Source organism: uncultured Marivirga sp. (assembly GCF_963974845.1).
Classification (GTDB): domain Bacteria; phylum Bacteroidota; class Bacteroidia; order Cytophagales; family Cyclobacteriaceae; genus Marivirga; species Marivirga harenae.
Genome location: NZ_CAXBEQ010000002.1, coordinates 1 through 115343, shown reverse-complemented (window position 1 = coordinate 115343; position 115343 = coordinate 1). Strand labels below are relative to the sequence as shown.

Sequence of the window (115343 nt, the reverse complement as noted above, 5' to 3'; positions counted from 1 at the left end):
CCATGACCGCCATGCTCTTCCGTATGCATCATAGGACGTGTGATGCCTCTTGAGCCCATACCTTCCATTTTGTGGCCTGACATTTCGGTTTTTGCTTCGTCCTTTTTCACTAAGGTCATTCCGCATTTCGGGCACTTGCCTGGTTGATCAGTAACGACCTCAGGGTGCATAGAACAAGTGTATTGTATCTTTTTAGAAGATTTATCCCCATCATCCTGATGGGACATTGAGGAGTGGTCGTGGCTTTTCATACTATGACATAATTAAGTGTTTGGGAATCTATTTATAGCTACTTTTTCAGGTTATTCTCTTGATAAAATTTCTTGGGATTAGCCTTTAAGTTTTCAATCATCTTGGGCAATGTCTCTCGTAAACCGTGTTTAGGCTTCCAACCCAGAATCATTTTAGCTCTGGAACTGTCCATTTCAAAATGATCATTAGCAAGATCGATCATCCAAGGTTTAATAAAAGCTTTGCCAAATAAGTTCTGCATAAATGCCCCCATTTTGGCAAACCACTTTGGAATAGCGATGATGGGCATTTTTTCACCATGGATTTCTGTACTGATGATGTCTTGCAACTCCTTGTACGATAAAGTTTCTTCATCTCCAATATTGATAATTGTTTCTGACGGGAGTTCTTTCCTTTGGTCTACGGCCAAAGCTATTGCATCGATGACATCATCTCTGTGTACATAGGTGCTGCCATGGGCTGTATTGGCCGGATAGAGTCGTGCTGCAATTTGTTTTTCGTAAATACGCTGAACTTGATTGGTGATAGGTATTGAACTACCATCTTCGCTGTATACGCCTGCTATGCGCATCATCACTACAGGAATTTCGCCTCGTTTTTCATGCATTACTTTTTCGGTCGTTACTTTCGATTTTGGATAATCCCATTTAGGTTCCAATGGTGAATCTTCTGTAATGAGCACCCCCGGAGACGAAGGTTTGTAAACCAGCATGCTACTTGAGAAAATGAATTGCTCCACTTCAAAATCCTGTAGGAATTTTAACAGTCGTTCTGTGCCTTTGACGGTCACTTTATCGTACAGATCGGAGGGTTCCCCTAAAAAATCATAATAGGCGGCAAGGTGCACTACCGCAGCTATTTTGTTGCCATAGGCATAGCGAACTCTTTTGAAAGCAAAATCCATTCGATCATCGCTCGTAAGATCCACACATACACATTCAGCTTCTATAGGCGGAAAAGGATAGCCATCTTGGTCAAATCCAACTACGTGGTATTTTTCAGCCAGCTTATGAATCAAGGTCGACCCTATCATTCCACTGCTTCCTGTCACAATTACTACTTCGGTTTTGTTTTTCATTTTGCTTGATTTTTTTATTTTCTCATTTCCAGATATTCAACTGTTTCTTTTACTGTAAGGGGGCATGTAGCATTTCCGTTACGGGTAAAAAACACCGTGTTTTCTCCTTTCGACAAATAAGCTGGTTCAGGAGAGTTTTCTATATCTACAACACATACTTTCTCTCCTTGTATTTGATGAAAAGACACATGGTTTTTAAATGAATATTGCTGACCAATATTATTGGCTATGATCTCAAAAATCTTTCTCTCATAGCCATCTGTATTTTTATGTCGCAAGGTTTTAAAATCACTTTCTAACCCTAATATTTCACCTGTGTCATCCACACCTATGATAAGCTTTCCTCCCCTTGAATTCATGAAGCCTACTATAGTTTTTGCAATGACAAGCTCCAAGTCGCGGCTGGGTGTTTTCTTATTATAATCATAGCGAATGGAAGACTTAAATTCCACCCGCTCGTTTTCTCCCATTTCTATGATTTTATTGATGTCGCGCTGAAGAAGTCGCTCCTGCTTATCAATCAAAAGCCTCTTTTCTCTAATTTTTCGCCAGAGCATACCATATCCTCCACCGAGTATTGTTCCGAAAACAGTAAGGGTCGTATTCATACCCATCATGCGAAATGAAAATGATTGCCAGAGTTGATCTTTTAGTACATCTCCAATTAAAGAAAATGAGAAGGGTTGATGACTAAATTCGAATCCATAAAGTACCATCGTAAGTGGGTGAACCAGAAAATAGAACAAAGCTGCTCCTATGAGCGCATGAATTAAAATTATACTGAAGTCATTCCTCACATTTTTAATTTCCACCTCTATCTATCACTTTTATATTTATTTATTTCGATAACCTTTATTGAAGGAAGCGTTGTAAACAGAAGCTATCAAAGCCCCAAACAGCCACCCGAGTATAAACATTTCCACCAGTCCGATCAATGCTTCTGTCCAAGGGACGTCCATTCTGATCAGCGAAGTTGTGTCTAGCCCGTGTAGCAAACTGTTAAAAAACAGAATGGTGCCTTCACGGCCTACGGTGGACATGAGTATAATGCAGCCCAAGTAGAATACCACACCTGCTACTCCCCATGATAATGCGAATTTCTTAATGTTGATGTGTTGCATGATCCTTTTCGTTTTTTGATTGTTTTTCTTCTCTATTGTTGTGCCCAGTATGTCCTCCATGTCCTCCATGCCTACCCATCATAAAGAGGTGAGCTACGAAAAATATGATGATGAATATAAAAAGTGAATTGGATCCGTTGAACCCAAAAACGGGTAGCAGGAATAGTAAAAGGAATATCCCCAGACATCCTATTAACATCCATAGCATGTGATTTTTCATAGTTTTGGTGTTTTAGTGATGGCCAGTGTGTTTTTCTGCCCCAATCTTTTCTTTGTTCTTCATCATTGTTTCTTTATCCATCATGCCTTCTTTATGCATCATTTCCATCATCTGTCCCATCATGTTGGGTTTATCTTTCATCATGGTCATCATGTGGGTGCACATGGACGAATCCGCCTCAGCGATGTTCATCATTTTGTTCATCATATCAGGCTTATCTTTCATCAAAGCCATCATTTGGTCATTGTCTGACATCATCATACCCATCATCTGCTCATTGCCTTTCATCATCATTTGGGTATGATCATCTTCCATCATTTTGGTCATCAATTGTTCAGCTAATTCATGATCTGAAATGATGGTATTAAATATCTCATTTCGGGTATCGTCATTTTCTAACATTGTGCTTACATCCTTCTGTTGCTGGCAGGCAGATAATGCTGCAATCAATAAAGTGAGTGTTACCACTGTTTTCAAAGTATTTTTCATATCGTTATCTTTTAAGGTTAATACTTAGTATAGGTATATCGGCATGGTTTGCCAGGTTTTCGGTAATGCTCTTTCCTATCAGGTTAAAGAAGCCGGATCTCCCATGTGTAGTTAATCCAATAAGGTCAGCATTTACAGATTCGGAAAACTTCAGAATGCCGCGTTCTTCATTTAGCGAATTGTAGATGTTGGTGGTGCAGGTTCCTCCTCGAGGACAGGTTTCGTGAAAAGCATGCATTTTCTCAAGGCTCCTGTCCGTCTCCTCAAATGAAAATGGGACATTGACATAAAGAAGATGCATATTGGATTCGTTGAGATCAGCGAACTTCACCACCGTTTTGAAGGGTTCTTTGACATCTTCTTCAAAATTGGATGCAAAAACCACATTTTTAACGGGCCACTTAGACTTTTCTTTGATGATCAACACGGGTACAGTAGCATCTCTGAGGACCTTTTGCGCATTGGATCCGATAAACATTTCTTTTGCACCCGATGCACCATGTGAACCCATTACTACAAAATCATGGTTATGATGGGGAATATGCTTCAGTATTTCTTCTCTTCCAACATCAAATACCAGAAACTGTTGTGCCTTCAGGCCCTTTGTTTCTGCTTTTTTTACTAATTTATTAAGCTCGTTTTTGGCATGCCCTATCTCTTTTAGGGTTTCGGGAAAACGTACTTCCTTCTCTTTATCTAGTTTGACCCAAGGCACGGGCGTTATCTTTAAATGCAAAAAATGAATTTCCGCACCTGATTTTTCTGCTATAGCTATGGCTATATCAGCCGCCCGGTTAGCAGTTGAGGAAAAGTCGGTAGGTACTAAAATATTTTTCATAGATATATTCAAATTTTATCGACTACTTTGCTTAAGGTGATCCCTTAAAAGAAACCCAAAAAATTTCTTTAAATATCACTGTAGGATCAATCCTTGTTATGTAAGTCGGGTTTTAAAGTTTTTACTTTGACCATATCACTAACCTCTGTGATATAAATAATGCCGTCCCCTGAGTGGGCTGTTTTTCCATTTTGATGTATAATCTGTAGTGCTGTCTTCACTTCCTTATCAGGTAAAACAACTTCCAGTTTTGCTATTTTAGCATGTGAAAATGGGTGCCGCAAAGACGGAAAATCCTTCCGTTCATCCGTGTAGTGCCCAGTTCCCTCTCCTTCAAAGACGGTTAGGCAACAAATTCCTTCTTCACGCAAATGATTTACAATATCAGGTAATCGATTCGGCCTGACGAAAGCTTTAATTTCCTTCATTTTAACAAGGTCTTTTTTATATCTTCATATTCTTCTTTGCTGATCTCTCCTTTAGCGTATCTCTTTTTCAAAAGATCCAATGGAGTTTCCTTTTTCGTTCTTTGTCCGGGTATATCCCATGGTGTGGCGAAAATCCAGATTATAAATATCACCCAGATCACCCACCAGATGATGTGCATACCCCAATAGTGTCCTTCAAACCAATGCATGATTTCTTATTTTATGATTTCAAATAATTTATCAACCTTTGATTGTCGGTTGTTATTCAAAATTACGAGAAAGTACCGCTCTCTATTTTTGATATCTTGTCTTTGATGTATGATATTTTGCAAACATCAGTCGATTTATTTTTATTCAGCTTCTATTTTACGCTGATGCGTTTGAAATATCTTCTTTAATGGTGTAATGTCCTGCTTTTTTTAGCTCGGCTTGTAATTCCTCAAGAGTAATGGGTTTGTTGAGGGTAATAACTGCACCCGGTGGACGCAATTGTATTTCCACATTTGAAACATCGGGGACTTGAAGCAATGCCTTCTTTACACTGTTCACGCAACCGCCACAACTCATTCCTTGTAATTCATATCTCTTTTTCATGCTATTTGATTTTAGATTTTACTGTTTTTATTATTGCCTTTTTTGCCTTTACTACTGAATCTCTTTTCTGCGTGTTTTTCTGATTTTCTAGCGCTACTTTATGCAAATACCCCTCCATCTAATCCCAATTGAGTGCCGTTGCAATACCTCGAATCGGCAGATGCTAGATAGATGAAAGCTTTCGCCACTTCTTCTGGAGTGCACAGGCGTTTCATAGGTGTAGCGTCTACCCATTGTTTGCGTATTTTCTCAGGGGCTGCACTGAGCAAGGGTGTTTCAACATAATAGGATCACAGCGCATTTGCGCGAATATTCTGAGTCGCATATTGAATGGCTATATTTTTTGTAGTGCCAAGCACACCATGTTTTGCAGCAGTATAGGGTACCAATCCAGGTTCTGCTTTTAGGCCACCTAAAGAAGACATATTGACAATTACTCCTCCTCCTTGTTTAAGGAATTGCTGCAGTTCATATTTTAGACAGTAGAATTGCCCTGTGAGGTTCACACTGATTATTTTATCCCAAACATCTTCTGGCATATCATGAATGCCGGAATAAGGGCTTCCAATACCTGCGTTATTAAAAGCTATATCAAGCCTTTCACATTTTTCAACCGTTAAATTAATAGCCTTCTTTACACTATTAACATCTGATACATCAATGGGTACGAAAAAGCATTTAGCACCCAATGCCCTAATTTCATTTAAGGTTTGTTCATGATCATTTCCAGGAAGATCTGCCACAACTACTGTGGCGCCTTCCCTTGCGGCTTCTAGTCCGGTGGCTTTTCCAATTCCAGAATTGGCTTCATTAAATAAACTTTCTGCTAATATTTTTAGGTCATACAATTTTATGTCTAAAGAAAAGAAAGCCTTTTCAATCGGAATTTTACAAGCAAAAATTTTAAAGTCTGATTTTGATTTGTTCTTCCAGTGGTTTAATTATTCTTATTAGTTGGCTGATTTTAAAAATTCCAAAACTTTTTCTGCTTCCACTTTGGTTAGCTGTGCCCTTATCTCCATATGTTTGATTGCTACATCCCATTCTGTATCACTAAAAGTTGCTGGAGATGCCGTATTATGACATCTGATACAGGACTCTGCCCAGAGCTGGGCGCCACTTTTTTGCAAGACATATTCTGGTACTCCTTTGGCAAAACTCGTACTTTCAGTGCTTGTGGCATTTTGCTGCGTGGCGCATTGCGTAAAAATTATTGTCACAAAAACAACAACAGTAACTAATAATATTATTTTATTGATTTTTTTCATGATTTTAAGTTTTAAAAGCCTAAGGTCCATTGAATATAAAAGGTATTTATATCCAGCGCTACGGATGTCTCAGCGTCTTCAACATGCCCCCCGATTACGTTGTCTATCTGGTAAGCAAACTTGATAGCCGTTCTCCAATCAATCCAATAGTTGAGCCCTATTGCCAATTGCGTACTTTCAGATTCCCAGGGGGCTTCTTCTGGTGTATTTAAAGTGGAATAGCGTCCTACAAGCTCCAAATTTTTGACAAATTGGCTTGACCCAAAAGTGGGACGATAACCAAGCTGGAAGAAAGTTGAGTTGGACTGGTTGTCGAAAGTGTAGGATTCCATCACGCTATCTTCTTCAACTTCATAAGTTTGGTCATCGATATTAATGAAGTTGAGCTGGCCTTTAAGGTCAATCACCCCGCCCAGAATGGATACTTTTCTTACGTAAGTCCAGTCAAAAGCATACAACAAGGCGCCAATATCTTCCAAATCAGAGTCGCGGTCACCGAGCTTGGCTGATTGAGCAGAAAAACCGATTTCCAACGACTGATCTCTGAAAGGGAACAGGCCTAATCGGCCACCTAATGCCTTGTTATTGTTGTTGTCCTCTTGACCTTCGTGCACGATCATTCCTACTTCGTCCGCTTCTTCTTCTCCATCCTCTATGCGAGGGCCGTTCATTACGTAAACTGAATAATTGAACTTCATCCCTGCCAGGTAAGATGCGCCCCTTAATTCCACCCCTAAATCTGAGGTTGGGAGAATTCCATCATGACCATAGCCAAGTGGCACCGTAGGTAAGCGATTAATCCAGGATGGATGCAACCTATCGAAAAATATCCCAAACGGGATAAGAATTTTACCGGCTCTTAGGTTTAGGTTGGGGGCGAGGCTATAATTGAAATTGGCATACTCTAGTGCTACTTCTAGTTCACCATCCTCTACGGCAAATTCCAATTCACCTTCGAAGAACAGTTTATCCGATTGCTTGTAAAGAAATAAGGGTACAAATCGTGCATTACCAAAGGTAGTTTCTTCGTCATTAGACATGAAGGTTGCATCTGAATAGCCACGCATCAAAAATCGACTGTTACCTGGTTTGGGATCGAATAATTTCTGTTGATTTTGTGCCTTTGATTCAAATAACACAATTATAATCAACATGGAACTTAAAAACCATCTATACTTCATAAGTCAAACGTTTTATTTTTTCAGTGTTCTTAAATAGTTAACCAATTGCCACCTATTCTCTTCAGAAAGTGTGGCTTTGTAGGATGCCATCGGTGCTCGGCCTTCTGTAATTTTCCAAAAAATGGCTCCGTCACTTTGGTCGTTGAAGGTCTTTGTGGTCAAGTTGGTTGGTTTTGGATTGAGCGCTGCACCAGCTACACCATCTCCTCTACCTTTATCACCATGACAAATGGTGCACATATTGGCAAAAATCTTTTTGCCAGCTTTGATGTCCTCAGAGCCTCCTTTATAAGGGTTTTTTAATGCATCAGCCTCTTTTGGAGCCTTCCATTCTACTGTTTGCTGAATAGGTATAAATCCTACTATTAAAACAGTGGCTACGGTCAAAATTGGAACTTTCAAAAACTTAAACTCAAAATTGGTATGATTCATAGTATTGCTTTTTATATTAATGAATGTAAGTGAAAAAAAGGAGGTTCCTTTTTCGAAATCTTGTCTTTATTGTACGAGATTTAGATCATTTCTTTCAATCCCTTTTTTCATTAGGCTCATCTTTTAACTTATCAGAAAGCCTCCTTAAAAACTCCCTGTTTTGAAGATTGCTATTGTCAATAAGTAGTCCTTTCAAGCCATCTTTTGTTTCTATACCATAAATGACAGACTTACCTGCTGCATCTTCATTTTCATCAAACCGGTAGAACTCTGAAATATTCAATTCCTCAATCTGAAAACTGGCGCACAAATCCTTGCATTCCACACAATCATCCTTTCTGTTGAAGTTATAGGTATAGCCCTTTTCTCTTAATTTGCCTAGGGCATCAGATAAGTTCTTGTAGTATCGGTTCTCGCTTCTCATTACTTCTTTATAATCAGTTACAGAAAAACCAGCAACGCGCTTAAATTGGCTGGATAGGTAATGAACAGAACTGTATCCGAGCTTAAAAGCAATCTCACTTAAGTTAAGTTCATCATACTTTATAAGCTCTTTTACCCTATCCACTCTTTTGTTTATGTAGTAGGCCTCTATTGTAAGTCCTTCAATCTTTGAAAAGAGCTTGCTTAGAAAATTGTAGTTTTTACCTATTTCGTGTGCCAGAAAATCAGACAACATGATCTCTTTGGTAGATTTTTCCAGCATTTCTATATAATGTTGAATTCCAAGCTTAATCTGTTCCATCAGGATTTCTTCTTTGTCTTCAAGAAGTTCAAAGCCATAAGTATCTAATCTGGACGCAATTTTATCTTTGGTCAGGGTCTCAGGCACTTGTATTGTAGCATGGCCAAGCTGAATTGTTGAAATAAATGCTCCGAGTTCCTCTAATTCATTTTTTACAACCAGAATGCATCTCGGACATACCATATTTTTAATGTTCAGATTTAATGTTTTCATCTGTTATAGGGGTTAAACTTCTTCTGATCCTGGATTAAATCCAGTGAAGGAGTATGGGCCGGTTAAAATCTTTGCTTATTGCGAAATGAATTACTTCAACAATAATTTTTGGCCGGCAATAGATTGCTCTGCGCAGAAAAAGTGATTAAGAATTTTTGAAAAGAATAGAATAAGGCTGAAAAAGCATGGAAGCTAGAAAATGGCAAACTTCATGATTAGCCTAACAGATGAATGCTAATTGAGGAAGGATTGAATAAAAATACGAATATGGTTACCACTAACGGGTGGTGGCAAATTGGTATATAAAAACGGGAGTAATTGTTTATTAAAGATCTCTGCTTCAACATCTAAATTATAAATACGATAAAGCATTTGAAAGGCTGGAGCCTCAACTGGTGTTTGCTTCAACTCATATTTGATTAATGAGGCATACAGGTTATTCACTACTTCGTCACAGCACTCCTCCTCGTCAGCATCATGGCTATGCTTATCATCGTGATGATGATCTTTAGGGGCATTGTGATGATCATCAAGGTCATATACTTTTATTGAATGATGAACCATCTCATTAGTACTAGTTGGGTAATTGCCCCAAGAAATCACTCCAAAATTACAAAAAGCATCACAAACAAATACACTAATAAAACCTGTGAGGAGCAAGGTTACTATGTATTGTTTTATGTTGTGCAATTTTATCATCATACCAATAGAAGTGATAACTACTGCATAAATGTCGGTAAAAATCAGGTATAAATCAAATGATAAATGTTAAGTAAAAACATGATATAAGTCACTATATTGACAAAAAATTTCAATGAGCATGTCCTTCTGTAGATTCAAGGAATTTGCCTTGCGGTCCTACCGCTTCTATATGTACCAGTTGTGCCCCGTAATGACCGGTGCGCGACACCGCATAGCCGGAAGCAATAAGTAACAAGGCAACCACTGCTACAGCCCAACGTTTCTGTCTAAAAATAAATTGACTGACCGCCTGAGCCACAAAGCCGGCAATGCTCAAGTATATAGTCCAGTCGGCCCATAGATCATGCTGCGCAAGCACCTGTTTCGCATGCTCCGTTAAATCATGTGTGTGTGGGTGGAACGTTCTCCCTGAAAGATAAGCACCCAACGCACCTACTAAAACCATTCCCGTGATGACCCAATCTACTTCTTTTTTTAGGAGAATCACGTTAACAATAGCTAAGACAGCTCCAATCAATAACAATACGATTGGGAAGTGAACCATAAGCGGATGCAGATTAGGGAAATCGTCCAGGTCTGCTGTGACTTTCTTAGTCTCATGCTCATCGTGTTCATGCTCCTGTTGTGCTTGTATATGAGAATAATCCACTTGGGGCTGCTCCAAATGTGTGGAATCTTCTTTTGTGCTTTTTTCATGTTTCTCCCCTTCATGAGCAGAGAGCACAATGCATGACAACATGAAGTATAATAGTAGTCCTAATTTTTTCATAGCCCTTCAATAATTAAGAAAATTTAAAGCTATGCCCTTTGCCTGGAAACTTCAGTACAAAATCTCAACTTAGATGTATAATATTCTTCAGCCGACTAGCGATTAACAACCAATTTATTGATCATTGCTTCACTCAACGCTTCGGAATAAACACCATAGGCATCTACTAATACGCCTTTAAGTCCATCGGTAGATTTAATGGCGTAAAGAATGGAGTTATCATCCGGGTTGCTCATGCCTTCAAACCGATATACTTCTTTTACTTCAAACTGCTCAGGATGTAGCTCGAGCTTATCGGCCGGGCATTCAATACAATGCGGTTTGAGATTAAAATCGTTGGAATATCCTCTTTCTTTCAGGTCTTTTAATGCTTCAGATAGTGTTTCGTAGGTTTTCATTTTTTTCTTTTTGAAATTCATCCCAGTTACCATGCCATTCAACGGATTATAAAAGGAATATTACCAAGCCAATGCCCACAATCAGTACGAAAGTATATACAACGACTCTTTTGAAAGAAATACCGCCACCTCCGTGTTCATGATCATGGCCTCCATCGGTTTCCATCTTTTTTGTCCTGAAATTGAAGTATAGCATGAGTGCAGTAAATGCAGCAAACACGATGTTAAAATAGAAAGTGTAATCAATCTTGAATTGTGTCACTTCTTTTACTTTCCGGCTGCCTTCGGGTAATACGCCTAATAGATCAAAGCTATAATTGAGGATCAATGCCGTAATGACGATGCTGACGTACATCACCCCTGCAATGTAAAGGGCTATGCGGGTACCATAATATTTTCTATTCATATTGACCAGCGGTGGCACCATTAAGTCAGAGTAAATAAAGCCCATCAATCCGGCAAACAGAATGCCGTTCTCGTTGAGCACAGTCGCCAGCGGTATGTTTCCCATGGATCCAATGAATGTAGCTGCCGCTACAAATGGGGCTACCAGCGCGTTTTCCAGCCGGATCACAAAATCAGGTAATTCCCCCTGCATACCATTTAAAAAAATTGCTTCCCAAAAAGACTGAGGGACTAATACAGAAACGAACCCCGCGATGGTAAAGCCAATAAGAATATCCTCCCAGGCCATTTTCCATTCCATCACAAATTTCTTTCCCACTAAAAACCAGCCCTCTTTCGACTTAATCCTTTCCTTCCAATCAAAATCCTCCTCTTCGGCAGATTCATCCTCAACTTTCTCTCTGGCAGCTTTAATCCATTTTTTAGGGGACGTAAGCTTGATGATAAGTCCACTAATAGTTATCAAAATTAGTCCTCCTATTACTTCAGCTACTATAAACTGCCACCCTAAGAAAATGAATATAAGGATACCAAGCTCAATGACTAGATTGGTGGAAGCAAACATAAATGCGACCGTACTTATGAAATGTGCTCCTTTTTGAAAAAGAGACCTCGCTGCTGCTAAGGCAGCAAATGAGCAGGAAGAAGAAATGGAACCAAACAAAGTAGAGAGTGAAATACTTTTAACATTTCCTTTACCCATTTGCTGAGTCAATTTCTTCTTTGGAACAAAGGCCTGAATCATTGAGCTTATTATATATCCTAACACAAAAGCCCAGCCTGATTTCCAGAAAAACCCAATTGCAGTTTTTGAGGATTCTCCCTACAGATCTAATATATCATTCATAATTCCCATGATTTGATTGTCTTTATTGAAATTTTATAAAATAGCTTTAGGCCACAATAATTTCATTATTCAGGTAAACTTTTTGAATCAAACGAAGCACTTCAATCCCTTCCTTTTGGCCTTTTTTTCGAGCTATGATCTCGTATTTTTCATAACATTAAATGGTTAAACGGATGATTATTCGAAATTAGCTTACAGGTAAAAATTTTCTTATTTACCTTCATTTTTGTAATGCTTATAATTCTCAAATCCTTTGAAAACTTTAAAACACCCGACAGCAGATAGAGCTAAAGCAACGATATGGTAGATAAACATTTCAATTTTACCTAAATACATAAGTGTTTCAATTAATCCAGCTAAAAAAAACCACATCATGGCATAGCCAATTTGTCCTTTTACTTTATTTAATTTTGCTTGTTTTTCGTGCTTCATAATTAAAAGTCTAAAATAGTAGTATACTACCCCATTCATATTTTTCTTCTGCTTATGAGAAATATGATCAACGGTAAAATAGAAAATTGTAGGACTGGTGAAAGGCCAACTTCTATGAGAGGAAGCATTGGCATCGTATCAGCATATGACCAATCTCCTCGCCATGTATGCCAAAACTCACCTAAAATAGCCCCTAGAAACCCTACAAGTACTAATAGTAAAGTTCTGGTAAATTTTAAACGTCTGATCCAATAAACGTTGTTGTATATAAGTCCGAATAAGAAGAGTAAAACCAGAACCATGAGCACATCCGCTATTGAGGCCAATGCACAAAAAGAAACGTGTTCAAGATCGTATTGAAAATTTTCATACAAAAATCCGTGAGCTACCTCCCAGCCAAAATTTAGCACAAAAGCTACAACAGATGTTCTAGCTACGAAATACTGATAATTACGCTTATCTGCTGCCTTCCTGAAAAAATGGATATATAACATTATAATCAACGTTAACGTAATAATCGGCACAACAAAAATACCAAAGCTTAGATTATCCATTACTTACACTATTTTAAAATTTCGCATCATTCCCATGTCCTCATGCTCCAGATTGTGGCAGTGGTATACAAACAAGCCTTTAAAATCTTTGAACTGCATGATAACTTTGGCACTCATCCCCGGCATCAACAAAACGGTATCGTGCCAGCCTTCATCAACAAAACCATCTTTTACGGCATCCCATAATTGGGGATCTACATCAGTGACATTTCTTTCTAAAATATTGAACTGCACCTGGTGAATATGGATCGGGTGGGGCATCTGCATCATATTGCCCATCATTCCTCCCCCGCTCATCATACCATCGTCACCTCTCATCATGCCCCCATTATCCATCGTGCCGTGACCATCCATCATGCCGCCACCATCGTCATCATTGTCCATCATACCTCCGCCATTGATCAGTTCCCAAACTTCAATGCTTCCAAGCTTGACGATTTCTTCATCAGCTACTTCAGTCGTTTCCCAGGTACGTCCGTTAATCGTCCATTCCATGTGGCCCATCGCGAAGGTAAATTGCCGCGGGGCGTTTAGATTTCCAGCAGTTGAGGGGTCAATGTAATCCGGCTGAGCTAATTGCCGCGGTAAGGTATAATCATTACTCCCCGAAGCATTGGCAAGCACGGTAAACACAGGATATTCGCTACCTTGTGGCAGGACACTTTTAGCACCTTCCATCATTCCTCCATTGCCCATCATTCCACCAGACATTAACTCAAGAGGGAAAGATGTGTTTTTCATGGTCAATTCAGTGCCTTCGGGTTTGTTGGTCAAGTCCAGCCAAACGTCCGCCCTTTTTGCCGGGCCGAGCATGAGATAGGATAATTCTTTGGGTGCATTTAACAAGCTTCCGTCCATGCCAAAAACAGTCACTGGACTTCCATCTTCCCAGGCCAGTTTGTAGATCCTTGAGTTTGACCCGTTCAGTAACCTCAACCTGTATTTGCAACCTGCTTTCAGGTTTAACCTTTGTTCAGGTCTGCCATTAATCAGTATCCGGTTTCCTAAAAACCCAGTCATGCGGCCCATCTGGCCATTTTCAAGATAGACCAGTTGATTATTATCATCAAAAGTTCGGTCTTGGATCACGACCGGAAGATCAAACTCCCCTTGCGGTAAGTTGAGTTGCTGTTCTTCCTCATCGGTGACCAGTAGAAGGCCTGCCAGACCATTATACACCTGTGGACCGGTGCGTCCATGTGGATGGGGATGAAACCAATAGGTGCCTGCCCGGTTCATTACTTCATATTCGTAGATGTATGTTTCTCCACTATCAATTACATCTTGCGGGTGGCCATCGTACCGTTCCGGCACATGCATGCCATGCCAGTGGACAATACTCTCTTCCGGCAAGTCATTTTGAAAGCGAATACGGACTTTCTGCCCTTTACGTACTTTGATAATCGGTCCCAGATAGCTCCCTTGCAAGGGTAGGAGTGCCTCTTTGTTGCCCTTAATTAATTTTCCTTCATACACCCACACCTTTGTTTTTGAGCCTGGTAAAATAGATAAGTCGCGCTGAACCGCTTTCAGTTCCAAATCTATATCAGGCTGAAAATCCTTGCTGAGTTTAGGCTTTGCTGTAGTAGAAGATTGACTGTCACAGGAAGAAAAGAAAGGCCATATCATGGTTACCGCAGCCCCTGCTCCAGCCTTTGCCAAGAATTTTCTTCTGTTTATTCTGAAAGGTTCTTTCATATCTCTTTAGGTTTAAATTATTTGCGTATCTGCTTTACCAACCAGACAATCAAAAGCACCAGCACTACCAGCAACAGCCCCCAAAAGAGCCACATCCAGCCTCCACCGTGCATACCAAAATTTGTTCCCTGATCCATCATGATTTTCTGTTTTAGTTATTACTTGATTCCACCTTAAATTTCCTCATTTTCAAAAACCACTTTTCACCTGCGATAATCAGGGTTAGCAAAACTGCCGATACTATAATCAGTAGCATGTCACTCTGTGCTTTCATCCAAATGAAGGCTGCCAAAACAACTACGTCAAGCACAATAGTAGCTAAAAGTATGGCTCCATTAGCCTTTATTTCTTTCCGTAAATGTTTAAAGACACCCCATTGTATAATAATATCCATAATAAGGTAAAAAATTGCTCCTAAAGATGCAATCCTGCTGAGATCAAAAAATATGGTTAGTGCAATGGCGATGACTATGGTATAAGTCAACATATGCTGTTGCAGGTTACCCGGCATACCAAAATGCTTATGAGGTATCAGCTTCATTTCGGTAAGCATCGTAGTCATTCTGGAAATAGCGAACACGTTGGCCAAAACACTGGATACGGTAGCAATGATGGCGATTCCAACAGTGAACCATAGGCCATATTTTCCGAAAGCCGGCCTGGCCGCTTCAGCCAGGGAGTAGTCTTTTGCCTCTATAATCTTGGGAACGGAAAGATTGACTGATACCGCAAATGCGACCAGCAAATAGACAATGGTACAGATAATCAGTGATATCCATATCGCCCTTCCTACATTCTTGTGAGGCTCAACAATTTCTTCACCGCTATTGGTGATGGTGGTAAATCCTGCGTAAGCCAGGATAGCAAGCGCGAGGGCACCTAAGTAACTCCCTACGGAATAGTCACCTGAGATTTCTGAAGGAATAGCTTCTCCAAATGAAAAACCAGCCGCCCAAAGTCCACCAATCGCAAAAATGGCTATACCGCCAACCTTGATGATTGCCATGAAGAAGGAAACTCTGTCGATGACCTTATTGCCAGCAAGATTGATCAAAAAAGTGATGACCAATAAAATCACACCCAGCAAGGGTATCCAAAAATCGTTCTGATTCCCATCAAATAACTGCATGGTATAAGACCCGAATGTACGTGCTACCAAGCTCTGGTTAATGACCATGGCGAAAGCCATCAATAGCGCAGCTACAGCCGTGGTAATACCTTTACCATAAGCCTTCTTTAAGTACATGGCTATACCCCCGGCTGAAGGATAAGCATTTGACATCTTTATATAGGCATATGCACTAAACCCTGCTATGATTGCTCCGACCAGAAAAGCTATCGGAAACAATGAACCGGATAATTCAGCCACTTGTCCCAGCAAGGCAAAAATAGCTGCTCCAATCATCACCCCGGTACCTAAAGAGATAGCTCCTGTGAGTGATAGGCTGTTCTTCTTATATTTTCCCACTTTCTATTTGGTCTTTTTCAGTTCTGCTTTTTTTTCTTCAAACTCCGCTTTGTCAATTTCTCCTCTGGCATAGCGGTTTTTGAGTGTCTCCATTGCTGAATCATCATGGTGACTGTCAGCAGTTTCTCCGCTGTTCTTTTGGAAGATACCGCCCCTGCCCAACGCCACAATTAAAACTACAATGAGTATTACCCCAATAATCCATCCGTACATCATAACCTTATATATTTATTTAGTGTAACAATTACAAATATTTTACATGCTCTATAGGTTCACTTGATAAAATAGATTGTACAAGCCTGTCAATGTTGAGCCTGAGCCTTACTTCTTTTTCGCTCATCATTTTTATACAGAGATTTCCTCTACTGGTAAACCTAATGTAATCCAGTCATGCATCCCTCCTCTATAATATAAAATTTTATCAGCTGGATAGCCTGCCTTCAAAAGGTTCTTTATAGCTGTTGAAGATTGAGGGCATTGCGGGCCATTACAAAAAAATATACTGGGATGATTTTTATCTATTTCATCTATTCTTTTTACCACTTCATCGAAAGGAATATTCTTTGAACCAGCAATGCTTATTGCGTCATTTGTATCTGGTTTTCGCGCATCAATAATAGGCAGATTCATTTTTTGGTGATAATGTACTTTCAATTCTTCAACTGTAAGGACACCATGTGCAACCTGCATTGGCTGGATACTTCCCCACGTAGTATCAACCTCTACTAAACCCGGCTCAGCTTTTACACGGTTGGGGATCATGTGGTTATTATCCCTTTTAGGGATTCTTATTTGCGATAGGTCCACATTTCTTGTTTTTAACTCTTCTATTTTTTCCATTCCTGGCATGCCTATAGATTCTACTTGCTCATCTACTATCAACAATGGGGAATGTTTTAATTGATATTTTTCAAGCAGTTCTGGATGCTCATCAAAGTAAATTACTTTGAATGGCAGCCGTGCATGCTTAAGCTCATTTTCAAGAATTGGCCGGTGTGGACACGTCTTGGTTGCAGCTATTGAAATTTCCATAAAAATCTTCTTAAATTAAAAAATCTATTTCTCTCTAGTATTACCTCCTCGCTACGGCAATTTATCTTCATTAACAAATTCGATAACACTAATTGTTTCTTTTTTTTGACCACTCTTAATACTCTAATACAATGTCACACTATACCGGAAATGAGGATTGTCGGGAAAAACACTTGACTTGTATATTTTTGAGTTCAGTATCATTTCTCCAGTTAAGTCGTTATTTCCTAAATCTCAACCATGTTGATTTCGTTCTCAGCATAGCTATCTTTCGATGTTGTCCAGTGCCACTCTTTATTACCTGCCTTACCAAGTATATCGGAATTCCCAAGACTAATAAGCCAGATGAGCAATACAGTCCATCCAAACATCGTAGTATTTCATGTTTGTTTTAATGATTTAATCCAAGAATCATAGCCAGAGTCATCCCAACCACCATTATACCCCCTGTCGCAGGAAGCCACCAACCCATATGTGAAGCATTTACATTCCAGTTTCCACGTGAATCCTTGATAAAATTATTTGGATTTTTCTTAAACACCGAAAGACACTCTTCTGTATCAAAATAGTAGATAGTCCCTTGGTAAGAATAAGAAATAGCCGTATGCTCGTTAACAACTATTCCGCACGTTGGGTCCATGTGTTGACCTGCTGCAAGAGCTATATGTTGACTGCTGCTACAAGAGACCTGAGTAAGCAATAATGACATCAAAGCCAAATATACTGCCATCCTATTGGATTGTTTGAAGTATTTCATAGTGTTACTTTTTAATAATGAATACAAAGATTGTTATACTGTGTACTATTGTATTTTTAATGATGATCTTGAGCACTATCTTTCATTTTATCCATCATTTCATTCCCCTTCATCATTGAACTTTTGTCCATCATGCCTTTGTCATGCATTTTTTGCATCATCTTCTTCATCATTTCGGGATTATCCATCATTTTCTCCATCATTTGGTCGTGGTGTTTTTCCATCAACTGTTGCATCATCATGTCTTTCATGGATTTATCTCCCATCATTTTCTCCATCATTTGTTTTCTACCCTCTTTGTCACCCATCATGTTTTCCATCATCATCTGCTTTTTTTCTTTATTGGCCATCATCTGTTGCATCATCATCTGGCCTTCCTCCCTATTTCCCATCATATCTTTCATCATCATCTTTCTGTGCTCCTGGTTTTGCATCATTTGCTGATGCATGGCCTTCATCGCTTCAGGGTTACTGGAGAGTTGTTGCATGAATTTGTTCATCATCTCACTATCATTCATAATAGTAGTGAATACCTCTTGCTGCTTATTCTCTTTTTTCATCATTTTTTCCACGTTTTGCGCATGCATAATGGTACTTAGTGAAAAGAAGAATAGAGTAGTAGCAGTTGTTAAGATTTTAGTATACATGATTTTATTGTTTAGTTAAAAAATAGATTTATTTTCAATTTGGAATATGTTGTACCATACAGGGTACTATCATCGTTCCATTTCATCGTTCATGTCCATCGAAGTGGTATCGCTCATTATGTGTTCGTCAGACTGCCCATCCTCATGCATGTGATCATTATCACCTTCCATCATTTCGGTCTGGTTATCCTCCATAACATCGCCATGATCCTGGTTTCCATTTCCCCCGGGATTATTGCACGCAGTGGCAAAAACACCAACCAGCATGACCATTAGGACATTTAAAATTTGATCTTTTGTCTTTTTCATAATTTATTGTTTTGATGTTCAACTTCATTTAATGCTTTTTGCAATTGGTCCTTAGCCCTCTTTCCGAGTGATTTTAGTTTTCCATTATCAGCTATCTCCAATGCGGCCAACGGGTCGGTTACAGCTACTTCCAGCACGCCCTCTTCTCCGGTTTCCTGAATGATGATATTGCAGGGAAGCATGATACCCACTTTGTTTTCTACGGACAGTGCATCTATTGCTAATGCAGCATTGCACATGCCCAAGAGTGTATATCGCCTGATGTCTTCATCTAGTTTTTTTTTAATATGATTCTGTAAGTCAAAGTGCATGACTACTTCAAAACCATTATTTTCAAAAGCCTTTTTGGAATAATCGATAGCTTCCTGGAAGGTCATGGAACCGAACCTCTTGCTGATGCAATAGCTGGTCTCCATGCTTTCCTTATAATTTTCCTTAGCTATTTTATTTTTATCGCTCATGACAGGAAGTTATAGACCTTCAATAACTGATTCCAATTTGGATTGAATTTCTTCGGCTATTACGGCTAGGTCTTTGTTATCTACTGCCTGCATGGAGGCCAGCGGATCTACTGCCGCAACCTCAACGCCATCATCAACTTGCTGTACAATTACATTGCAGGGCAGCATCGCGCCAATCTTATCTTCGGCTAATAATGCTTTATGAGCAAAAGGCGGATTGCAGGCACCCAGAATCTTGTAAGGCCGAAAATCTTCATCCAGCTTTTTCTTCAGGGTTTCTTTTACATCGATCTCGGTAAGGATACCGAACCCTTCTTCCTTCAGAGCATCCGTTACTTTTTGAATCGCTTCTTCAAAGCTTACGCCTTTTAATGTTTTTTCGTGATAGTATTTCATCTTTCAATTTTTTAATTTTCTGTCCAATGGAATTGTAGTGATTTAAATCGTAAAACGATGTAACAATTGTTACATAATTGTTTAGCTACTCCCTTAAAACGTTATCTATCGCTTTGAGACGATCAATTGCTACCTTCCAACCTTTAGATCAGCAAGCTAGTCATTCATGTTTCGTGTTTCTTCATCTAACTTACCTTCAAACTCAGGTAAGGGTCTGTTTTTCTTTTCCTCTTCTGTCTCCACCACACCATTTTCTCTGATGTCGTTGATCAACCATTGCATTTCCATAATTTCCCTGCGTTGGGCTTTAATAATTTCGTCAGCGAGTTTCCTTACCCGTACATCCTTTATTTGAGCACGCTCACTTGTCAAAATAGCAATTGAATGATGTGGAATCATTCCTTCCATGTAGTCAACACCCGTGACGGTTACCTGACTTCTCACCAATCCTATACCACCGGCAATCAATACGATACCCAAGCCGATGATTGCTATGTTTGCCCCTCGCTTTTTATACATATTCAGCATATACAGAAGCATTATGATGATCATGGAACCGGCCATGATCAGTGTCATAAAAAACCTGGTTTCGCTAAACCAGAAATGATCAATGATTTGATAAGAATGGGTGTACATTAGAAAGAACATGGCCACCATTGATGTGGCTATCATTGCGAAAAATTTAAGGTAATTGCTATCGTTTTTTTGTTTGTTTTCCATCTTTTTGGTTTTATAGTTTAATTGTTATAACCTTAATTTTTTAATCAAAATCTTATCGAGAGTCCTCCACCAGCACCGAAGCGATTGTCAAAACTACCCATTAGAGAAAAGTTTTTAGATAGGAGAAACTCCGCACCTGCGTTCCACACAATTTCCTGAGTATAGCCCACATTGCTCTCAAGATCATTTACCCAACCGGCATCTAGCTGATATTCATAATAGCCAAAAACAATAAATCTTGGGAAAAGCATTACAGATCGACCTATACCTACTCTTGGTCTCAATTCGTTATCAATTCGCAAGTCCACATTAAACATATAAGGGGTGAACAATCGAATACCGGCCACTGCCGTGGTTTTTATATCATTCAGACTATTTCGTGTGGTATTTTCAACATTTACACCCCCAAAGACACGCACATAATCGTAAAGATAATATTCATAAGAAAATTCAGTTTCTACATTTTCATTCCAGCCATATTCCAGCGAAAAATTGAACTGGTTTCGGATGTTGGATGAAACCACATTTAGTGCGCCAGTGTGGGAGGCAATATCAGCCATTCCCCAGGTATAAAACTGATTGGTTTCATGCACAAGTTTGGACACGGGATATGGCTCCATTCGTGGATCTCTTGGCGTATCATAGCTTACTACACGTGCCATACCACCCATCATATGATAAAGGATATGACAGTGGAAGAACCAGTCACCGTATTCATTTCCATAAAACTCAATCGTTACCTTTTGCATCGGTGGCACATTCACGGTATGCTTTAATGGTGAATAATCTCCATTCTCATTGATTACCCTGAAAAAATGACCATGTAAGTGCATTGGGTGGTGCATCATGGTAAGGTTATTGAAAGTAATCCTTGTTACTTCTCCTTCATTGATCTTAATCTTATCGGTTTCAGAAAGTGGTATGCCATTCATACTCCAGATATAGCGGCTCATATTACCTGTCAGATTTAAGAGAATTTCTTTTACGGGAACATCCTCCGAGTAGGTTGTATTTTCTGTAGACTTGAGGTAATCATAGTTATATTCAGAAAACATATTCATTCCGCCCATTTCTGCAGATTCCATATTGGTTGATGGTGGTGAGGTTTGCATCATTTTATCATCACCCATTCCGCTCATTTTAGTTTCTTCAGGATCGTCCTTTTTCATATCCATCCCCTGATGCATTGATATGTCACTTTTCGTGTTGTCCATGTTCATGCCGCTCATTCCATCCTTCATCTGCATTCCCCAGTTTCGCATCATTTTTTCAGGGTCAACTTTTTTTGGACGGAATTTCAGGGCTGGGGCTCCCATACGCATATCCATTTTGGACATTTGCTTCATCATTGCAATTTTATCTGGCCGGGGCACCGCAGGTGCTGGTAGCATTTCACCTTGCCCCAGAAATGCGGATGCGGTACCGGATCCATCTTGCGCAGTGATTTTAAATTCCATTTTGCCTTCTTCTGGAATAGTCACAATGAAATCATACGTTTCGGCTATGGCGATGAAGGTCTTGTTGTGGGCAACAGGCTCCACATTAAGACCATCGGCAGAAACAATAGTGGGATTTCCACCACCAAAGGTCATCCAAAACTGCGTTGAAGCTGCGCCATTGATAATCCGTAACCTTACTTTTTCACCTGGTTTGAAGTCAGGGTATTCTTGCTTTTGCTCGCCATTCACCAAAAAAGCCGGGTAATAAATATCTGCTATGTCGGCACTTTCCATTCTCTGCCTCCAAAAATTAAGCTGTGCACCCAGTGCTCCACGAGCGATTACCTGGTTCAGTGGCGTGGCCGTTCCTTTTCGCCAGTTATACCACTCCGTTCCTCTTTTTAGAAAACGAAGAACGCTCATTGGATTTTCATTTGTCCAGTCTGAAAGCACCATCACCAACTCTTTATCATATTCAAGGGGCTCTTCCTTTGGTTGAATGACAATAGAGCCGTAAACCCCACTTTGTTCCTGAAGCATGGTATGCGAATGGTACCAGTATGTACCGGATTGCTTTAAAGGGAATTCATATTTTTGGGTATGGCCCGGCTCGATGGGTGGAGTGGTCAAGTAGGGTACCCCATCATAAAAATTAGGTAAAAGCAGTCCATGCCAATGAACTGAGGTTTCCACGTCCATTTCGTTTTTTACGTAGATCACGGCATACTCTCCTTCAGTGAACCGGAGGGTAGGCCCGGGAATGCTGCCATTAACAGTCATTCCTTTAACATCTTTGCCGGCTTTGTTGACCATTTCCTGTTTAAGCGTGATCGTGTATTCCCTAACCGGAAGGTTATCCACATTTCCTTCACCTGACTTTTCTGTAAGGTTTTGAGCCTGTACTGAAAACACACTTGTCAACAGGATGCATATTAGAAGTGAAATTTTTGAATTTTTCATAATATTTGATTTTATTGTTAATTATTTCACTGCTCTTGATGAGCTATGGGTTTTGATAATTTTCCATTCATCATCCATTTTTTTCAAAATTGATGTGGCCGTTGCTTTACGCTCGACCTTGCGGCCATCTTCCGTCAAAACAATGTTATAGATATAGGACTCAGTCGTGAATGCATAGGGCATATCCAACACTACCGATATTTCATATTCACTAAAAGTGAATGATTCAAAATGACCAAGTTCGGGCCCAATGTGATTGGCGATATAGTCTCGGTAGGTTCCTTCTATTTTTCCTTGTTCCAGTACCTCCGAATCCTCGGTGAACAATGCGTAGGAATCTGTCACATCCAAACTTTCCAGGGTTTCTTTGTAAGTCTTCATTACTTTTTTAACTGCCTGCACTTCTGTGGCTAAATCAATTACTTCTTCCTGTTTCATCTCAGTTTTCTGATTTTCATCCGAGGTGGGCGAATTACAAGAGGAAGCCAGTATTAAGGCTGTGAGTAGATATAAAAAATTCTTCATGGTGTTGCTTCTTTTAGTTATTAGGGATTTAGTTTTTCCAAATATTTAATTAATTGTTCCTTTTCATCATTGGTCAGTTCTGCCTCCGGATGCATCCAGAGGTATTCTTTCAGGGGCATCTTACCATCACTGATTTGTGAAATCATGGAGCGAATTTTTTCACGTTGCATTCGCCCGGAATATTCCTGAAAGGTGGAGAAGTTAAGTTCGTCCTTGCCCTCATCAATGTGCTGCTGCAGCAACCAGGCAAATGGCCGAACCCTGCCGTACCAGGGATAGTTTGTATTGTTGCTATGGCAGTCATAGCAAGAGGCTTTTATCATCTGCTGAATGTTAACAGGTGCCTCAATCGTTTGTAAAAAGTCCGTTTTTGGTACTTCATTGCTCTGATTTTTGGGCATAGGAATAAATTGTATCCCTATGCTCAAAATCAAAATAATTATAGCTGCCTTTTTCATGACCGCTCTTACAAGCTGATGACTTCCTGTACTTTGCCACACTTCATCATCTTAGCACCAAATAGTGGATTTTTAATTTCCTCACTGGCACTTAACCACATACCACCTTTGTTATCGTTGTACATAGGGCAATACTGGTAGTATAGGGTTCTGTCTGTACCGACAATAGCAGTCAGGTCTTTTATATCCTGGCTCAAGGCCTCAAAATGCTCTCTTTGATGTCCAATTTCGCTCTCCGAGATATGCTCACCATGGTTTTTAGCTACTTCCACAATCTCCTGCAGCTCAGTTTGCTTATCAGCATCAAATTGAGATATATCAAGACCTTCCAAAGCAGTAGCCAGTGTACCTCCCGCTTTGGCAGCTTCCTCTTGATTGTCATTCACAAGGGCATTCTTCACTGCCAGATAAGCATCAAGGACAGGTGTTATAGCTTTTCCACCTTCTTGATCATTGGTAGCTGTATTCTCTGCTTTTGCAGCCGTTTCCGCTGTGTTGTCAGCTGCTTTTTGTTCTGTTTTTGAGTTGTTGCATGAGATAATTGTCAATGCTAATCCGATTGTTAATAGAGTCGTTTTCATTTTTCTGATTGTTTAGTGTCCAAGGACAAAACACAAACTTTTATTTTTTTCAAAAATTTGCGTGACGCCTTAAACTATTTATTAAATTGTTTTATTTACTTGATTGTTTCTTTTACACTTCCGCACTTCAGCATTTTTTCACCGAAATATGGGTTTTTGATTTCCTTTTGATTGGATAGCCAATAGGCCCCTGCATTGTTATTTGCCATTGGGCAATACTCCAGGTACACTTCACCCATAGAAAGTTCACCACTTTTTACTAAAGAAGCCATTTCATTACTCAACGAAGCGAAAGCTTTACGCTGGCCATCCAAAGTAGTAGCCGAAACCACCTTTGCCGCCTCTGCCTTAGCTTTCTGGTTTTTGTCTACTTCTCCTAAAGATGCTTCCAGTTTGGTTGCAGCTTTTGTTGCCTCATTCATCTGTGAAGCAACGAGGGTTTCTTTCAGGTGGATATAATGGTCGTAAGCCACACCCAAATCTTTGTCTTTGAACATAGGCTCCATTTTTTGGTCCATTTCCTTTTTGTCATCATGATTACCATGATCGTGTTGCGCAAATGCTCCAAAGCTTACTAAAGCCAGAGTCATTATTAAAACTGTTTTTTTTCTCATTACATTTCTCATTTTATTGTTATTTAATTTAAACCTTTGCATAAGGGCTATCCCAGTCACAAGGAGAATTACTGCACCCCAGATGATACGTCCAGCCCATTTTTTTAATTTTGAAGGGGCTTTTTCATCCCCTGTTTTGCAACATTCTTTCATACGATAATACCTATCAAGCCTTTTTCTTAATTCTCTTTTTATTGGTCACAAAGAATAGAGTAAAGCCCGATAGTACGGTTAGCAAACCAAAAACAGAAAATATTCTCAACAGCCAGTTATTAAAATCATCCCGGCTCTCGTAATCCATGGTGTGCGTCATCCATAAAAAATCAAACCAACGCCAATCTCTATGTCGCACACGTTGAAAGCTGCCGTCTTTCGCAGATACGTAAGCGGTCAATTTTTGCGAGCCTTCATATCCAATGGCCCAGGCAGGCAGTGGCCTTCCTCTGTATTCATGATGATCGTCCACTTCTGTAATATATTGTATGTCCCTGACCTTGTATGGATCAGCAACATGATCATCCGCGATGGCTATGGCTTCTTCTTTTGATATTTTATGTTTGACACTTCCTGTTTTAGCCTCAATGAGCGTACTATCGTTAACCCAAAAATAAGGATCATCATTGATGAATTTCAACACCAACGTACTAACATTTAAGGTCGAGTCAATTTGATCCATCCCTGCTAAGCCCAATGTAGTCTGATGGGGATTTTCTTCTAAAAAATGATCACCATGGATCTCGTCAATGTCAGTCCAGCTAAAGTATAATCCGCTAATTGTCCAGAATAAAAACTGAATACCAATAATTATCCCCAGATAACGGTGTGTTTTACGTATATAATAATTCCTGTTTTTTCGCATTAACCAATAGATTAAAGGCTTATATGCTACCGTATGCCAATCACATACTGGTGCACAATACCACTTGATTTAAAATCACAAATGAAGAAATTGAGATAAGGGTGCACCCTACCTCAAACAATGTAGAAGTGTGAAATGAAGGCTAATTGAGAAAAGACTGAATAAAGATTCTGATGTCAATATTTTTTAGAGGAGGAGACTTAAATCGTGCCCATTTTATCCAGCTATTGGTGTTTACTAAGTAGGTCGCATAGGAGATGATTGACTCATTCCTTACAAATAATTTTACCTCGCTTTGACCAACATCGGATGCGCTAATTTTAACAGCTTTTTTATTCAGGTAAATTTGAGATATTGTATCGCAACATTTTTGGGATGGACAACAGCCATTATCCTCTGAATCATTTTTGTTGGTCTTGTGATGACCCTCGTGTTCGTTGGTATGCTGTTCGGCTGAATGCGATTCACCGTGATGTTCATTCTCTTGAGCATCGGCTTTCGGAGGGCAACTTACTTCCTTAATACAGAAACAACTCCCCATACCGCAGGCGATATGCACGACACCAATACTTGCGAAAAGTACCAATACCGCGATAACGAAGCTTTTATTTCTTACAAAATGAAGCATATAGCTGAAATCTGTATATAAATATAACAATAATGCCGATATGTGGAAAGCATAATTATTGCTTATCCAAATAGGCGTTATAGTTTCCCTCGGAAGCAAAATAGAATACCGCTGCCTTCTGACCGGGTTTGAAAACTATAAATGCATCCGCTTTGTTTACTTTCTCTCCTGAGTAAGGGTCTGTAGCGTACCGCACATTGTCAGTATTCTCTTTTATTTTGCTTACGCACATCTGGCAGCATCCATAGTAAGTTTTGCCATCCGCTTCAACTGGAATTTGCTCTATCCCCATGAATGCGTCATTGACCATACATACCAGTTCATTAGGGATTTGTTCCTCTTCGCTAATATCGACCGGTATTTGACTAAAGTTAAATGAAAACGACCGAAAGAGGGCAGCAATAATTATCGCACCAAATATTGACAGGATTAATATCGATTGCCTATCCATTTTGGTTTTTATCCTGTTCGATTCTCTTTTCTTATTCATGCCTCAACATTTCAGTTCTGTGATAAGGGTACCAGCCAGATTTCACCACCAACCTCTAACTGGTACCACTTGGTCAGGAACTATTACTTCCTAATGTGTGCTAGTTTCATGATCATCCATTAGATCATCCATTGATTGGTGATCGTCATCATGGTGCCCATCTCCCTGATCGTGGCCATTCATCGCATTGGAGCCCATGTGCATGCCGTCTGCATCATGATGATGGTCGTCATGGTCGTTGGAGTGAGAATAATCCTCATGATGTTCTTCAAACAACCCCTCATAATGGTGAAAAACTGAATCATGGAAGTGAATTCCATCAAAATCACCTTGTTGAATAGATCCTTTTAATTCCAAATTTGCATCACTTGCCCTTGTATAAGCTTCTCTGAAACCTTCGAGTGCCACGATGTCATCTTCGGACAGCTTGTTTTGCATGTCATCATCATTGCAGGAATAAAGGCTAATCGATAGTCCCATTACTGCTGTTAATATGATCTTAGTAGTTTTCATAATATTGTATTTTAATTGATTGTTTCTTTTACACTTCCGCACTTCAGCATTTTGTCACCGAAGTAGGGGTTTTTGATTTCCTTTTGATTGGATAGCCAATAGGCACCGGCATTGTTATTTGCCATTGGGCAATACTCCAGGTACACTTCACCCATAGAAAGTTCACCACTTTTTACTAAAGAGGCCATTTCATTACTCAACGAAGCGAAAGCTTTGCGCTGGCCATCCAAAGTAGTAGCTGAAACCACCTTTGCCGCCTCCGCCTTAGCTTCCTGCCCGGAATCTACCGAGACTAAAGACGCTTCCAGTTTGGTTGCAGCCTTTTTGGCCTCATTCATCTGTGAAGCGACCAGGGCTTCTTTCAGGTGGATATAATGGCCGTAAGCCACGCCCAAATCTTTGTTTTTGAACATAGGATCCATTTTTTGGCCCATTTCCTTTTTGTCATCATGATTCCCATGATCGTGTTGCGCAAATGCTCCAAAGCTTACTAAAGCCAGAGCCATTATTAAAACTGTTTTTTTTCTCATTACACTTTTCATTTTATTGATTTTTTAAAGGTTTAACATTTAAACAGGGGCTATCCCAGTCATCAGAAGGACTACTGTACCCCAGACGATTCGTCCAGCCCATATTCTTAATTTTGAAGGGGCTTTTTCATTCCCTCTTTTACAGCATTCTTTCATTTTATTTGATATTTTCCTGTACCTCTCCGCAAGTGAGCATAGATTCTCCGAAGTAGGGATTGCGGATTTCCTCTTCGGTACTCAACCAATTTGCTCCCTTATTATCATCTGCCATAGGGCAAAACTGAACGTACAGTGTCTGATCCATGGGTTTAAAGGCTTTGGTCATGGCAATCATTCCTTCAGATACCTGCTGAAATGTAGTGCGTAGTTCGGCTATCGTTTTAAGGTGCTGAACATGTTGCAGTGCATTTTTCAGGTCGCTGCTATGACTCATCCAAGCATTGTGTGACTCACCGGTAAAAGCAGCCATATTCACCTTATCCAGTGTTGTTTTGAGATCAGAAGCGGCTTTTTGAGCCTGATCAAATTCATCAGCCGTTAAGGCATCCTTAAATTTGAGGTATTCAGTATAAAGGGGCCGCAATGCTTCTTTCGCCTTCTGACTAATTGACACTGGCTTAGTCTCTTTTTTCTTGACCTGGCCTGACGAAGCTGGCGTATCCATACCCCCGTGGTTATGCCCTGTCATTGCCGGGCCTCCTTCCGGATTCATCATGCTTGGCTTACCAGCCAACTGTGCTGCCGCATCAATGCTGAAGGTGCCATTGACTGCTATCTCTTCACCTTCTTCAAGGCCACTCTCCACAATAAAGCTGTCACCTAAACCCGGCCCAAGCGTCACATCACGCATCATGAAACTTACTCCACTACTAGTGGTATTTTTTACATAAACTACCGAACGCTTGCCTGTCCACATAACAGCAGTTTTGGGAACCACTATGTTATTTGACTTTTTCGGCAATGTAGCTTCTACCGTACCGGATGCAAACATTTCAGGTTTTAGCTGATTGTCTTTGTTGGGCACTTCTACCCTTGCTTTTGCTACTCTTGTCTTAGGATCAATAACAGGATCCAGGAAGGTTATCTTACCTTCAAATGTCTCTCCCGGTAGAGAGGCCACTGTAAAGTTTACCTTATCACCTTTTTTGATCCAGGGCATATCCGATTCATAAACATCAAACAATACCCATACCTTTGAAAGGTCTGCAATCTCATAAATAGCCTCTCCCTTTCGGATGTAATCACCCAGATTTACCATTTTCTCAGTTACATAGCCCGAAACATCAGCTTGAACAGCAAATTCCTCTTTCGGTGTCCCCACTTTGAGAATTTGCTCTACCTGACTGTCGGAAAGTTTCCAATTTTTGAGCTTTTCTTTGGCGGAATTAAACAATTGCGGCTGTGTATCTTTAATTTTTTGTGCTTCAAATAATTCCTCCTGTGCAGTAACCAAATCTGGAGAGTATATATAAGCAATGGCCTGCCCTTTCCTTACGAACTCACCTGTGAAATTGACCATCAGCTTTTCTATCCTGCCCGGTATATGGGAAGACTGAGAAAAAACCAGTCGCTCATCTTCCTGTACCTTTCCGTTCAGCCTAACCGACTTAACCGGATCCATGGTTCCTACAGCAGCCGTTCTGATATCAGCCAGTTGCATGGCGGTAGGCGACATACTTACTGCCATAGGGTCAAGTACTTCATTCTGATCATCCTCCAAAGGAATAAGGTCCATACCACAAATAGGGCAGTCTCCGGGTTCACTCTGACGGATCTGAGGATGCATGGAGCAAGTCCACACGGTCTCGCCAGCTATTTCTGTAGTGTGCTGGTGCTCATCATCCATTTTACTTTCGGATGATGAACCACCAAAAATCAACCAACCCAGCAATAAACCTATTGCCAGTGTTGACAGTGCTACGATTATTATTTTTTTATTCGCGTTCATCTTAATATGTTTTTGCAGTTAAGTAATTGAGTTTAGCAAGGGCAATTTGATATTGTGTTTCGGCCGTTGCCTTCATCTTTTCATATTTTAAAAGCTGTTGTTGCATACGCAGTACCTCTTCAAATTCATTTCCTGAATTACTGTAAGCCGTAAATAATAGATTTAAAGCCTGATTGGATTCCTGAATTTGTTGATCGTATAGCTCAATCAATTCTTGCTGTTGTTGAATTTCAAACCAGGCCATTTCGTAGTTTGACGTTAGGGTATTGGCAAAGTCCTTTTTTTGGAGTGAATAGCTTTCCTGCATGAGCTGTGCTTCTTTAACAGCGGCTTTATATTTACTCCTGAAAATGGGAATGCTGACAGAAACCATAGGCATTAGAATGTCCTGACCATTGTCGGGAAGTTCCACTTCAGGTCTGTTTCCCACAATAGCATAATCCAATCCTACACCAAATTTTGGAAGCCCTTGTTTGTAAGCGACCTCCTCACTTGCCTCACTGGAGGCTATTTTTAAGTCCAGTTCTTCCAATACCGGGTTGTTCGTAAGCAAAGAGTCCTTTCTGAAATTATCAGGCAAGGCTTGAGCAACGAGTGAATCCTCTACGGTTACCAATGCGTCCTCCTCTCTGTTGAGTAGTTTATTAAACCGGGTCAGCAGAGGAGCTTCCTTATCGTTCAGAATGGAAAGGTTTGTAGTGGCGTCTTTCAACATAATATCCACACGCAAGAAGTCAACCATCGTACCCACTCCATTTTCAAACTTTTTGTTGGTAATGGTTTTATAAGACTCCAGTATTTCAATATTCTCCCGCTCAATCTCTTTCCATTGATTAAGTTCATAAAGCGGATAATAGGCCGCTGCCACTTGGTAATACAACCTATTCCGAGCGTCTAAGAAGGCTTGATATTTTGCTTCCGCCATTAAAGCTGCGGCATTTCCCTGTGCCCGTAGCGTCCCAAACCAGGGGAACATCTGCGTTAGGGAAAACCTTGCCTTTTGTGGTCCTACCCTCGTTTCCACCGGTGAAATGAAATAACCAAAAGAGAAATTAGGGTCCGGTAAAGTATTTACCTGCTCCACCTTCTGTATGGCCGCTTCAAATTCCCGATATTTCGCCTGTAATCCCGGATTGTTTTCCGCTGCTATTTTAAAATAGTCATCCAGGACCTGCGCCTGACTTACGCTGGTTCCGAGAAAAACAAGTATTACAATATTTACAATAATCTTCATGGTTGTGTCTTTTTAAATTTTCTTTCTTCCCTCATAGCGTATAAAACCGGCACGATGAAGAAGGTGACGGCTGCGAAGAACATACCTCCGAATGCTGGAATAGCCATTGGGATCATGATGTCTGCTCCGCGACCCGTTGAGGTAAGTATAGGCAGCAAGGCAATGATGGTGGTGGCGGAGGTCATCACGGCAGGTTTTATTCTTCGTTGACCAGCTTCCACTGTTGCCGCTCTTATTCCTTTCAGACTGTCTGTTTTATTACGATTAAAACTTTGATCTAAATAAGTAGCCATTAATACCCCATCATCAGTGGCTATACCAAACAAGGCAATAAACCCGACCCAAACAGCCACGCTCAAATTGATAGTATGTATTTGGAACAAGTCTCGGAAATTCGTACCGAAAAGGGAGAAGTCCGCAAACCAGGTCTGGCCATACAACCATAGCATGATAAAGCCTCCACTAAATGCCATGGCAATACCAGTAAACACCATTAATGAAGTCGCTACAGACTTGAATTGGAAGTAAAGGATGAGGAAGACGATACCCAATACCAACGGAACAATGATTGAAAGCCTCTTTTCAGCCCTTACCTGATTTTCATAGCTTCCTGAGAACTTGTAGCTGACCCCGGCAGGAACGACTAAATCACCTGTATCTATTCTTTCCTGAATAGCTGCCTGGGCATCATTCACCACTCCAACTTCCGAGTATCCGTCCCTTTTGTCAAATAGTACATAACCCACCAAAAAGGTTTCCTCACTTTTGATCGCCTGTGGTCCCCTCACATACTCAAAGTCCACCACCTGGCTGATCGGTATTTGTGCTCCTGTAGGTGTAGGCAAAAGGATCTTACCCAATGCTTCAGGATCGTCCCTGAGTTCGCGTGGATAACGTACCCTCACTGGAAAACGCTCCCTTCCTTCCACAGTTGAAGTAATTTTCATTCCTCCAATGGCTGTTTCAATGGTCTGCTGTACATCTTCCACATTAAGCCCATAGCGTGAAATCTCATCCCTGTTGATGTTAAGATGAAGATAGGGCTTACCTACAATTCTGTCGGCAAACACGGCTTCCGCTTTTACCGAAGGAACATTTTTAAGCACTTCCTCCAGTTGCAGCCCAAAGTCTTCTATCGTTTTCAGATCCGGACCATATACTTTGATACCCATGGGGGCTCGCATACCTGTTTGTAGCATCACCAAGCGGGTTTCAATAGGCTGCAGCTTAGGTGCTGAAGTTACTCCCGGTATTTTGGTGACCTTAACAATTTCATTCCAGATATCATCTGGAGATTCAATTTGCGGCCGCCAGTTACGGAAATAATTCCCGTTATCATCAGGGATGAGTTCCTCCAAAACAACACCTCGGTTAATGGCTTCTTCATTAGAAAGGCTATCACCGCTATTGAGTATGAAGCGATCTTTCTTATCAACTTTGAACCTTATTCGGTGCCCTTTTTCACTGAGCATGTACTCCGGTTTATAGTTGATGACATTTTCGTACATGGAAATAGGTGCCGGATCAAGGGCAGATTCTACCCGTCCTAATTTGCCTACCGTTAATTCTACTTCCGGGATGTTGGTCAGGAGCATATCCAATTGACCAACTACTTTACGGTTGAACTCAATACCGGAATGTGGCATGGAGGTAGGCATGAGCAAGAAACTTCCTTCGTCCAGAGAAGGCATAAATTCTTTTCCTACACCCGGGAAAGTATGGGTCAAGCCTGACCAAACTGTAGTTGTCCGGACATCCCAGCCGAGATTGTCCAATGCTTTAGGAATAAACCCGAAAATGGTATTAAAACCCAACCAAACATTAGCGCCAAGCAAAATCAAGAAAGTAGGTATCAATAAAAAAGTTATTTTATTATCCAGGCACCATTTTAATATAGATTTGTAGTAATATTCTAAAAGCGTGAACGACCCCAGGATAAATCCTACCAATAAGGTCACAAAAATAAAGTTGAGTAACAGAGACTTTGAGGCTCCTAGCGGTAGCCAGTATTTAGCTAAAAGCCAGGTTACGCCAATTAGTACAATGATCAGCTCGGCATAATTGAAGAGAAATAATACAGGCCTGGAAAAGCGTTCCTTTTTAGCGTCAAAGATATTCTTTACAATTGCGATTGCACCAAACAGTACCAGCAGTACACCACCCCATATCTGAGCGGTAAAGAGCCCTATAATTCCAAATAGTACTAATGCATAGCCACCATATTTCTTAAGAAATTTATTATTAATTTTGAACCCAAAGAACCAATGTGCCAAGGTAGGCATGATCAATAGACTCACCAACAGCGCAGCTACCAAAGCGAAGGTCTTTGTGAATGCCAAAGGCCCAAATAACTTTCCTTCGGCAGCTTGCATGGTAAAGACCGGAATGAAGCTGACAATTGTGGTAGAAACAGCGGTGAGAATAGCGGTACCCACTTCTGAAGCTCCATTATAAATGGTATCTATCAGTTTTTGACCGGGAGGAGCTTCATCTATATGTTTAATAATGTTTTCAGAAAGTATAACTCCCAAATCCACCATCGTACCAATGGCAATGGCAATACCTGAAAGTGCAACTATGTTGGCATCAACACCAAAATAGCGCATGGCTATAAATACCATCAATACCGCAATCGGCAGGATACTTGAAATGAGAAATGAAGCCCTGAGATTATACACCATCACGATCACTACCAAAATGGTAATGAGCACTTGAAGCGAAATGGCTTCTTCCAGGGTTCCCAATGTTTCATAAATAAGCTCGGAGCGGTCATAAAACGGAACGATAGTCAACTGGCTTTCCCTTCCATCTGCCAACGTTTTTTTAGGCAGTCCCGGGGCTATTTCTTTGATCTTATCCTTGACGTTGTTAATGACCTGCAAGGGATTGGCACCATAGCGGGCCACCACTACGCCACCTACCACTTCAGCACCATCTTTATCCAGCAGGCCTCTACGGGTGGATGGCCCCAGGGTAACTACACCTATGTCTTTAATACGGATGGGAACATTTTCCTGAACGGCAACTACGGCCTTTTCAATGTCTTCTACTTTTTTGATGTAACCCAAACCACGCACCAGGTATTCTGCCTTGTTTATTTCAATGGTTTTAGCCCCCACGTCTTTGTTTGATTTCTGTACCGCCTGCATTACTCTATGCAATGGGATATCATAGGCTTTTAGAGCATCAGGGTTAACATCAATCTGATATTCCTGTACAAAGCCACCAATAGAAGCCACTTCCGAAACGCCTTCTGTTGCGTTTAATCCATATTTGACGTAGAAGTCTTGTACGGTACGGATTTCGTGGAGATCCCATCCTCCGGTAGGGTTTCCATCCTTATCTCTGCCCTCAATGGTATACCAATACACCTGGCCCAGCGCAGTGGCATCAGGCCCGAGTGCAGGCTGGACCCCTTCCGGTAATAAGCCGGAAGGCAAGGAACTTAGTTTCTCAAGGATACGGGAACGTGACCAGTAAAACTCTACATCTTCACTGAAAATAATGAAGATACTGGAAAAGCCAAATATAGAAGAACTCCGTATAGATTTTACGCCCGGAATACCTAATAAATAGGTAGTCAGCGGATAGGAAATTTGGTCTTCTATGTCTTGTGGTGATCGGCCCTGCCACTGGGTAAAGACAATCTGTTGGTTTTCTCCAATATCCGGTATGGCATCTACCGGAACGGGATCAGAAGGTAATGCGCCTATCTGCCAGCCGAAAGGGGCGGTCACAATACCCCAGGCAATGAAGCCAATTAAGATGAGAACGGTAACTAATTTATTCTCAAGAAAGTATTTAATAATTTTATTTAGCATATTCTTAATATTCAAATTTGAACGGATTTACAAGGCATATTAATCAGGCATATCAATAATGCCTAAGGGCTTAACGAACTAAGCCTTGACTGCAATCAAGTGAATGGAATGCTTAAATAAGGAACGACTGAACGAGCACAGGTATATCACGTTCAATCAGCGGGGGAGCATAATTTGTAAACTCTGCTTTATGCTTCGTAGAAAGAAATGACCTGCCTGTAAAAGTAACGACAAAAGTAGAGATGAATTCTAAGTTCAAAGAACTACCAAATACTTGATGCTGAAATTCATCTGCCATCTCAAGAGATTGATACTCATTTTCACAGCAAGGTTTTTTCTTGATTTGCTTTTCTTCGGAAGAACCGTTTTCACAAATCTTATCCATATCGGACATTCCACAATTTAATTCGGCATGACCGAGAACAAATTGCGATTCCACGGCCGATCCTCCACAATAGTGAGTAGCTACTGCCAGACCGGAATTACCGATAAGCAAGATAAATAGTAGCGTTATGGAGATTGTTTTTTTCAAAAAGTTGATTTTCGTCCTGTTAATAGTTTCTGAAACGTAAAATTAAGAATAAATGATTCCAGATTCTGTTTAATATCATGTTTTAAATGTATGAAATTTCGCTCCGACATACCTTCCTCTCAAAGGTAATACCGTTATTTAAGCAATTCATTCAACTGACACTTTTACTATAATTTTTGCAATTAACCACCTTTAATCGGTCTTTCCGTTACCTGATGACTTGCGTGAATTATTCTCAAACCTTTCATTATACCATTGATCTAGTAGATCGGCTTTCTCATCAGAAAGAGATTTCAAGGCTTTTTCATACTCCTTCGTTAAAAGCGTTTTATCAAAACTCACTTTTTTAAGAATATCTTTACAGTATTCAAGCTTGTCCATTTTGTAAATCAGTATTCAGAAAAGTGCCGGAAATAGTATCCGGCACATCTTCCCCTGTTTAAAAGCTAATTACTGCCTCAATGTTGATACCATCAAATTCGCCCCCATTATATTTGGTGCCTGTCCAGCCTTCACCTTCATACTTTTGATTTACATATTCCAGTTTGGCCATTACGTTTTTGGTCATATACCAGCCACCTCCTATATTCAGCCGATTTATTTCTTGCGTTAAAGCACTTTCTACCATTTCTCCGGAAACAGTGTTGTATCGTCCTCCCAGATAAAACTGTTCCGTACTTCCAAAACGATAAAGAAGTTCTCCTGCTAACTGTGTAAAAGCTCCTCCGCCTTGATCGTCACTGTTTGAGGCTACCTCGTATATGCCAAAAAATTCCAAACCTTTATATTTGATAAACGGGTTGATCTGAATAGCAGTTAATTCTCTGAATCTTGGGTTAAATCGTCCTTCAAAAGGCCCTCCATCACCATCTAAGGTCTCCATTACGTTATAATATCTGCTCCCTGCACGGTCTCCACCATAGATCCAGGTTCCTGTAGTGGTTCCTTTGTTAATATACCAGGAGCTTGTCAAACGCAATCTGAAATCATCACTCAACTTGTTATCATAACCCAATTTTCCGAAAAAGGAAGCTTTGTTGTCAGAGTTGTCATTGACTACTACATTTTGATTCAATTTACCATTTGTTATTCCAATGACTCCCAAAAAACCATTTTTCATAATAGTAAGCTCACCGAAAGCCTCGGTAGAAAAAGCATCCATGATATAATTGCCTACAAATGGGTTAAAAATGGCCCGTGCATTATCACTTCTTCTGAAGTGGGCATCTCCATAATTGAACTCGTCCAAGCCAATGGTTATACGGGCTACATCCATAAAACCTTGTAGAAAACCCGGTTTTATAAAGTCTAATTTGTCAATTTGAAGATAACCTCCTTTTACCCATGCCTCCTGGTGATTTTTGGATGATAAATAAGTTCTCAAATGCATTCTCAATCCATCATATAGCTGGACATCAATGTTAAGATTGGCTGTAGGGAGGTTGAAATTTGTACCCAAATCCACCAGACTATCCAATGAGTTGGTTTGGTTTATACTTTGGAACTGCATGGCAAAATCACCTCCGATTCGTACTCTCACTCTATCAAACTCCACGGTGTCTTGCTTGGAAGGTTCAAATACATTAAGCCCGGCTTTATTATTAGGCCGGAAATGCTGTAGGGCAGGCTGCTGCGCATATGCTACACCTGTTGTAAGAAGCACCATTGAAAGTATGGTGGTTCTATACCAATTGTTGCTCGTTTTCATCATTATCTGAATTTTAATTTATTAACTTAAATGTTATTTTAAAGGAAATTTCTAGTTCATCATCGGCTTTGATTGTTCCAAATACAGCTTTTGGAGAATCAATTTTATATTGCGTGAAAGTAATGGGAAATCCCTTACTAACGGAATCGCCCATTCCGAAACCTTGTACTTAATTTGAAGTGGTATCATGCAGGTGCTGGTTACTGCAAGAGTGATTTCACCTTCTCCCTTAAATCCCTGATTTGGGGCAAGTACAAGGGTTTGTTGTGCTATTGACTGCCTGCCCGACATCAACCAAACAACCAGCACAAGAATCCAAATGTATTTTCTAGTGCGTCTCATTAGTTATTTTAGTTTCGTAATCATATCCTATAGGTATATATGAGAAAAAATGCATGATTATTATCTTTTTAGAAATCCCCTTCAAATGTATTTAGATATGCTTGAGTAAGCTGTATAGTATTGTGTCTATTATGTATGAATTCTTGTTTTGACAGGGCTGAATGAAAAATATTGATTTGCCCTGCCTGCTAAGGTGACTCCGGACGAATGCCAATATCAGGAATGGAAGGTGTGAAAGAAGAAGGGCAGGTACAATGGTATAAATTGTATTTGCGGAATTACTGATTAGTATTTAATCTCAGAAGCTAAAAAGGAAATTGCAATTAAGAACATATAGTTGATTTCAGATTTTACGTTTTGATTTCAACACCTTTTTTAAACCATAGATCCGATATCAGATGCCATAGACGGATAGGAATAGACCATGTCCCTGATGTCCGAGACCTTAAGCTTTGCCTTAATTGTCATAGCAAAAAGGTTGATCATTTCTTCAGCATGAGGGCCAATGATGTGGGCTCCTAAAATGTACCCTTCTTTATCGGAAATGATTTTATAAGCATAAGTTGATTCATTGATCCGTTTGGCATTGTACCAACTTGATGCTGAGCTGGCTTTTACCTGATATTCTAAACCTGCCTTCTTTGCCTGTGCTTCCGTCATGCCAACCGCGGCAAGTGTGGGCAAGGTAAAGACTGAACTGGGCATTTCCGTGTAGTCAGGCTTTTTGGAGTTACCCCGTATAATATTGGTTGCCACTGCATGGCCTTCCATAACTGCAACAGGTGTGAGATTGAGACCTTTGCTATCAGCCGCATCACCTGCTGCATATACCCGTTCATTGGTTAAACTTTGTAGGTATTCATTTACGTCAATCCCTTTCTTGCCGTAGGAAATGTTTGCCTTTTCCAGGTTCATGCCATCCAACTCCGGTACTCTACCTGCTGCATTCACCACCAAATTCGTTTGAATAGTTTTTTCACCCCCTTTTGATTCTGCCTTTACGGTATAGCCACTATCCTTTTTTTCAACTGCAACCACATCCCACTCAAGGTGAAGTTCAATCCCCAATTCCTCAGTAGCTTTGACCAAGTGCTTCACGATATCAGACTCAAAGCTTTCTAAAGGCATTTTGCCTCGGTGGAATATGGTCACTTTACTTCCGGCCCTGACAGCCAGGTGGGCAAACTCCATCGCTATATATCCGCCTCCAATAAAGGTGATGTGCTCAGGGAGTTTTCCCAGATTTAGAAAATCTGTGCTGTCAATTGGTAAATTACCCCCTGGAATATCAAGAACAACAGGTCGGGCACCTGTAGCTATCACTATTTTATCAGCTTCCAGTAGGTCGTCTCCGATGCGCACCGTGTTTTCAGATTCAAAGCTGGCTGTTCCATGATACATTTCTACACCTGACTTTTCATAGCCTTTCTCCACATTTTTAGGCATTTTGGAAACTAACTCATTTTTGTAAGCCATCAAATCCTGCCAATTGATGGAGATATGTCCTTGAATACCGATTCCCTTCATTTTATTGGCCCGGTCTATAATTTCAGCAGCTCCGACTAATATTTTCTTAGGATCACAACCGCGTAGTGCGCACGTTCCACCATACGGTCTGGAATCTGTAACGGCAGTCTTTAGTCCTTTTTTAGCACATTTATTGGCAATGGTCATTCCTCCCATGCCTGATCCGATTACAATTACATCGTATTTTTTCATCAGCAGCAATTGTTTTTACCACCTTCCTGAATGGGAGGACAGGCATTTGTTCCATAGCTGCAATACACGCAGCAATCACCTTGTTTTGGCTTTAATACTTCTTGGCAGTTTTCACATTCGTAAAAGTATTGGCATGCATCCGTAGGCATGATTTCTTCTTTTTGATGTCCACAGTTTGGACAGGTAATGGTGGATTGTAATACGATCTCTTTTTCCATTATTAATCGATTTTAGGTTTTAGTACTTCTGCTTTATAGGTTGTTTTTTCTTCAATTGCTGCAATAAGCTGTTCAGGTTGGGTTTGTTTGGGGTCATAATCCACTACAGCTATATCTCCGGGATATTGCACTGAGTTGTCAATCACCCCTTTTGTTTCTTTCAAAACCTTGTAGAGATGACTGGCACAACCGGCACAGGTGAGCCCGGTGACTTTGAGCTTAACTGTCTCACTTTTCTGAATAGTTTTGACTGTTTTTTGAGGATCAGCAGATTGTGCCATTCCATGTCCTGCAAGCAAGAAGATGAATGCTAGGCTGAAAATTATGGGTTTCATTTTTCTATTAATTTAAGGTTTCTTCTTTTATAATTTTCTTGCCAGTGACTTTATAGCCAGTGGCTTCCTCCACCGCAGTTGCCAATTGCTCAACAGATACTTTTGATTGATCAAACTTTACCAATGCAATACCGTTTTCGTAGGAAGAAGAAGCTTCGAGAACGCCTTCGCTATTATTAAGTGCTGCATTCACGCTATGCTCACAACCGGTGCAGGTCATGCCTTTGATACTAAGCTCAGCATTCAGAATATCATTTTCACTTACCACGATAACATTGGATGTATTGCTATTGTCAGAGAAAAAGATGCCGGAATAAGTCGGAAAAGCAAGCATCAATACAGCAAAGACGGTAACGATTCCAAGAAACTTCTTAGACTGCCAAAAAGTGGGCTGTTCATCGTCCTCGCAAGCGCATTCAATTTCTTCCTGTGTCCTTGGCTTTAATTTCTGGTACCAGGCAAACCCTAACACCAAAACTGTAAGACCTATTAAATAAGGCCTGAATGGCTCCATCCATGAAAAGGACGATGCAATGCCTCCTATGCCTGCGAGTGTCGCAAAAACAGGGGTGACACAGCATAGTGAAGAAGTGAATGCCACTAACAATCCGGCTCCAATGTTTTTTGATGAGGTATTTGATTGGTTTGAACTACTCATGATATTGGTTCTTTCTTATTGTCAATAAACAAGCTCTCTAATACATGTCTTATGATCTGGATACTACCTTCTACCAAAAAGTAGAACACGGTTTGCCCCACCTTCTCACTTGTTACAAGCCCACCTTCTCTCAATTTCTTCAAATGTTGGGAAATGGCAGGTACGGTCATTTCCAAAATGTCGCTCAGGTCACAGGGACAAAGTCTGGTTTCTTTGTTAAGCAGGTACAGAATTTTTAATCGGACTTCATTGCCCGACAGTCTCAATGCCTTAGCTGCCGTAGTTATTGATGGTGCGACTCTGTTAATTTCTTCTTTGCCCTGTTTGATCTGTTCAACATCTGCAAAAACTCTGATACACGATTTACTCATACTTCTAGTTATTTAAGCAACTACTTAAATAACGAAGATAAGAAAATAAAGGTTTAAGCAAATGCTTAAATAAAGTGAATTTCAAAAAAAATAACTTTAATGCAACTTCGTATGCCAGTTCAATGCCTTTTGAGAGTGTAAGCCTCTGCCACATTGCAAACATTTGAAATGTCTATCTTGCCCGTTTACAGTGTGGCTTTTAGGTTTGTAAACGGGTTTTCTTCTAGCTGATAGCAGATTTTCTGCCACTTTTCCAACAAATAGCTCGGCATAGTTATAGCAGGTCACCGCCAGTACTCCGGATAAAAACACTTTGGTGAAAGCAGTGATTAATTATGGTTCGAGGAATGAAAAAGGATTGTTGTAGGAGCAGCTGATTACGGATTCCTATTTTGAGCGTTACCTGCTTCATTTACTACTGCCGGATTTTTTTGAAACCATTGCGATCATTGATGGGATGAAACTAGGGGTGGGGTTTGGGTATCCGGTGATAGGGGCTTCTCGTCAGCCAACGAGCCACTGTGTTGATTCTGCTAAATGCTGTTCCTTGGTAATTGAGCCACTCTTTTTCTGTGCCATTCCTTTGAATCCTGCCGTAAGTCTTCTCCCAGACCAGTTTGAGGATTTATCGTTCTTCCGGCTCTGAAAACACTAAATCTAGATAAAGCACTTTTCGGGTATACTCCCAGAACTGCAGGATGAGTGAAAGTAAGAAAATACGCCCCGCCTCTAGCTTTTGTTTCTGTTTTTCGGCATTATAATGTCTAACTTGCCTTTTTAAGGTAGCTTTAGCATTTCTTAGAATTTAATGCTTCAAAAGCACCTCAAAAAAATTGGGTTTAAATAGTAATTGGAAAGGATTTTAAATCGTGATTTTATTTAGGGATAAATATTTCGCAAGTATTTATTAGCTTTGAAATGTTAATGTTTGAAAAAATCTTATTATAAGTCTAAATTAGTAACTAATACCTTTGATTCATTTCCTATAGTTAAGATTTTTTGTTCAAACTTTTTTAAACAAAGTCTAAAAATTATGTTCAAACCTTTTTAAACAAGTGTTCAAACTTTATTGTTGAGCCCTAGATATTATTTTATAAGGAAAGCACAGAAGTTTATTTAAGTTTCTGTGCTTTCCTTTTTAAGCCATTGCGCATGACACCACTAAATAACCAGCAAAAGATTGCTCTATCTCTAATTTTGATATCAATAGTCCTGTTAATTCTTAATTTGTCAGTGAATCTAGATTATTCTGATATCGATATGTTCAATCTGGCTTTACCGATTTCCAATGTATTGTTAATAATCTCTGTGCTAATATTGCTATTCACCCAAAAATCTAAATAATAAGTGTTGGTTTAAGTTAATCCGGTTTTTAATCCGTAATGTGAACCTACTAGCCTATTATCATCAACACATCAAAACATAAACACTTATTTATTCCATCTCATTAATCCATTGCCTCACCAAAGCCAAGCCCTCTTTATGAACCATTTTCCTACCTAATTCAGGCATCATAGTTCCTGGGTCGCTTGATTCCATGCGGTAGGTAAGAATCGATTGGTCAGCATTTCCTTTTACAATATCATATTTCAATCCACCAGAGCCTTTGCCTGCGGCAATTGGCGTTTTGCCCACTCCCCAAGCAGCAGGATTATCAACTGAGGCCATTAAGTGCAAAGCTGAATTTTTGGCAGGACCTTCCGGTCGGTGACAATGCCCGCAATTAATTTCCAAATAGGCTCTGGCCCTATCGGCTAAAGGGTCAGATTCATTTTCATAATTGACTAATTTTGGTAATTTTCCCGTGGGTAAATTCGATAATAATCCATGAGCATGCCAATATTTCAATTGATTCATTTGTCCTTTTTCTGTATAGTCGAAATCTCCATTGAGCTGCCGGGCTGATGGTCCAATGGGCATGATTTTACCATCTTTTAAATGGCAACTTCTGCATTGGTTCATATTAGGAATACTGTAATTGATTTTTTGAGTATTGCCATCATTATCTCTCCAACTTACGCTTTTGGTAGCTCCAGCTACTTCCAGAAAAGCATCGGTTTGCTCATCGTTCCAAACGTAGGGCAAAGCTTTCCAGCCTTTTTCCTCATGAATGAGTAATCTGGTCTCTAAAATTCTTTTGTTGCCGTCAGGCTTCGAAAAATCGTTTGGGTAATAGAAATTCTTAATTAAAATACTGCCAACAGGGAATTCCATTACTTCAGTTGGATGGTATTCTGCGCTTTCACCTTTTGGGATTTGAAAAAAACGAGCTTTGTGAGCATAATCGGAAAAGAGTGCTGAGTTAAGTTGATAGGGATGTACATTTTCATGAGGGGATAAATCAGCTAGATCTCCTTTGAAAAAATTATAATCAGAGAGTTTTTCTTTCCCTAATTCTCTATTGGAAGTAAAGCTAAAAGAGGACGGAGAGCTTTGTTGAGTTTCTTGTTTTTGCCTTTCTTTAGTACTGCAGGAAAGCAGAAAGAATATACCTATTATAATATAGAGAGCGTTTTTCATTTTAATCACAAGCAAATTCATCTAAGTCTGTATTCATATTTTCCAAATCATTTGGAGCATCCAAATTGACAAAATGCACATCTTTTTGGTCAATGCATAATATATCTTTAGCAGTTTTTCCTTCTGCCATAAATCCATCAAATACGATATCGGGCGGATTAAAAGGGAATTTAAAATTAAATAACTTACCAAAATCATGCTGGAAAGTGGCAAACCATTTATCATTACGGATATTATTTTGCCTAATTTTTACTCCCCACGGGAAAGGGTTGTAATTTTCATCTAATTCATAATTGTTATTGACTCTTTGAGCAGAACCAGCTTGCTCTGCATCGGCTTCTTCGGTTTCTTCTTCACTGATTGCAGCAACTAGTTCATAGCTAACTACTGCCACTCCAACAGAACGATTGTCGATAATATCATTTCCGTAAATATCTACATTTCGGGTGGCCAGCACCATTATGCCTGTGCCAGGAGGTACTACACCCACAATATTTCCTTCAGGTGCGAAGTTGCGGTGGTTGTTTTCTTTTACTACATTTTTATAAACCTTTATGTCTTCTCCATACTGGGTTAATCCAGGTAAATCAAAGACTAATATTCCACCAGTGTTATTAATAGCGATATTCTCATATATCTCTACAAAATTAGAGTTCTCACTTTCTATGCCAGCTACATTTTGATAGGCTTCGTTATTTCGAATAATCACGGAATCAGACTGACCCACATAAATGCCTGCATCTGAAGAACCGATGGCAATGCAGTTTTCAATCAAAACGTTTTTGCAAAGCACAGGATAAATTGCATAAGCCCCATTTTTTTCACTTACTTTTCCAGTCCATTGTGCTTTCACTCTTCTTAAAGTGACACCGTCCGTATCGGTTATTTTTATATTATCCCCGGAAGCGTCTTCTATAGTGAAATCAACCAATGAAATATTTTTACAATCCGCAATCTTTATACCTTCTGCTCCTTCCTCTTGATTTTTAAAGGATAAGACAGTTTTATCAATCCCAGTCCCCTTGAAAACGATATTTGATTTGTCATCCAACAATAAGCTTTTGGTAAATTTAAAGTAGCCTTCGGGAATGTCTATTGTATCACTGTCATTAGCCATAATTAAGGCCGTTTGTAAATCTTTTTCAATGTTTTGCCATTGAGCGTTGCTTCTGTCTGCCACTTCCGGTTCGAAATCACAGCTTATTAACAAAAGAATAGGTAAAAAGTAGATCAGTTTTTTCATGTCAAAAAATTTCCATCAATATACAAAATCTTATGGATAGTGGATAAATTTTCCAGAATGCAAAATCTTCTAACTTTGTGTATTGTTTTTGATGGGATTTATTTGATTTGCAATCGATGGCAACGAACAGTGAACTATTAAGTGAAGAATTAAAAAAAAACATCATAACGAGAAAGTTAATGCATACCTAAAAAAGTGTTTAAATGAATTCTGATTTGGAAATAGAAGAAAACCTTGATTTGAAAAACTATTTATCTTCTTATCGCATTAATAAAACTTATCGAAACTATTTAAAACTGTAGCATGCACCATATTGAGCCTTACTATAACTGGCTAAAATATTATGACTCCTCAGAGGATGAACTATCCCCATTCTATGGGAAAGAATACAATTATGAACTTTTTACAGATACGATCTATGGATATTATATTGATCCAGCATGGGATGCTATCGGTTCAGAGACGCTTTACATCAAAATCCTGTATGCAAATTATGAGGTTGGAATAGCGGTAATAGAAATGATAGGCGAATGGAATGATACTTTGCATAATGATATTATGCATTTAAAGAGAAATATTATCGAGCATATGATTTTACAGGGGATTAATAAATTCATTCTGATTGGTGAAAATATCCTCAATTTTCATGGGTCGGATGATGAATATTATGAAGAATGGTTTGACGAAGTGGAGGATGGCTGGATCGTGGGAGTTAATTTCCGTGATTTTGTTTTAGAAGAATGGGAACAATTTAATGTGGATACCTACATCAATTGCGGTGGCCAGTTTGAGCATTTGAACTGGAGAACGCTAAAACCACAAGTATTTTGTGAAAGAGTGGAAGAGTATGTGATGCGAAGACTGGACTTTTGAATTTCTATTCTGGAATAATCATGGCCATTTTATGCACCAAATAGTATTTTCCTGACTTCACCTCTTTACATCTCACCCGCGTCCTTCGAGTTTCATGTTTTTCAAAGAGGCGGTTTTCAAGCGTGAATTTTTGTCCAAGTTTAAGCTCTAAAAGGCTCATTTCGTCAGGATTCACAGGGTCAAAAGTTTTTAAAGCTTTAGCCAAACGAATATCAGAAAGTGAAGCTGCTTTAGGGTTAAGCATATAAACATTCAAAGCTTTCAATACAGGCTCAGGAAAAATTTCGGGAATCTGAAAAGGCAACATCAAATCTTTAAAGGCATTTTTCCATTCATTACCATGAGGCGAAACTCTTCCTTTAAATTTTTCATAGACCCAATGATGTGCCACTTCATGAACATATGTGATCAGAAAAGAGTACGGATTTAAGTTTTCATTGACAGTGATGATGGCCGAATCTTCATTTGGTTTTTTTCTGAAATCACCAAGTTTAGAATGTCTGGCTTTCACAACCACGAATCGAAATGGTTTTTCTTTCCAAAGATTGAAGGCCAGATCAACGGAATTATCAGGGACAAAGCGGCTTAATCTATGATGTATTTGTTTTTCGTAATGGTTCATAAGCTAATCAAAATTAAAGAGAAATTATGAAAAAATTAGCTTTTAAAGATGCTATTGTAAGATTTTAAAATAATACGATTGAATATTTCTGTACCTGATTCTTTTGTAAATTCCGTTTTAAGCTGTAATTTCAAAGCCCTTTAAAGCTTAAAGCAATATTAACAGGGCATAGGCTTGAAAAATCGCCAACATTTTATAATATCATACTCTTAAACCATTATAACTATGATTCAAATTATTCCATCCATCGCCATCCGAGACGGTAAAATTATTAGGGTTGAGGGCGCCAATATTGCTGGAGCAAAAGTGTATGATGATTCGCCTATCGATGTGGCAAGGAAGTTGGAAGATAATGGAATCAAGGTGGTTCACATCGTAGATTTAGATGGCGCTCACCGTGGGTCACCAGTCAATTATCATATCTTAGAAGCTATTCATGGGTATACAGATTTAGAGCTTGATTTTACGGGCGGTATTAATACAGATGGTGATATTAGTAAAGCCTATGAATATGGTGCCGATTATATTACCGCAGCAAGTATAGCTGTTGAAAGAAAGGAGCTGTTTGCCTCTTGGATCGTATCCTACGGTCGTGAAAAGATCACTTTAGGAGCAGATGCTTTAAATGGAAAAATAGCATACAAAGGATGGATGCAAAATACTGATATTGATATTGTTGAGCATATCAGGTATTTCTATGATAGAGGATTGAAATATGTAAAAACTACTGACATTAGCAAAGAGGGTTCTTTAGCAGGACCTGCATTTGATTTGTATCAAAGCATCTTAGACGAATTTCCAGACATCTGTGTTTTAGCCAGTGGAGGAGTACGTAATATTGATGATATTCGAAAGTTAAATGACATGGGTGTTTTTGCGGTAATTTTTGGTAAAGCTTATTATGAAGGTAATATCAAACTAAGCGATCTTAAGGAGTTCTTGGTTTAGACTTCTAGGAATGCTTCTAATGATGTTTTAGATTGACTAATAGGTTTTAATTATTCAAAAAGCAAAGTTGATGAACAGAAAAAACTGCGTTTTCATTGCAACAAGTTTAGACGGATATATTGCAGATAAAAATGGGGACATTGATTGGTTGCATGAAATACCAAATCCTGATAATTCAGACATGGGTTATACAAAATTCAACAAGGAAATTGATGCTGTTGTCATGGGACGGAAAACTTTTGAAACAGTACTAGGATTTGATGTTGATTGGCCATATACAAAGCCTGTTTATGTTTTGAGCGAAAAGTTGTATGAAATACCAGAATCTCATAGCAAACGAGCTTTTTTGTTGAAAGGAGAGTTGTCGGAAATTCTAGCTCAAATTTATCAAAGAGGGCATAATAATCTTTATATAGATGGAGGAACTACAATCAGAAATTTCCTAAGAGAAGACTTGATTGATGAAATGATAATAACTACAATCCCCGTTTTATTAGGTGGGGGCTCGCCATTATTTACTGATCTGCCAAAGGAGCTGAAATTTAACCTTGTTGAATCAAAAATATATTTAAATCAAGTTAGTCAGCTTCATTATGTTCGAGAAAGATGATCCTGCAAAAATTTAAACCAAAGCTAAATTTCAGCAGAGACAGTTATTTTTATCTTATTTCAGATCGAGATAAATTCACAAAAAAAGCCTGAATTAACATCCAGGCTTTTAGGTTTTCAAGAATTACTTTTTCTTAAAGTCCGTAATCGTTTTTTCTATAATGTCACAGCACTCATTCAATTGCTCCTCAGTTATAACCAAAGGTGGTGCAAATCGAATAATGTTACCATGAGTCGGTTTTGCTAATAAACCATTTTCTTTTAGAGCCATGCAAATATCCCATGCCGTGGAACTGTCCTCTGAATCATTGATAACTACAGCATTTAAAAGTCCCTTTCCTCTCACAAGGTTGACCATGTCAGATGAATCCACGAATTTCTGCATTCTATCTCTAAATAGTTGTCCTAATTTTCTTGCATTCTGAGCTAGTTTCTCGTCTTTCACTACTTCCAATGCGGTTAAGGCAATGGCAGCGCCAAGTGGGTTTCCTCCAAAAGTCGAACCATGAGTACCGGGAGTTAATACCTCCATTATGTGATCATTAGCTAAAACAGCTGAAACAGGATAAAAACCTCCTGATAAAGCTTTACCTAAGATTAGAATGTCTGGCTCTACATAAGTAGATTGCTTTTCGCAATGGCCTTGACAAGTACAATCACCACAAACAGCTAATAAACTTCCAGTTCTAGCTATTCCTGTCTGAATCTCATCAGCAATAAACAGTACGTTATGTTTTTTACAGATCTCCTTACACTTTCTTAAATAATCATTGTCAGGTCTGTAAACTCCTGCTTCTCCTTGAATTGGCTCCACCAAGAATCCAACCACATCATCTTCTCCTTCTAAAATTTTGTCTAAAGCCTCAGTATCGTTGTAAGGAATTTTTATAAAACCAGGATTGTAAGGGCCAAAGTTCTTTTTGGCATTAGCATCACTCGAAAAGGAAATGATAGTAGTTGTTCTGCCATGAAAATTTTGCTCTGCTACTATTACTTTACCAGCATTTGGAGCAACACCATTTTTCTCAGTCGCCCATTTTCTGGCAATTTTTAAAGCAGTTTCCACTGCCTCTGCACCAGAATTCATGGGTAATACCTTATCGAAGCCAAAATATTCAGTGATGTATTTTTCAAATGGCCCTAGAATATTATTGTAGAAAGCCCTTGATGTTAGAGTTAGTGTTTCAGCTTGTTTTTTAAGGGTTTCTAATATTCTTGGGTGGCTGTGTCCTTGGTTAACCGCACTGTATGAAGATAAGAAGTCATAATATTTTTTCCCTTCTACATCCCAAAGGAAAACTCCATCTCCTTTGGCCAAAACGGCAGGCAGCGGATGGTAATTATGAGCTCCATGCTTATTTTCCATGTCAATGGCTTGTTGACTGTTTTTGATTTCTTCAATCATAGCTTTAAAGTTTAAAAATTAGTAAATTGCACACTCTTGAAATGTAAATCTAACAAATCAGGACGGCAATCCCTTGGAAAACCAAAAAATAAGGCGGTATTTTTCCGCTAAGGTTTGTGATTATCAAAATATTGCCGATATTTGCAGACCAATTTGAAATCGACAACAAAATTAATTTAGATAGATATGGCACGAGTTTGTCAAATTACCGGAAAAAGACCACAAGTGGGAAACAATGTTTCGCACTCAAATAATAAAACCAAAAGAAGATTTTTGCCAAATTTGCAAAAGAAAAGGTTTTATCTTCCTGAGGAAGACAAGTGGATCACTTTAAAAGTATCTGCAAGCGCAATCAGAACCATTAATAAAAATGGTCTTACTTCTGTATTGAAGAAAGCACGTGAAAACGGTAATGTATTAGTATAATTTTCTATTGCTAAAAAATATAAAGCACAATGGCTAAGAAAGGAAATAGAGTTCAGGTTATTTTAGAATGTACAGAGCACAAACAAACTGGCGCTCCAGGTACTTCTCGTTATATCACGACCAAAAACAGAAAAAACACAACAGAGAGATTGGAGTTGAAAAAATATAATCCAATTTTGAAGAAATATACTGTTCACAAAGAAATTAAGTAATCATGGCTAAGAAAGTTGTAGCAAGTTTAAAAGATAAAGACGCTAAAGGTTATGCTAAAATAATCAAAGCAGTAAAGTCAAAAAACGGAGGTTATTCTTTCCGTGAAGAAATGGTACCTTTGGATATGGCCAAAGAGGCACTTAAAAAATAATTGTAGTTTTTAAGGTTTAAATTGATTTAAGTCCCTCTTTTGGGACTTTTTTTGTTTGTACACTTCTGCTATTATCCGTTTCTTAATGACTTTAGTGTTAATATTTCGTATTATTGTAAGCCTCTAATTACCATTACCTTTAAACCATATTAGAATGAGTATTTTCAAGATTTTCTCTAAAGAAAAAAAAGAGTCGCTCGACAAGGGCTTGGAAAAAACCAAGGATAGTTTCTTTACCAAGCTTGGGCGTACTGTAGTTGGTAAATCTCAAGTTGATGAGGATGTATTAGATGAATTAGAGGAGATTCTAATTAGTTCTGATTTGGGGGTCAATACTACGGTAAAAATTATTGACCGCATTGAAGAGCGAGTGGCCCGTGAAAAATATTTGGGAACAAGCGAACTCGATAAAATCCTAAGAGAAGAAATAGCCGGACTGCTTTCTGAAAACAATACTGACGATCTAAAAGATTTTTCTCTTCCTGAAGAGATTAAAAAACCTTATGTTTTATTGGTTGTGGGCGTAAATGGAGTGGGTAAAACTACTACCATTGGCAAATTAGCTGCTCAATATAAAAAACAAGGTAAAAAAGTTATTTTGGGTGCTGCCGATACTTTTCGTGCAGCTGCTGTAGACCAATTGAAGATGTGGGGAGCACGAATTGATGTTCCAGTAGTTTCCCATGGAATGAATACCGATCCGGCCTCAGTGGCTTTTGATGCTGTAAAGCAAGGGGTTGAGGAAGAAGCTGATATTGTAATTATAGATACAGCGGGTAGATTACACACCAAAGTCAATTTGATGAATGAGTTGTCTAAAATTAAAAGGGTAATTCAGAAATTTGTAAATGAAGCTCCTCATGAGGTACTGTTAGTGTTGGATGGATCTACTGGTCAAAATGCCATGATTCAAGCTCGAGAGTTTACGAAAGCCACTGAAGTTAGTGCTTTGGCCATCACTAAATTGGATGGGACAGCAAAAGGGGGTGTAGTAATTGGTATTTCCGAAGAATTCAAAATTCCTGTAAAATATATCGGAGTCGGTGAAAAAGTAGAGGATTTGCAAGTGTTCAACAAAATGGAATTTGTTGACTCATTTTTTAAACGAGTTTAACGAGTTTTTTCCATAATTTGCTTTTCCCTCCAGGCTATTCTGTAGGCTAAATAATAATTGAAGGTCCATCTGTTTTTGAATTCCGCCCTTCCAAAACCCGGGATATCATATGAACTGAATTGATCTGTATTGAATAACTTTCTGTTCAATTGAATTCTAAAATTGTATCCCATATAGAGATTTTTTAAAACCATGACTCTCAGCCCAGTTGTCATTTCAAACCAGCGTGCTCCAACGTTTTCATTGGTTAAATTTTGGTCATAAAGCCCGTAAACGGGATCAATTATACTAGTTACTAAGGATTCAGAATAGTTGGCTCTTGCATATCTTAACCCAAAAGTCAAAGTATTGTGATCGGGGTCAAATTTCAGGAAGTCAGCTTCTAGTCCAATTCTATAATAATTCCCTGAATTGGCATAATTAAAGTTGTTAGCTCTTATCAAATATTGACTAACTCCATAAGATCCAGTCAAATAAATTCTATGGAAATCAATATCTCCTTGAACCTCATATCGTTGTCGATTATTTCCAAATGCACTCACGCCTAAGGCAACTAAGTCAGTCCCGATTCTCAGTCCAGTTGGAATAAAGAAGGATTTGGGCACCTTTGGACGCTTCGGTTCCACAACTCTTTGCTGAACAGTATCAACATTGTCACTGCTATTTGGTACTTGACCAAAAAGTGAAATGCTCAATAAGCTAAAAAACAAACAACTTAATATTAGGCGCATTTACAGTCCTTTTTAAGGTATCATTAACAATTACTAAAGAATCAAAAGTTTGAAAAGCAGTATCCAAACCAATAAAGTCAATATTAAAACCACATTCAGGTGAGTCTACACTATTTCTTTTTTCATATGTGAAACTTATCGTATCTCCACGTGTTCCAGAGTAGAAGTAGAAATCTGTGTGATTTTCCACCGGACTTAAGGGAAGTTGAAAACTACTCAGGGTATCGGCTAAAAAGAAATAGTCATCGGTTTGTGGACTAACAATACTATCAAACACAACCCCAACATTTTGTTCTTCAGCATTGGCATTTAACGTCACGGTGCTAAATGTAACAAAATCTACATTAACACTATTGCAGTTGCTATCCACATCACATGCGAAGATTGAAATAGTCAGTAATAAAACTATGCTTTTCTTGATGATTGATTCCATTGGGATGCAAAGATATTATATATTCTGACAAGCTAAACTTGTAAATAGAGAATTGATGGGAATTCATCACATCTGAAACAATTCCTCTAATATTTGATTAACTTTGCGTCTTTAAATAACGTCAAATATGCAACCACACATATTTGGCAGTAAGGCATTCTCAACATTGATGCCAAAGTCATAAGCTAAGTGAAGTGTACTAAAAAATTTATTTTAAAGAGGAGATATTTTGAAGACGAAAGGATTAAAGAAGGACAAAGTTAATGTAGTAACCTTGGGATGTTCCAAAAACTTGGTGGATTCAGAGGTGATGATCACGCAGTTGAGGGGAAATCAGATCGATGTGACGCACGAATCAGATAAAGATGATTCCAACATCATAGTGGTGAATACTTGCGGGTTTATTGATAATGCCAAGCAAGAATCAATAGACACCATTTTACGCTATGCAGATGCCAAGGAGGAAGGTTTGATTGAAAAGCTTTATGTTACAGGCTGTCTTTCTCAACGATATAAAGATGATTTAGAAAAGGAAATTCCACAGGTTGATGCTTTTTTTGGCACTATGGAATTGCCAATGCTATTAAAAAAATTCAATGCTGATTATAAGCATGAATTAGTGGGGGAAAGGATTACCACTACTGCCAATCATTTTGCTTACATGAAAATAGCAGAGGGTTGTGATAGGCCATGCTCTTTCTGCGCTATTCCTATCATGCGAGGAAAACACGTTTCTCGACCTATTGAGGAATTGGTGAAAGAAGCCAAGAATATGGCCAGAAATGGCACAAAAGAAATCTTGCTTATTGCTCAAGATTCTACCTATTACGGACTCGATATTTATAAAAAAAGAAATCTTGCCGAGTTGTTGAAACAACTTTCTGATGTAGAAGGGATAGAATGGATAAGATTGCATTACGCTTTTCCTACGGGTTTCCCTGAAGATATATTGGATGTGATGGCAGAGCGAGATAATATCTGCAATTATTTGGATATGCCCCTTCAGCATGGCTCAACTAAAATGCTGAAAATGATGCGAAGAGGAACTACACGTGAGAAGCAAGAAGCCTTGATCGCAAAAATTAGAGAGAAAGTTCCGGGTATAGCTTTACGAACCACCTTGATTGCTGGGCATCCTGGTGAAACAGAGGAAGATTTTCAAGAAATGATGGATTTTGTTAGAAATACAAGGTTTGATCGCTTAGGTATTTTTCCTTATTCACATGAAGAAAACACGCATGCTTTTAGTTTTGAAGATGATGTTCCTGCTGAAATCAAACAAGATAGAGCGGATGCCGTAATGGAATTACAAACTCAAATTTCTCAAGAGTTAAACGAAGAGAAAATTGGTAAGACTTTTAAGGTGTTGGTAGATAGAAAAGAAGGTGGTTTCTTCATTGGTAGAACAGAGCATGACTCACCTGAAGTTGATAATGAAGTCTTGATTGATGCTACAGAAAGCTATGCCAGAATTGGCGATTTTGTGGAAGTAGAAATCACGGATGCCACCGAGTTTGACTTGTATGGTAATATGAAGTAATAATACAGTGTCTTTTTGACAAAATAATTGAGATGCTGGATAATTGACCTTAATAAATAGCAAATAGAAATCTTTGTGTAGTATAATTTTGTAACCTAAATAATATGAAGGTAGAATGTATTGATTTTTCTGAAACAGGTCTTTTCGCACCTATTTTTAATGATTTTGTTCAGCAAAAAGAAGAACTAAAGAAATTCTACCACCGCTATCCTAATCTAGAAGCTTTTCAAGAGCAAGTAAAGGAGAAATCTGAACATAAGGTCAATAGAGAAGTGCTTGTGGAGGTTCTGAAATCTCAATACGCACAAGTGTCTAAAGTTGAAGAAGCTGTTAATAAGAATATAGATAGTCTGGGTGATGAAAAAACATTTACAGTCACCACAGGGCATCAGCTCAATATTTTTACCGGCCCGTTATATTTTCATTTTAAGATTATTACAGTAATCAATGCTTGTAAGCAGCTAAAAGCAAAATATCCAGAGTATGATTTTGTGCCTGTTTACTGGATGGCCTCAGAGGATCATGATTTAGACGAAATCAGAAGTGTTCAGATAGAAGGTCGTAAGTATAAATGGAATACAGAACAAAGCGGGGCTGTAGGTCGAATGAAAACGGACGGGCTTGAAGCTTTGGCGGAAGAGTTAAGTGCTAAGAATAGTATTTTTTCTAAGGCTTATAAAGAGGCAGGAGATTTAGCTGATGCGGTCAGAGAATATGTAAATGAGCTTTATGGAAAGAAGGGGCTGTTGGTTTTAGATGCTGATAATCATAAATTAAAATCTGAATTTAAGGCGGTTATCCAAAATGATGTTTTAAATAATACTGCCAACGAGTTAGTAGAAAATTGCTCCAGTTCCTTAGATAGTATTGGATATAAATCACAATCATTTCCTAGAGAAATCAATTTCTTTTATTTGAAAGATAGTATCAGAGAGAGGATAGTAAAGGAAAATGGTGTTTTCAAAGTCTTGGGAACGGAAATTCAATTTACTGAGGATGAAATCAAAATAGAGATTGAAAATCACCCCGATCGATTCAGTCCAAACGTGATTTTAAGACCCCTCTATCAGGAAACCATTTTGCCTAATTTGGCATATACGGGCGGCCCTGCAGAAGTTGCTTACTGGATGCAGTTAAAGCCAATGTTTGAAGCTTTTAAGACTCCGTTCCCAATTCTTTTGCCTCGTAATTTTGGAATGATTATTCCGAATCAGATTCGTCATAAAATCAAGAAGCTCAAATTGAGAGAGACAGATTTATTTACGGAGAGGGAAGAGCTGAAAAAACAAGTTACTAAAAAAATCACAGCACAAAAGCTCAATTTGAATGATGAACGTCAGCAATTGAAATTGTTGCTTTCAGAAATACAGCAGTCTGCTGGTGTTATAGATCAGAGCCTCTCACAAATGACCGAGGCTGAGTCAGAAAAAATTAGAAACTCAGTTGATAAGATTGAAAAGAAGATGATGTCAGCTGAAAAGAGAAAGCATGCAGACAAAATGCGCCAAATTGACGAGATTAAAGATTATCTATTTCCTGGCAATGGTTTACAAGAGAGAAAGGAGAATTTTTTACCATTTTATCAGGCAGATGAGAAGTTCATTAAAAAGTTAATGAAAGCTTTTGACCCATTTACCTTGCAATTCCACATAATGAGATGGGATGGATAAAAGCACTTTACGAAAAGTCTATTTAGAGAAAAGAAAATTTCTAAGTCAAGCTGAGTACGAGAGACGGAATGAGTTGCTTTATCATCGTTTGATTAAGTTTCTAGAGGATAATCACTTCAATAGCATCCATACCTTTATACCCATCAAAAAAAACAAAGAGCCTGATGTTTTTCCATTTGTACAGTACTTATGGTCTGAAAAGCCGGAAGTAGATGTAATAACAGGGGTGTCTGATTTGCAAAACCCGATCATGCATCATGTGAAAATCACTCAAAGCACAACCTTTTTGGAGAACAAATGGGGGATACCAGAACCAAAAGACGGGGAATCTTATCTCATTGATAAAATTGAATGTGTGTTGGTTCCTATGGTCGTTGGGAGTAAAGGTGGCCATAGGATTGGTTATGGAAAAGGATATTATGATAGGTTTTTGGAAAAATGTAGTCCCAACACTCTTTTTATTGGAATTGCTTTAGGGCCATTATTAGACGGTGATTTGTATAAAGATCAATTTGATATCGGCATGCATAGGATGATCACTCCGTTTGAGATACGTGATTTAGGCAAGCCTATTTAGCTTCTTCCAACTTCTTTTTGATTTTCTTCTCTTTCTGCTTCAGAATTTGGAGTGCTATTTGTCTTGCGCTTTCTTCGTCAATTGTATTAAACAAATCGTGCGTTTCAATATATTTCATACCCCTTTTGATATGTCTTTTTTGAACATGGTATAAGAATGGCTCTCTTAAACTTTCTACATCTAAACTTTTTAACTTTAGATTTTGGCTTATGGTGTCAAATACTTGTTCTACAGATAATATTTTGGTTTCAGTTAACTTCTTATAAATTAACTCAACATCTTGTCTTTTGACTTCTAAGACAGCGTCCTCAAGTTGATTTATATTAATCCCTTCATTTGATGAGCTTGCTATTACCTTATCCAGTTTGCTGTTTACCGAATCGCTGATGATATTAATTTTTTTATTGTACTTTTTCGGAAGTAGGTTTATATATTTTTTATCAACTACTGCCTGCGCTACTATTTTCGGATAAAGCGCTTTATAGGTAGTATAAATAGCTATCCCTACAATAGTCAAAATTGTAACTGCGATTACTAATCTTTTCATGATTCTAGTAATAATGTGTGCATTTTTCTATAAAGATGACTAAGTATATCAATCGTACTTATCAACTCACGTTTTTTGTATTTGTAAATTTATTGAAAATTCTTACATATTATTAGACACTATTTCTAAAATAAATGTTTCTCATTATTGAAGGTGTTTAAATCTACTGTTTTGATGTAATAAAATAATAGGATTTATCATTTTGCGAACGGCATTAATCTTTAAAAAATTGCTATTCAACATTATATATGAGGTGGTTAACGATTTTTGATCAAAATAATTAAAAAAATACATCTAATATTTATGATAGATACTTAATAATAACTAATTTTAACTATTAAAATAAATCAATAAAATATCAATAGATTAATAAATAGTTAAAATAGTATCAGCTCTTATTAATTTAATTGTTGGTAAAAAGATACATTCGAATGAAGCATACAATATTAATAATTGAGGATGATGAGCCAATGCGATTATTATTGGATGTTTTACTAAAAAAAAACCATAAGCTGGTTTTTAAGAATGATGGTCTTGATGGTATGAGATGGTTGTCAGAGGGAAATATACCGTCAGTAATTATTTCTGATTTCAAGACACCCAATATGAATGGATTTGATTTTTTTACCAGTATTTCACAAAGCGGAATGTTTTCTGAAATACCATTTGTATTTATCAGTTGTAGAACTGATGAGGCCTTCAAAAATCGATGCTTGAAATTAGGGGCAAAAGGATATTTAGAAAAGCCATTTGATCCGGATCAATTATATGATTTGTTAGACGGAATTTTTAATGATAAAATTGAGCAATAATATTATGAATGCCAATAATCACTTGTTAAATAGTAACGAAAACTTTCTGATTGAAACGGATAAAGTTTTCAAAAAAAGGTTATTGTATATTACCAATGAGGCTATTGATGAGCCAAACTTGGGCATGTTTGCAAATGTTGAAAAAGTAAATTTCGCTTTTTTACTTGAAGAAATTAATCAATGCTCATCTTCAAATGCACCTGATGCCATTATTTTTCATACTAATTATTTAGATCACATTTTTTTCAAGAACTTAAGTACATTAGGTTTTACTGTGCGTTCCTCAGCGCATCATATTCCGATAATTGTGGTGTCCAATGAAGTTGATACGGAAGTAAAGAAGAAAATCCTTAGGGTTGGTGCTGATGATTGTTTTCCAGTTGATTTCAATGCGGAGAAATTAAATTATTGGATTGATTTTCTTAAGCTATTTAAGAAGTTAACACAAGAGGACAATACTTCAAAAAACAATTTTTCTAACTATAAAATTGGTTCTACGAAGAGGGTGTTTGATATATTAGTGTCTGGAAGCCTTCTTTTATTACTAAGCCCCTTGTTTTTAATAATTGCGTTGATAATAAAGATAGAATCGCGGGGACCTGTTTTTTATGTTTCCAAAAGATCCGGTGTAGGTTATAAAGTTTTCAACTTCTTAAAATTTAGATCCATGGCTGATGGAGCTGATAAGGAGCTAAGTAAATTATCACATTTGAACCAATACGGACAAGGTAATCAAAAAAATAATGAGGTGAACTCAGTATTCTTTAAAATTAAGGATGATCCAAGAATTACTAGATTTGGTAAATTTTTAAGAGATACAAGCTTGGATGAGCTACCCCAATTGATAAATGTTGTAAAAGGTGATATGTCTATTGTCGGAAATAGACCACTTCCTTTATATGAAGCACAACAACTAACTAAAGATCAGTGCGCTTTACGTTTTATGGCAGCTGCAGGAATCACAGGTTTGTGGCAGGTAACTAAAAGAGGAAAATCTGAAATGTCTGAGGAGGAAAGAATATCATTGGACATTGAATATGCAAAAAGTAATTCATTTAAGAGTGATTTAAAGCTATTACTAAAGACTTTCCCAGCTTTATTGCAAGAAGAGAGGGTTTAAAATCATGATTGATGCTTTACATACAATAGAGATAATTGTACTGCTTTACATTATATTTATAGTAGTCTATAATTTGATTTTTGTTATTGCTTCTCTTAATTATCCAAATAAATTAAAAAAGACTCAAAACTTTTCCACGAGTATTAAATTTGCGGTTTTAGTTCCTGCATATAAAGAAGACACAGTAATTCTAAATTCCGTTAAGCAAAACTTGTTAGTTGATTATCCTAATGAGTGTTTTGACTTAATTGTGATTGCAGATCAGTTGAAATCTTCGACTTTGAAGGAACTTAACGGAACAGATGCGATCACTCATGAAGTTAAGTTTGAAAAAAGCACAAAAGCAAAAGCTATTTCAAGCGCTTTGGAGAAGTACACTAATTACACGCATGTTGTAATATTAGATGCAGATAATATCATGAGCAAAGATTTCCTTAGCTACCTAGCATTTTCATTTGAAAATGGGTCAGTTGCTATACAGGGAAGAAGGAAAGCTAAGAATGTAAATACGCCTTATTCTGTTTTAGATGGTATTAGTGAAGAAATTAGTAATACAATCTTCAGGCAGGGAGCTGAAGGAATAGGTGTTTCAAGCCCAATTGCCGGATCCGGAATGGCTTTTTCTTATGAGTTAATTTATCAAAAAATAAAAGACTCAAATGCTATTGGTGGTTTTGATAAAGAGTTTCAAATAGAGATAGTGAAGGATAATGCTCATATTAACTATGTTAAAGAGGCTTATGTGTATGACGAGAAAACAGAAGATTTAAAAGTATTTGAAAACCAACGAAAAAGATGGATTTCGAGTCATTTCATCTTTTTGAAGCGATATTTTACTTTAGGTATCAAATCTTTATTCAAAGGAAAGTTTGATTTATTTCATATGGCCGTGCTGATTCAAGCGCAACTTCCAAGAATGTTTAATTTAGGTATGTTGATGCTGTTAATCGTTTTTTCGTTTGTCTTATCTGATTTTGTATTAATCCCTTCAATTTTTTGGATGGTATTTTTAATGCTATATATGGTTACTTTGCTTTTGGCTGTTCCAAAAGCATACTTTAATAAAAATTTGATTTACGCAATCCTGAGAATACCCAAATTACTCTTTACGATGTTAGGAATACTCTTCAAAATGAAGGAGTCGAAAAGAACATTTATCCATACTCCTCACAAAAACATATAGCACAGAAATGAATTCAAAATTAACACCGAAGTATACTAGGTATGCTGACATAAAAAGGTTAGCATTTATTGTGTCTAACCTAAGGGAGTGGCATGAAAATCCTGAGGATGTCCATATTCTTGATGTAGGTTGTGGAAACGGCATTATTAGTCTTAATCTAGGTGAATTGGGGTATAATGTTCATGGAATAGAATTAAGTGAGGATGCAATAAAAATTGCAAAGGATCAAAATAAGTTTTCGAATGTAATTTTTGAGAAGGCCAATGCAGAGACTTTGAAATTGGAAGGTAAAAAATATGATGTGGTAATTTGTTCTGAAGTATTGGAACATTTGAATCAACCTGAAAATCTACTTGAAGAATTACGATATCTGATCAAAAATAATGGAGCATTAATTGTGACTGTCCCTAATGGAGTGGGGCCACGGGAGCTGTTTGTAACTCGACCATTTATTAAGATTAGGAATAATAATGGGATTAGCTGGAAATTGTTGAGCTCAATAAAAAGTAAGTTAGGTTATTCTGGGACTACTATTCAATCTGCAGCATCTGATTTAGATCACATTCAATTTTTTACAAAAAAGCAATTGAGGAAATTAGCAGAAAATTCAGGATTTGAAATAGTCATGCTTAAATCAGCAAATTTTATTGACGATGTGTTTCCATTTTCAATTGTCGCCAGAAATTCAATTAGCATTCAGAAGTTTGATTCGAAAGTTGCAGATTTACTACCTACATCATTTTCTGGTGGATATCATATGGTTTGGAGAAGGAAAGAAGATTAACTTTAAGATGATAAAGGATGTAGAAGTTAGTTTCATAACTGTCAATTACAACGGCTTGGATGATACGATGGAATTGCTTACTTCCATTGCTAATTTACAGAAAAATGACATTTCCTTTGAAACAATTGTTGTAGACAATGCTTCGAAGGAAGATCCAGAACCCAAGATTCTTTCAAATTTTCCGTTTGTAAACCTTTTGAAATCCAGCACTAACCTTGGATTTGCAGGAGGAAATAATTTAGGTATTAAACATGCCAAAGGAAAATATCTATTTTTCATTAACAATGACACAATAGTTTCTGATGATTTGGTAGAAATACTTCTTCAAAGATTTAAAGAGAATGATCAACTTGGCATGTTATCACCTAAAATTAAATTTCATGAAACTAATATCATTCAGTATGCTGGGTTTTCCCCACTTAATGTTTTGTCTCGTAATTTTGCCTATGGGAATAAAAGAGAAGACGGTGGTGAATATGAAGAATTTTTGAATACATATGCTGGACATGGTGCAGCTATGATGGTTCCAATGAAAGTAATTGAGAAAGTGGGTGCAATGCCAGAGTTCTACTTCTTGTATTATGAAGAATTAGATTGGGCCCAACAGATTGCAAGAGCAGGTTTTGAAATAAAAGTCGAGCAAAAAGCAAAGATTTACCACAAAGAATCTATGTCTGTCGGTAAGAATAGCCCTTTTAAAACCTATTATATGAATAGAAACCGGATATTGTTTGTTAAAAGGAACTTCAATGGGTTTAAGAGATTTATCGGACTTTTCTACTTGTTCTTTATTGTATCCCCTTCTAAATTATTAAAGTATTTTATTTATAGGGAAAAAGACCATTTTAAGGCTTATCTTAATGCAGTTAAATGGCATTTAAATACTCCAAAATATGAGTAGTGGTCAGACAAAAATTAATGTCTTACTTGGTATAAGACAGGGTAAAATTGGAGGAGGGGAATCACATGTTTTTGACTTAGCTAAGAATCTGGATCAAAGCAAAATTAACCCAGTAGTTTTATCTTTCACTGACGGCCCGATGGTGACTAATCTTAAAAAGATTGGTATTACGGTAGAGGTCATTAAAACAGCTAGATCTTTTGATCTTTTGGTCCTTTTAAAAGTAGTTAAATTAATAAAGAAATACAATATTGACATTATCCATGCTCATGGAACACGGGCTGCTTCAAACTTATTATTTGCTTCCAAAATAGTAGGTAAACCAATTCTTTATACGGTTCACGGTTGGTCATTTAATGATGCACAGAGTAGGAAAATCAGAACCATAAGAAAGTTAGGAGAAAGCTTTATATCCAAAAATGTTGATTTGATAATCAATGTTTCTCAATCGAATCAGAGAACAGGAAAACAATTATATAGAGGATTTAAATCTCTTCTGATAAAGTGTGGAATTAATCGTGATAAGTTCAGTTACCAAACGGACGGTAATGAGTTTAGGCAGAAAAATGATCTATCAAAAGAATTCATATGGTTTGCTTTGATAGCTAGAATGACATTTCAAAAGGACCCATTAAATATAATCAGAGGGTTTAATCTTGCTCAAAAGGAAAATGCAAAAATTAGATTAGTATTGGTCGGGGAAGGAGAGCTTGATAACGAAAAAAATGAGCTGATTAGGAATTTTAATTTAGAAGAGAAAGTAAGAATTTTGCCTTTTCATGAAAATATTCCCGAAGTATTAGCGGCTATTGATGTCTACTGTCTAGTTTCATTGTGGGAAGGTTTGCCCATTGGGCTATTAGAAGCGATGTCAATGAAAAAGGCTTGTATAGTAAGTCCAGCCGATGGGATATTGGAGGTCATAGTAGATCGAGAAAATGGTCTGATTGTTGATAAATCCAATCCGGAGCAATTAAAAAGTGCAATGCTAGAGCTTGCAAATAATTCTGAGTTCATCAAAACATTTGGAGAGAAAGCATATCAAAAGATTGATGAAGATTTTTCCATTGAAAGAATGGTGACTAGAATTGAGAAGGAATACAGCAGACTGATATAATTAAAATCACAGTTATCTAAAAAATATTTGATTATTATTATTTAACTTGATATTTAGAACCTTATGACTATTTAAAAATGAAGATTGGCATAGAAGCCCAAAGGATATTTCGTGATAGAAAACACGGGATTGATATTGTGACTATTGAACTTATCAAAGCTTTACAATTATTAGATTCTGATAATGAATACTTTGTGTTCTGTAATTCAAAGGACGAAGATGTTTCTAGCTTATTCAAGAACCTGCCTGTTAATTTTCATATTATTCAAAAGTTTTCTTCAAGTTATGCAGTTTGGGAACAAATACACCTCCCTATTTTAGCTAAAAAATATAAAGTAGATTTGTTGCATTGCACTGCCAATACTGCCCCTCTATTTTTAAATATTCCCCTAGTCCTCACCCTTCATGATATAATTTATCTTGAAAAGGTGCAGTTTATCCATGGTAGTCTGTACCAAAGAATAGGTAATTTTTACCGAAGATTACTCGTCCCCAAAATTATTAGGAAATGTGCAAAAATTGGAACGGTTTCAAATTATGAAAAGAAAAAAATATCAGATTACTTCCAAATATCTGAAAAGGACTTGGATACTTATTATAACGCATGTTCAGAGTATTTTAGAGAAAAGAGAGATAAAGAAAAAGTTGCTCAGTTTCTTAAGGAATATAATTTCCCTGATAAATACATCTTGCTATTTGGAAGTAGGGATCCTAGGAAGAACACAGAAAATTCTATAGTTTCTTACGCAAAATATGCCGGTAATACGCCCTCCGAAGAAGTACTCCCACTGGTAATTCTAGATATTGAGAAAGAATATTTCCAAAAAATTGTTAGTAGAAATCAGCTGGGTGATATAGAACATTTGATCACTACGAAAAGATATGTTTCTAATTATGATCTAGTAAATGTATATAATGGCGCAACCGTATTCTTGTTTCTGTCTACCCGTGAAAGCTTCGGAATTCCAGTTTTAGAAGCTATGGCTTGTGGAACGCCTGTAATTACTTCTGGATTAACTTCATTACCTGAAGTAGGCGGAGATGCTGCTGTTTATGTCGATCCATTGAATACAGTAGAGATAGGTAAAGAAATAAAAAGGATTTTGTCAAATGAAACAAAACGACTTTCTATGACTGAAAAGGGCCTTAAAAGGAGTAATGAATTTCAGTGGAAATACTCAGCTGAGAAATGGTTAGCTACTTATCTGTCTTTTTCTCAAAATAAAATACTTGTAAAATGATAAGATCTTTTTTTTTACTAGTCATATTTTTTAGCTATTCTTTTGTTAATTCTGCTCAGGAAATTATCAAACCAAAGTTGAATCAGGCTTCTGTTGACCAATTTAGTTTTCAGGTGCTAGGTAAATTGCCTGAAACCATCAATGAAGCTTCTGGTCTTGAAACTTTCGATTCGAATTTGTATTGGACTCACAATGATGGAGGGATTCCAGTGCTTTTTGGAATAGATTCGATTGGAACAATAATTAAAACGGTTCACTTAGCGAACAAAAATAGGGGCTGGGAAGATTTAACAAGGGATGATTACGGAAATTTATACATAGGAGCTTTTGGTAATAATAAATCGGATAAGAAGGAACTTAAAATTTATATTGTCCCGAATCCAGATAGCATAACGGCAAAGGTCACCTTAGCAAAAGTGATAAGTTTTAGTTTTGAAGATCAAAAGGCTTTTCCACCAACTCCAGATAGAAATAATTTTGATATTGATGCTTTTTTTTGCCTTAATGATTCCCTCTATTTATTTACGAAAAATAGGACAAAGCCCTATAATGGTTTAATAAATGTTTATGCGTTACCGATCACCAGCGGTGATTATATTGCTAAAAAAGTAGATGCATTTAAACTTGATGGGGCAATGCTAAATAATTGGATTACTGGAGCGGATATTTCAAAAGATAAAGGCACTATCGCTTTATTATTCCATCACAGAATTATTACAATTGAAAATTTTCTTACTCCAGTTTTTTCAAAAGGTACCTTTACAGAGTACAAGTTAAATCAATATTCGCATAAAGCTGGAATTGTTTTCACCAAGAAAAAACAATTGATGATTGTAGATGAAAGAGAAATGAATTTTATCGGAGGAAATATTTATCAATTTAATTATCAGTGACTTAGATTATTTTACTTTTTTTTTATACCTTAACATACTGTTGTAATAATTTTCTTTGAGACAGCATTAAAACCCTTTAAGTATAATGTTTCTAACTATCAACTACCAGTATGAAAAAGAAAAATATTTTAAGGATAGAATTTTGTGGCTTAACCTCATCATTTAGAAGTACTAGAATTTTATTGTTGATTTTTATATTTATTTTTCAACATAAAATTGTTCTCGCACAGAATCAATTGGCAAAAGAAAGCCCTGGTGGAACATGGTATTACGAATATCTTCCTGCCGATTATAATAGCAACACTGATGACTATCCCATCATGATTTTCTTTCATGGATTAGGTGAAAGAGGAAATAATGAGGGGGATTTAACAAAAGTTGCAAAAAACGGACCTCCTCTACATGTTAAAAATGGACATGATTTTCCATTTATTCTAATATCTCCTCAACTAAAAACAAATTTAGGAAATTGGCCGCCAAATTATATGGATGAGGTAGTCGAGCATGTTCTTAATGATGGACTTAGGATTGATTTGAATAGAATTTACGTTACCGGTTTAAGTCTGGGAGGAGGAGGAGCTTGGTTTTATGCTCACAGTTTCCCTGAGAAAATCGCTGCAGTGGCTCCAGTTTGTGGGAGTAGAAATAATCTCAATAAAGCATGTAACATTGCTGCAGAAAACATTCCTGTGTGGGCATTTCATGGTGATGCTGATGGGGTAGTTCCTTTAAATAGAACCACCCTGATGATTGATGCACTAAATGAATGCACACCGGCCATAAATCCAGCTCCACTTTTGACTGTATATGAAGGGATAGGACATAACTCCTGGTCTAGGGCCTATCGCACTGATAATTCCTTACATACTCCAAATATTTATGAATGGTTCATGCAACAAAGTAGAGCATCGATCTCTGTGGATGCTGGAGAAGATATAACTTTAAATTTACCCACAAACAATGCTTCTGTTTCAGGCACTGCCAGTTCTACAGCAGCAATAAGTACGTACCTATGGGAAAAAGTATCTGGACCATCTGCTACGCTTAGTAATACTTCCACAGCGACTTTGTCGGTAAGTAATGCAGTGGCCGGTATATATCAATTTAGATTGACAGCTACTGACGCAGATGGTAATTCTGCTTCGGACCAAATGAAACTAACTGTTGTTGATTCTAATTCGCCCCCAACGGCTAATGCTGGTTCCAATAAGCAAATACAGTTACCTACTAGTTCAACTACTATTTCAGGAACGGGTACAGATAGTGATGGAAACATTATAAGTTATTCTTGGCAAAAGATCTCTGGTGGTGCAGTTACCATTAGCAATGCAAACCAAGCTACTTTGAATTTGTCTGCTTTACAGGCTGGCATTTACGTTTTCGAGCTTACAGTAGAAGATGATGACAATGTTACTGATAGTGATGAGATGCAATTGGAAGTCTTAGAGGAGTCTAATTTGGATCCAATAGCAAATGCTGGGGTAGATATTCAAATGCAACTACCTACAAATAGCACCAACTTGGTGGGTTCAGGGACAGATGATGATGGAACTATTTCAAATTATTTGTGGGAAAAAACTTCAGGTCCTTCGGTTTCCCTTTCAAATGTTAATAATTCTACTGCAACGGCCAGCAATCTGGTAACTGGAACATATACTTTTCGACTTACGGTTACTGATGATGATGGGGCCTCTGATTCCGACTTGAAGAACGTTACTGTTCTAGATGCAAACCAAGTTCCGACTGTTTCAGTCGATCAAGTTGAACAGAGCATTACATTACCAACTAATACGGTTAATATTCAAGCATCAGCATCTGATTTAGATGGCAATATTGCTTCTTATTTATGGGAAATTGTCAGTGAAGTGGGCTCATCTAGCTTACTGAATAGTAGTAGTTCTACCCTGACGGTAAATGATTTGGACGTTGCAGGCCAATATGTATATTCTATTACTGTAACTGACAATGAAGGCGCTACAAATACTGCAGAGGCGACCGTAAATGTTAATGATCAACCAGTGAATCAACTTCCAAATGTAAATGCTGGGCCTGATAAATTCATTGTTCTTCCTACGAACCAAGTTATCCTAAATGGTACAGCATCTGACCCTGATGGGACGATTGTAAATTATGCCTGGATTAAAGTATCAGGGGGCAATGCGACACTAACGGGTGAGAATACGCAAACTCTAACTGCATCCAATTTAGTTGAAGGCAATTATCGGTTTAGACTGACTGTTACGGATGACGATGGAGCAAAACGAAGTAATGCTGTGGATGTAAATGTTGCACCTGAAGAGGTCAATATAGCGCCAATAGTTGATGCGGGGAATAATAAATCAATCACTTTGCCCACTAATTCAGTGACAATTATTGCAACAGCCTCTGATGATGATGGTATGATAAATTCTTATTTATGGGAACAGATCAGTGGAAATGCTGGTGCTACTTTATCAGGTACAAACTCGTCAACCTTAGAGGTCGGTGGACTTACAGAAGGGCTTTACAATTTTCAAATTACGGTTGAAGATGATGGAGGGAGTTTTGCCTCGGATGAAGTATCTGTTACTGTGACGGCTATAAATACCCCTCCAGTTGCAAATGCGGGGTCCAATAAAAACATAACATTGCCTAAAGATAGTGTGGATATTATTGGTTCTGGAACAGATGAAGATGGAGAAATTGTCAGTTATCAATGGACTCAAAGTAGTGGCCCTGCCTCAGCAACATTAATTAATGAAAATCAGGCTACATTGGAAGTTAAGGACTTAATTGCTGGTCAATATAGGTTTGAGATTACAGTGACTGATAATGATGGCGATTCTGACGTTGATGACCTTCAAGTTACAGTCAATGAAGAAAATAATATTAGTCCTAACGTAAATGCAGGTAATAATAGAAATTTAAATTTACCTACCAATTCCATAACAATTAATGGAGTGGCTACAGATTCGGATGGTTCAGTGGAATCAATTGAATGGACACAAGTAAGCGGACCAAGTGCTGGAATTTTGACAAATATTAGTACTTTAAATTTAACAGCGTCAGGCTTAATTGAAGGTGATTATGTTTTCCGGTTGTCTGCCACTGACGATGATGGCGCACAAGCTTCTGATGAAGTGACAGTAACGGTAATACCTGAAGATGTAAATTCTTTTCCAATAGTGGATGCTGGTGAAAATGTAACGATAAAATTACCCACAAATGCAGTTACCTTAAACGGAGCTGCTTCCGATGTAGATGGGTCTGTAAGTTCTTATAATTGGACTAAAATAAGTGGCGGAGCTGCAACCTTAACAAACCAGAATACTGCCAACCTTACGCTTTCAGGATTAATTGCAGGCTCTTACACTTTTAGATTGTCCGTCACGGATAACGAGGGAGCAAGTTCTTTTGATGAAGTTTTCGTTTTTGTTTTATCGGAATCTACAAATGAATCGCCAGTTGCAAATGCGGGTTCTGACCGACTGATTGTCTTGCCCCTTGCCTCTGTAACTATTAATGGTTCAGGAGCTGATAATGACGGACAAATTGTGAGTTATGAGTGGTCTCAAGTGTCAGGTAGTTCTCTTACCTTGGCTAATATAAATTTAGCCAAATTAACGGTTTCAGATTTAATTGCTGGCCAATTCGTTTTTCAGTTAAAGGTTATAGATGACGGGGGTGTTGAGGACAGTGATGAAATGACATTGACTGTTTCAGAGGAGGAGGTCAATCAACCGCCCGTGGCAGATGCCGGGACTGACAAAACTCTCGTCCTCCCAACAAATTCTATTGTACTCAATGGAAGTGGTTTTGATCCAGAGGGTAATGTTTCTTCCTATCTATGGACAAAAACTTCTGGAGGGAATGCAGTTCTCACCAACGCTACTAATGCTAAGCTTACTGTTAGTAATTTAGAATTGGGCACTTACTGGTTTAGGTTAAAAGTAATTGATAGTGAAGGGCTTTCTTCAACAGATCAAATGATTTTAACAGTGCTTCCTGAAAATACTAATAAAATCCCAACAGTAAATGCTGGACCTAATAAGAATATCAAGTTACCGCAGAATCAAATTACTATTAACGGTACTGCTTCAGATTCTGATGGCTCAATATCAGAAGTGTCTTGGAGCAAGTTATCGGGTGGAAACGGAAACTTGAATAACCAAAATACATTGAATTTAGAATTAACGGACTTGGAAGCTGGGAATTATACCCTAGAATTGACTGCAACTGATAATGATAATGCTAGTGCTACTGATTTAATGAGTCTTACTGTGCTTCCCGAAGATGCAAATAGTCCTCCAACAGTAAACGCTGGCTCCGATATTCAAATAAATTTGCCGAATAATTCTACTAGCATCACTGCCAATGCAAGTGACCCTGATGGTGATGAAATCAGCTATTTTTGGTCAAAAATAAGTGGTCCCCAGCTATTTATAGCTGATAATGATCAGCCGACTGTAAATATTAACGATTTGGTTGAAGGTACTTATCAAATACGTATTAGGGTGACAGATACTGAGGGTGCGGTAGCAGAGGACCTTGTGCAAATCCAAGTCTTGTCGGAAGAAATTATAGAACCACCAGTAGTTAATGCTGGTCCTAATTTATCTGTAGAATTGCCAAGTGAGGCTTTGTTGATCATAGGAGAAGCGGAATCTGAAAACGGTACTATTGCCACTGTATTATGGGAACAAATAGCAGGTGAAAATTTGACCTTATCTGGAGAAAATTCTAATCAATTAACCATTGATGACTTATCTGAAGGTATTTTTACTTTCAGATTTACCGCTACTGATAATACAGGCCAAAGTAGTTTTGATGAGGTGCAATTGAATGTCCTTCCCGAAGAAGAGGAGTTTATTCCTCAACCGCCAACTTTAAGTGCCGGTGGGGATATCATTTTGCAATTACCTGATTCAGCTGTCACAATTGAAGTTTTTGCACAGTCAGAAAACAGCTTAATTGCATCCTATAGTTGGGAACAACTTTTTGGCCCTACCGATTTACTTATTCGACCAGACACTTCCAATGTGGTTGAGTTGAGCAATTTTAAAGAAGGGGCTTATTACGTGAGAGTGAATGTTTCAAATATCGACAGTTTGGAAAATTCAGCTACAAAAAGGATAACAGTGTTGGCAGAAGATGAATTAGCAAGACCCAGAAAATTATTTTCACCTAACGGGGATGGGATAGACGATTTCTGGCAAATTGAAGGTGTGGATGGAATTGACAATTGCCAAATACAGGTTTTTGACAGGAGCGGGAAAAATGTATTTGAATCCACAGGCTATGCAAACGAATGGGACGGAAACTTGAATGGTAATCCACTGCCAGAAGGTGCTTACTATTATGTGATAAACTGCAGTGATATTGCTAAGAAATTGACTGGAACGGTGGTCATTATTAGGTAAAAAAGGAGGTGATTTAAAAATTAAAATCATGGTAAATTCTATTCAAAAAAAATGGGGAGTCTTAATAGTCTTAATGATTTCAACGACCCTGTTAAAAGCACAAGAAATCATTCCATTTAATCATTACTACCTGTCACCTGTTTATATTAATCCATCCTATACAGGTCACACTGGTTTTTTTGAATTGGAGACAAATTTTCGCCAGCAATGGACAGCAATTGAAGGAGCTCCTCAGACTATACGTTTATCAAGTCAATTGCCTTTAGGGAAGCATTTAGCCGTAGGATTAATTGCTATGAATGATCAAAGAGCATTGTTTAATACCAATCAAGCAAATTTGAACGTAGCCTATACAATTTATCCTGGAGTAGACAAAAGTACCGATCATAGAATAAGTTTTGGAGTTGGAGTAGGGGCAGATGTTACATTTATTAATAATGATTTTGTGGATAATCCTTTAGACCCTGCTTTAGATGGATTGGCAGACCAAAGTGTGAATCCTTTGGCTCAAGCCGGTATTCAATATCAATTGAATAATTTGAACATAGGCTTTTCTTTACCTTTCATGTTTCAGTCGGATGTCTATAATGAGCAAGCTTATAAAAACCCAGAATTTGATCCCCTTAAAGCAACTACAACTTCTATAAATTATGTATTTGATATTAATAGAGACGTAAGTTTTACCCCTTGGGTAATTTATCAGACATATAATAATGAATTATCTGATGGTTTTTTTCAAGCTAGCGGTTATTTCAGTTATAAGAATAATATTTGGCTAGGTGGAGGCTATCATTCTTTTAATGGGTTTACTTTTAATGTTGGGTTTCGTTTGGTTAACAAAATTAGGGCTGGTTATGCATATGAAATGTCAAATGATCAATCAAGTCAGTTTGGACAAGGATCACAAGAGTTTTATTTAAATTTTATGTCTGGTAATAGGGATTACCTCGCAGAATTACGACCACATAGAGATGAACTTTTGGTAGAAGAAGCAGTTGAAGAACCAGTCGAAGAAGTTACGGAGACAGTTACAGATTCGACTCAAATTGTTGAAGAAGAAATACAGGAAACTAAGACGGAAGAAGAAGTTGTGGAGAAGGAAACTGAACCAGTTCAGATTAAAGAAGAATATAGAAAGCCAATTGAACAGGATAGTGTGAGTAAGAAGGAATCAGAAGTTCTTGAAGAACCTATAATAAGTGAAGCGGAACCTGAGCTTGAACAGGAAGTTTCACCGAAATTTAATGAGAAGGTAGATGAGGTAATTGATAATATGGCTGGCATCTATGTGGTGGCAGGAGCATTTTCATCAAAGGAGAATGCGCAAAAATATGTTGATATGGCGAAGGAATTAGGACATAATTTATCGATCACCTACTATTCTAAAACAGAATATTATTACACTATTGCGCAAAAGACAGACAATAGAGCAATGGCACTTAAAACCTTAAATTCAATTAAGAACCTTAATGTTTTGGATTTTGATGAGAGCTGGATTTTGGAAATAAAGTAATCCTATCTGATTAGAGAGCTTTCTATTTTGATTTCCGCAAGTTTGGTATTTCGAGCTAACGAAGGAATACTTTGTCCTAATTTAGGCCCAAAAATCTTTTTGAACTGGCTACAATTTTTGAATCAAGCCTTAATACGTTCAGGGCGTCATTTAGGAAAGTTTCTTTCTATATTATAAAAAGAAAATTCTTCGAAGTCTTAAGTAAGCAGAATACAGTAGATAACGGATACATTTAGACTTTAAAAAAAACACACCATAATTTTGCGTTATAGCCTGTCCCAGATTGCTGAGTGAGTGCCTGTATTAATTGAACTCAAGACTTTAAGGGATAGATGAAAACTGGAGAAATGAAGTGGTCAGATTTGGTAAAGTTGGAAAACTAAAAGAAAAATATCACTGAAATTCCAGAAAAAAGCAAGCTGGATAAAAACATTCATTCTATTTAAATACTATGGTATTTTATTTTTTTTCAAGCTAAGCCTTACAAAGTGCCATAACAAGCAGAATTTACATTTATTCCCATTTTTATTATTATTAGTAGATTTATTTTAAAATTTAGTCGAAAAATGTTCTATTGAACTATTTTAATTGTTAATTTTATGTTGAAAAGTTACATGTTAACTAATAGGGTTTAAACCAAATAGCTTTTGCTTAAATTATGTTGCGCCTGATGGCTATTTTTCATTTATCTATTTGGTCTTTAATAAATTATGTAAAAATGAATAGATTACTTATTCTCATACTGGCGCTCCTCACTTTACAAGTAAATATTACTTCTGCTCAGATTGTTGATAATTATTTGCATGGCCTCAAGTTTCATGAGAATCCAGGTAATCCTACTGGTCCTAAGATAAATATTGAGAGATACCCTGTTCAGGATTCAACCTACAGTTTCAGGGGCTCTACTGGTGGAGGGAAAACAACTTATTTTGATCGCACTGGTTGGAATTCAGATCAGTATGATCAGGGGCATGTAATTGATAACAATACAAACATATTTCAGCAAAATTTCAGGCTATTAAAACCCAATGGTTACGATGAAAACTTTGCAGATGGCTACCCCTTGATCATAATGCTGCATGGCGCTGGTGAGAGAGGCAATTGCTGGGGGAATAATTGTTATTGGGGGACTAAAAATTGGAAGCCAGATGTAAACAGTCCCGAGGCAGGACCTTCCACAAATGGAAATCTATTAAATAATGATCATAATTTACTTCACGGAGGCAAACAGCATTTGGATGCAGTAAATCGTGCAGGAACTAAATTACCTAATGATCCCACATTAAATGATAGGGATTTTCCTGGCTTTGTACTTTTCCCTCAAAATCTAAATGGGTGGAATGGTGCTGAAATAAAAACTGTCGTAAGACTAATCCATAATATTCTTAATGAATATAATATAAACAGGAATAGGGTGGTAGTTCATGGGTTATCCAATGGGGCTCAGCATGTAGTAACTTTGTTGAAGACAGATCCAGCCTTATTTTCAGGAGTTTTGTTAATGTCACCTTCAGCGGCTAATACAAAAGTGCAAAATAGTGAGGAAATTGCTCATATCCCGATGTGGGTTTTCCAGGGTGGAAAGGATGGAAACCCTACCGTAAGCCAAACCAATTCATTGGTACGGTTTTTTGAAGAAATGGGAGGGTTGGCAAGGTATTACATATATGATAATCTGGGTCATGGCACATGGAACAAAGCTTATAGTGAACCTGATTTCTTTTCCTGGATACGAGAAAGAGATAACTCCAATATTCATGTATATTATGGAGACAGTACCATTTGTGCTAGCAATGGGCAAGGAGCAAAATTAGGAGTGCCGAGAGGATTTAGAAAGTACCAGTGGGAAAGAGATGGTCAGATTATATCAGGCTTAGATTCGGCAATAGCCTATGCAGATCTTCCAGGAACCTATAGAGTTAGATTTAGCAGATTCATTGATAATCCAACAGAAGCTGAATGGAATAATTGGTCCAAACCGGTTGTGATTAAAGAAAGCACCGTCAAAACCCCTGAAGTTACCGGTCTTAATACTAGGCACCTACCCGATATTAATGGGATAGATTCTGTGCAATTAGAGACTCCATTGGCAAGTAACTTATATTATACTTGGAAGAGAAACGGAATTGTCGTTGGTGATACTTCTTTCTATGCAGCCAAAACGGCCGGAACTTATAGCGTGGAGACTGAGACTTTTGGTGGATGTCCCAGTATTCCTTCTCAGAATATTTATGTAACCTTTAATGCCTCACAAGATTTAAACGAACCTAGCAATATTCAGCTAGATCTCACTTCTAATGGAACAGTTCGACTGTTCTGGGATGACGAAAGCTTCCAAGAGAAAGGTTATGAGATTTATAGAAGCACTGAAGTTAGTGGTTTTTATCAATTTATGGGATTATTAGAAGAAGATGCTATTTCATTTGAGGATACCACTGCTATTTCTAACAGGGAGTATTTTTATCGACTGAGGGCAGTTTCTAATGATAAAGTTTCACCCTATTCTACTGCTGTTTCAATTATGACTGGCTCAGATGTAGAAAAACCATCTACTCCTGGACAATTGATAGTGGAAAACTATACGATCAACTCCGCTACACTGTGCTGGCAGGCATCCACTGATAATGAATCTGTTGCCCAATACTATATTTATTTTGGATCAGATTCCATCGCTACAAACAGTGTGGCTACCTGCTTTACGGTAGAGAATTTAGCGGAAGGCCGCAATTTCACTTTTACGGTTAAAGCAGTGGATTACAACGGAAATATTTCTATGGCTAGTAACCAAGTGAATGTGACTACTATTTTTGAAGGGCTGACTTACGAGCATAGTACGAGTTCATATGATTCACTAGATGAAATTGATTGGAGTTTTATTGAATATACTGGCACGGTTCCTAATTTTGGATTAAGCGAACGTACACAAGATGACTTTTTTAGTTTTAAGTTTGACGGTTATATTAATATATTGATTGCTGGGACATACAGGTTTAAATCTTGGTCAGATGACGGCAGCAGAGTTTATGTTGGAGGGTTTAGTCCAAGTAATTTGGTTTTCGATAATGACGGTCTTCATGGTGGCACGTACGGACCAGATACTCCGGTTGCTTTATATTTGGAACCTGGTTCTTATCCAATAACAGTCACTTTCTTTGAAAAATCTGGTGGACAAACGTTACGAGTTGATTATAGCTTCAATTCCACTTCATCCTTTTCACCAATTCCAGATTCAATGCTTAAGAGTGGCACTATTGAAAATCATAATCCACCCTCTACTCCAACTAATTTGACGGCCAATGCCAATGGTATGGATCAAATTGATTTGTCATGGGATCAAACAGATTTAGTACCCGATGATTTGGATGTGGTAGTCTTGGGTTCCTCTACTGCCGAGGGTGTAGGGGCAACAGTACAAGATAGTGCGTGGGTTGATCGATTAAATCATTGGTTAGGAGAGAATGGTTCGAATTATACGCTTACAAATTTAGCTGTTGGAGGATTTACTACTTATCATATTAGGCCAGATGGGAGTGACAATGGTTCAAATCCCTCAGTGGATACTGATCACAATATCACCAAAGCTTTAAGTTTAAATCCAGACTATTTGATCATTAATCTTCCTTCTAATAATGCTAATTCGCTAATTTCTGCAGATACTACTATGGCCCATTACAGGGAAATAAAGGAATTAGCAGACCAAGCGGGTATAAAGACTTTTATAGTAACTCCACAACCACGGAATTTTGGTCCTTCCTCCCCTAAAAGAGTAATTTTATTAGAAGAACTTGATTCTGTCAGGGCTGGGTTTGGTAGCTATGTTATTGATGTATTTGATAGTTTAGCGGATGAAAATGAAATGATTGAACCTTCATTGGAGGCAGTTCCCAATGACGGTATCCATTTAAATGATGACGGTCACGCATATATCTTCTCAGAAGTAAAAACAAAATTGCTTCAATTCTTGACTCATTTTGAAATATATAGAGCTCCAGAGAGTGGAGGAGATTTTGAAATGATAGGTCGAATTGAAAACGGACTCACCTCACATGAAGACTTGAATTTATTACCAGGTCAAACTTACTATTATAAGATTAACGCAGTTAATGGAAATGGAAGTTCAGCATTCACTAGTGAGGTAAATGCAATTACAAATTCTGATAGCGAAGCACCAAGTGTACCATCAAACTTGCAAGTAGTTTCTACCACTTTTACCAATACGGGTATTAAATGGACTGCCTCTACAGATAATCACGAAGTTGAAAAATATGTGGTTTATGCAGATGGGGATTTGTTGGGAGAAAGTAACAATAATACTTTTTATACAAATGATCTTGAACCTGAAACAACTTATGTACTGACGGTAGAAGCAGTAGATGTAAGTGGGAATATTTCATCCCCATCTAGCGGAATTAATGTTACCTCCGATACTCCTTTGCATTTTTATGCTAAAAGTACGGGAGATCTCAATAATCTGAGTTCATGGGGCTTATCTTTAGATGGATCTGGAGATGCTCCTGATAATTTTTTCAACAATGGGCAAATTTTTAATTTAACAAATAGAACAGCTAGCTCAACCCTAAGCAATCAATGGCAAATTGATGGAAAGATTTCCAAGTTGGTGGTCGAGACTGGGGAGACTTTGGAAATATCAGCGGACTTACAAGGAAAGGTTCAAGTGATGGATAATGCAATAGTCCATGTGAATACCCCTAATCTGCCTGAGTTTTTACCTTCTCATGCCAACTCCCATATTTATTTTAATACTTACAATTCTTTGCCTTCCGGCCGCTTGGGTAATGTAACACTCGGCAGTACTGGGATTAAGAACTTTAGTGAAGGGACCTTGGAAATTTTAGGAGACCTTAAAATTGTAAGTCAAATTGGTTTAAAAGGAGTGCCAGGAAACCAATCAAAATTAGTGCTGCATGGAGATTTAGATATTCAAGCTGAACTCAACGAAGTCGCTTTAGATAACTTATTACGTGTTGAATTTGAAGGGGACAAAAAGCACACTCTGCAAACAACCAATGATATTCTGTTTTATGATATCAATATATCCTCTATGGATACTGTTAATTTACAAGCAAGTAATCCTTTAGAGCTGTTTTTAGGGAGTGGAAATGGTGGCGGATTGATTTTAAAAGATAGTAGTCAATTAAATATTGGTCTTCATACCCTAAGTATAGCGGGAAGTGGTACCATTAATACTGAAAATTCTGATGGCTCAATAGCTTCAGATTTAGGTACTATAAAAGTAAACTCAAGTGGAAATAGCACTTTTCATCTCCGGTTCGATACCGTAATGAATAAAATCGGTAGATTAGAATTTAATGCTGCGGCTAACGTGCAACTTCATAACGAGATGGAAATTTTTGATCGAATTGATTTAGATGCAGCTACTTTTCATTCAAACGGGAACCTTGTATTAAAATCAAGTGATACAACTACAGCTCAGGTTTTACCAATGAAGAACGGTTCTCAATTACTTGGGGAAGTAAAAGCTGAGAGATTTATGGCAGCAGCGAAATTATACAGGTATATATCTTCTCCAGTATCAGGAATGACTGTTGAAGATTGGCAAGAGTTTTTCCCTATCACTGGGAATTTTACAGGGGCAAGCACGGGAAGCGGCTTGGGCTCATCTCCTTCTTTATATTACTATGATGAAGACAATGGCGGTTGGAAAGAATACCCACCTACTGGAACTGACAATACATATCCAATCAATGTTGGAACTGGTTATGCACCTTATATTAGAGATAGCGAAAATTCGGTATTAATTGAGAATTTTGGTACACTTCACCAAGGTGACTTTTCTTACAATCTTTCAATAGGAACTGGTGATGCAGAAGATGGATGGAATCTAATAGGGAATCCTTATGCGGCCACCATTCAGTGGAATGATGAGGGCTGGGTATCAAGCGGAGTAGGGAATGTAGTATCTGTTGCTAAAAATATGCCAGGTAATCAGTCTCAGTTTTATATTTATGATAGGAGTGATGATACAGGTGATTTACCTGGAGGAGAGATTGCCTCGGGTCAAGGATTTTGGGTGCAATCACTTAACTCCAGTCCCAGCCTGACGATAACTGAAAGTGCAATTTCAACAAGTGAAAGTAGTTCTGACGCTGTATTCTATAGGTCTGCTCCCGGTATAGACCACTTTTTGAAAATTGTTCTGAAAGATCCATTAAATCAAGAAGATGCAACTTATATTAAGTTTAAAGATTCCGCCTCAGATGATTATAATAAATTAGAAGATGGCTTTAAAAGACCCAATTCAATCATAAACTTTTATTCGAAATCAGCGGATGGTGTTAATCTGGCGATGAATAATATGTCGATGGAGTTTTGTGAATTGAATATTCCTTTGGAAATGAATAATGTAAGTAGTGGTGAGTTTGAAATGAACTTTAGCAACGTTGAGCAATTCCCATTGGCTTTGGTTAGCCTGATTGATAATTATAATGGAGATACTCTAGCAATAAATCAAAATCAGGTATTAAGTTTTAATCTTGATACAGAAGATATAACTACATATCAAGGCAGATTTGTTCTACGGATGACTAGACCTGAGATGGAGTCAAATGAAGACTTAGTCTACGATAATGCTTTTTGTTCAGGAAATGTATCTTCCGAGATAGAAATTGTAAACGCACAGTATGGAGTCCAATACTATATTACTGATAGAAATGGAAATCAAGTAACCGAAGTAGCTATGGCGACTAGTGAATCATTGTTGTTTTCTGTTGATAGTAGTAATATGGTTACAGAAACTGAGCCGTTCTATGTAAAGTCTCAATTCCCTGGTTGCTCAGTCCATGATGTCGGCCAAAAGGTGCAGCTTCAAAAAATTGAGGTAGGTACTCCGGAATTGCAGAAGAGTTTTATTGTGGAGTGCGAAGGCTCGTCAATTATGCTTATTGCAAATAGAGAAAATGATTCAGACGAGATGCTGTGGTTTAATGAATCTATTAACAAACCAATAGAAAACGAAGGGGACACTTTGTATTTCTACGATTTAGAAGACGAGTTTGAATTAATTTCCGTACAAGCTAGGTCTGCAGAAGGCTGTTTATCTGAGAAGTCAATGATGGAGTTGTATTCAGAAGATTTTGAGCAAAGCTTCCTAATTGAAAATAAAGAAGTAATCTGGGGAGATGAAACTGAATTTTGTTATGGTACAGCTTCTATTACTGCAACTATTCCAAACAGCCAAGAAGGGATTTTTTATAAGGCATACCAAGGAGTAAATGAATTGTCAACGCAAGTGTTGGGTACTGGAGACGAACTGGAAATTGCAGTCAATGTTAATTCACTTGATACAGGGTTTTTCGAATTAAAAATCGTGGCTTCAAAATCTGGATGCGAGGAAATGACATTGAATACCTTCCATACAATTCAATTAGTGGAACTACCTAAAATTGAAGTATCGGAAGAAGTTACTAGTGTCTGCCAAGGAGACGAGCTTATTTTAAGTTTAGATGATAATGAAAGCACTCGATATGAATGGTTTTCTTCCGGAATTTTAATAGAAGGCGAATCAGAATCTACTTTGAATATTGATAGTTTGACCGCTGATTTATTACCTATTACTGTCAGAGCTTTCAATCAGCTCAATTGTACTAATAATGAACTAGTAGAAGTTCCTGTAGAAATATCATCTTTACCTGATATCCAATTCGAGAAAGACTTATATGAGGTATGCATTAATCAAAGCCTAAGTATTGCATTACAAAATGTGAAAGAAGGAGAAACTTTTGCATGGTATTCAGCTGGAAACCTTATAGAGGGAGAATCTACGTCACTTATAACAATTGATGATATATCTAATGATCTGTTACCATTGACAGTTCAAGTTTATAATGGATTAGGATGTTCAAATGAAAATGCTGTTGAGGTTCCAATTGACATAGTAGATCTTAAAGAGGTAAAGTTCGAGCAAGAGGTTTACTCAGTTTGTGAAAATCAGGAAGTAACTATTTCAATTAATGAGATAAAAGATGGAGATGTCTTTGAATGGTATTCAGCTGGAAAGTTAATAACTAACGAAAATGGTCCTGAACTTAAAATTGAGAGCTTTACATCTGAATTATTACCATTAAAAGTAAAGCAAATTAATAGTTTTGGTTGTTCGAGTTCGGAATTAATAGAAGCCCCAGTAGATATTATTGAGACTAAATCTGTTATTTTTCAACAAGATAGCTATTCAGTTTGTATTGGAGAGAATTTGAATATTTCGCTGGAAGGGAGTTATGATCAACACACGATTAATTGGTATTCTGCTGGCATTTTATTGGAGGAAGAAATAGGTACTGAATTTTCCATTGAAAGCTTTGGTCCAGATATGCTTCCTATTGAAGTAAAAGTTGAAAACGTATTGGGTTGTACGCAAAATGGCATAGTTGAAGTTCCTGTGCAGTTGACTTCCTTAGTAGTGCCGGTTTTGAACCAAGATACGGATACAATATTTATTCTGAACCCCGTAACAGATGCCACAATAAATTGGTATTTTAATGATGAATTGCTTTCTGATTTCAATAATAAATCTCAGATTCCTTTAATAGAGAGTGGTTTCTATTCAGTTGTTGTAGAATCAAATGACTGCTCAGTTACTTCAGAAGTCTTAGAATTTATAATTTCAGCCTCGTTTGGTCTACTTGATAAAGGAAGTGTTACGATCTATCCTAACCCCACTGATGAGTATTACTTGAATATTTCATCTAGAGCATTGATAAATACTGAAATAAAATTGCAGCTAGTAGATTTGAGCGGCAGGTTAATATTTTCTGAATCTGTGGCAAAAACTGAAATTGAACATGGATATAGAATGGAACTTCCGACAAGATTGAATAATGGAATCTATCAGTTAAGAATAATAGACAAGGGTCAAATCGGTGTTTTTAAAATAATATTGAAACAATAAATACAAGGCTTTTGAAAAAATTGAAATCCATAGCAAGGTTGATTTTTATCAATCTTGCTGTTTTTATTTTGTTACTATTTTCAGTAAATTTTTTAGTAGGGATATATCTTAAAAATAGTAATAAGAAAAGTAGGGCTGATCTGCCCAATTATAAGGATAACATAGCATATGCAAAGGAAATTTTTACAGATTATAACAATGTCCAGCATCTCTATGAACCTTTTGTAGGGTGGAAAACGCAGCCTTATGTAGGGACTACCACGACAATCAATGCAGAAGGAATAAGAAGAACAGTTAGGCCTGCAGAGATCACTGATTCTGCTAAGGCGGTTAGGTTTTTTGGAGGGTCAACATTGTGGGGGGAGGGGGCCGATGACGAAAACACGATCCCTTCATTATTTCAGCAGCAGAATCCGCATCTTAACGTCTACAATCATGGCCAACTTGCTTACAACTCTAGGCAAAATCTAGATGCCTTAATTACACTTTATGAACAAGGTAAGCATTCTGATGTAGTAATCTTTTATGATGGGGTGAATGATGCAGCTTTTCTCTGCCCATCAGATGTGGAGGTACCGGGGCACAGACTTGTTCCTATGTTTAAAGGTAAACTTTACACTTCATATTTTAACATGGCAAAGGAAGCGATGGGTAAAGTGTTTTTTGAGAATTTAATTTTGTTGTCAAAAAAACTAAATCCGGCCGATAGAGATGATATGTATAATTGTGTGAGTTCTCCTAAAAAAGCACAAGCTATTGCAGATTTTATGCTTACTAATTGGGAAATAGCACATGATATTGTGACCTCAAGAGGAGGTCAATTTTATGCAGTTCTACAACCCGCAGCCTATATAGGAGAGCCTAGGACGGATCACATAGAGCTGGGTCCTATTTTAGGTGATAATTTCAGACAAGTTTATAAGTTAATTCGTCAAAAAATATCAGAAAAGCAGTATCCTTGGATTTATGATTTAAGCACCTCTTTTGATGGACAGGAATATATATTTATTGATTTTTGCCATGTTTCACCTAACGGGAATCAAATTATGGCAAGTGAAATAGATAAGTATGTTCCTCTTAAATAAAGCTAAATATTTGACTTTTAGTCTTTCTCAAATTGTAAAAACCAATCGTAAATATTCACTGGATCAACAGTGGTTTTATTCCAGTCATTATGTTCCTGATCATAAACCCTTCTCCAGGCATTGTGCCCATTATCTTCAAATAGAATTAGTTCAGCTTCAATTTCAGGTGGGCATGCATTCACTGCATTCACCATACTCTTAGATCCGTTTGAGCCAACGATCCCATCTGTTTCATTATGAAATGCCCAAATAGGTACGTCTTTTAGTTCACAGGCTTTATTGGAGTTTCCGCCCCCACTGATGGGTACCATCGCGGCAATTCTTTCTGGATATTCAACTCCATAGTTCCAAGAAGCAAATCCACCTCCACTTATCCCGGTCATGTAAACTCTCTTAGGGTCAATAGGGCAATTTTCTATGGCTTCATCCACCATTTCATTTATCATATGGATGTTCCAATTATTTTTTATATGTTGAGGAGAAAACACATACATGGGAACGTCATTCCCCTTATCTAGAAATTGCGGTAATGAGCCATTTCTAATTAAATTAATTGCTCCTTGATTGGCGGTCTCCCCATTGCCACCCATGAAAATGATTGCAGGTTGGAGCTTTTCAGGATATTTCAACCCTTCTTCTAACTGATAGGCTAAATATAGGACTTCTCTTTCTTCTTCTTCAGATTGAAACGAGTGAGTGCCTTGTCGTTCTTGTGTTTCAAATTCAATACTAAATCCTTCCTCTTGTAAGCTGTCTTTTTCGGGATGAGATATTAAGGAATATGCGTAAAATGTAGTTAATTCAGCCAATCCATCTAAGGTGACCTTTAAAGTATCGTCCTGTGAACTAGTAGATCTCTTTCCGCTCAACAATATATTCTCTGTGACCTCACTGTCTACTAGGTTTCTAAGGTCTTCAGCACTTTCAAAATCCAATTCTTGGTTACTGAAAATGTAATATACATCAACAGCTGATTTAGTTTTTAGTAAGAAGTCAGCTGATCGGATTCCCACTCTTAGCTGCGGAAAATCAGTTGCCCATTCCAGAACAATTTCGGGTTCTGGATCTTCTTCCTCTTCATCTTGATTGTCTTCAATATCATCATCTTTCGGTGTGACATCGTCTTCTTTGCCGCAACTAATGAAAATAAAAATCGGAAGTAATAGAAGGATGATAAGATAGTGCGTTTTTTTCATGACCCAGCCTTTAAGTATAGAATAAATTTAATAAAAAATATTATAATTTCATTTTTTTAAAGAGATTTTCTGGAATTGAAGTAATTATCTTCATGATGAACCACCATATCGGTTTATAATATATTTCACTTTTTCTTTTATTCATTGCAGTCAAAATAGCTTTTGCCAGTTTTGCTGGCTTTGCAGTCAGGGGGCCAGGAGTCTCAAGTCCATCGATCATTTTGGTTTTAACAAAGCCTGGCTTCACTGTTAAAACGCTAACATTGCAATGTTGCATTCTATTTCGTAAACCTGACAAAAAGGTGGTAAATCCTGCTTTTGCTGCTCCGTAAAAATAGTTGCTTTGTCTGCCTCGGTCACCTGCAACTGAACTTATTCCTGCTATAAAACCATGTTTTCTTTTCTCAAAATCATTTGCGATGATAGACAATATTGAAACTGCACCAGTAAAATTGGTTTGAATAATATTTTGCCATGATTCGTCCTTTTCTGCTAACTTTTGATCCCCCAAAATACCAAAAGCGCATAATACGGCATCGGGCTTTTCATCTAAGCCATTATAGAACGATTGATGCTCATTTATTTTATCAGCATCAAATTTTCGAATATATACTGTGACTTCATGCTTTGCTTGAATGTCCGATTGTAATGCCTTTAGCTTTTCAAAGTTTCTACCACTCAGGGTCAAAGCGATTCGCTCCTTAGCAGCTTGATAAGCTACTTGTTCTGCAATATCACTATTAGCTCCTAATATAAGAAGGTGGTTAAATTTATATGTCATTTTACTACTATTATTGTTTTTAAACGATTTTAAGTCGTTTTGATAACATGCTTTGAAATTTCATTTCGGGATTTATTTCTCTAATAACGTCCTGAAATTCTTTTAATTTAGGATAAGTATCTTTAAACATTTGGCTGGACATTCTGGCATCTTTTGTTAAATATATTCTACCTCCGGCTTTTTTAACCAAAATATCCAGCTCATCCAGAAACTGGAATAGGCCTTTTCGAATAGGAAAATCCAATGCCAAAGTGTAGCCTTCCATTGGAAAAGATAAATATCCTTCGTCTTCGGGTCCGAACATTTTTAAAACCGCTAAAAAGGAGCCCCAGCCTTTATCGGTTATTCTTTTTAATATCTTTTCAAGGTAGGTCTTTCCATTTTCTTTTGGCAATACAAATTGGTATTGAATAAAGCCTCTTTTACCATAAATCCTGTTCCAGTTTAAGATGGAATCTAATGGATAGAAGAAAGTGTCGTAATGTGATTGTAATTCCTTTCTCGATTTTAGATTTTTATGATAATAAAAGGTATTGAACCATCTGATGGAGTAGTCATTTAGTACGAAGCCAGGGAAATTAAACGGAATATTAATAGAGTTTTTTCTGTGTGAGACGAAAAGTTCTTTTGTATTTCTCACTTCTTTTTGCTTGCTGTGTTCGCCCAGCATCAAAATGCTTCTGCCAAACTGTTTGCCTTTTTTCAAGCAGTCAATCCAAGCGACAGAATAAGTGTAGGTAGCATACTGGTGAAAAAACTCTAAAATTTCTGTAAGATTTTGTGCTTTCAACTGAAGTTGAGAAATTGAAGTGGACTCAATTTTTTTTAATTGTATCCCGGCAGCAACTATAAGACCAGATAGCCCCATCCCGCCAACTGAAGCATAAAAAACAGCTGAATTTTGACTTCTATCACATCTTAAAATTTCCCCATTGGCCAACAATAAATCAATAAATTGGATATGGCGTGAAATACTTCCTTCAGCATGATGGTTTTTGCCATGTACGTTAGCGGCTATGGCGCCACCTAATGTAATATATTTTGTACCTGGAGTTACAGGGAGGAACCATCCATTGGGAGTGATAACATCCAATATTTCAGAAAAAAGTATACCACTTTGAGCAATGAATAGTCCTTCGGCTTTATCGAAAAAAAGTATTTTATTGTGTCTTAAACTAGAACAAACTACTTCGCCCAAGGAAGCATCTCCATAGCTTCTTCCATTCCCTCTAGGGGAAAAATCATTTTTTAAAAATGAAGGATTGTTTTCACTGCCAAGTGTATAATGTTTTATTTCAGCTTCAATTTCCGGAAACTTATTCCAATTTGTTATAGATGTTTTTTGCATTGAAAATGCCTTCTAATTGGTATGAAATCCCAAGTTACGAAATTTGAATAATTCTCAGTCATTTTATTAATAAACTATGATGTGAATTTAAAAAAGTTTAAATTCGCCAGAAGCTTAAACTATCACTCGAATAAATATTGAAACAAGAAAAAAAGCCATTTTTAGATTATATACATAATTTTAGAGGACTTGCAATTATATTTATTGTAGGGATTCATAGTATTATTTCAATTCCGTGGGAAGGCTTTTCAATAGCTAAATCTTTATTAGTGGGAGTTTTTAATAATGGAACGGTGCTATTTGTCTTTATAGCAGGCTTTCTTTTTTACTATTTATGCCATGATACTTTTGATTATTTTCAATATCTCCACAAGAAATTGAAATATGTCATAGCCCCTTATCTGATTATTTCTATTCCAGCCATAGTTGATAAACTCTTTTTTGATGATGGTGGTCACTGGTGGATGACAGTTGATTTTCAAGAAGCCTCTGTTCTTTATAAAATTTTTTTGATGGTTACAACAGGGCGTCACTCTGGTATTTTGTGGTTTATCCCTATGATCTCAATTTTTTACTTTTGCTCATTCTTATTTCGTTTGTTTAGTAAACATAAACTATTCGATTACTTGGTACCCATCATATGCATTTTAGGACTTTGGACTGTTCGCTTTGGTTATCATGCTAATCCACTTATTTCATTTGTACATTTTCTGCCCATATATCTGTTAGGGATGTGGGTAGCAAAGCACCGGCTGAGAATTCTTTCAGCTCATATTTTTTGGCTTTTTTCCTTAATTGGTATATATCTAGCCATGACAATTTTAGAGGTGTATGGTATTATCCCAGTGAATAAATACCTTGATTTAAGGGATTTAAAGGAAATGGTATTTGTTTTTAACCTTAGTAAATTGAAGGCAATTCTGTTATGTTTTTTATTGATTATAGGTTTTAATAGGTTAAATGATTTCCGTTTCCCATTATTAAATAAAACTGGAAATGATAGTTTTGGTATATTCTTCCTTCATCTATATATCATTAATTTTGTCCAAATATTGGAGCGAAAACAATTGCTTCCAATTAAAGGGCTGAATACATTGAGTTACATAATCTATTTATTAGCTATTATATTAGTTGCTATAGTAATCATTTTTATGATAAGAAAGGTATTCGGCAAACACAGTAGGATAATAGTAGGAAGCTAATTCAGAAAAAATGACAGTAAAACCCAATTTTCTTATAGTAGGAATGGCTAAATGTGGAACTTCTTCATTAGCTCAATATTTACAACAGCATCCAAATGTTTTTATCACTAAGCATAAAGAGCCTCGCTACTTTTCGAGCCAATGCATGCAATTCCCGATGGGAGGACCTAAAGATAAAGAAGTAGAGAAATGGTATGTAAAAGACTGGAATAAATATTTAGAAATGTTTTCTTCAGCTAAGGAGAAAGCTATTGGAGAAGCAAGTGCTGATACTCTGTATTTTCATTCATGTACAATCCCACTTATAAAGGAAAAGTTAGGTAATCCTAAAATTATAATTATTCTCAGAAACCCTGTTAAAAGAGCCTTTTCTGCTTACCAGCATTTAATCAGGGATGAAAGGGAAAAGGGAAGCTTTGAAGATGCTCTACAAAAAGAACCTGAAAGAATAAGAGATAATTATGAATTGATATATCATTATAAAAAGGTGAGTCAATATTATGAGCCAGTGAAAGCCTTCTTGGATAATTTCGAACATGTAAAAGTAATTTTGAATGAAGATTTACAAAACGATACTGGAAATTGCTTGAAAGAGGTGTTTCAGTTTTTAGATGTTAATCCTGAACAGGAAATCAAATATGATTTAAAGTTTAATGTTTCAGGCAAACCGAAAAACAGAGTTTTGCATGAAAGCCTTCAAGGCGAAACTAAGATCAGAAAAATGATAAGACCTTTTGCTAGATTAATACTACCAACACAAGAAAAAAGAATGCGTATGGTCACTTGGCTTTCCGGCAAAAATATGAATCGTTTACAGTTGGAAAATGAAACAGCAACCGATTTATATAACTTCTTTCAGGAAGATATAAGTAAACTAAAAGATTTGCTGAAAAAAGACCTCTCGCAATGGGAAAAATAAGTGTTACTGTAATTTCAATACTCTTTTAAAGGCTTTTTGTCCGTAGTCTCCGAAATGGCGCGCTATATTTTTTAAAGATATTTTATAGTTTTTATGCAAATATATTTGGTTCAATAGAAGGACTATTATCATGCAGCTTAACGTGGCAAGTGCAGCTCCCATCACACCCAAATACGGGATAAGCATGATGTTCAAAATGGTATTGATTATTGCATTTCGCATTACAAAAAACATGTTTTTCTTTGCTTTTCCAACGGCATCCAATACTACACCCATTTGTTTGTTAAAAGGAATTAACAAGCCATACAGCATAGTGATATTTAAAATAATGCCTGCTTCTGAATATTCTGAACCAGCTAATAATGCTATAATTTCATTACTGAAAATAATCACAAAAATGGCAAAGGGAACACTGAATAATAAAATTACAGCTACAGACTTTTCATAAAGGGATTTCATTGCAGAATCCCCATCTGCTTCTGCTCTGCGAACAGCTTCTGGAAATAAAATACTGGCAAGTGCCATGGAAGGCACTTCAAATAAGTTGGCAATTCTGATGGCAACATTATAGACCGCTACAGCAGCAGGGGTCAAATACCAACCTATCATCCATATATCAATATTTCGCATCAAAACTGCACTAAGATTGGTGCCCAAAGTGTACTTTCCATAAGAAAAGAGCGCTTTAGTCCATTTCTTGTTCATTTGAAAACTGATCTTACTTTTACTTGCTATAAAAGAGACAAGCGTACCGGTTAAAGCTGATGCTCCATACCAAACCCCCAATTGAAATAAAGTAATCTGGTATTCAAAAATGAAATGAAAGAGCACTACGGAAAACAATAAACCATTCTTAAAAAAGTAGCCTAAAAAGGGACCAAAGAATTGAAAATTGGCTCTCTGGATATAATCAAAATGGAAAAAAAGTGCCAGAATGATGCTAGTTGGTATAAATATATAAAGTAATTCAACCAATTCTGGAGCTTGCCATGCTTCTGCCAAAGGATTTGCAATAATTGCTAAGATTATGGAAATCCCTATAGAAAATAATATATTGAGTACTAAAGACGTGGATTGAATTAAGCTTTTTTCTGTTTCATTTTCTGTATTGCTAAATCGAATTAAAGGGTTCTTAAAGAAGCCGTTTCTCGCTGTTTCCAACAAGGTAGCTAAGGAAATAAACAACATCCAAGCTCCGTATTGCTCTTTCCCCAAAATCCTTACTAAAAGAATAAAGGTAAAAACTCCAAAAATTAAAACGGAAAACCTTTCCAGTAAAGTAAACTTTCCTGACTGAATCCAATAGGATTGCTTTTTGGGCATGAAGTTTATTTTAAGTCTAAGTTAGTTATTGTTTTCGTCAAATTTAATACAATTTTATTACGCATAGGCTTTATAAGGAGGAGATTTGATTAATTACAGATTTAAGCTTAATGTACCTTGCTTATCGGTCAAGAATAATTTTGAGTTGATAAAATTTGTGCTTTCTGGATAACATCAAAATATAAGTCCCGTTACTCAAATCCTCTGGGAAATACAGCTCAGCATTTGTTTCATTAAAGTTGATGGCATCATTTCTCATAATTTCTTTCCCTTCGGGATTAATAAGACTTAGTTCAAAAATTCCTCTATTCTTTTCAGGTAATTGCACAATTAGCTTATTATCTCGAACTGGATTTGGGAATATAGAAATATCTGTCTCTATTGACCTATTTGCAGTTAATACATAATAAATGGAGGCAGAGCTTACCAGGCATGAATTTGACTCAGCCTGGAAGAAGTAACTACCACTTTGATTAGGGATTAAGGTAGCATCTGTCTCATTTTCTATTAAAGTGCTATCTCTAAACCACTGAATGTTCTCTTCATAGTTGGCTATTAATTTGTCACCAATAATCGAAATCTCTGGAATTGGCGTGCTTAACTCGTATTTCAAGTCAAATCTTTCAGAAAGTGAAATGGAATCATTCGTATCAAATGAAAAATCATATTGAAGGTTGTTAGTAATCAGTATCGAGCTGTCTAGCAGATAATCATAGAAAAATAGATCTCCGTTTGTCAATTCTTTAGATACCTTCTTAAACTCTAAGGAGTAGTTCCCGCTCTCTATCCCTTCAATTCCTAATTTATTACTAAAGCATTGGTTATCAGGCAGGTTTTTTATAGCTAATCGGATATTAATTTCTTGCGGATAAAATAAGTTGAAATAAGCATTGGATCTTTTTACGGCATCTATATCTGGCAGATATTCAACGGAACCTATATCACTGATTTTTAAATAAAGGCGGTCCAGAAGTTCCTGATTTGACAGAGTAATGACCAGCCCTGAATATGAGCTTTTGACGTTTCTAAAGGTACTTGCATTAGATTCTTCCAATTTGGCAGCTTCAGAAACATTGAGGCTGGCTGTTTCGGTGACAGACCGTACCCAAAAGGCTTGATTTTGCGAAATAATCCCCGAGAATTCAGGGTCTCCTATTTCACCATCCCAAACCAAAAACCTACCACCAGCCACTGTATTATCTGCTATGCTTGCAGTATTGCTTAAACCCAAAGAGGTCCAGCCTGTGTCTCCCCAAAGGAGGGGAGTAGCATAGGGGTTAGCTATTAAATTCCATCCAGCTTGCTGGTTTCCAATATCATCATTTCCTGTGATGGTATAGTTAAAATCTGATTGTATTAGCGGACCCATCCATTTGATTTTTGTAGGATCCGTTTCATTTCTAAAATAGATTGCATAACCTCTTCCCGTTTCAAAGGTTTCTTGGTTGGTACTGCTGGGAAATGGAATCCAAATTTCATTTTTGGAATCATAGCTAAAAATTGATGGATCATTTCCCAATTCTGGGCCAGTACTTGCACCTGTAAATGCTCCCGTCACAGGTATAAACTGCTGAAATTCCTCCACCGAAAAATCAGTGGCACTAGAACTTAGGTATCTAAAAACCTTTCCCTCGGAAATTAGCTTTTCGATTTGCACTTCTCCTTCAACTGTTCCTAAATCATTTATTATATAAGCAGTCATTGAATCAGTTGCAAGAAACTGCAAATACCCACCACTTGCAAGTGTCCCATTTTCAGCCTCAATTCTTCCGTAAATTTTTAAAGAATCAGAAACTATTATTTTACTGGCGTTAGTAATGTTAAAAGTGAGATTTTTAAGAATATTGCCATTCTCTTCTAAGTTTAGGAATAGGTCTTGTGTTGGATTAGCATTGATTAACAAATTGCTTTGATTGCCAAATTTAATTTTTCCATTTGATAGGTTTTCAGACAAAACATTATTTCCTGTAATTGCGAGTTCGCAATTTGCAAGTGATAATAGTGAACTTTCCGATAGGTTTATTCGGCTTAAATTAAGCTCATATTTGGTTGAATGATTGAACTCTAGCGTGTCTTGCCCCAATAATTCAATGGAATTAAAATTTAGAATATTGGTATCAAAAATCAATTGATGATTCTTGTTTGAATTAAAGACTATTGAAAATGGGGATGAGGGAGTGAAGTCATTGTTTCCTTCAATTATTAAATCATCATTAATGTTAAGAGTTAGATTTTGGGAGCTATTTTGGATGCGTGCTCCATCACCGATTGTTAATTTATTTACTGCTACGGAATCTTTCTTCAAGTTCAGAATATTGGACGCTTTAACTTCTAGATTTCCAACTGTACTTAAGTCCAAATAACCTGTAGTATTATAAATAATCAGTGAATTTGGGTGGATTTCCTGAAAACTGACATTGTTCGGATTATTGATTTGAAGGATTGAAGCAGAATCTAGAATCAAGGGAATGGCTAATGAATCATTTAGTGTTAAATAACTTCCTGTGCCGAGTCTGATACTGGAAACTACACCTTTTTCTAAAATAGCTTGGTTAAGATAGGCGCTGTCATTAATGATGAAATTCTGGAAATTTTCTTGAAAAGAATCAGGATTGGTTGCATCGCCAGAATTTAACCAATTTTGAGTTAAGCCAATATCAGTTTCCGGAATTAACTGGTAAGTTTGAGGTTCCTGATCAAAGACTTGCAACTTATTAATCACTGAAATTCCCGCGGTGCCAAGATTATTTTTATTACCGGAGAATGGAGTACCACTTATAATGTAAGTTCCTGGGCTTACATTCCATTCTGGAGGGTTCCTTCTTCTACTTAACAAAAGCCCAACTGATTGTCGGTTTTCGGTTCTTATATTTTGATAACCGTTAATAGCAAATCGAAAGCTGTTACAAACTCCATCATCTATTGCCAGGATGTTGATATCCTCAGTTCCTAGAGTAAATAAGTTTATAATGTTATCTTCATTCTCCAATGGAATTAAATCAGTATTAGTACTTCCATCTTGTAGCATGAGTCCTGTCATGAAATTTAAACCAACAGGTATTTCATCAAAGAATTCAATCTCCATCGTATCTGACTGGATAGCTGATTCATTATCAGTTACTGTTAATCTCAGTTGGTGAATACCCTCAGCTGATGGGTATATTTTGACATTATTATTGTCAATAACAACTATTTCAGCTGAAACGGGATTAATAATTTCCCACGAGTAGTTCATAATCGTGCCATCAATATCAAATGCAAATCCATAAATGTTGATATAGTCTTCGGGCATTAAAAGCTTTAGATCTGGGCCGAGGCCAACGTAGGGCTTAATGTTATTGGTTTGCCCTTTTTCAAAATTTAGAAGCCATTCATAAATTGAAAGTCCCATAGATTCAGGATAAATATCATTCCAGATGTCATGACCTCTGGAAGGAATTAATTCAAATTCTGCTTTGTATTGTCCATTACAATTGTTTATGCTGTCCACCATCTCACCAGTAGAATTAATAAACGGATCGACTAAACCATCATTTTCTCCATGCATAGCCCAAATAGGAATATCTTTTAGAATACAAGCAAGTGAGTCATCAGATGGACCCGAGATTGGAATCATGGCAGCTACCTTTTGTGGGAATTCAGCCGCAAAATCCCAACAGCCAGTTGCGCCCAAACTTACTCCTGTCAAATACAATCTGTCCTCGTCAATATTGTATGTATTAATGACATGGTTGATCACTTCATTTATAAGACCAGTCGACCATCTTTGATCGTTTGGGTTCTCTATTTCTAGATCTCGAGGAAGTTGGGGTGTTAATACTACAAATGGATACTGCTGTGGCCATTCGCCTCTATCAATTGCCCAAGCCGGGCTTCTGTTGGAATTATTTTGAAGAAAAACCTCTAAATCATCACCAATTTCGCCACCACCCATTAACGTAACCAAAAGTGGACTAGGATTATTTAGAGCATCGTAACTGGGGGGAGTGTATATAAGAAAATTGGTTCCTTGGGGGCTTTGACTTTCAGTTTGTTGGGCGTAGGAAATACTAGAAAATAGAAGAAAAAGAATAATGGTAAAATATACATCACATATTCTTTCGGGTAAATAAAACCTTGGATTAAAACAGTAAATTATTCGATAAAACGACATTTTTAATCGGTTGATAGCCAAACAGTTCTTTATAAATTTACAAAGATTTTTTTGAATTATTAAAAAAACATCAATAGGTTTAGATATTAAATCTTATTCAACAACTAATGTTAGATTATCGACTGATTATAATAGCAGTCTTAAGCACGGTTTTGTTTTTTTTAAACCAATATGCTTTTGAAGGATATATTAAGAATAAAGAGCGTTTAGCTAGTGAATTACAATCCACTTCAATGAATTTGTCAGAATGGGAGTTAAGCAATAAACCGCCTTTTAAATACCGAATGCTGTTTCCACTCATAGTTAAAAATGTCAGTAGGGTAATTCCTGGTTCAGCTACTTCAAACCAGAAATTTTATTGGAGTTACTTGTTTTTTAGTTGGCTGTTTTTCATATCCACCTCATGCATGTTTTACCTCCTATTATTAAAGCTTGTCCAATTCCGATCTTTGGCATTTTTAGGAGTATTATTGCATCTAAGCATGGCACCCATTGTGTTTGCCTTTACATTACCAGTCCACACAAGAGAAGACCAATTGGGTTTTCTTTTTTTATTATCGGCCATATATTTTCTCTATGATAAAAAATACATTTTATATTTAGTAATTGCTTGTGTAGGTGTTTTTGTACGGGAGACCCTGTTACTCCTGCCATTTTTGCTATTACTTTTTGCTAAGATACCATTACCGCGAAAGCTTTTTCTTAGTGGATTACCTTTGGTGGTATGGTTAGTGTACAGATGGCTGATTGGCACTGAACCATATGATTTCTGGCTTGGTCTTAAATGGAATTTATCAAATCCAGTTCAGTTAGTTCTATTTGGCTTTCTTTCATTTTCCTATTTATGGACGCATTTGATTTTTTCTTTTAAAGGTGCACATGATCAGAATGAGGATCTCGGATTGTTTTCAGGTAAAGCGGTTTTTTTAGCTCTTGGTGTGGTTATTTCAACTACTTTTCTTTTCGGTATTTTCAATGAAATTCGTTTGCTTTATTTAGCATTTCCTTGGGTTATAATCCCTTGTTTAAGAATTATAAGAAAGTATCAAAAACTCTGGTTGAAATTTTTAAAAAATAAGTATGTGTTAATCGGTTCCATTACATTAATTCTGGGAGTTAGCGCTTCATCCACTTTTATATCAGATACAATCCGAAATACATTAGGAGACAGTCAGTACGGAGTGCCATATGGGTTATGGGTTATTGCTTTTCTCCTGTATTTAATTCCTACAATTTTTTCGATAATATTTTATTTCTTTTATCAGCCTAAATATACAAATGAACCGATTGAAGCAATTAAAAACTACTGATTCCCTTGGCATTATAGAGTGGGTCATAATTTTGGCAACTCCTGCAATTCCATTGCTATTTACATTTCCGTATAGAATAAACCTATTTTTAGCATGGGAAGGTGCTTTTAGGTTGTCTTTAGGAGAGGTTCCATATCGCGATTTTGGTACCCCTGTTGGTTACGTATTTTGGATTTTGCCAGCAATTTTTTTCAAAATATTAGGTCCTTCTGTAATTACTTTGTTAAAGGTTCAAGCCTTTATTAATATTATTTCAAATTACCTGTTTTCAAGAATTTTCAGACAATTAAAGTTGGAGGTTGGAGCTAGGGTTGTTGCCTTATCTATTTTTGTTTTATCCTATTCGCTATTTAATTTCTGGCCTTGGTATAACCATTTCGTATTTGTTTTGGAGATGGCTTCTTTACTTTTTGCACTAAAACTGTTAGGCGAAAATGAAAATAAAAGAATTGTGTTGTACTGTTTTCTTTCAGCTGGTTTTGCAGCTTTAGCATTTATGACAAAGCAGGATACTGGGGGCTTTGCATTATTGTTCTCAGGAGCTATAATTCTATTTGATTCCATTAAAAGAAAGAAACCTGTAAGTGTTTTAACCTTTATTGGGGCGTATCTTTTTTGGATGATTTTATTAATTGCACCGTTTCTGATGTATGATTTTACTTATTGGTTTAATTATGGACAGACTCCGCATTTCTCAAGATTGACATTTTTTGATTTACTGGATGAATTTTTAGGGGCTTCGAAATGGATTAAATTTTATTTGGTTTTAATAATTGTTATACTTTATTACCGCCTTAATAACAATTGGAAAACTTTTTTTAAGACTGAAATATTTGTTCCATTTTTTATTGGGCTATTTATATTATTTCAGGCTTCTGTTATTCAAGTGACTAGTTATACACCGCTCGATGGAAATATTTATTTCCACAGCTTCATTTTTGGAGTAGTATTACTTCAATTTGATAGTCGAATAGTCTTTCACAAGGGATGGTCATTTTTTATTGTCATTTGTTTGGTTGGACTTTGGTGGACTAATGTTTTTTGGGTCAGAAATATAAGACCAAAAGTAAAATCATATTTTCAAATTACAGAAGTGGATGTTGTTTCAAAGAACACCTATGTGTTGGATAATGATACTTCTAAAATGAAACGTTCCAATTGGGTAGTACCTAAGTTTGAAACTTTTAAGGGAGTCAAAATACCTGAAGAAACTATTGAGGGTATAAATAAAATATTAGAAATGCCGATTGTTCAACGTTCAAAAAATGACTTGCAAGTATTGAATATGTCCGAATTGACTCAATTAGCTTATGAAATTCCTTATGACACCGAAAAAGGAATTGATCATCCGTTATGGTATCATCAAGGCGTAGCATTTTTCGATAGAGAAGTACAACATTTTTGCTCAAAAGTTGAGAATAAAAATTATGATTTGATTTTGTTTCAAGATATTCCTGATCTTAATAATTTCTATTCTTATGAGGTAAGAGATTGTATCTTAAAAAATTATGAACTTAAGTTTAAGTTTCTAGCTCCTAGAATTCCTGAAGAGTCTTATATTGAAGTTTATACTAGAAGAAAAACACAGTAAGTGTCCTTTAATTTATTGATGTAAATAAAAAATCATTGGACATCTTCCAGCGGAATACCAATAAGAGACTCTAATTGCAACTTTGAATTTTGTAAGTCAGTGGAGGCTTGAATTTTACTGATTTTCTTTTGACTTAAATTTGTATTACTAGTATTATACTTATCAAAAGATTCTTCTCCCTGCTTAAAACTTTCCTCTACTATACTGTGATTCATTTCTGCATCCTCAAGTGCTATAGAATGAATTTTAAAGATTTCTTGGAACATCAAATAGTCATTATACGCGGAAAGCACCTCTCTTCTCAGTTCAAGTTTTAAGGCGTTTACTTTACTTTCTGCCATTTCTACTCTTAACTGACTTTGTTTATTCTCAACTGGATTTGTGAAAAGTTGACCCAATGGTAATGCTAAGCTAAAGTTATATCTAGGAAAAAATTGAGATCTATTTGTGATATCTCTAGCTGGATCTATATTGAATTCATTGAGGTTTCCGGTCATTCTAAAGCCTTCTAACCAATATCTTTTAGAAATTTGCAAATCATACTTTGCCAGGTCAACGGATTTTTTGACTTCTTCATTAGCAGGATGGTTTTGCCATGCTAATTGCACTAGCTTTTCTTCAAAGCTTATATCTGAAATTCCTTCAGGCAATATTACTTTATTATAGTCGATTGATTGGGAAATAGCATTGAGACTTGTAAAGGCTATAATAAAAAGTGAAATTATAATTCTTAGCATTCTAATCATCAGTTTAAGATTAAAGTTATTATAAAAGGAACAAACATTCTATTTTATTGGGGGTTTTTGTTTCTCTTCATCTAAATCAGGCAATTTAACCATTAGGGCATAAGTTGCAATTACCAGTAAATTTACGGGCTTTTGAAATAATGCGTCTTGGGTGTAATGTGCAACTGTTAAACCTAGAAAAGGAATTACATACATTAAATTGTAAGTTCTTAAAGTTGGATTTTTCAGGCGAAAGTGATTTGATATTCCCTTTATTACAATAGCACCATTTAGGCAAATCACCAAAAAAGCACCAATCCAACCCATTTCAAGTGCAGTTCTTAAATATCCGCTATCAGGGTCATATCGACCTGCTAGAGGGTGTCCTCTAGAATATCTTAAACCAGCGTTTCCGGCAGTATTTATTCCACCGCCAATCGGATTTTTTTTGATATATTTTTGTAGACGAATTCTTTTTATGTCACGAACATTCATTGATGCATCCTCGGATAGGTTTAAGGTTGATCTCATTCGATTAATTGGTGCACTGTAAAATGGTCCTGTGATGAGAATCGTGACTACAATCACAATAAAAACACTGACGCCAAGTATCCGAGGATCACGCAGGTTCATGAAAATGAAAAGAAATACCCCGACTGCAACCATCGCGTATGCAGTCCTTGTTCCCGCAAAAGACATGGCAAAAAACATGAATAGGGTCATGCAAATTAAAACAACTTTTTTTGACTTTGAATAGGGTCCAAATGACATCATAAGAGCTGAAAGACCAGTAAACCCCAAAAATAGACCGTAGGCTGATGGATCGGAAAGAAAGGAGAATTTTCTCATATGACCCCAAATAAAATACAAATCATAACGATTGGGAACGGCCCTTATCCATCTCCATTCGAAATCTCTAAGACCAACATACTCTTGAAAAACACCATAGGCAGCAACCATCATAGCTATTATCAACCATGCCTTGGTGAATATTTTTAGATCGCGAAGATTACTCAAAAAATGCAAAAAAATATAGAATAGTATGAAAGTTGTTAAAAAACGAGCGGAAGCTAGCCATGCAGAGATACTCACAGCATTAGGGTTTGCTATTTGTAAAATGAAGTAGGAGTAGAATATTAGCTGAATTATGACAATGGGTTCATTTAACTTCCATTGAAAACTTTCTTTTCCTTTCTGCTGAATTAATAATGCTATAAAAGTTATAACAATCAGAACTTCAACAGCAATTCCAAACGGTATGTTAGCCATTAGTATCCTATCGATCAAGAATATAAATGAACTATATACTAGTAGAATGTAAATACCTGCTTTATAATGCCAAAAAATACTGATTAGCACAAGAATTGAAGCGATGATACCCAAGACCAAAGCGGCCATCAAATAAGATGTTATGACCATCAAATATGGAATCAGTACAGCCGAAAAAACAAGGATAAGAATTTGAAATACTTGAATTTTCGATATATTTTTCTTCACTAAATTCATTCAATAAATGATATTTTAAGAAAAATCACTAAGTAAATAAATACGACATAAGCTACGCATATAAATATGATGAAATCTCTCTTTGTGAATCCTTTTCCATTTTTATTCATTGTCAGATTGATTTTTAATGATATCCAAAATCTGTAAAGTTCTATTGGTCCAATTATTTGATGCCACAAACTCCATTCTTTTATGAGCTGTGGCTAGGTTGTTTTCTTCTATGGCTTTTTGAATTTGAATTGTAAAATCATGCTCATTGTTACTTAAATATATAACATCTTTAAAGCTTTTAATATCTTCAGAGAAATTAGTTGTTATGACGGGTAGACCAGCCGCCAAATATTCATTAATTTTTAACGGATAAATACTTTTTGTTAATTCATTTTTAAGAAAGGGAATAATTGAACAATTCATTTTTCTGAGGTAGGGAACTAATTCTGCAGGTTTTTTTGGGCCTGTGAAAAATACATTAGCATGTTTTTTCAGATTCAGTATTTCAGGATTGTTGTCATTGATGGGACCGACCATTAACAATAGATATTCCGGATATTCATTAACAATTTTTAGTAATAACTTATAATTTATACGATGACAAATGTTGCCCACATAGCCGATCACCACCTTATATTTATCTAAGGAAGTACCTAAATTCAATTCATTTTCTTCTTGATCAAAGGCCTTATTGAACAGCTTCACGTTTGCAGCATTAGCAACCAAATGCGTGTTTTGATTGTATTTACTTAATTTTTTCTTCAGATGAGAAGAGGTTACCAGCACCACATCTGAAGATTGAGCATATTTTTTTTCAAGATTAACGCCATGTTTTTTAATGTATTCAGACTGACTGATGTCATCCACAGATTGGTAAATAGAAAGCTTTGCAGGTCTAGATTTGGAGCTAAAAGTATAAAAGGGGTTAAATGAATTATAAATAATATAATCATCTAATTTTTCCTTTCGAATAACTCTTTCAACAGATTTTCTAAATAAGCTATTGTTAAATTTTGTAAAAATGCCATACAGTTTCCCTTTGGGCATCCAATTTATTGGTAGAACGGCATAAGGAGTAACTGCAATTAAATTATTTTTTATTTTGTAAGTACTATTTATTCCCAAAAATAGGGCTCCAAGCCTTTTGGACGTTTCCTTTTTATGTATTTTAAGTAAAATGTCTTTTAAGGTCAATGGATTTTCGATATAGTAAATTTTCTTTTGTTGATTTGACAATTCCTCAGCAATTGAAAATGCCGTAGAAGCATACTGCCCATCCCATCTAGCTAAGGCGATGTATATGATTTGAGAAAAGTCCATTTTACAAAAGTAATATTTATTGCAAAGATATCTTTGAGATGTACAAATTTAAACTGTAATTTTAATGAATTAAGATTATACTTTATGTCTTTGGAGTTTTATTCTACAATTTTTGATATTAATGAATTCATTTAAAAATCTTCCAGATTTCTTAATAATAGGGGCTGGTAAATCAGGAACAACCAGCGTAGATAATTATTTAAAACAACATCCTGAAATATTTATTAGTCCAGTGAAGGAGCCTAATTTTTTTGGATATGAATTAAATACCCCTAAAGATTTTGAAGGTAGTCCTCAATTGAATCACTATAATAGTTCGGTGACTAATATTGATGATTATCTAAAATTATTTCAAGGTGCTTCTGTTGGCCAGGTAAAAGGGGAGACTTCAAATACATATATGTACCATGAGCATGCAGCAAAAAGGATTAAACATTATGTGCCTCACGTAAAGTTGATCGCTATTTTACGTCAGCCAGCAGAAAGATTATATTCTAGATATTTGCATTTAGCAAGGGAAGACAAGTTGCCCTCCAAGGAATTTGCAGATTGCCTAGATAAAAATACAATTTGGTGGAAAAGGAATGATTTGATAAAGGAGGGTTTTTATGGAAAATATCTGGATGAATACTACAAGCTTTTTGACCATTCTCAAATAAAAGTATTCTTGTATGAGGAATTACGTGAGGATCCTGTAAAATTGCATCAAGAAATATTTCATTTTCTCGGAGTAAATGAGGACTTTGAAATAGATTTCTCCATAACGTACAATCAGTCTGGCTTTATCAAAAATCCAACTGTTGATAAATTGATAGGATCAAAAAGCCCTTTGGTCACGGGCCTGAAGAAGATAATTTCTGAAAAGAACCTTCAACGGCTTAAGGATAATAGATTTATATTTAAAAAGGTAAATGATTTAAGAAGTAAAAACCTGTCAAAGCCAAAGTTAGCCAAAGAACTGAAATCAAAAATCTCAAATGAAATATACAGACAGGATATTTTACTATTGCAAGCATTAATTGATAAGGACTTAAGTCATTGGCTTGATTAAATATTCAAATTTTTATGGTCAACGAAATTAAGAATCGCACCTGAGAGTTTTTGAGGTTGTTTCTGTAAATAGGCGATTGAGTCTTTATCTAATTGTTTAATAGTTTCCTGGGCTGAAAAAACGGGGATAATTTTGTCAACGTACTTTACCAATTCCTTAGAATCTGAATAATCATTTAAAGCCGAACCTTCAAGCAAGATGTAATCGAATTTATTTGATAACCCTTTGATCAAACTCTTGAAATCCTTGTTAAAAAAGATTTCTTCTGGGGACTCAAAACCACCACCATTCCCGATGATATAAATATTCTTATGTTTGGTAGGTTGTACTAGTTCAACTTCACTGTGGGTTTGGCTTTCTTCCTCTTGTCCCTCATTGTATAATTTTAATTCGGTTCGATCTGTCTTCCCTTGATCCAGAAATTTGGGTTTTTTCTTGGCAGGGATTAGCCATTTTGATAAGGCATTGTTTTTAAAATTTGTATCAATTATCAAGACCCTTTTTTTAATCATACTTAATACAAAAGCAAGAGAAAAAATAACAAAAGTTTTCCCTACTCCAACTTTAGTACTGGTTATTAAGAAGGTTTTAGCATTATCATTTTCAATTTCATATCTAATTTTTCTAAGGAAATGTTTGAACTGCTCTAGTTCTTCTTGCTCTTGTTTCTTAGTAAATAAATTAACGTAGTTTAATTTTTTTGTATCGATTTTTACTAAGCTTCCGGACAGCCGCAGTCCTGTCAATCTTTCAAATTGAGCAGGAGTTTTTATACTTGTATCTATAATCTCAAGCAGAATAATCACAAATACGCAAAGTCCAAAAGTTGCAAAACCTGCTAAAATAATAATAATAAATCTTTTTGACGGCTCAGGGCTTGCTGGAGGAACAGCTTTATATACTTGCCTAATTGAACCTGCAGAGGCCATTAATTTGTTTTGAGCCTCATTGAATTTTTCTACTGCTGCTAAATATTCGTTTGATGCTACTTCGACATCTCTTTCTAATGTACTTAAGATTGCCTCATTATTGGCATAACTTGATAAGGATCCTCTTATACTATTGATTTTATAATTAATATCAGAAAGCCTTGATTCTTGGACTTGTAATTCAATCTCCGTACTTTTTATCAAATCTCTTATCTCCCCTGCGCTTAAGCCTTGTGTGCTTTGTGGCGAACTTCCTCTTTCCATTAAGCCTAACTCAACTTTATATTGTTGTCTCAACAAATTCAAGGAATCTAATAGCTGAGCATTATTTGAGCCGGAACTAATGAATTTTTCATTAAGGTTGTCAATTTTTTTCTTAATATTTAGAATGCGTTCGTTAGAATTTGAAGTGGAAATATTGCTATTCCCACTAGTTTTTTCAGAAAGCGTTGTTCGATAATCTTCAAGTTTTAATGTTAGACCGTAAATATTATTGTTAATCTGATCCCTTTGTGATTCCAGTTCATAAAGTTGAGAAGAGCGACTATCTCCATCAGTTCTACCTGTTAGTAAATTGTTATTCGATTTAAAGACTTTTAGTGCTTGGTTTTTAGCATCCAATTCATCCTTTTTTCTCTTCTTTAATTCTTCGAAGAAAGTAACAGATTCACTGCTCGATTCTCTTTTGGTTGTGGCATAGTATCTTAGAAATTCATCACAGTAAGTATTTACAGCTTCAGCAGATCTATCTGGATTTCCTGAGACAAATGACACTTGGATAAAATCTGTATTGGGCTGCCTTTTAATATCAAATCCGTTTCGAAAGAAATTAAATGTAAAACCATAGTCGTTTAAAATGTCTCGTAATAGTTTAGAATTCTCGTCTTCTATAGAAAATGATTCTTGTTTCCTAAGGTAGGATTGAAAAATCGATTCAGCCAGCAGTAATTCATCTTCCGTGAATTTTTCATCGGTTTTCCCAGATTCTAATTGCTTATTAATTCTATTGACGGTCATTTTGTAGGATACCATATTTAAAATAGTTCCAGATTTCATCACCGCTAATAAATTATTGAATTTTAAATCTACTTCTCTTAGATTGAATCGTTCATCTGTTACACTCACCCCTTCATTTGTAGTAAAACCAGTAGCAATCTGCGAATTGGATTTATAGGTAGTTTTTAAATTCATTGTCAAAAGGACAGCGACTGCTACAGAAATTATAGGAATTATAATGATTATCCATTTTTTTCTCCACAAAGCGTACAAGAGGTATAAGATATCCATTTAGAGCTAATTTTTGATCCTCAATAAAGTAATTGTAAATATCGCAATAGTTCCGTAGAAAATTGCTGTGATTTTAATATAGTTAATCATTCTTCTATTTTACGTAATAGTTTCTTGAATATTTTGTCACTAAATATAAACCTTAAGTTAGAAGTAGTAAATGGTTCTTTTAAACATTCCAATTTCCGTCAGTTATACCGGGGTTTTAGCACCCCAAGTTTTAGAAGTTACTTTCTGTTCTATCCCACATTACTCTCCCATCAATGGATTAAATCTCATTGAATGAATTCCAAGATCATTCCAGTTTTGAAAAGGGATTTAGTGGTCAAGGAATTTATGAATGCCTTTAATGAAGTAAATTAATGAAAATAGCTCTCTGAGTCATAAAAAGATTATAGCATTTCCCTTAGCCTGAAAAAAACTGTTTGAGAGTCAGCTATTAGATATATTACCTCAGTGCAATTAAATATTTTTTGATAACAAATCCTTATATGTGTTGTAAAGATTTTGAGATGTTCTAATATAATTTTTTCTAATCAGAATGTTTTGCTAAGTTTATTTCTAAATCAACAACCATTTTAATTCACCTTTTTTGTAGTAGGGTGAATTAGCTTAATAAACTTATCAACTCATAATACGCTTAAGTGAAAATACTTGGAATTTCAGCTTTTTATCATGACTCAGCGGCTGCCATTATTGAGGATGGAAGAATAATTGCAGCAGCTCAGGAAGAGCGTTTTACACGAAAAAAGCATGACCCTTCATTTCCTTCCAATGCTGTATTGTATTGCTTGAAAGAGTGCGCTACCACGATTGAGCAATTAGATGCAATCGTTTTTTATGATAAGCCTTTTTTAAAATTTGAAAGGCTGTTGGAAACATATTATAGTTTTGCTCCAAAGGGAATCAAGTCTTTTATGATGGCCATTCCGGTCTGGTTAAAAGAGAAAATCTTTTTAAAGAAACTAATATTTGATGAGCTACAAAAAATCGACAAATTCGATAGGAAAAATATCAAACTACTTTTTCCTGAACATCATTTGTCTCATGCAGCAAGTGTTTTTTATCCATCTAATTTTAAGGAGGCAGCTATTTTAACTATTGACGGTGTAGGAGAGTGGGCCACAGCCTCTATTTGCCACGGAGTTGATAATGAAATCAGTGTTCTCAAAGAACTAAAATTTCCTCATTCTCTTGGATTATTATATTCTGCTTTTACTTTTTTTCTAGGGTTTAAGGTTAATTCAGGGGAGTACAAATTGATGGGATTGGCACCATATGGGAGAAAAGATCATGAGAAAATTAAAGAGTATGAAGATATTATCAAATCTAAATTGATTCAAATTTATGATGATGGTTCAATATGGTTAAACCAAAAGTATTTCAATTATTCCACTGGTTTAACAATGGTGAAGTCAAAAGAATGGGAAAATCTTTTTGATATGCCAAAGAGAAAATCGGAAGGAGAATTAGAGCAACGGCACTGTGATTTAGGTTTGGCAATTCAAAATGTTACAGAAGAAATTGTCATTAAAATGGCTCGTCATGCAAAGGATATCACCAATTGTGAATACTTATGTTTAGCAGGAGGAGTTGCACTTAATTGTGTGGCCAACGGAAAATTGCACAACGAAGATATTTTCAAGGATATTTTTATTCAACCTGCAGCAGGTGATGCAGGCGGGGCATTGGGGGCGGCTTTAATTGCTTATTATATTTATTATAAAAATAATCGGATTATTACTGATGATGTTGACCAACTTAATGGTTCATATTTGGGTCCATCATTTTTGGACCGGGATATTCAATTTGTGGCAAAAAAGTATAGTGCAAATTATTCCTTGATCAAAGATGATGATTATTTCTATTCCTTAGTGGCAGATTTGCTTGCTAAAGGATCTGTTGTTGGATGGTTTCAAGGGAGAATGGAGTTCGGACCTAGGGCATTAGGGGCAAGGAGTATTTTAGGAGATCCTAGGAATGAGGAAATGCAAAAGAAGCTTAATCTGAAAATTAAATATAGGGAATCTTTCAGGCCATTTGCGCCTTCAGTTTTAGAAGAAGATGCACTGGAGTTTTTTGAAAAAAATGTCATATCGCCCTATATGCTAGAAGTACAACCTATAAAGAAGTCGAGAAGAAAGAATTTACCTGATAATTACCTTTCACTGCCTTTACGTGATAAACTGTATTTTTTAAGGTCCGATATTCCGGCCATAACGCACGTTGATTTCACGGCTAGAATTCAAACAGTTTCTAAAAAAACTAATCCTGATTATTGGAATATAATTAATACTTTTAAATCTAAGACAGGATATGGAATGCTGGTGAATACAAGTTTTAATGTAAGAGGGGAACCTATAGTTTGTAATCCAGAAGACGCGTATCGGTGCTTTATGAGAACTGAAATGGATTATTTGGTGATGGGTAGGTTTGTGTTTGACAAAAGGCAACAGCCTGAGTGGAGCAGTACCGATAATTGGAAAACAGAATATGTTTTAGATTAAGTACACTTTTTTAGTATTTATTTGATATTAATAATTTTAAAGGAATGGAATTTTTAAAAGATTTATGGCAATTTGTCAGAGCCAGAAAAAAATGGTGGTTGGCACCTGTAATTATGCTCCTAATTTTGATTGGTGTAGTGTTGGTTTTAGGTGGTAGTTCCGCAATTGCTCCATTTATTTATACATTGTTTTAGCTTATGGAAGATGTTGGTAAGTATAGAAATGTCTTAATAATTACAGCCGGATTTTTGCTGTTCTACCTCTTTTTTGATGTAATGGTATTGCTGTATATTTCGGTTTCTATAGCGGTACTAGGTGGATTATCGCCTAAAGTAGCACAGGCTATAAACTGGCTATGGATGAAATTAGCTTTTTTACTAGGTTGGGTAAATACGAGGATATTATTAAGTATTATTTTTTACTTATTCTTGACACCAATAGCACTGGTTTCCAGGTTGTTTACAAAGGATCCATTGAGACTAAAAAAACCCAAAAGCTCAAATTTTGAGGTTAGAAATCATTTATATAATAAAGAGGAATTAGAAAATATTTGGTAATGATAGCCTTCATAAGACTACTTCGCCTCAAGCATTGGGTTAAAAACACATTTGTATTTTTACCAGTGTTTTTTGCGGGAGAGCTGTTTTCAAATGATAAATTTTATGAGTGTGTCGCTGGCTTTATTATTTTTTCTTTCTCAGCTAGTGCTATTTATGCTCTTAATGATATTTTTGATGTAGAGGAAGACCGTCAACATCCTGATAAAAGGAACAGGCCTATTGCCGCTGGGAAAATAAGCGTTAAATCAGCTATCTTAATTGCAGTTGTTTTATTTGTTATCTCTGTAGGAACAGCTTATTATTTGGATTTTTTCTTTTTCATTTGCATTGTTTTCTACATAGCACTGAATCTAGCATATTCTTTCGGATTAAAGAACATAGCGATATTAGATCTTTTCATCGTTGCATTCGGATTTTTATTAAGAGTAATTGCAGGAGGCGAAATATCCGAAGTCCCAGTTTCCCATTGGCTGTTAATAATGGTTTTACTTTTGTCATTGTTTCTGGTTTTGGCTAAACGGAGGGATGATTTGATTTTAGTTGAAAATGGAACTAAAAATATTAGAAAAGCTTCCTCTGGTTATAATTTGGATTTCACTAATGCTTGTTTGACCCTTCTTTCCGCAGTTATGATCGTTTCCTATATAATGTACACTGTTTCTGATGAAGTGCAAGAAAGATATGATTCTAAGTACTTATTCTTAACATGCATTTTTGTAATCGCAGGTTTGATGCGATATCTTCAAATTACTATGGTTGAAAAGAAAAGTGGATCACCCGTTAAAATTTTGTACAAAGATGCATTTATTTTTGTAGTCCTTTTGGCGTGGGTATTGTCGTTTTATATCTTATTGTATGCCTAATACTGAAACAGACTCTGCGATAGCTTTTTTTGATTTTGATGGAACTATAACAACACGAGACAGCCTGTGGCTTTTTCTTAAATACTTTTCGGGAAATCTGATTTTTTATTTAAAGCTAATATCCTTAATTCCTGCCTTAGGTTTATTTAAAGTAGGGGTGATCAACAGTAAAAATATGAAAGAGTCAGTTTTTAAGAAATTTCTCAAAAATTGTGATCTTGTTGTATTTGAACAGAAATGTGAATTATTTACTAAGGAAATCTTAGTGAATTATTTAAGATCAGAGGCCTTACGGAAAATCAAGTGGCATAGAGAGAGAGGTCATCAAATAGTTGTAGTCTCTGCATCCCCTATGAACTGGCTTAAATATTGGTGCGAGGACATAAATATAGATTTAATAGGAACGAAGTTGGAGGTTTACGATAACAAGCTGTCAGGACAAATTGATGGTGAAAACTGTAAAGGGTTGCAAAAAGTTACCCAGATAAAACAAAAATATGATTTGAGTAAGTATAATATGGTTTATGCTTATGGTGACACAAATGGCGATAAGGAAATGTTAGAACTAGCTGATAAGGCTTTCTATAGGCGGTTTAATTAAAACTACAATTTCAAAAATATTTAAAAAACCGTATCTTTAGCTAGATACTTTGTAAGGTTTAAAAGCATCTTAAAATTATACTTATAACTTCCAATCACTATAGTTCGAAACTGTTTATATTTATTTATTAAGTTTATTTTTGTGAAATGCTATTTAACTCATTAGACTTTGCAATTTTTTTACCGATAGTTTTTATCCTTTATTGGTATTTAAATAATAGGGATGTAAAATATCAGAATCTGTTAATTGTTTTTGCTAGTTATGTTTTCTACGGATGGTGGGATTGGAGATTTTTGTTATTGATTGTAATTAGTACAATCATTGATTACACAGTTGGGAATAGATTAAGATCTGAAGAAGGAGAAGGCAAAAGGAAAGCCCTTTTATGGATAAGCATTTTAGCAAATCTTGGATTTTTAGGCTTTTTTAAATACTATAACTTTTTCCTTGATAATTTTGTTGAGGCGTTTTCATTTTTAGGAATGGAAATACAAGCTAATTCGTTAAATATTATTTTACCCGTTGGAATTAGTTTTTATACTTTCCAAACCTTAAGTTACACAATAGATGTTTACAGACGTAAATTAGAGCCGACAAAAGACTTTATAGCTTTTTCAGCCTTTGTTAGTTTTTTCCCGCAGTTAGTAGCAGGGCCCATTGAAAGGGCTACCCATTTGCTACCACAATTTTATAAAAAAAGAACTTTTGATTATCTACAATCTGTTGACGGTCTTCGTCAGATTCTGTGGGGTTTGTTTAAGAAAATAGTTATCGCAGACAACTGTGCAGAGTTTGCAAATATGATTTTTAATAATTCGGAAGCATATTCAGGTAGTACCTTAGTTTTAGGTGCTTTATTTTTTACATTTCAAATTTACGGTGATTTTTCAGGGTATTCTGATATCGCAATTGGTACCTCTCGTCTTTTTGGATTTGATTTAATGCGGAACTTCAATTTCCCTTACTTTTCAAGGGATATTGCTGAATTTTGGAGAAGGTGGCATATTTCATTATCGACCTGGTTTAGAGATTATTTATATATCCCACTAGGAGGAAGTCGAGGTGGGTTGATGATGAAAATTAGAAATACTTTCATCATTTTTATTGTGAGTGGGTTTTGGCATGGAGCAAATTGGACATTTATAATTTGGGGAACTTTGAATGCTATTTATTTTCTACCAGTTTTACTGACAGAGAACAATAGAAATAATATTGAAATAGTAGCAAAAGGTAAAGTTTTGCCTACACTTAAGGAATTTTTCCTTATGTTAATAACTTTTAGCTTGGTTGTTTTTGCATGGATATTTTTCAGAGCTAATAATGTTGAGCATGCGATAAGTTATATATCTGAAATTTTATCATTTTCATTTTTCACGTTTCCAGACTTTGAGAACATTAATAGAGCCTCAATGGTGTTACTGTTGGTAGGTGTCTTTCTACTTTTTGAATGGCATGGTAGGGAATGGCAATTTGCTATCGCTAAATTAGGATTGACTTGGAAACGGCCAATAAGATATATTTTATACTATTCGCTTATTATTGCAATTTTATGGTTTGGGGGAAAGGAGCAAGAGTTTATTTATTTTCAATTTTGATCTATGAGGAGTACACAATTCTTATACAGGACAATACTTTTTCTGCTTCCATTAGTAGCTTACTTTATCATGAATATTTCAGTAAATCATTATCTGTATAGTAATCAGAAACTTCAATTAGATACTGCAAATATATTAGTAATTGGTGATTCCCATCCCACGAGAAGTATCAATCCAGATTTCCTGCAAAATGCCGTAAGTATATCGCAAACAGCTGAACCATATGTATTAACTTATTGGAAATTGGAGAAGGTACTGAAAACGACTAAGCCGAGTATAGTCGTAGTTGGTTTAGCCCCACACAATTTATCTCAATTTAATGATTTCAAATTTTCTGATAGTTTCTGGTCATTAGAGATGTTTAAAAGAAGTTATCCGATACAAAGATTTAAAGAGATAGACCATCTTATAGAAATTGATTATAAAAAATACTGGGAGATTTATCTAAAAAACAATTCATTTTATCCAAAATTAGACCATAGCTATTACATTGGTGGATATTCAAATTCAGACTTAAAGAGTATTTCTGGTTGGAAAACAAGTATTAATCGTCATTATTATTTCGAAAGTGAACAACTTGATATTTCCACTGTCTCTATCAAATACTTGGATTCAATTATTGAATTATGTCAAAAGAATGATATAGAAGTATTTCTAGTAAGCTCCCCTGTCCGAAAGGAATATTATGATGGAATACCTGAAAGGATATTGATAGAATTTGAAAAGCAAAAACTTAAGTATAGAAATAAGGCCTTTATTTTTGACAAGACTGATGATTTCTCATATCCAGATTCTTTATTTAGAAACTCTGATCATGTGAATAAGTTTGGAGCAGTTGTATTTACAAAAGAACTAAATCGATTTATCCAAAAAAATCAAAATTGAGATAAACTGCTAGTTTTTGCCTTTTATTATAACTTGCCGGGTTCTGAAAAATACAACTTTATTATTCCTTAAAAAACAGTGGGACGATCTGTACCATTTGTTCAAGACCATTTTCCAAATTGCCTCTTAATTCAATTCCATCATATTCAATTTTAGAGCGACTTACCTTTAGTTGTGTAAATTCGGAGAACAGTTCTGCCATTATTTTATTGGACTGAATGACTAATATGTCGGAGGGGATATTGGTCGTGGGGACCACTGCAAATGCTACTTTTAAATTTGAGTATCTGTTGAGTTTACCAGCTAAAAACCATAACTGTTCCTTTATAAGACTATTTTCTGATAGTGCTTTATTAAGGGATACTTCGATCCTGAAATCTGAGGGGATTCCATAATCTGAGCTTAAATTATCCTCATTTATATAAACTCTGTTCGCTTTCTGCTGTGCAGTGCTAATTTTAACAGTCTGATTCAATGCATTTTTTTCTTCAATTCTCACATATCTTGCCTCAAATATGTCACTCAACTCGCCACCTCTATTACTACTAAAAAAAGCAATACTATCTCCATATTCACTATAATAACCATCAAAGGCGGTCGAATTTATTTGATTGCCTAGGTTTTGGGGTTTGCTCCATACAGTCCAGCTATTATACAGCCTTTGAGCCATAAAAATATCCATATCGCCAAAACCGCCATGACCAGCACTGGCAAAGAATAAAGTTTTCTTGTCTGAAGATAGAAAGGGTGAAATCTCAGAATTCGAGGTGTTAATTGTCGTTCCTAAATTTACTGGTTCAGTCCAGCCCCCTTGATTGTCTTTTGTACTTACATACAAATCCTCTTTTCCAAAACTTCTAATAGTTTTCATTGAAAAAAGAATAACACTATAATCCGGACTAACATAAATTCCTTGGTAACCACTATTTGGAATTCCAGGAATTGCTAAGTCTTCTGGTTTTGTCCAGTAATTGCTGATTTTTTTTACAAAGCGAATACCTTTATCTGGATCTTTTGGGTTATTTTGATAAATAATTTTTTCATGTGGATTTATTCCTATGATGAAATTATTACGCTTATCATTCCAATCCTTCAAATCGTTGTTTGCGATAGCCCAATTTTGTGCTGTGTTACCAAATGTGCTTAACCAAATATCTGACCCACTATATTTACCACCTTTGTTTGATTCATGAAATACCCTCGCAAAGAAAAGGCTGTCGCCACTGGGACTAAGTAATGGAAGAATTTCCTCAGCTTCCGTGTTAATGTGCTCAGATAGTTTCTCAATTGATTTAAGCTGTTTTTGAGCGAAAACGTGCAGACTGAATAGATGAAAAATTAAAAAGCAAATTAGAAAAAGTCTTACCATGTATATGGAGTAGATGAATTTTTGTTATTAAATAGAAAGCTTAAGCTTACTTCGTGGACACCATTTGAGAACTCTTGAATAAATCCTGTATAGTAGTCATAAGAATAATGAAGGAAAAAATTTCCTGGGATATTGACCCCGAATAAACCTGCCCATTTTAATTGATGGTGCATACCCGTTCCAATGTACATTAAATCTTTATACTTTAATCTTAATGATGATTTATACTGTCCTCCAGTTGTAGCAAAATAATTAATTTCCACATTAGGTAAAAGGCTCAGTTCGGAATTTAAATTCCATTTATATCCGGCAATTAAGCTGAAATTTAGACCGTCATTCATATAAGAAGACATTTCATTTTCTTGAAAGCCGTGTGTGAACAATGAATTTGCTACAAAGCTTAAGTATAATTTATTGCTGTAATAAGCTAATGACAGATCCATTTGGATATTCGATTGTCTTCCTGCATTTGTATTAATCAGTCTTTGATATAATTCATCATTGGCTTTGTCACGGACATTTAAGTTGTTTAAACCAATACTGTTCTGCTGAAACTTTAACGCACTTCCGAAACTTAAATTAAATTTTTTACTGACCGGAAGATGATAGGCATAAAACCCTTTGATTTCTGTCCTATCTAAGGGGCCAAGCTGAATTGAATTTAGTTGCAGGCCTACACCTTGCTTTCTTCTAGCTAACTTTGAATTGTAAAACTCTTCTGCCTTTTCAGGATTACTGAGAGCAAATGAAGAGTTGTTAAGATTTTGTACTGAACCTTTTTTAATCGGGTAAAATAATCCTGCTTGAATATAGCCAGACTGATTTCCGTAACCATTTAGTGCCTGGCGATACATGATGTCAGCAGATAAGGTGTTTTGAATCCCTGCCATCGCTGGGCTTTGCCATTCGATTGCCTGAAATATCTGCGTGCGGGACAGTACGTCTTGTGACTGAACAGATTGTGTTGTTCCAAAACACACCATCAAAGGTATTATAATGGCTTTGATAATATTTGATTTATCTGAGGATAGTAACATTTCCTTCATATTTTCTTCTGCCATTATTTAATTTAATTAGATAGAAGTAAGTTCCTGCTGGAAGTTCTTTCTGATTATACGTTCCGTCCCATTGGCAATCAGTTGTAGTGCAGTGAAAAACTCTAACTCCTTGTGTATTAAACACTGAAATATTGACTTGTTCAAATGCATCCAAGTTTGTAAAATCCCAGGTGTCATTTACATCGTCATTATTTGGGGTGAAAGCATTTACAAAATCCAGTTCAGGGAGCACATTTGACAACTGAACCTCTCTTGAAATTTGAAGACTTCTATCCTTTCCATCACTAATACTAAAGCTTATACTTTTTGGCGAAATATCATTCGATAATGAATTAATATTTTGATATGCAATCGACCTTAAAACCAAATCATAATCCGATTTAGTTGCATTACCAGTAATTAATAATAGACCTGAACTTTGATTAAATTCAAATGCTAATTCATTATTGTTTACGGCTTCATTGATGAGTCTATCTTCCGATGAATTATAATTCTCTGTAATTTGAACCCATGCGGAATCCATCATCAAATCATCAATATCCGAGACGGTCATGCTTTCCGTAACTGAAATTGGGTTTGAACCTTGGATGAATTCTAATGTTGTGTTCTCAATATTTGATAATATAGGTTTGTCATTTACAGTATCAACTTCCACTACTATATTGGCTAACTCTGATTGAACGAAACCATCACTTGCCGACCATTGCAAATTAATAGTTCCGAAAAAATCCTGTGGAGGGATAAATTGTAAATCAATGTCCTGGTCAAAACTAATGAATTCCCCAGTGGATACGTCTGAATCATTTAATTGAATCCTTCCTCTAGTGAAAAATAGCTGAATTGCATTGATATTATCTCCTTCTGGATCATTGAAGTTTACTGTAAAATCAGAAGTTGAAAACTGATAAGGAACATCCTCATTTGTTTGAATAACAAAATCAGAAATTACTGGCGGGTCATTTATCTTAAGAAGATATGATTGAATATTGCTTGCGTTTTCCAAATCCGATACCGTTATAGAAATATTTTCACTGGTGGCATCTTCAGGGACTAGTCCCTCTAGAGTTGCAGTCAGATTTCCATTCTTTGTCAAACTTAGCCAGTCTGGGCCACTCGTTAAAGTAAATGTTAAATCGTCATCTGGATCGGCATCTGTAGCTGCAATATTATATTGATAGAATTCATTTGGTAAGGTTCTTTCAACGGGAGTAGATGTTATTTCCGGAGAATCGTTTACTGGGAGAACTTCGATTTGAAAGTAGATTTCTCTGAAATTAATAGAACTAGGGCCATCGTCTTCTACTCTAATCTTAACTTGAGCAATGCCAAAAGAGTCAGAGCGAATTTGATAATTTAAAACTGCTTCCTTATTGGGAGATGCATATTCAATATTAAATTCAGTAAAAAGATTAGGAGAATCTGTCGATAGTTCCATAGTAATTTCTTGATTGTTTTCGCCACCATCTGAAATCCCCGTCAAATTAACAGTAAATACTTCTTCAGTATCTTCTGAGATAGGTGCTGGATTTTCAATTGAATCTATGGTGGGCGGGAAGTTTTCTAATTGAACATTTATTTGAAAGGATTGCATATCAACTTCACCACTCATGTCAGTAGCATTTATTTGTACCTCGTAAGGGCTATTTTCTACGTCTTCAAATTTAGGAGTTCCACTTAGTAAATTTTCATCGTCAAAATTAAGCCAACTCGGTTTCGTAAGAATTGAGATTTCTACATCATCATTTAGATCAATATCTTCGGTTTCAATTCGGTATTCATAAAGCTGATTTTGAACTGCAGTGGTATCTGGTGTAGAAATTATTACTGGGGCATCATTCACATTGGCGACTTCAATACTAAAATTTTGAGTGACTTTTAAACCAAAAAAATCTTCAACTTCTAAAGCCACATTATGCGCCCCGACTTCACTATTGCTTGGCAATCCCGATATTGCCAAAGAATCTTCGTTGAATTCAAGCCATTCAGGCAAGTTCAAAGCGATTACTTTCAAAGAATCATCTTCAGGATCTTGGACTTCTATTTTATATTCGTATCTGATGTCCTCGGTTGCAACTGTAATAGGTTCTGAAATGAATAGAGGAGCGGTGTTAGGAAAATCTATATTTATGGTGAAGTTCTGGTAGGCGGTATCTTCTCGTAGATCGACTGCAATTAGTTTTACTTCTTGTGAGCTGTTTCGGTCGCTGTTAGTTGGTGTGCCTTTCAATGTGGCATTTCCTTGTGGCATTGATTCAGTTGAAAAAACTAACCAAGAAGGCTTTTTTATTGCGTAGATAGAAACTTCATCATTTTGATCTATGTCTAGTGTTGTAATATTGTACGAATATGCATTTTCTACCTCTACTTCAGTTAACGGAGAGCTTGTGAAAACGGGAAGATCGTTCACGTCAACAATTTCGATATCGAAAAACTGATTGGCAGAATTTCCATTGTCATCACTAACACCAATTGCAATTCCGTAGGTCCCAACTAAATTATTGTTGCTTGATCCAGATAAAACAGCTGTCCCATCTCCATTATCAGTTAAAGTTAGCCAAGATGGTAATGAAATAATATTTGTTATCGATAACTCATCATCTTGATCGTAATCTTCTGCAGTAATTAGATATTGATAGTCTTGATCCTGTAATACTTCAACAATTGGTTCACTTGTTATAAATGGAGCATCTTGTACTGCAGTGACCGACATTTCAAAACTGCTTTCTATAAATAACCCATTAGTATCTGTACATCTCACTGTTATGTTACTGATACCATTTTGATTTGATTTAAAATGTAATTCTACAAGATTGTCTATCAATTCTATCTTAGAAAATAAGGATGGATTAGAGTTATTAACAACAGAAAATGTTAAATCGGAATCTTCATCTTCCACATCATTGAAATAATTTAACAAATCTAATTGAATCGGATTACTGTCTTCCGCAACTTCCTGATTCGGGATATTGCTAGTGGTTGGTGCATTATTGATTACGAGCTCAGATACTAATTGTCCTTGATAATTATCTTCTGTTATAGTTACCTCTACTGTATAAACGCCAGCGCTGAAAGGTGGGCTAGTGCTTCCATTATAAGTAATACTAAAGTTTAGATTATCAGGCTGTGTAATAACTGATACTTCTTTTGGGCTCCCATCAAAATTTTGAAGAGTATTAATGATTTGAATTGAAGCAACAGCCTTAGTCACTTCAAACCCTTGGCTCACCGTTGTAGCGGGGTTAAAATTAGCATCACCACTTTGATTGGCCTGAATGGAAACCAAACCTGTTCCAGTGATGGTGACCGTATTCCCAGAAAGGCTAGCATTTCCAGAAGCCACCGAAAAGCTAATAGGCAGTCCGCTGTTACTGCTGGCGGAAAGAGTAAAATCAGCATCACCGTAAACCTTGTCAGCGATGGGGTCGAAAGTAATAGTTTGATCAGCCTTGGCAATGGTTAAAGTTCCTGGCGTATAATCGAAATCATAGTTACTGGAGACTCCCCCAGATAAAGTGATGGGATAGTCTCCCGCATTACTGCTAGCGTTGGCAGCGGTAGTGGCCGTAGGAGCAGTGATTAAATCTGAGGCATCTTCACTATTGACAAAGCCAGAGTAAGAGAAGCTAAGTGTTGGAATAGCATCACCATACACAATGTTTTGGTCATCGGCAGTTAGCGATAGCAAAGCCTTAGTCACTTCAAACCCTTGGCTCACCGTTGTAGCGGGGTTAAAATTAGCA

General features: G+C 36.7%; 105 protein-coding genes and 1 pseudogene (1 of these 106 running past the window's edge). 33 read left to right on the top strand and 73 right to left on the bottom strand.

Going from position 1 to position 115343, the window contains the following annotated elements; translation table 11 throughout:
* From AAC601_RS04965 to AAC601_RS04690, 56 genes and pseudogenes are all read right to left on the bottom strand, one after another.
* Positions 1-251: the 5' portion of a vitamin K epoxide reductase family protein gene (locus AAC601_RS04965; RefSeq protein WP_340152636.1), read on the bottom strand. 1432 nt of this gene lie to the left of the window's left edge; the window shows 251 of its 1683 coding nt (coding positions 1-251); its start codon is at positions 249-251; the stop codon falls past the left edge of the window.
* 38 nt (positions 252-289) lie between these two features.
* Positions 290-1330 carry an NAD(P)-dependent oxidoreductase gene (locus AAC601_RS04960; RefSeq protein WP_085516280.1) on the bottom strand — a complete coding sequence of 347 codons (1041 nt, stop codon included), beginning with the start codon at positions 1328-1330 and terminating at the stop codon, positions 290-292.
* 14 nt (positions 1331-1344) lie between these two features.
* A complete protein-coding gene (locus AAC601_RS04955) occupies positions 1345-2142 on the bottom strand; it encodes an ATP-binding protein (RefSeq protein ID WP_139827962.1) in 798 nt (265 codons plus the stop codon).
* Between the two features lie 21 nt (positions 2143-2163).
* On the bottom strand, positions 2164-2451 hold the full coding sequence (locus AAC601_RS04950) for a DUF5676 family membrane protein (RefSeq protein WP_085516282.1): 288 nt from the start codon (positions 2449-2451) through the stop codon (positions 2164-2166).
* The gene (locus tag AAC601_RS04945; RefSeq protein ID WP_085516283.1) at positions 2432-2671 is read right to left on the bottom strand and encodes a hypothetical protein; all 240 of its coding nucleotides are present in this window, start codon (positions 2669-2671) and stop codon (positions 2432-2434) included. Before AAC601_RS04945 ends, AAC601_RS04950 begins: the two co-directional genes overlap by 20 nt.
* Positions 2672-2683: 12 nt before the next feature.
* Entirely contained in the window at positions 2684-3160 is a 477-nt protein-coding gene (locus tag AAC601_RS04940; RefSeq protein ID WP_085516284.1) for a hypothetical protein, read from the bottom strand.
* A gap of 4 nt (positions 3161-3164) precedes the next feature.
* Complete coding sequence (locus AAC601_RS04935) at positions 3165-3998, bottom strand: universal stress protein (RefSeq protein ID WP_085516285.1); 834 nt, start codon at positions 3996-3998, stop codon at positions 3165-3167.
* 86 nt (positions 3999-4084) lie between these two features.
* Positions 4085-4426: a P-II family nitrogen regulator gene (locus tag AAC601_RS04930; protein WP_085516286.1), complete on the bottom strand. Its 342-nt coding sequence runs from the start codon at positions 4424-4426 to the stop codon at positions 4085-4087.
* Positions 4423-4635: an SHOCT domain-containing protein gene (locus tag AAC601_RS04925; RefSeq protein ID WP_340152635.1), complete on the bottom strand. Its 213-nt coding sequence runs from the start codon at positions 4633-4635 to the stop codon at positions 4423-4425. The genes AAC601_RS04930 and AAC601_RS04925 overlap by 4 nt, the downstream gene beginning before the upstream one ends.
* A 157-nt stretch (positions 4636-4792) precedes the next feature.
* Positions 4793-5020, bottom strand: a complete 228-nt coding sequence (locus tag AAC601_RS04920) for a heavy metal-associated domain-containing protein (RefSeq protein ID WP_085516288.1) — start codon at positions 5018-5020, stop codon at positions 4793-4795.
* 98 nt (positions 5021-5118) lie between these two features.
* A pseudogene (locus AAC601_RS04915) lies at positions 5119-5868 on the bottom strand (SDR family oxidoreductase).
* Between the two features lie 102 nt (positions 5869-5970).
* The gene (locus AAC601_RS04910; RefSeq protein ID WP_340152634.1) at positions 5971-6288 is read right to left on the bottom strand and encodes a hypothetical protein; all 318 of its coding nucleotides are present in this window, start codon (positions 6286-6288) and stop codon (positions 5971-5973) included.
* Between the two features lie 11 nt (positions 6289-6299).
* Positions 6300-7469, bottom strand: a complete 1170-nt coding sequence (locus AAC601_RS04905) for a hypothetical protein (protein WP_340152633.1) — start codon at positions 7467-7469, stop codon at positions 6300-6302.
* 12 nt (positions 7470-7481) lie between these two features.
* Positions 7482-7901 (bottom strand): cytochrome c, encoded by a 420-nt coding sequence (locus AAC601_RS04900; protein ID WP_340152632.1) that lies wholly within the window; start codon positions 7899-7901, stop codon positions 7482-7484.
* 94 nt (positions 7902-7995) lie between these two features.
* A complete protein-coding gene (locus AAC601_RS04895) occupies positions 7996-8859 on the bottom strand; it encodes an AraC family transcriptional regulator (protein ID WP_340152631.1) in 864 nt (287 codons plus the stop codon).
* A 234-nt stretch (positions 8860-9093) separates the two neighbouring features.
* Positions 9094-9558 carry a hypothetical protein gene (locus tag AAC601_RS04890; protein WP_340152630.1) on the bottom strand — a complete coding sequence of 155 codons (465 nt, stop codon included), beginning with the start codon at positions 9556-9558 and terminating at the stop codon, positions 9094-9096.
* 112 nt (positions 9559-9670) lie between these two features.
* Positions 9671-10330, bottom strand: coding sequence for a hypothetical protein (locus AAC601_RS04885; protein ID WP_085516296.1), 660 nt, complete (start codon positions 10328-10330; stop codon positions 9671-9673).
* 95 nt (positions 10331-10425) lie between these two features.
* On the bottom strand, positions 10426-10728 hold the full coding sequence (locus AAC601_RS04880; protein ID WP_041650609.1) for a hypothetical protein: 303 nt from the start codon (positions 10726-10728) through the stop codon (positions 10426-10428).
* 46 nt (positions 10729-10774) lie between these two features.
* Positions 10775-11935, bottom strand: a complete 1161-nt coding sequence (locus AAC601_RS04875; RefSeq protein ID WP_049784106.1) for a permease — start codon at positions 11933-11935, stop codon at positions 10775-10777.
* A gap of 255 nt (positions 11936-12190) precedes the next feature.
* Positions 12191-12412, bottom strand: a complete 222-nt coding sequence (locus AAC601_RS04870; protein ID WP_148230070.1) for a hypothetical protein — start codon at positions 12410-12412, stop codon at positions 12191-12193.
* A 35-nt stretch (positions 12413-12447) separates the two neighbouring features.
* Positions 12448-12906, bottom strand: a complete 459-nt coding sequence (locus AAC601_RS04865) for a hypothetical protein (protein ID WP_221406413.1) — start codon at positions 12904-12906, stop codon at positions 12448-12450.
* Positions 12907-12969: 63 nt separating this feature from the next.
* A complete protein-coding gene (locus AAC601_RS04860) occupies positions 12970-14664 on the bottom strand; it encodes a multicopper oxidase domain-containing protein (protein ID WP_013454223.1) in 1695 nt (564 codons plus the stop codon).
* Between the two features lie 17 nt (positions 14665-14681).
* Entirely contained in the window at positions 14682-14804 is a 123-nt protein-coding gene (locus AAC601_RS04855) for a hypothetical protein (protein ID WP_262492794.1), read from the bottom strand.
* A gap of 11 nt (positions 14805-14815) precedes the next feature.
* A complete protein-coding gene (locus AAC601_RS04850) occupies positions 14816-16132 on the bottom strand; it encodes an APC family permease (protein ID WP_013454224.1) in 1317 nt (438 codons plus the stop codon).
* 3 nt (positions 16133-16135) lie between these two features.
* Entirely contained in the window at positions 16136-16348 is a 213-nt protein-coding gene (locus tag AAC601_RS04845; protein WP_013454225.1) for an SHOCT domain-containing protein, read from the bottom strand.
* Positions 16349-16477: 129 nt separating this feature from the next.
* Complete coding sequence (locus tag AAC601_RS04840) at positions 16478-17164, bottom strand: rhodanese-like domain-containing protein (protein ID WP_013454226.1); 687 nt, start codon at positions 17162-17164, stop codon at positions 16478-16480.
* A gap of 391 nt (positions 17165-17555) precedes the next feature.
* Positions 17556-17921, bottom strand: coding sequence for a YHS domain-containing protein (locus AAC601_RS04835; RefSeq protein WP_340152629.1), 366 nt, complete (start codon positions 17919-17921; stop codon positions 17556-17558).
* 56 nt (positions 17922-17977) lie between these two features.
* Positions 17978-18568, bottom strand: a complete 591-nt coding sequence (locus AAC601_RS04830; protein WP_013454228.1) for a hypothetical protein — start codon at positions 18566-18568, stop codon at positions 17978-17980.
* A gap of 69 nt (positions 18569-18637) precedes the next feature.
* Complete coding sequence (locus AAC601_RS04825) at positions 18638-18877, bottom strand: hypothetical protein (RefSeq protein ID WP_013454229.1); 240 nt, start codon at positions 18875-18877, stop codon at positions 18638-18640.
* The gene (locus tag AAC601_RS04820; protein WP_338374010.1) at positions 18874-19338 is read right to left on the bottom strand and encodes a DUF302 domain-containing protein; all 465 of its coding nucleotides are present in this window, start codon (positions 19336-19338) and stop codon (positions 18874-18876) included. Before AAC601_RS04820 ends, AAC601_RS04825 begins: the two co-directional genes overlap by 4 nt.
* Positions 19339-19347: 9 nt before the next feature.
* Positions 19348-19734, bottom strand: coding sequence for a DUF302 domain-containing protein (locus tag AAC601_RS04815; RefSeq protein WP_013454230.1), 387 nt, complete (start codon positions 19732-19734; stop codon positions 19348-19350).
* A gap of 156 nt (positions 19735-19890) precedes the next feature.
* Complete coding sequence (locus tag AAC601_RS04810; RefSeq protein WP_340152628.1) at positions 19891-20406, bottom strand: DUF305 domain-containing protein; 516 nt, start codon at positions 20404-20406, stop codon at positions 19891-19893.
* Positions 20407-20498: 92 nt separating this feature from the next.
* Entirely contained in the window at positions 20499-22853 is a 2355-nt protein-coding gene (locus tag AAC601_RS04805) for a multicopper oxidase domain-containing protein (RefSeq protein WP_340152627.1), read from the bottom strand.
* Positions 22854-22874: 21 nt separating this feature from the next.
* Positions 22875-23378 (bottom strand): nuclear transport factor 2 family protein, encoded by a 504-nt coding sequence (locus AAC601_RS04800; protein WP_229712729.1) that lies wholly within the window; start codon positions 23376-23378, stop codon positions 22875-22877.
* Positions 23379-23398: 20 nt separating this feature from the next.
* Entirely contained in the window at positions 23399-23836 is a 438-nt protein-coding gene (locus AAC601_RS04795; protein WP_188467854.1) for a heme-binding domain-containing protein, read from the bottom strand.
* Positions 23837-23844: 8 nt separating this feature from the next.
* Entirely contained in the window at positions 23845-24417 is a 573-nt protein-coding gene (locus AAC601_RS04790; RefSeq protein ID WP_340152626.1) for a DUF3347 domain-containing protein, read from the bottom strand.
* A gap of 95 nt (positions 24418-24512) precedes the next feature.
* Positions 24513-25031, bottom strand: coding sequence for a DUF3347 domain-containing protein (locus AAC601_RS04785; RefSeq protein ID WP_340152625.1), 519 nt, complete (start codon positions 25029-25031; stop codon positions 24513-24515).
* A 166-nt stretch (positions 25032-25197) separates the two neighbouring features.
* A complete protein-coding gene (locus tag AAC601_RS04780) occupies positions 25198-25890 on the bottom strand; it encodes a PepSY domain-containing protein (protein WP_340152624.1) in 693 nt (230 codons plus the stop codon).
* Between the two features lie 142 nt (positions 25891-26032).
* Complete coding sequence (locus AAC601_RS04775; protein ID WP_340152623.1) at positions 26033-26518, bottom strand: hypothetical protein; 486 nt, start codon at positions 26516-26518, stop codon at positions 26033-26035.
* 55 nt (positions 26519-26573) lie between these two features.
* Positions 26574-27008, bottom strand: a complete 435-nt coding sequence (locus AAC601_RS04770) for a hypothetical protein (RefSeq protein ID WP_340152622.1) — start codon at positions 27006-27008, stop codon at positions 26574-26576.
* A gap of 90 nt (positions 27009-27098) precedes the next feature.
* Positions 27099-27521, bottom strand: coding sequence for a hypothetical protein (locus AAC601_RS04765; RefSeq protein ID WP_013454234.1), 423 nt, complete (start codon positions 27519-27521; stop codon positions 27099-27101).
* Between the two features lie 11 nt (positions 27522-27532).
* The gene (locus AAC601_RS04760; protein ID WP_340152621.1) at positions 27533-28051 is read right to left on the bottom strand and encodes a DUF3347 domain-containing protein; all 519 of its coding nucleotides are present in this window, start codon (positions 28049-28051) and stop codon (positions 27533-27535) included.
* Between the two features lie 157 nt (positions 28052-28208).
* Positions 28209-29999, bottom strand: a complete 1791-nt coding sequence (locus AAC601_RS04755; protein ID WP_340152620.1) for an efflux RND transporter periplasmic adaptor subunit — start codon at positions 29997-29999, stop codon at positions 28209-28211.
* A 1-nt stretch (position 30000) separates the two neighbouring features.
* On the bottom strand, positions 30001-31233 hold the full coding sequence (locus tag AAC601_RS04750) for a TolC family protein (RefSeq protein ID WP_340152619.1): 1233 nt from the start codon (positions 31231-31233) through the stop codon (positions 30001-30003).
* Positions 31230-35054 carry an efflux RND transporter permease subunit gene (locus tag AAC601_RS04745; RefSeq protein WP_340152618.1) on the bottom strand — a complete coding sequence of 1275 codons (3825 nt, stop codon included), beginning with the start codon at positions 35052-35054 and terminating at the stop codon, positions 31230-31232. The genes AAC601_RS04750 and AAC601_RS04745 overlap by 4 nt, the downstream gene beginning before the upstream one ends.
* Before the next feature lie 112 nt (positions 35055-35166).
* The gene (locus tag AAC601_RS04740; RefSeq protein ID WP_013454239.1) at positions 35167-35586 is read right to left on the bottom strand and encodes a hypothetical protein; all 420 of its coding nucleotides are present in this window, start codon (positions 35584-35586) and stop codon (positions 35167-35169) included.
* Positions 35587-35778: 192 nt separating this feature from the next.
* Positions 35779-35967: a hypothetical protein gene (locus tag AAC601_RS04735; protein ID WP_013454240.1), complete on the bottom strand. Its 189-nt coding sequence runs from the start codon at positions 35965-35967 to the stop codon at positions 35779-35781.
* Between the two features lie 58 nt (positions 35968-36025).
* Complete coding sequence (locus AAC601_RS04730; RefSeq protein ID WP_340152946.1) at positions 36026-37294, bottom strand: hypothetical protein; 1269 nt, start codon at positions 37292-37294, stop codon at positions 36026-36028.
* A 51-nt stretch (positions 37295-37345) separates the two neighbouring features.
* Positions 37346-37636, bottom strand: coding sequence for a hypothetical protein (locus AAC601_RS04725; protein ID WP_013454242.1), 291 nt, complete (start codon positions 37634-37636; stop codon positions 37346-37348).
* 375 nt (positions 37637-38011) lie between these two features.
* The gene (locus AAC601_RS04720) at positions 38012-39355 is read right to left on the bottom strand and encodes an NAD(P)/FAD-dependent oxidoreductase (protein WP_013454243.1); all 1344 of its coding nucleotides are present in this window, start codon (positions 39353-39355) and stop codon (positions 38012-38014) included.
* Entirely contained in the window at positions 39355-39573 is a 219-nt protein-coding gene (locus tag AAC601_RS04715; protein ID WP_013454244.1) for a GDCCVxC domain-containing (seleno)protein, read from the bottom strand. The genes AAC601_RS04720 and AAC601_RS04715 overlap by 1 nt, the downstream gene beginning before the upstream one ends.
* A gap of 2 nt (positions 39574-39575) precedes the next feature.
* Entirely contained in the window at positions 39576-39908 is a 333-nt protein-coding gene (locus AAC601_RS04710; RefSeq protein WP_013454245.1) for a heavy-metal-associated domain-containing protein, read from the bottom strand.
* Positions 39909-39915: 7 nt separating this feature from the next.
* On the bottom strand, positions 39916-40566 hold the full coding sequence (gene merTP / locus AAC601_RS04705) for a mercuric transport protein MerTP (protein ID WP_085516313.1): 651 nt from the start codon (positions 40564-40566) through the stop codon (positions 39916-39918).
* Complete coding sequence (locus tag AAC601_RS04700) at positions 40563-40937, bottom strand: metalloregulator ArsR/SmtB family transcription factor (RefSeq protein ID WP_085516314.1); 375 nt, start codon at positions 40935-40937, stop codon at positions 40563-40565. The genes merTP and AAC601_RS04700 overlap by 4 nt, the downstream gene beginning before the upstream one ends.
* A gap of 1434 nt (positions 40938-42371) precedes the next feature.
* Entirely contained in the window at positions 42372-43457 is a 1086-nt protein-coding gene (locus AAC601_RS04695) for an SO2930 family diheme c-type cytochrome (RefSeq protein ID WP_340152617.1), read from the bottom strand.
* Between the two features lies 1 nt (position 43458).
* Entirely contained in the window at positions 43459-44700 is a 1242-nt protein-coding gene (locus tag AAC601_RS04690; RefSeq protein ID WP_303270892.1) for a parallel beta-helix domain-containing protein, read from the bottom strand.
* A gap of 303 nt (positions 44701-45003) precedes the next feature.
* On the opposite strand from AAC601_RS04690, the gene AAC601_RS04685 reads away from it, so the two are divergent.
* On the top strand, positions 45004-45573 hold the full coding sequence (locus AAC601_RS04685; protein ID WP_340152616.1) for a hypothetical protein: 570 nt from the start codon (positions 45004-45006) through the stop codon (positions 45571-45573).
* A gap of 4 nt (positions 45574-45577) precedes the next feature.
* Here the strand turns inward: AAC601_RS04685 and AAC601_RS04680 are convergent, their stop codons facing one another.
* Complete coding sequence (locus AAC601_RS04680; protein WP_303270890.1) at positions 45578-46195, bottom strand: transcription elongation protein SprT; 618 nt, start codon at positions 46193-46195, stop codon at positions 45578-45580.
* Positions 46196-46420: 225 nt separating this feature from the next.
* Between AAC601_RS04680 and AAC601_RS04675 the strand changes: the two genes are divergently transcribed.
* Together AAC601_RS04675 and AAC601_RS04670 are read left to right on the top strand one after the other, a co-directional pair.
* The gene (locus AAC601_RS04675; RefSeq protein WP_303270889.1) at positions 46421-47143 is read left to right on the top strand and encodes a 1-(5-phosphoribosyl)-5-[(5-phosphoribosylamino)methylideneamino] imidazole-4-carboxamide isomerase; all 723 of its coding nucleotides are present in this window, start codon (positions 46421-46423) and stop codon (positions 47141-47143) included.
* Between the two features lie 70 nt (positions 47144-47213).
* Positions 47214-47753 (top strand): dihydrofolate reductase family protein, encoded by a 540-nt coding sequence (locus tag AAC601_RS04670; protein ID WP_303270888.1) that lies wholly within the window; start codon positions 47214-47216, stop codon positions 47751-47753.
* Between the two features lie 123 nt (positions 47754-47876).
* Here AAC601_RS04670 and rocD read toward each other — a convergent pair whose 3' ends face one another.
* Positions 47877-49157 carry an ornithine--oxo-acid transaminase gene (gene rocD / locus AAC601_RS04665; protein ID WP_303270887.1) on the bottom strand — a complete coding sequence of 427 codons (1281 nt, stop codon included), beginning with the start codon at positions 49155-49157 and terminating at the stop codon, positions 47877-47879.
* Between the two features lie 186 nt (positions 49158-49343).
* On the opposite strand from rocD, the gene rpmB reads away from it, so the two are divergent.
* The 4 genes from rpmB (at position 49344) to ftsY (ending at position 51061) form a co-directional block, all read left to right on the top strand.
* Positions 49344-49583, top strand: a complete 240-nt coding sequence (rpmB, locus tag AAC601_RS04660; protein ID WP_303270886.1) for a 50S ribosomal protein L28 — start codon at positions 49344-49346, stop codon at positions 49581-49583.
* Positions 49584-49612: 29 nt separating this feature from the next.
* Positions 49613-49795, top strand: coding sequence for a 50S ribosomal protein L33 (gene rpmG / locus AAC601_RS04655; protein ID WP_303270885.1), 183 nt, complete (start codon positions 49613-49615; stop codon positions 49793-49795).
* A 2-nt stretch (positions 49796-49797) separates the two neighbouring features.
* Positions 49798-49947 (top strand): DUF4295 domain-containing protein, encoded by a 150-nt coding sequence (locus tag AAC601_RS04650; RefSeq protein WP_340152615.1) that lies wholly within the window; start codon positions 49798-49800, stop codon positions 49945-49947.
* 154 nt (positions 49948-50101) lie between these two features.
* Positions 50102-51061, top strand: a complete 960-nt coding sequence (gene ftsY, locus AAC601_RS04645; RefSeq protein WP_340152614.1) for a signal recognition particle-docking protein FtsY — start codon at positions 50102-50104, stop codon at positions 51059-51061.
* Here ftsY and AAC601_RS04640 read toward each other — a convergent pair.
* Together AAC601_RS04640 and AAC601_RS04635 are read right to left on the bottom strand one after the other, a co-directional pair.
* Positions 51058-51792, bottom strand: coding sequence for a DUF6048 family protein (locus AAC601_RS04640; protein ID WP_303270882.1), 735 nt, complete (start codon positions 51790-51792; stop codon positions 51058-51060). The two genes, ftsY and AAC601_RS04640, sit on opposite strands and share 4 nt — an antisense overlap.
* Positions 51761-52225 (bottom strand): DUF6452 family protein, encoded by a 465-nt coding sequence (locus tag AAC601_RS04635; RefSeq protein ID WP_303270881.1) that lies wholly within the window; start codon positions 52223-52225, stop codon positions 51761-51763. Before AAC601_RS04635 ends, AAC601_RS04640 begins: the two co-directional genes overlap by 32 nt.
* Before the next feature lie 229 nt (positions 52226-52454).
* Between AAC601_RS04635 and rimO the strand changes: the two genes are divergently transcribed.
* From rimO to AAC601_RS04620, 3 genes are all read left to right on the top strand, one after another.
* On the top strand, positions 52455-53765 hold the full coding sequence (gene rimO / locus AAC601_RS04630) for a 30S ribosomal protein S12 methylthiotransferase RimO (RefSeq protein WP_303270880.1): 1311 nt from the start codon (positions 52455-52457) through the stop codon (positions 53763-53765).
* Positions 53766-53869: 104 nt separating this feature from the next.
* Complete coding sequence (bshC, locus tag AAC601_RS04625; protein WP_303270879.1) at positions 53870-55435, top strand: bacillithiol biosynthesis cysteine-adding enzyme BshC; 1566 nt, start codon at positions 53870-53872, stop codon at positions 55433-55435.
* On the top strand, positions 55428-56012 hold the full coding sequence (locus AAC601_RS04620; RefSeq protein WP_303270878.1) for a 5-formyltetrahydrofolate cyclo-ligase: 585 nt from the start codon (positions 55428-55430) through the stop codon (positions 56010-56012). Before bshC ends, AAC601_RS04620 begins: the two co-directional genes overlap by 8 nt.
* Here AAC601_RS04620 and AAC601_RS04615 read toward each other — a convergent pair.
* Positions 56005-56559 (bottom strand): hypothetical protein, encoded by a 555-nt coding sequence (locus AAC601_RS04615; RefSeq protein ID WP_303270877.1) that lies wholly within the window; start codon positions 56557-56559, stop codon positions 56005-56007. The two genes, AAC601_RS04620 and AAC601_RS04615, sit on opposite strands and share 8 nt — an antisense overlap.
* A gap of 431 nt (positions 56560-56990) precedes the next feature.
* On the opposite strand from AAC601_RS04615, the gene AAC601_RS04610 reads away from it, so the two are divergent.
* The 12 genes from AAC601_RS04610 (at position 56991) to AAC601_RS04555 (ending at position 81533) form a co-directional block, all read left to right on the top strand.
* Positions 56991-57371 (top strand): response regulator, encoded by a 381-nt coding sequence (locus AAC601_RS04610; RefSeq protein WP_340152613.1) that lies wholly within the window; start codon positions 56991-56993, stop codon positions 57369-57371.
* Entirely contained in the window at positions 57361-58491 is a 1131-nt protein-coding gene (locus AAC601_RS04605; RefSeq protein WP_340152612.1) for a sugar transferase, read from the top strand. The genes AAC601_RS04610 and AAC601_RS04605 overlap by 11 nt, the downstream gene beginning before the upstream one ends.
* Positions 58492-58495: 4 nt before the next feature.
* On the top strand, positions 58496-59674 hold the full coding sequence (locus tag AAC601_RS04600; RefSeq protein ID WP_340152611.1) for a glycosyltransferase family 2 protein: 1179 nt from the start codon (positions 58496-58498) through the stop codon (positions 59672-59674).
* A 7-nt stretch (positions 59675-59681) separates the two neighbouring features.
* Complete coding sequence (locus AAC601_RS04595; protein WP_303270873.1) at positions 59682-60458, top strand: methyltransferase domain-containing protein; 777 nt, start codon at positions 59682-59684, stop codon at positions 60456-60458.
* Complete coding sequence (locus tag AAC601_RS04590; protein ID WP_340152610.1) at positions 60421-61359, top strand: glycosyltransferase family 2 protein; 939 nt, start codon at positions 60421-60423, stop codon at positions 61357-61359. The genes AAC601_RS04595 and AAC601_RS04590 overlap by 38 nt, the downstream gene beginning before the upstream one ends.
* On the top strand, positions 61352-62476 hold the full coding sequence (locus AAC601_RS04585; protein ID WP_340152609.1) for a glycosyltransferase: 1125 nt from the start codon (positions 61352-61354) through the stop codon (positions 62474-62476). The genes AAC601_RS04590 and AAC601_RS04585 overlap by 8 nt, the downstream gene beginning before the upstream one ends.
* Before the next feature lie 77 nt (positions 62477-62553).
* On the top strand, positions 62554-63717 hold the full coding sequence (locus AAC601_RS04580; RefSeq protein ID WP_303270870.1) for a glycosyltransferase family 1 protein: 1164 nt from the start codon (positions 62554-62556) through the stop codon (positions 63715-63717).
* Positions 63714-64610 (top strand): hypothetical protein, encoded by an 897-nt coding sequence (locus tag AAC601_RS04575; RefSeq protein WP_303270869.1) that lies wholly within the window; start codon positions 63714-63716, stop codon positions 64608-64610. Before AAC601_RS04580 ends, AAC601_RS04575 begins: the two co-directional genes overlap by 4 nt.
* A 110-nt stretch (positions 64611-64720) precedes the next feature.
* On the top strand, positions 64721-70009 hold the full coding sequence (locus AAC601_RS04570; RefSeq protein ID WP_340152608.1) for a tandem-95 repeat protein: 5289 nt from the start codon (positions 64721-64723) through the stop codon (positions 70007-70009).
* 28 nt (positions 70010-70037) lie between these two features.
* Positions 70038-71522: a PorP/SprF family type IX secretion system membrane protein gene (locus AAC601_RS04565; protein WP_303270867.1), complete on the top strand. Its 1485-nt coding sequence runs from the start codon at positions 70038-70040 to the stop codon at positions 71520-71522.
* Positions 71523-72240: 718 nt separating this feature from the next.
* The gene (locus AAC601_RS04560; protein ID WP_340152607.1) at positions 72241-80448 is read left to right on the top strand and encodes a GDSL-type esterase/lipase family protein; all 8208 of its coding nucleotides are present in this window, start codon (positions 72241-72243) and stop codon (positions 80446-80448) included.
* 11 nt (positions 80449-80459) lie between these two features.
* The gene (locus AAC601_RS04555) at positions 80460-81533 is read left to right on the top strand and encodes a hypothetical protein (RefSeq protein WP_340152606.1); all 1074 of its coding nucleotides are present in this window, start codon (positions 80460-80462) and stop codon (positions 81531-81533) included.
* A gap of 17 nt (positions 81534-81550) precedes the next feature.
* Here the strand turns inward: AAC601_RS04555 and AAC601_RS04550 are convergent, their stop codons facing one another.
* Genes AAC601_RS04550 through AAC601_RS04540 form a run of 3 tightly spaced genes read right to left on the bottom strand, consistent with a single transcriptional unit; the run spans position 81551 to position 84858 of the window.
* Positions 81551-82729, bottom strand: a complete 1179-nt coding sequence (locus AAC601_RS04550) for a hypothetical protein (RefSeq protein WP_340152605.1) — start codon at positions 82727-82729, stop codon at positions 81551-81553.
* Between the two features lie 40 nt (positions 82730-82769).
* Positions 82770-83510, bottom strand: a complete 741-nt coding sequence (locus AAC601_RS04545) for an SDR family oxidoreductase (RefSeq protein ID WP_340152604.1) — start codon at positions 83508-83510, stop codon at positions 82770-82772.
* 19 nt (positions 83511-83529) lie between these two features.
* The gene (locus AAC601_RS04540) at positions 83530-84858 is read right to left on the bottom strand and encodes an FAD-binding oxidoreductase (protein ID WP_340152603.1); all 1329 of its coding nucleotides are present in this window, start codon (positions 84856-84858) and stop codon (positions 83530-83532) included.
* 137 nt (positions 84859-84995) lie between these two features.
* Here AAC601_RS04540 and AAC601_RS04535 point away from each other — a divergent pair, with 137 nt between their 5' ends.
* Both AAC601_RS04535 and AAC601_RS04530 read left to right on the top strand, forming a co-directional pair.
* Entirely contained in the window at positions 84996-86060 is a 1065-nt protein-coding gene (locus AAC601_RS04535; RefSeq protein WP_340152602.1) for an acyltransferase, read from the top strand.
* Between the two features lie 10 nt (positions 86061-86070).
* Positions 86071-86979, top strand: a complete 909-nt coding sequence (locus tag AAC601_RS04530; protein WP_340152601.1) for a sulfotransferase domain-containing protein — start codon at positions 86071-86073, stop codon at positions 86977-86979.
* A 3-nt stretch (positions 86980-86982) separates the two neighbouring features.
* Here AAC601_RS04530 and AAC601_RS04525 read toward each other — a convergent pair whose 3' ends face one another.
* Together AAC601_RS04525 and AAC601_RS04520 are read right to left on the bottom strand one after the other, a co-directional pair.
* A complete protein-coding gene (locus tag AAC601_RS04525; protein ID WP_340152600.1) occupies positions 86983-88302 on the bottom strand; it encodes a flippase in 1320 nt (439 codons plus the stop codon).
* Positions 88303-88423: 121 nt separating this feature from the next.
* Positions 88424-92248, bottom strand: a complete 3825-nt coding sequence (locus AAC601_RS04520; protein WP_340152599.1) for a hypothetical protein — start codon at positions 92246-92248, stop codon at positions 88424-88426.
* 314 nt (positions 92249-92562) lie between these two features.
* On the opposite strand from AAC601_RS04520, the gene AAC601_RS04515 reads away from it, so the two are divergent.
* Together AAC601_RS04515 and AAC601_RS04510 are read left to right on the top strand one after the other, a co-directional pair.
* Positions 92563-93765 carry a hypothetical protein gene (locus AAC601_RS04515; protein WP_340152598.1) on the top strand — a complete coding sequence of 401 codons (1203 nt, stop codon included), beginning with the start codon at positions 92563-92565 and terminating at the stop codon, positions 93763-93765.
* Entirely contained in the window at positions 93734-95356 is a 1623-nt protein-coding gene (locus AAC601_RS04510; RefSeq protein WP_340152597.1) for a hypothetical protein, read from the top strand. The genes AAC601_RS04515 and AAC601_RS04510 overlap by 32 nt, the downstream gene beginning before the upstream one ends.
* A 32-nt stretch (positions 95357-95388) precedes the next feature.
* Here AAC601_RS04510 and AAC601_RS04505 read toward each other — a convergent pair whose 3' ends face one another.
* The 3 genes from AAC601_RS04505 to AAC601_RS04495 form a co-directional block, all read right to left on the bottom strand.
* Positions 95389-96093, bottom strand: a complete 705-nt coding sequence (locus AAC601_RS04505) for a TolC family protein (RefSeq protein WP_340152596.1) — start codon at positions 96091-96093, stop codon at positions 95389-95391.
* Positions 96094-96141: 48 nt separating this feature from the next.
* On the bottom strand, positions 96142-97587 hold the full coding sequence (locus AAC601_RS04500; RefSeq protein ID WP_340152595.1) for an O-antigen ligase family protein: 1446 nt from the start codon (positions 97585-97587) through the stop codon (positions 96142-96144).
* A gap of 102 nt (positions 97588-97689) precedes the next feature.
* Positions 97690-98898 carry a glycosyltransferase gene (locus tag AAC601_RS04495; RefSeq protein ID WP_340152594.1) on the bottom strand — a complete coding sequence of 403 codons (1209 nt, stop codon included), beginning with the start codon at positions 98896-98898 and terminating at the stop codon, positions 97690-97692.
* 121 nt (positions 98899-99019) lie between these two features.
* On the opposite strand from AAC601_RS04495, the gene AAC601_RS04490 reads away from it, so the two are divergent.
* Positions 99020-99949, top strand: coding sequence for a sulfotransferase (locus AAC601_RS04490; RefSeq protein ID WP_303270852.1), 930 nt, complete (start codon positions 99020-99022; stop codon positions 99947-99949).
* Here the strand turns inward: AAC601_RS04490 and AAC601_RS04485 are convergent.
* Positions 99946-102165, bottom strand: coding sequence for a Wzz/FepE/Etk N-terminal domain-containing protein (locus AAC601_RS04485; RefSeq protein ID WP_340152593.1), 2220 nt, complete (start codon positions 102163-102165; stop codon positions 99946-99948). The genes AAC601_RS04490 and AAC601_RS04485 overlap by 4 nt on opposite strands.
* A 644-nt stretch (positions 102166-102809) precedes the next feature.
* Between AAC601_RS04485 and AAC601_RS04480 the strand changes: the two genes are divergently transcribed.
* The 6 genes from AAC601_RS04480 (at position 102810) to AAC601_RS04455 (ending at position 109176) form a co-directional block, all read left to right on the top strand.
* Positions 102810-104672 (top strand): carbamoyltransferase, encoded by a 1863-nt coding sequence (locus tag AAC601_RS04480; RefSeq protein WP_303270850.1) that lies wholly within the window; start codon positions 102810-102812, stop codon positions 104670-104672.
* 44 nt (positions 104673-104716) lie between these two features.
* Positions 104717-104866 carry a DUF5989 family protein gene (locus tag AAC601_RS04475; RefSeq protein ID WP_303270849.1) on the top strand — a complete coding sequence of 50 codons (150 nt, stop codon included), beginning with the start codon at positions 104717-104719 and terminating at the stop codon, positions 104864-104866.
* A gap of 362 nt (positions 104867-105228) precedes the next feature.
* Positions 105229-106095 carry a decaprenyl-phosphate phosphoribosyltransferase gene (locus tag AAC601_RS04470; protein WP_340152592.1) on the top strand — a complete coding sequence of 289 codons (867 nt, stop codon included), beginning with the start codon at positions 105229-105231 and terminating at the stop codon, positions 106093-106095.
* Positions 106088-106696, top strand: a complete 609-nt coding sequence (locus tag AAC601_RS04465; protein ID WP_340152591.1) for an HAD-IB family hydrolase — start codon at positions 106088-106090, stop codon at positions 106694-106696. The genes AAC601_RS04470 and AAC601_RS04465 overlap by 8 nt, the downstream gene beginning before the upstream one ends.
* A gap of 146 nt (positions 106697-106842) precedes the next feature.
* Positions 106843-108291 (top strand): MBOAT family O-acyltransferase, encoded by a 1449-nt coding sequence (locus tag AAC601_RS04460; RefSeq protein WP_303270844.1) that lies wholly within the window; start codon positions 106843-106845, stop codon positions 108289-108291.
* Between the two features lie 3 nt (positions 108292-108294).
* Positions 108295-109176: a hypothetical protein gene (locus AAC601_RS04455; protein ID WP_340152590.1), complete on the top strand. Its 882-nt coding sequence runs from the start codon at positions 108295-108297 to the stop codon at positions 109174-109176.
* 61 nt (positions 109177-109237) lie between these two features.
* Here the strand turns inward: AAC601_RS04455 and AAC601_RS04450 are convergent, their stop codons facing one another.
* The 3 genes from AAC601_RS04450 to AAC601_RS04440 all read right to left on the bottom strand — a co-directional run.
* On the bottom strand, positions 109238-110545 hold the full coding sequence (locus tag AAC601_RS04450) for a hypothetical protein (RefSeq protein ID WP_340152589.1): 1308 nt from the start codon (positions 110543-110545) through the stop codon (positions 109238-109240).
* A complete protein-coding gene (locus tag AAC601_RS04445) occupies positions 110539-111606 on the bottom strand; it encodes a PorP/SprF family type IX secretion system membrane protein (RefSeq protein WP_303270841.1) in 1068 nt (355 codons plus the stop codon). Before AAC601_RS04445 ends, AAC601_RS04450 begins: the two co-directional genes overlap by 7 nt.
* Positions 111563-115343, bottom strand: a 3781-nt coding sequence (locus AAC601_RS04440) for a putative Ig domain-containing protein (RefSeq protein ID WP_340152588.1), incomplete at its 5' end; no start/stop codon positions are given. The genes AAC601_RS04445 and AAC601_RS04440, both read right to left, overlap by 44 nt.

What these genes read in the sequence shown, in the direction of transcription:
- AAC601_RS04960 (WP_085516280.1), bottom strand. Translation starts at nt 1,330, where the DNA reads ATGAAAAACAAAACCGAAGTAGTAATTGTGACAGGAAGCAGTGGAATG.
- AAC601_RS04950 (WP_085516282.1), bottom strand. Translation starts at nt 2,451, where the DNA reads ATGCAACACATCAACATTAAGAAATTCGCATTATCATGGGGAGTAGCA.
- AAC601_RS04945 (WP_085516283.1), bottom strand. Translation starts at nt 2,671, where the DNA reads ATGAAAAATCACATGCTATGGATGTTAATAGGATGTCTGGGGATATTC.
- AAC601_RS04940 (WP_085516284.1), bottom strand. Translation starts at nt 3,160, where the DNA reads ATGAAAAATACTTTGAAAACAGTGGTAACACTCACTTTATTGATTGCA.
- AAC601_RS04935 (WP_085516285.1), bottom strand. Translation starts at nt 3,998, where the DNA reads ATGAAAAATATTTTAGTACCTACCGACTTTTCCTCAACTGCTAACCGG.
- AAC601_RS04930 (WP_085516286.1), bottom strand. Translation starts at nt 4,426, where the DNA reads ATGAAGGAAATTAAAGCTTTCGTCAGGCCGAATCGATTACCTGATATT.
- AAC601_RS04925 (WP_340152635.1), bottom strand. Translation starts at nt 4,635, where the DNA reads ATGCATTGGTTTGAAGGACACTATTGGGGTATGCACATCATCTGGTGG.
- AAC601_RS04920 (WP_085516288.1), bottom strand. Translation starts at nt 5,020, where the DNA reads ATGAAAAAGAGATATGAATTACAAGGAATGAGTTGTGGCGGTTGCGTG.
- AAC601_RS04910 (WP_340152634.1), bottom strand. Translation starts at nt 6,288, where the DNA reads ATGAAAAAAATCAATAAAATAATATTATTAGTTACTGTTGTTGTTTTT.
- AAC601_RS04905 (WP_340152633.1), bottom strand. Translation starts at nt 7,469, where the DNA reads ATGAAGTATAGATGGTTTTTAAGTTCCATGTTGATTATAATTGTGTTA.
- AAC601_RS04900 (WP_340152632.1), bottom strand. Translation starts at nt 7,901, where the DNA reads ATGAATCATACCAATTTTGAGTTTAAGTTTTTGAAAGTTCCAATTTTG.
- AAC601_RS04895 (WP_340152631.1), bottom strand. Translation starts at nt 8,859, where the DNA reads ATGAAAACATTAAATCTGAACATTAAAAATATGGTATGTCCGAGATGC.
- AAC601_RS04890 (WP_340152630.1), bottom strand. Translation starts at nt 9,558, where the DNA reads ATGATAAAATTGCACAACATAAAACAATACATAGTAACCTTGCTCCTC.
- AAC601_RS04885 (WP_085516296.1), bottom strand. Translation starts at nt 10,330, where the DNA reads ATGAAAAAATTAGGACTACTATTATACTTCATGTTGTCATGCATTGTG.
- AAC601_RS04880 (WP_041650609.1), bottom strand. Translation starts at nt 10,728, where the DNA reads ATGAAAACCTACGAAACACTATCTGAAGCATTAAAAGACCTGAAAGAA.
- AAC601_RS04870 (WP_148230070.1), bottom strand. Translation starts at nt 12,412, where the DNA reads ATGAAGCACGAAAAACAAGCAAAATTAAATAAAGTAAAAGGACAAATT.
- AAC601_RS04865 (WP_221406413.1), bottom strand. Translation starts at nt 12,906, where the DNA reads ATGTTATATATCCATTTTTTCAGGAAGGCAGCAGATAAGCGTAATTAT.
- AAC601_RS04860 (WP_013454223.1), bottom strand. Translation starts at nt 14,664, where the DNA reads ATGAAAGAACCTTTCAGAATAAACAGAAGAAAATTCTTGGCAAAGGCT.
- AAC601_RS04855 (WP_262492794.1), bottom strand. Translation starts at nt 14,804, where the DNA reads ATGATGGATCAGGGAACAAATTTTGGTATGCACGGTGGAGGCTGGATG.
- AAC601_RS04845 (WP_013454225.1), bottom strand. Translation starts at nt 16,348, where the DNA reads ATGATGTACGGATGGATTATTGGGGTAATACTCATTGTAGTTTTAATT.
- AAC601_RS04840 (WP_013454226.1), bottom strand. Translation starts at nt 17,164, where the DNA reads ATGGAAATTTCAATAGCTGCAACCAAGACGTGTCCACACCGGCCAATT.
- AAC601_RS04835 (WP_340152629.1), bottom strand. Translation starts at nt 17,921, where the DNA reads ATGAAATACTTCAAACAATCCAATAGGATGGCAGTATATTTGGCTTTG.
- AAC601_RS04830 (WP_013454228.1), bottom strand. Translation starts at nt 18,568, where the DNA reads ATGTATACTAAAATCTTAACAACTGCTACTACTCTATTCTTCTTTTCA.
- AAC601_RS04825 (WP_013454229.1), bottom strand. Translation starts at nt 18,877, where the DNA reads ATGAAAAAGACAAAAGATCAAATTTTAAATGTCCTAATGGTCATGCTG.
- AAC601_RS04820 (WP_338374010.1), bottom strand. Translation starts at nt 19,338, where the DNA reads ATGAGCGATAAAAATAAAATAGCTAAGGAAAATTATAAGGAAAGCATG.
- AAC601_RS04815 (WP_013454230.1), bottom strand. Translation starts at nt 19,734, where the DNA reads ATGAAATACTATCACGAAAAAACATTAAAAGGCGTAAGCTTTGAAGAA.
- AAC601_RS04810 (WP_340152628.1), bottom strand. Translation starts at nt 20,406, where the DNA reads ATGATAGCCACATCAATGGTGGCCATGTTCTTTCTAATGTACACCCAT.
- AAC601_RS04805 (WP_340152627.1), bottom strand. Translation starts at nt 22,853, where the DNA reads ATGAAAAATTCAAAAATTTCACTTCTAATATGCATCCTGTTGACAAGT.
- AAC601_RS04800 (WP_229712729.1), bottom strand. Translation starts at nt 23,378, where the DNA reads ATGAAGAATTTTTTATATCTACTCACAGCCTTAATACTGGCTTCCTCT.
- AAC601_RS04795 (WP_188467854.1), bottom strand. Translation starts at nt 23,836, where the DNA reads ATGAAAAAGGCAGCTATAATTATTTTGATTTTGAGCATAGGGATACAA.
- AAC601_RS04790 (WP_340152626.1), bottom strand. Translation starts at nt 24,417, where the DNA reads ATGAAAACGACTCTATTAACAATCGGATTAGCATTGACAATTATCTCA.
- AAC601_RS04785 (WP_340152625.1), bottom strand. Translation starts at nt 25,031, where the DNA reads ATGAGAAAAAAAACAGTTTTAATAATGACTCTGGCTTTAGTAAGCTTT.
- AAC601_RS04780 (WP_340152624.1), bottom strand. Translation starts at nt 25,890, where the DNA reads ATGCGAAAAAACAGGAATTATTATATACGTAAAACACACCGTTATCTG.
- AAC601_RS04775 (WP_340152623.1), bottom strand. Translation starts at nt 26,518, where the DNA reads ATGCTTCATTTTGTAAGAAATAAAAGCTTCGTTATCGCGGTATTGGTA.
- AAC601_RS04770 (WP_340152622.1), bottom strand. Translation starts at nt 27,008, where the DNA reads ATGAATAAGAAAAGAGAATCGAACAGGATAAAAACCAAAATGGATAGG.
- AAC601_RS04765 (WP_013454234.1), bottom strand. Translation starts at nt 27,521, where the DNA reads ATGAAAACTACTAAGATCATATTAACAGCAGTAATGGGACTATCGATT.
- AAC601_RS04760 (WP_340152621.1), bottom strand. Translation starts at nt 28,051, where the DNA reads ATGAGAAAAAAAACAGTTTTAATAATGGCTCTGGCTTTAGTAAGCTTT.
- AAC601_RS04755 (WP_340152620.1), bottom strand. Translation starts at nt 29,999, where the DNA reads ATGAACGCGAATAAAAAAATAATAATCGTAGCACTGTCAACACTGGCA.
- AAC601_RS04750 (WP_340152619.1), bottom strand. Translation starts at nt 31,233, where the DNA reads ATGAAGATTATTGTAAATATTGTAATACTTGTTTTTCTCGGAACCAGC.
- AAC601_RS04745 (WP_340152618.1), bottom strand. Translation starts at nt 35,054, where the DNA reads ATGCTAAATAAAATTATTAAATACTTTCTTGAGAATAAATTAGTTACC.
- AAC601_RS04735 (WP_013454240.1), bottom strand. Translation starts at nt 35,967, where the DNA reads ATGGACAAGCTTGAATACTGTAAAGATATTCTTAAAAAAGTGAGTTTT.
- AAC601_RS04730 (WP_340152946.1), bottom strand. Translation starts at nt 37,294, where the DNA reads ATGAAAACGAGCAACAATTGGTATAGAACCACCATACTTTCAATGGTG.
- AAC601_RS04725 (WP_013454242.1), bottom strand. Translation starts at nt 37,636, where the DNA reads ATGAGACGCACTAGAAAATACATTTGGATTCTTGTGCTGGTTGTTTGG.
- AAC601_RS04720 (WP_013454243.1), bottom strand. Translation starts at nt 39,355, where the DNA reads ATGAAAAAATACGATGTAATTGTAATCGGATCAGGCATGGGAGGAATG.
- AAC601_RS04715 (WP_013454244.1), bottom strand. Translation starts at nt 39,573, where the DNA reads ATGGAAAAAGAGATCGTATTACAATCCACCATTACCTGTCCAAACTGT.
- AAC601_RS04710 (WP_013454245.1), bottom strand. Translation starts at nt 39,908, where the DNA reads ATGAAACCCATAATTTTCAGCCTAGCATTCATCTTCTTGCTTGCAGGA.
- merTP (WP_085516313.1), bottom strand. Translation starts at nt 40,566, where the DNA reads ATGAGTAGTTCAAACCAATCAAATACCTCATCAAAAAACATTGGAGCC.
- AAC601_RS04700 (WP_085516314.1), bottom strand. Translation starts at nt 40,937, where the DNA reads ATGAGTAAATCGTGTATCAGAGTTTTTGCAGATGTTGAACAGATCAAA.
- AAC601_RS04695 (WP_340152617.1), bottom strand. Translation starts at nt 43,457, where the DNA reads ATGAAAAACGCTCTCTATATTATAATAGGTATATTCTTTCTGCTTTCC.
- AAC601_RS04690 (WP_303270892.1), bottom strand. Translation starts at nt 44,700, where the DNA reads ATGAAAAAACTGATCTACTTTTTACCTATTCTTTTGTTAATAAGCTGT.
- AAC601_RS04685 (WP_340152616.1), top strand. Translation starts at nt 45,004, where the DNA reads ATGCACCATATTGAGCCTTACTATAACTGGCTAAAATATTATGACTCC.
- AAC601_RS04680 (WP_303270890.1), bottom strand. Translation starts at nt 46,195, where the DNA reads ATGAACCATTACGAAAAACAAATACATCATAGATTAAGCCGCTTTGTC.
- AAC601_RS04675 (WP_303270889.1), top strand. Translation starts at nt 46,421, where the DNA reads ATGATTCAAATTATTCCATCCATCGCCATCCGAGACGGTAAAATTATT.
- AAC601_RS04670 (WP_303270888.1), top strand. Translation starts at nt 47,214, where the DNA reads ATGAACAGAAAAAACTGCGTTTTCATTGCAACAAGTTTAGACGGATAT.
- rocD (WP_303270887.1), bottom strand. Translation starts at nt 49,157, where the DNA reads ATGATTGAAGAAATCAAAAACAGTCAACAAGCCATTGACATGGAAAAT.
- rpmB (WP_303270886.1), top strand. Translation starts at nt 49,344, where the DNA reads ATGGCACGAGTTTGTCAAATTACCGGAAAAAGACCACAAGTGGGAAAC.
- rpmG (WP_303270885.1), top strand. Translation starts at nt 49,613, where the DNA reads ATGGCTAAGAAAGGAAATAGAGTTCAGGTTATTTTAGAATGTACAGAG.
- AAC601_RS04650 (WP_340152615.1), top strand. Translation starts at nt 49,798, where the DNA reads ATGGCTAAGAAAGTTGTAGCAAGTTTAAAAGATAAAGACGCTAAAGGT.
- ftsY (WP_340152614.1), top strand. Translation starts at nt 50,102, where the DNA reads ATGAGTATTTTCAAGATTTTCTCTAAAGAAAAAAAAGAGTCGCTCGAC.
- AAC601_RS04640 (WP_303270882.1), bottom strand. Translation starts at nt 51,792, where the DNA reads ATGCGCCTAATATTAAGTTGTTTGTTTTTTAGCTTATTGAGCATTTCA.
- AAC601_RS04635 (WP_303270881.1), bottom strand. Translation starts at nt 52,225, where the DNA reads ATGGAATCAATCATCAAGAAAAGCATAGTTTTATTACTGACTATTTCA.
- bshC (WP_303270879.1), top strand. Translation starts at nt 53,870, where the DNA reads ATGAAGGTAGAATGTATTGATTTTTCTGAAACAGGTCTTTTCGCACCT.
- AAC601_RS04620 (WP_303270878.1), top strand. Translation starts at nt 55,428, where the DNA reads ATGGATAAAAGCACTTTACGAAAAGTCTATTTAGAGAAAAGAAAATTT.
- AAC601_RS04615 (WP_303270877.1), bottom strand. Translation starts at nt 56,559, where the DNA reads ATGAAAAGATTAGTAATCGCAGTTACAATTTTGACTATTGTAGGGATA.
- AAC601_RS04610 (WP_340152613.1), top strand. Translation starts at nt 56,991, where the DNA reads ATGAAGCATACAATATTAATAATTGAGGATGATGAGCCAATGCGATTA.
- AAC601_RS04600 (WP_340152611.1), top strand. Translation starts at nt 58,496, where the DNA reads ATGATTGATGCTTTACATACAATAGAGATAATTGTACTGCTTTACATT.
- AAC601_RS04595 (WP_303270873.1), top strand. Translation starts at nt 59,682, where the DNA reads ATGAATTCAAAATTAACACCGAAGTATACTAGGTATGCTGACATAAAA.
- AAC601_RS04585 (WP_340152609.1), top strand. Translation starts at nt 61,352, where the DNA reads ATGAGTAGTGGTCAGACAAAAATTAATGTCTTACTTGGTATAAGACAG.
- AAC601_RS04580 (WP_303270870.1), top strand. Translation starts at nt 62,554, where the DNA reads ATGAAGATTGGCATAGAAGCCCAAAGGATATTTCGTGATAGAAAACAC.
- AAC601_RS04575 (WP_303270869.1), top strand. Translation starts at nt 63,714, where the DNA reads ATGATAAGATCTTTTTTTTTACTAGTCATATTTTTTAGCTATTCTTTT.
- AAC601_RS04570 (WP_340152608.1), top strand. Translation starts at nt 64,721, where the DNA reads ATGAAAAAGAAAAATATTTTAAGGATAGAATTTTGTGGCTTAACCTCA.
- AAC601_RS04565 (WP_303270867.1), top strand. Translation starts at nt 70,038, where the DNA reads ATGGTAAATTCTATTCAAAAAAAATGGGGAGTCTTAATAGTCTTAATG.
- AAC601_RS04560 (WP_340152607.1), top strand. Translation starts at nt 72,241, where the DNA reads ATGAATAGATTACTTATTCTCATACTGGCGCTCCTCACTTTACAAGTA.
- AAC601_RS04550 (WP_340152605.1), bottom strand. Translation starts at nt 82,729, where the DNA reads ATGAAAAAAACGCACTATCTTATCATCCTTCTATTACTTCCGATTTTT.
- AAC601_RS04545 (WP_340152604.1), bottom strand. Translation starts at nt 83,510, where the DNA reads ATGACATATAAATTTAACCACCTTCTTATATTAGGAGCTAATAGTGAT.
- AAC601_RS04540 (WP_340152603.1), bottom strand. Translation starts at nt 84,858, where the DNA reads ATGCAAAAAACATCTATAACAAATTGGAATAAGTTTCCGGAAATTGAA.
- AAC601_RS04530 (WP_340152601.1), top strand. Translation starts at nt 86,071, where the DNA reads ATGACAGTAAAACCCAATTTTCTTATAGTAGGAATGGCTAAATGTGGA.
- AAC601_RS04525 (WP_340152600.1), bottom strand. Translation starts at nt 88,302, where the DNA reads ATGCCCAAAAAGCAATCCTATTGGATTCAGTCAGGAAAGTTTACTTTA.
- AAC601_RS04515 (WP_340152598.1), top strand. Translation starts at nt 92,563, where the DNA reads ATGTTAGATTATCGACTGATTATAATAGCAGTCTTAAGCACGGTTTTG.
- AAC601_RS04510 (WP_340152597.1), top strand. Translation starts at nt 93,734, where the DNA reads ATGAACCGATTGAAGCAATTAAAAACTACTGATTCCCTTGGCATTATA.
- AAC601_RS04505 (WP_340152596.1), bottom strand. Translation starts at nt 96,093, where the DNA reads ATGCTAAGAATTATAATTTCACTTTTTATTATAGCCTTTACAAGTCTC.
- AAC601_RS04500 (WP_340152595.1), bottom strand. Translation starts at nt 97,587, where the DNA reads ATGAATTTAGTGAAGAAAAATATATCGAAAATTCAAGTATTTCAAATT.
- AAC601_RS04495 (WP_340152594.1), bottom strand. Translation starts at nt 98,898, where the DNA reads ATGGACTTTTCTCAAATCATATACATCGCCTTAGCTAGATGGGATGGG.
- AAC601_RS04490 (WP_303270852.1), top strand. Translation starts at nt 99,020, where the DNA reads ATGAATTCATTTAAAAATCTTCCAGATTTCTTAATAATAGGGGCTGGT.
- AAC601_RS04485 (WP_340152593.1), bottom strand. Translation starts at nt 102,165, where the DNA reads ATGGATATCTTATACCTCTTGTACGCTTTGTGGAGAAAAAAATGGATA.
- AAC601_RS04475 (WP_303270849.1), top strand. Translation starts at nt 104,717, where the DNA reads ATGGAATTTTTAAAAGATTTATGGCAATTTGTCAGAGCCAGAAAAAAA.
- AAC601_RS04470 (WP_340152592.1), top strand. Translation starts at nt 105,229, where the DNA reads ATGATAGCCTTCATAAGACTACTTCGCCTCAAGCATTGGGTTAAAAAC.
- AAC601_RS04465 (WP_340152591.1), top strand. Translation starts at nt 106,088, where the DNA reads ATGCCTAATACTGAAACAGACTCTGCGATAGCTTTTTTTGATTTTGAT.
- AAC601_RS04460 (WP_303270844.1), top strand. Translation starts at nt 106,843, where the DNA reads ATGCTATTTAACTCATTAGACTTTGCAATTTTTTTACCGATAGTTTTT.
- AAC601_RS04455 (WP_340152590.1), top strand. Translation starts at nt 108,295, where the DNA reads ATGAGGAGTACACAATTCTTATACAGGACAATACTTTTTCTGCTTCCA.
- AAC601_RS04450 (WP_340152589.1), bottom strand. Translation starts at nt 110,545, where the DNA reads ATGGTAAGACTTTTTCTAATTTGCTTTTTAATTTTTCATCTATTCAGT.
- AAC601_RS04445 (WP_303270841.1), bottom strand. Translation starts at nt 111,606, where the DNA reads ATGGCAGAAGAAAATATGAAGGAAATGTTACTATCCTCAGATAAATCA.